Source organism: Bradyrhizobium sp. B039 (assembly GCF_038965675.1).
GTDB lineage: Bacteria > Pseudomonadota > Alphaproteobacteria > Rhizobiales > Xanthobacteraceae > Bradyrhizobium > Bradyrhizobium diazoefficiens.
The window spans coordinates 6,372,856-6,482,869 of record NZ_CP152416.1 but is presented as its reverse complement, the minus strand read 5'-3'; the positions used below and the strand labels follow the sequence as shown (position 1 = coordinate 6,482,869).

General features: G+C 64.0%; 119 protein-coding genes (2 of these 119 running past the window's edge). 66 read left to right on the top strand and 53 right to left on the bottom strand.

Translation table 11 applies throughout. The annotated features are described in order from the left end of the window. A protein-coding gene (locus tag AAFG50_RS30905; protein WP_028174369.1) for an ABC transporter permease subunit crosses the window boundary here: on the bottom strand, positions 1-455 show its 5' portion. Its footprint begins 283 nt before the window's first position; only the first 455 of its 738 coding nucleotides appear in the window; its start codon is at positions 453-455; the stop codon falls past the left edge of the window. A 1-nt stretch (position 456) separates the two neighbouring features. Further along, positions 457-1,437: an ABC transporter substrate-binding protein gene (locus AAFG50_RS30900; protein ID WP_039186037.1), complete on the bottom strand. Its 981-nt coding sequence runs from the start codon at positions 1,435-1,437 to the stop codon at positions 457-459. Between the two features lie 87 nt (positions 1,438-1,524). Here AAFG50_RS30900 and AAFG50_RS30895 point away from each other — a divergent pair, with 87 nt between their 5' ends. Further along, positions 1,525-1,884 (top strand): hypothetical protein, encoded by a 360-nt coding sequence (locus tag AAFG50_RS30895; RefSeq protein WP_028174371.1) that lies wholly within the window; start codon positions 1,525-1,527, stop codon positions 1,882-1,884. 120 nt (positions 1,885-2,004) lie between these two features. Here AAFG50_RS30895 and AAFG50_RS30890 read toward each other — a convergent pair whose 3' ends face one another. Together AAFG50_RS30890 and AAFG50_RS30885 are read right to left on the bottom strand one after the other, a co-directional pair. After that, positions 2,005-2,823 (bottom strand): quinoprotein dehydrogenase-associated SoxYZ-like carrier, encoded by an 819-nt coding sequence (locus tag AAFG50_RS30890; protein ID WP_028174372.1) that lies wholly within the window; start codon positions 2,821-2,823, stop codon positions 2,005-2,007. Positions 2,824-2,893: 70 nt separating this feature from the next. Further along, entirely contained in the window at positions 2,894-3,820 is a 927-nt protein-coding gene (locus AAFG50_RS30885) for a quinoprotein relay system zinc metallohydrolase 2 (RefSeq protein WP_028174373.1), read from the bottom strand. A gap of 129 nt (positions 3,821-3,949) precedes the next feature. Here AAFG50_RS30885 and AAFG50_RS30880 point away from each other — a divergent pair, with 129 nt between their 5' ends. Both AAFG50_RS30880 and AAFG50_RS30875 read left to right on the top strand, forming a co-directional pair. Continuing rightward, positions 3,950-4,831, top strand: a complete 882-nt coding sequence (locus tag AAFG50_RS30880) for a substrate-binding domain-containing protein (RefSeq protein WP_028174374.1) — start codon at positions 3,950-3,952, stop codon at positions 4,829-4,831. After that, on the top strand, positions 4,828-5,385 hold the full coding sequence (locus tag AAFG50_RS30875; RefSeq protein WP_028174375.1) for a PQQ-dependent catabolism-associated CXXCW motif protein: 558 nt from the start codon (positions 4,828-4,830) through the stop codon (positions 5,383-5,385). Before AAFG50_RS30880 ends, AAFG50_RS30875 begins: the two co-directional genes overlap by 4 nt. Positions 5,386-5,520: 135 nt before the next feature. On the opposite strand, the gene AAFG50_RS30870 is transcribed toward AAFG50_RS30875, so the two are convergent. From AAFG50_RS30870 to AAFG50_RS30845, 6 genes are all read right to left on the bottom strand, one after another. Further along, on the bottom strand, positions 5,521-5,820 hold the full coding sequence (locus AAFG50_RS30870; protein WP_011088933.1) for a copper-binding protein: 300 nt from the start codon (positions 5,818-5,820) through the stop codon (positions 5,521-5,523). Positions 5,821-5,956: 136 nt separating this feature from the next. Then, a complete protein-coding gene (locus tag AAFG50_RS30865) occupies positions 5,957-6,571 on the bottom strand; it encodes a hypothetical protein (RefSeq protein ID WP_028174376.1) in 615 nt (204 codons plus the stop codon). Continuing rightward, positions 6,568-7,416 (bottom strand): ABC transporter permease, encoded by an 849-nt coding sequence (locus AAFG50_RS30860; RefSeq protein WP_028174377.1) that lies wholly within the window; start codon positions 7,414-7,416, stop codon positions 6,568-6,570. Before AAFG50_RS30860 ends, AAFG50_RS30865 begins: the two co-directional genes overlap by 4 nt. Next, positions 7,413-8,222, bottom strand: a complete 810-nt coding sequence (locus AAFG50_RS30855; protein WP_028174378.1) for an ABC transporter ATP-binding protein — start codon at positions 8,220-8,222, stop codon at positions 7,413-7,415. The genes AAFG50_RS30860 and AAFG50_RS30855 overlap by 4 nt, the downstream gene beginning before the upstream one ends. Then, a complete protein-coding gene (locus AAFG50_RS30850) occupies positions 8,219-9,187 on the bottom strand; it encodes a YVTN family beta-propeller repeat protein (protein WP_028174379.1) in 969 nt (322 codons plus the stop codon). The genes AAFG50_RS30855 and AAFG50_RS30850 overlap by 4 nt, the downstream gene beginning before the upstream one ends. An 8-nt stretch (positions 9,188-9,195) precedes the next feature. Then, positions 9,196-10,377, bottom strand: a complete 1,182-nt coding sequence (locus AAFG50_RS30845) for an ABC transporter substrate-binding protein (protein WP_028174380.1) — start codon at positions 10,375-10,377, stop codon at positions 9,196-9,198. A 59-nt stretch (positions 10,378-10,436) separates the two neighbouring features. Between AAFG50_RS30845 and AAFG50_RS30840 the strand changes: the two genes are divergently transcribed. Next, positions 10,437-11,006 carry a DUF3280 domain-containing protein gene (locus AAFG50_RS30840; RefSeq protein WP_028174381.1) on the top strand — a complete coding sequence of 190 codons (570 nt, stop codon included), beginning with the start codon at positions 10,437-10,439 and terminating at the stop codon, positions 11,004-11,006. A 163-nt stretch (positions 11,007-11,169) separates the two neighbouring features. Here the strand turns inward: AAFG50_RS30840 and fghA are convergent, their stop codons facing one another. Together fghA and AAFG50_RS30830 are read right to left on the bottom strand one after the other, a co-directional pair. Continuing rightward, positions 11,170-12,015: an S-formylglutathione hydrolase gene (fghA, locus tag AAFG50_RS30835; RefSeq protein WP_028174382.1), complete on the bottom strand. Its 846-nt coding sequence runs from the start codon at positions 12,013-12,015 to the stop codon at positions 11,170-11,172. 77 nt (positions 12,016-12,092) lie between these two features. After that, positions 12,093-12,713, bottom strand: coding sequence for a response regulator transcription factor (locus AAFG50_RS30830; RefSeq protein WP_027546488.1), 621 nt, complete (start codon positions 12,711-12,713; stop codon positions 12,093-12,095). Positions 12,714-12,922: 209 nt separating this feature from the next. Here AAFG50_RS30830 and AAFG50_RS30825 point away from each other — a divergent pair, with 209 nt between their 5' ends. The 4 genes from AAFG50_RS30825 (at position 12,923) to AAFG50_RS30810 (ending at position 17,560) form a co-directional block, all read left to right on the top strand. Then, positions 12,923-14,281 carry a histidine kinase gene (locus AAFG50_RS30825; RefSeq protein ID WP_028174383.1) on the top strand — a complete coding sequence of 453 codons (1,359 nt, stop codon included), beginning with the start codon at positions 12,923-12,925 and terminating at the stop codon, positions 14,279-14,281. 148 nt (positions 14,282-14,429) lie between these two features. Beyond that, positions 14,430-16,904, top strand: coding sequence for a TonB-dependent receptor (locus tag AAFG50_RS30820; protein ID WP_028174384.1), 2,475 nt, complete (start codon positions 14,430-14,432; stop codon positions 16,902-16,904). A 126-nt stretch (positions 16,905-17,030) separates the two neighbouring features. Continuing rightward, positions 17,031-17,330: a hypothetical protein gene (locus tag AAFG50_RS30815; RefSeq protein ID WP_028174385.1), complete on the top strand. Its 300-nt coding sequence runs from the start codon at positions 17,031-17,033 to the stop codon at positions 17,328-17,330. Continuing rightward, on the top strand, positions 17,327-17,560 hold the full coding sequence (locus AAFG50_RS30810) for a hypothetical protein (protein WP_027546492.1): 234 nt from the start codon (positions 17,327-17,329) through the stop codon (positions 17,558-17,560). The genes AAFG50_RS30815 and AAFG50_RS30810 overlap by 4 nt, the downstream gene beginning before the upstream one ends. An 84-nt stretch (positions 17,561-17,644) precedes the next feature. On the opposite strand, the gene AAFG50_RS30805 is transcribed toward AAFG50_RS30810, so the two are convergent. Beyond that, positions 17,645-18,520 (bottom strand): LysR family transcriptional regulator, encoded by an 876-nt coding sequence (locus AAFG50_RS30805; protein ID WP_011088921.1) that lies wholly within the window; start codon positions 18,518-18,520, stop codon positions 17,645-17,647. A 104-nt stretch (positions 18,521-18,624) separates the two neighbouring features. Here AAFG50_RS30805 and AAFG50_RS30800 point away from each other — a divergent pair, with 104 nt between their 5' ends. From AAFG50_RS30800 to AAFG50_RS30770, 7 genes are all read left to right on the top strand, one after another. Continuing rightward, entirely contained in the window at positions 18,625-19,698 is a 1,074-nt protein-coding gene (locus AAFG50_RS30800; RefSeq protein WP_028174386.1) for an alkene reductase, read from the top strand. Positions 19,699-19,770: 72 nt separating this feature from the next. Next, on the top strand, positions 19,771-20,688 hold the full coding sequence (locus AAFG50_RS30795) for an SDR family NAD(P)-dependent oxidoreductase (RefSeq protein WP_231166553.1): 918 nt from the start codon (positions 19,771-19,773) through the stop codon (positions 20,686-20,688). A gap of 151 nt (positions 20,689-20,839) precedes the next feature. Further along, positions 20,840-21,007: a hypothetical protein gene (locus AAFG50_RS30790; protein WP_165448169.1), complete on the top strand. Its 168-nt coding sequence runs from the start codon at positions 20,840-20,842 to the stop codon at positions 21,005-21,007. Between the two features lie 61 nt (positions 21,008-21,068). Continuing rightward, positions 21,069-21,476, top strand: a complete 408-nt coding sequence (locus AAFG50_RS30785; protein WP_028174388.1) for a hypothetical protein — start codon at positions 21,069-21,071, stop codon at positions 21,474-21,476. Between the two features lie 160 nt (positions 21,477-21,636). Beyond that, entirely contained in the window at positions 21,637-23,100 is a 1,464-nt protein-coding gene (locus tag AAFG50_RS30780) for a GH1 family beta-glucosidase (RefSeq protein WP_028174389.1), read from the top strand. Between the two features lie 127 nt (positions 23,101-23,227). Further along, the gene (locus AAFG50_RS30775) at positions 23,228-24,460 is read left to right on the top strand and encodes an acetyl-CoA C-acetyltransferase (protein WP_028174390.1); all 1,233 of its coding nucleotides are present in this window, start codon (positions 23,228-23,230) and stop codon (positions 24,458-24,460) included. 344 nt (positions 24,461-24,804) lie between these two features. Continuing rightward, entirely contained in the window at positions 24,805-25,107 is a 303-nt protein-coding gene (locus tag AAFG50_RS30770) for an HU family DNA-binding protein (protein WP_008139488.1), read from the top strand. 71 nt (positions 25,108-25,178) lie between these two features. On the opposite strand, the gene AAFG50_RS30765 is transcribed toward AAFG50_RS30770, so the two are convergent. From AAFG50_RS30765 to AAFG50_RS30750, 4 genes are all read right to left on the bottom strand, one after another. Further along, complete coding sequence (locus AAFG50_RS30765) at positions 25,179-25,334, bottom strand: hypothetical protein (RefSeq protein WP_166466033.1); 156 nt, start codon at positions 25,332-25,334, stop codon at positions 25,179-25,181. A 5-nt stretch (positions 25,335-25,339) separates the two neighbouring features. Next, a complete protein-coding gene (gene lon, locus AAFG50_RS30760; RefSeq protein ID WP_342714023.1) occupies positions 25,340-27,730 on the bottom strand; it encodes an endopeptidase La in 2,391 nt (796 codons plus the stop codon). 8 nt (positions 27,731-27,738) lie between these two features. Beyond that, positions 27,739-28,122, bottom strand: coding sequence for an Hsp20/alpha crystallin family protein (locus tag AAFG50_RS30755; RefSeq protein WP_011088914.1), 384 nt, complete (start codon positions 28,120-28,122; stop codon positions 27,739-27,741). A gap of 188 nt (positions 28,123-28,310) precedes the next feature. Next, positions 28,311-28,880, bottom strand: a complete 570-nt coding sequence (locus AAFG50_RS30750) for a ferritin-like domain-containing protein (RefSeq protein WP_028174391.1) — start codon at positions 28,878-28,880, stop codon at positions 28,311-28,313. Between the two features lie 144 nt (positions 28,881-29,024). On the opposite strand from AAFG50_RS30750, the gene AAFG50_RS30745 reads away from it, so the two are divergent. The 3 genes from AAFG50_RS30745 (at position 29,025) to AAFG50_RS30735 (ending at position 32,274) form a co-directional block, all read left to right on the top strand. Further along, positions 29,025-29,651, top strand: a complete 627-nt coding sequence (locus AAFG50_RS30745) for a MarC family protein (protein ID WP_028174392.1) — start codon at positions 29,025-29,027, stop codon at positions 29,649-29,651. A 169-nt stretch (positions 29,652-29,820) separates the two neighbouring features. Next, positions 29,821-30,474 carry an L-fuculose-phosphate aldolase gene (locus AAFG50_RS30740; protein WP_186363041.1) on the top strand — a complete coding sequence of 218 codons (654 nt, stop codon included), beginning with the start codon at positions 29,821-29,823 and terminating at the stop codon, positions 30,472-30,474. A gap of 12 nt (positions 30,475-30,486) precedes the next feature. Beyond that, on the top strand, positions 30,487-32,274 hold the full coding sequence (locus tag AAFG50_RS30735) for a chloride channel protein (RefSeq protein WP_011088910.1): 1,788 nt from the start codon (positions 30,487-30,489) through the stop codon (positions 32,272-32,274). 89 nt (positions 32,275-32,363) lie between these two features. Here the strand turns inward: AAFG50_RS30735 and AAFG50_RS30730 are convergent, their stop codons facing one another. Continuing rightward, a complete protein-coding gene (locus AAFG50_RS30730) occupies positions 32,364-32,612 on the bottom strand; it encodes a DUF2798 domain-containing protein (RefSeq protein WP_027546509.1) in 249 nt (82 codons plus the stop codon). A 303-nt stretch (positions 32,613-32,915) separates the two neighbouring features. Here AAFG50_RS30730 and AAFG50_RS30725 point away from each other — a divergent pair, with 303 nt between their 5' ends. Then, positions 32,916-33,356, top strand: coding sequence for a hypothetical protein (locus AAFG50_RS30725; RefSeq protein ID WP_311995895.1), 441 nt, complete (start codon positions 32,916-32,918; stop codon positions 33,354-33,356). Positions 33,357-34,505: 1,149 nt separating this feature from the next. Here the strand turns inward: AAFG50_RS30725 and AAFG50_RS30720 are convergent. Continuing rightward, positions 34,506-34,943 carry a hypothetical protein gene (locus tag AAFG50_RS30720; protein WP_231166552.1) on the bottom strand — a complete coding sequence of 146 codons (438 nt, stop codon included), beginning with the start codon at positions 34,941-34,943 and terminating at the stop codon, positions 34,506-34,508. Between the two features lie 2 nt (positions 34,944-34,945). Here AAFG50_RS30720 and AAFG50_RS30715 point away from each other — a divergent pair, with 2 nt between their 5' ends. From AAFG50_RS30715 to uraD, 4 genes are all read left to right on the top strand, one after another. Beyond that, the gene (locus AAFG50_RS30715) at positions 34,946-35,224 is read left to right on the top strand and encodes a hypothetical protein (RefSeq protein WP_028174395.1); all 279 of its coding nucleotides are present in this window, start codon (positions 34,946-34,948) and stop codon (positions 35,222-35,224) included. 91 nt (positions 35,225-35,315) lie between these two features. After that, positions 35,316-35,729: a DUF3830 family protein gene (locus tag AAFG50_RS30710; protein WP_028174396.1), complete on the top strand. Its 414-nt coding sequence runs from the start codon at positions 35,316-35,318 to the stop codon at positions 35,727-35,729. Continuing rightward, the gene (puuE, locus tag AAFG50_RS30705; RefSeq protein WP_028174397.1) at positions 35,730-36,665 is read left to right on the top strand and encodes an allantoinase PuuE; all 936 of its coding nucleotides are present in this window, start codon (positions 35,730-35,732) and stop codon (positions 36,663-36,665) included. A 7-nt stretch (positions 36,666-36,672) separates the two neighbouring features. Then, complete coding sequence (gene uraD, locus AAFG50_RS30700; protein ID WP_028174398.1) at positions 36,673-37,560, top strand: 2-oxo-4-hydroxy-4-carboxy-5-ureidoimidazoline decarboxylase; 888 nt, start codon at positions 36,673-36,675, stop codon at positions 37,558-37,560. Here the strand turns inward: uraD and AAFG50_RS30695 are convergent, their stop codons facing one another. The 3 genes from AAFG50_RS30695 to AAFG50_RS30685 are packed head-to-tail and all read right to left on the bottom strand — an operon-like array spanning position 37,561 to position 42,528. Further along, positions 37,561-38,958 (bottom strand): nucleobase:cation symporter-2 family protein, encoded by a 1,398-nt coding sequence (locus AAFG50_RS30695; RefSeq protein WP_028174399.1) that lies wholly within the window; start codon positions 38,956-38,958, stop codon positions 37,561-37,563. A 22-nt stretch (positions 38,959-38,980) separates the two neighbouring features. Beyond that, entirely contained in the window at positions 38,981-41,704 is a 2,724-nt protein-coding gene (locus AAFG50_RS30690; protein WP_028174400.1) for a molybdopterin-dependent oxidoreductase, read from the bottom strand. Continuing rightward, the gene (locus AAFG50_RS30685) at positions 41,701-42,528 is read right to left on the bottom strand and encodes an FAD binding domain-containing protein (protein WP_028174401.1); all 828 of its coding nucleotides are present in this window, start codon (positions 42,526-42,528) and stop codon (positions 41,701-41,703) included. The genes AAFG50_RS30690 and AAFG50_RS30685 overlap by 4 nt, the downstream gene beginning before the upstream one ends. Positions 42,529-42,681: 153 nt before the next feature. On the opposite strand from AAFG50_RS30685, the gene AAFG50_RS30680 reads away from it, so the two are divergent. Continuing rightward, positions 42,682-44,031, top strand: coding sequence for an 8-oxoguanine deaminase (locus tag AAFG50_RS30680; protein WP_028174402.1), 1,350 nt, complete (start codon positions 42,682-42,684; stop codon positions 44,029-44,031). 106 nt (positions 44,032-44,137) lie between these two features. On the opposite strand, the gene AAFG50_RS30675 is transcribed toward AAFG50_RS30680, so the two are convergent. The 4 genes from AAFG50_RS30675 to AAFG50_RS30660 form a co-directional block, all read right to left on the bottom strand. Next, complete coding sequence (locus tag AAFG50_RS30675; protein WP_028174403.1) at positions 44,138-45,214, bottom strand: BMP family ABC transporter substrate-binding protein; 1,077 nt, start codon at positions 45,212-45,214, stop codon at positions 44,138-44,140. 78 nt (positions 45,215-45,292) lie between these two features. Continuing rightward, positions 45,293-46,210 (bottom strand): ABC transporter permease, encoded by a 918-nt coding sequence (locus AAFG50_RS30670; protein WP_028174404.1) that lies wholly within the window; start codon positions 46,208-46,210, stop codon positions 45,293-45,295. Next, complete coding sequence (locus AAFG50_RS30665) at positions 46,197-47,288, bottom strand: ABC transporter permease (protein WP_028174405.1); 1,092 nt, start codon at positions 47,286-47,288, stop codon at positions 46,197-46,199. The genes AAFG50_RS30670 and AAFG50_RS30665 overlap by 14 nt, the downstream gene beginning before the upstream one ends. Then, positions 47,272-48,843, bottom strand: coding sequence for an ABC transporter ATP-binding protein (locus AAFG50_RS30660; RefSeq protein ID WP_028174406.1), 1,572 nt, complete (start codon positions 48,841-48,843; stop codon positions 47,272-47,274). Before AAFG50_RS30660 ends, AAFG50_RS30665 begins: the two co-directional genes overlap by 17 nt. Positions 48,844-49,426: 583 nt before the next feature. Between AAFG50_RS30660 and AAFG50_RS30655 the strand changes: the two genes are divergently transcribed. Then, positions 49,427-50,533 (top strand): hypothetical protein, encoded by a 1,107-nt coding sequence (locus AAFG50_RS30655; protein ID WP_028174407.1) that lies wholly within the window; start codon positions 49,427-49,429, stop codon positions 50,531-50,533. A gap of 195 nt (positions 50,534-50,728) precedes the next feature. Here the strand turns inward: AAFG50_RS30655 and AAFG50_RS30650 are convergent, their stop codons facing one another. The 6 genes from AAFG50_RS30650 to AAFG50_RS30625 are packed head-to-tail and all read right to left on the bottom strand — an operon-like array spanning position 50,729 to position 56,612. Beyond that, a complete protein-coding gene (locus tag AAFG50_RS30650; protein WP_028174408.1) occupies positions 50,729-51,208 on the bottom strand; it encodes a nucleoside deaminase in 480 nt (159 codons plus the stop codon). A 13-nt stretch (positions 51,209-51,221) separates the two neighbouring features. Next, complete coding sequence (locus AAFG50_RS30645) at positions 51,222-52,754, bottom strand: ABC transporter ATP-binding protein (protein WP_028174409.1); 1,533 nt, start codon at positions 52,752-52,754, stop codon at positions 51,222-51,224. Next, a complete protein-coding gene (locus AAFG50_RS30640; RefSeq protein WP_028174410.1) occupies positions 52,751-53,434 on the bottom strand; it encodes an isochorismatase family cysteine hydrolase in 684 nt (227 codons plus the stop codon). Before AAFG50_RS30640 ends, AAFG50_RS30645 begins: the two co-directional genes overlap by 4 nt. A 25-nt stretch (positions 53,435-53,459) precedes the next feature. Beyond that, complete coding sequence (locus AAFG50_RS30635) at positions 53,460-54,386, bottom strand: ABC transporter permease (protein ID WP_011088891.1); 927 nt, start codon at positions 54,384-54,386, stop codon at positions 53,460-53,462. A gap of 1 nt (position 54,387) precedes the next feature. Further along, positions 54,388-55,500 (bottom strand): ABC transporter permease, encoded by a 1,113-nt coding sequence (locus tag AAFG50_RS30630; protein ID WP_028174411.1) that lies wholly within the window; start codon positions 55,498-55,500, stop codon positions 54,388-54,390. Next, entirely contained in the window at positions 55,497-56,612 is a 1,116-nt protein-coding gene (locus AAFG50_RS30625; protein ID WP_028174412.1) for a BMP family ABC transporter substrate-binding protein, read from the bottom strand. The genes AAFG50_RS30630 and AAFG50_RS30625 overlap by 4 nt, the downstream gene beginning before the upstream one ends. A gap of 408 nt (positions 56,613-57,020) precedes the next feature. On the opposite strand from AAFG50_RS30625, the gene AAFG50_RS30620 reads away from it, so the two are divergent. After that, on the top strand, positions 57,021-58,295 hold the full coding sequence (locus tag AAFG50_RS30620) for an allantoate amidohydrolase (RefSeq protein ID WP_039186028.1): 1,275 nt from the start codon (positions 57,021-57,023) through the stop codon (positions 58,293-58,295). 95 nt (positions 58,296-58,390) lie between these two features. Then, positions 58,391-59,764, top strand: a complete 1,374-nt coding sequence (locus AAFG50_RS30615) for a hypothetical protein (RefSeq protein ID WP_028174414.1) — start codon at positions 58,391-58,393, stop codon at positions 59,762-59,764. 9 nt (positions 59,765-59,773) lie between these two features. Here AAFG50_RS30615 and AAFG50_RS30610 read toward each other — a convergent pair whose 3' ends face one another. Both AAFG50_RS30610 and AAFG50_RS30605 read right to left on the bottom strand, forming a co-directional pair. Then, positions 59,774-61,093: a dicarboxylate/amino acid:cation symporter gene (locus tag AAFG50_RS30610; RefSeq protein ID WP_028174415.1), complete on the bottom strand. Its 1,320-nt coding sequence runs from the start codon at positions 61,091-61,093 to the stop codon at positions 59,774-59,776. Positions 61,094-61,179: 86 nt separating this feature from the next. Next, entirely contained in the window at positions 61,180-62,193 is a 1,014-nt protein-coding gene (locus AAFG50_RS30605; protein ID WP_011088885.1) for a formamidase, read from the bottom strand. 197 nt (positions 62,194-62,390) lie between these two features. Between AAFG50_RS30605 and AAFG50_RS30600 the strand changes: the two genes are divergently transcribed. The 3 genes from AAFG50_RS30600 to AAFG50_RS30590 are packed head-to-tail and all read left to right on the top strand — an operon-like array spanning position 62,391 to position 66,338. Continuing rightward, positions 62,391-63,059 carry a TetR family transcriptional regulator gene (locus AAFG50_RS30600; protein WP_028174416.1) on the top strand — a complete coding sequence of 223 codons (669 nt, stop codon included), beginning with the start codon at positions 62,391-62,393 and terminating at the stop codon, positions 63,057-63,059. An 8-nt stretch (positions 63,060-63,067) separates the two neighbouring features. Further along, the gene (locus AAFG50_RS30595) at positions 63,068-64,933 is read left to right on the top strand and encodes an adenine deaminase C-terminal domain-containing protein (protein ID WP_039185687.1); all 1,866 of its coding nucleotides are present in this window, start codon (positions 63,068-63,070) and stop codon (positions 64,931-64,933) included. A 13-nt stretch (positions 64,934-64,946) separates the two neighbouring features. Continuing rightward, the gene (locus AAFG50_RS30590; protein WP_028174418.1) at positions 64,947-66,338 is read left to right on the top strand and encodes an NCS2 family permease; all 1,392 of its coding nucleotides are present in this window, start codon (positions 64,947-64,949) and stop codon (positions 66,336-66,338) included. Positions 66,339-66,346: 8 nt separating this feature from the next. Here AAFG50_RS30590 and AAFG50_RS30585 read toward each other — a convergent pair whose 3' ends face one another. Next, entirely contained in the window at positions 66,347-66,568 is a 222-nt protein-coding gene (locus AAFG50_RS30585) for a hypothetical protein (RefSeq protein WP_028174419.1), read from the bottom strand. A gap of 353 nt (positions 66,569-66,921) precedes the next feature. Between AAFG50_RS30585 and AAFG50_RS30580 the strand changes: the two genes are divergently transcribed. Further along, entirely contained in the window at positions 66,922-67,104 is a 183-nt protein-coding gene (locus AAFG50_RS30580) for a hypothetical protein (RefSeq protein WP_025576443.1), read from the top strand. A 26-nt stretch (positions 67,105-67,130) separates the two neighbouring features. On the opposite strand, the gene AAFG50_RS30575 is transcribed toward AAFG50_RS30580, so the two are convergent. The 3 genes from AAFG50_RS30575 to AAFG50_RS30565 form a co-directional block, all read right to left on the bottom strand. Continuing rightward, positions 67,131-68,507 (bottom strand): VWA domain-containing protein, encoded by a 1,377-nt coding sequence (locus tag AAFG50_RS30575; RefSeq protein ID WP_011088880.1) that lies wholly within the window; start codon positions 68,505-68,507, stop codon positions 67,131-67,133. A 5-nt stretch (positions 68,508-68,512) separates the two neighbouring features. Beyond that, entirely contained in the window at positions 68,513-69,460 is a 948-nt protein-coding gene (locus AAFG50_RS30570) for a MoxR family ATPase (RefSeq protein WP_028174420.1), read from the bottom strand. Between the two features lie 147 nt (positions 69,461-69,607). Further along, a complete protein-coding gene (locus AAFG50_RS30565; RefSeq protein ID WP_028174421.1) occupies positions 69,608-69,808 on the bottom strand; it encodes a hypothetical protein in 201 nt (66 codons plus the stop codon). A 223-nt stretch (positions 69,809-70,031) separates the two neighbouring features. Here AAFG50_RS30565 and AAFG50_RS30560 point away from each other — a divergent pair, with 223 nt between their 5' ends. Next, positions 70,032-71,006 carry a quinone oxidoreductase gene (locus AAFG50_RS30560; protein WP_011088878.1) on the top strand — a complete coding sequence of 325 codons (975 nt, stop codon included), beginning with the start codon at positions 70,032-70,034 and terminating at the stop codon, positions 71,004-71,006. 39 nt (positions 71,007-71,045) lie between these two features. On the opposite strand, the gene AAFG50_RS30555 is transcribed toward AAFG50_RS30560, so the two are convergent. Then, positions 71,046-71,321, bottom strand: coding sequence for a hypothetical protein (locus tag AAFG50_RS30555; protein WP_028174422.1), 276 nt, complete (start codon positions 71,319-71,321; stop codon positions 71,046-71,048). A gap of 101 nt (positions 71,322-71,422) precedes the next feature. Continuing rightward, positions 71,423-72,031, bottom strand: coding sequence for a S24 family peptidase (locus AAFG50_RS30550; RefSeq protein ID WP_011088876.1), 609 nt, complete (start codon positions 72,029-72,031; stop codon positions 71,423-71,425). A gap of 166 nt (positions 72,032-72,197) precedes the next feature. Here AAFG50_RS30550 and AAFG50_RS30545 point away from each other — a divergent pair, with 166 nt between their 5' ends. Both AAFG50_RS30545 and AAFG50_RS30540 read left to right on the top strand, forming a co-directional pair. Next, complete coding sequence (locus AAFG50_RS30545; protein ID WP_028174423.1) at positions 72,198-72,725, top strand: GcrA family cell cycle regulator; 528 nt, start codon at positions 72,198-72,200, stop codon at positions 72,723-72,725. Positions 72,726-72,771: 46 nt separating this feature from the next. Beyond that, the gene (locus AAFG50_RS30540; protein ID WP_028174424.1) at positions 72,772-73,347 is read left to right on the top strand and encodes a hypothetical protein; all 576 of its coding nucleotides are present in this window, start codon (positions 72,772-72,774) and stop codon (positions 73,345-73,347) included. Between the two features lie 50 nt (positions 73,348-73,397). Here AAFG50_RS30540 and AAFG50_RS30535 read toward each other — a convergent pair whose 3' ends face one another. Further along, positions 73,398-73,754: a hypothetical protein gene (locus AAFG50_RS30535; RefSeq protein ID WP_028174425.1), complete on the bottom strand. Its 357-nt coding sequence runs from the start codon at positions 73,752-73,754 to the stop codon at positions 73,398-73,400. 196 nt (positions 73,755-73,950) lie between these two features. Between AAFG50_RS30535 and AAFG50_RS30530 the strand changes: the two genes are divergently transcribed. The 3 genes from AAFG50_RS30530 (at position 73,951) to AAFG50_RS30520 (ending at position 75,468) form a co-directional block, all read left to right on the top strand. Beyond that, positions 73,951-74,415, top strand: a complete 465-nt coding sequence (locus tag AAFG50_RS30530; protein WP_028174426.1) for a hypothetical protein — start codon at positions 73,951-73,953, stop codon at positions 74,413-74,415. Between the two features lie 387 nt (positions 74,416-74,802). Further along, the gene (locus AAFG50_RS30525) at positions 74,803-74,988 is read left to right on the top strand and encodes a hypothetical protein (protein WP_028174427.1); all 186 of its coding nucleotides are present in this window, start codon (positions 74,803-74,805) and stop codon (positions 74,986-74,988) included. Positions 74,989-75,126: 138 nt separating this feature from the next. Next, positions 75,127-75,468, top strand: coding sequence for a phasin (locus tag AAFG50_RS30520; RefSeq protein WP_011088870.1), 342 nt, complete (start codon positions 75,127-75,129; stop codon positions 75,466-75,468). A 194-nt stretch (positions 75,469-75,662) separates the two neighbouring features. On the opposite strand, the gene AAFG50_RS30515 is transcribed toward AAFG50_RS30520, so the two are convergent. The 4 genes from AAFG50_RS30515 to AAFG50_RS30500 form a co-directional block, all read right to left on the bottom strand. After that, on the bottom strand, positions 75,663-75,977 hold the full coding sequence (locus AAFG50_RS30515) for a cytochrome c (RefSeq protein ID WP_028174428.1): 315 nt from the start codon (positions 75,975-75,977) through the stop codon (positions 75,663-75,665). 37 nt (positions 75,978-76,014) lie between these two features. Next, positions 76,015-76,176, bottom strand: coding sequence for a hypothetical protein (locus AAFG50_RS30510; RefSeq protein ID WP_156149853.1), 162 nt, complete (start codon positions 76,174-76,176; stop codon positions 76,015-76,017). A gap of 78 nt (positions 76,177-76,254) precedes the next feature. Beyond that, positions 76,255-77,085 carry an alpha/beta fold hydrolase gene (locus tag AAFG50_RS30505; RefSeq protein ID WP_011088868.1) on the bottom strand — a complete coding sequence of 277 codons (831 nt, stop codon included), beginning with the start codon at positions 77,083-77,085 and terminating at the stop codon, positions 76,255-76,257. 152 nt (positions 77,086-77,237) lie between these two features. Continuing rightward, positions 77,238-79,034, bottom strand: a complete 1,797-nt coding sequence (locus tag AAFG50_RS30500; protein ID WP_028174429.1) for a POTRA domain-containing protein — start codon at positions 79,032-79,034, stop codon at positions 77,238-77,240. A gap of 130 nt (positions 79,035-79,164) precedes the next feature. Between AAFG50_RS30500 and AAFG50_RS30495 the strand changes: the two genes are divergently transcribed. Both AAFG50_RS30495 and AAFG50_RS30490 read left to right on the top strand, forming a co-directional pair. Continuing rightward, entirely contained in the window at positions 79,165-80,382 is a 1,218-nt protein-coding gene (locus tag AAFG50_RS30495) for a FecR family protein (RefSeq protein WP_039185675.1), read from the top strand. 61 nt (positions 80,383-80,443) lie between these two features. After that, on the top strand, positions 80,444-83,182 hold the full coding sequence (locus AAFG50_RS30490) for an EAL domain-containing protein (protein WP_028174431.1): 2,739 nt from the start codon (positions 80,444-80,446) through the stop codon (positions 83,180-83,182). A gap of 27 nt (positions 83,183-83,209) precedes the next feature. Here AAFG50_RS30490 and AAFG50_RS30485 read toward each other — a convergent pair whose 3' ends face one another. Next, positions 83,210-83,470 carry a hypothetical protein gene (locus tag AAFG50_RS30485; RefSeq protein ID WP_028174432.1) on the bottom strand — a complete coding sequence of 87 codons (261 nt, stop codon included), beginning with the start codon at positions 83,468-83,470 and terminating at the stop codon, positions 83,210-83,212. 228 nt (positions 83,471-83,698) lie between these two features. Between AAFG50_RS30485 and rocF the strand changes: the two genes are divergently transcribed. From rocF to AAFG50_RS30465, 4 genes are all read left to right on the top strand, one after another. Next, on the top strand, positions 83,699-84,676 hold the full coding sequence (gene rocF, locus AAFG50_RS30480; RefSeq protein WP_028174433.1) for an arginase: 978 nt from the start codon (positions 83,699-83,701) through the stop codon (positions 84,674-84,676). A 164-nt stretch (positions 84,677-84,840) separates the two neighbouring features. Then, positions 84,841-86,109: a sulfite dehydrogenase gene (gene soxC, locus AAFG50_RS30475; protein ID WP_028174434.1), complete on the top strand. Its 1,269-nt coding sequence runs from the start codon at positions 84,841-84,843 to the stop codon at positions 86,107-86,109. Beyond that, a complete protein-coding gene (locus tag AAFG50_RS30470) occupies positions 86,096-86,638 on the top strand; it encodes a cytochrome c (RefSeq protein ID WP_011088861.1) in 543 nt (180 codons plus the stop codon). The genes soxC and AAFG50_RS30470 overlap by 14 nt, the downstream gene beginning before the upstream one ends. Before the next feature lie 114 nt (positions 86,639-86,752). After that, positions 86,753-87,037 (top strand): hypothetical protein, encoded by a 285-nt coding sequence (locus AAFG50_RS30465; RefSeq protein ID WP_028174435.1) that lies wholly within the window; start codon positions 86,753-86,755, stop codon positions 87,035-87,037. A gap of 6 nt (positions 87,038-87,043) precedes the next feature. On the opposite strand, the gene AAFG50_RS30460 is transcribed toward AAFG50_RS30465, so the two are convergent. After that, a complete protein-coding gene (locus AAFG50_RS30460) occupies positions 87,044-88,258 on the bottom strand; it encodes a mandelate racemase/muconate lactonizing enzyme family protein (protein ID WP_028174436.1) in 1,215 nt (404 codons plus the stop codon). A 176-nt stretch (positions 88,259-88,434) separates the two neighbouring features. Between AAFG50_RS30460 and AAFG50_RS30455 the strand changes: the two genes are divergently transcribed. Next, complete coding sequence (locus tag AAFG50_RS30455; protein WP_028174437.1) at positions 88,435-88,623, top strand: hypothetical protein; 189 nt, start codon at positions 88,435-88,437, stop codon at positions 88,621-88,623. Positions 88,624-88,776: 153 nt separating this feature from the next. Here AAFG50_RS30455 and AAFG50_RS30450 read toward each other — a convergent pair whose 3' ends face one another. Further along, complete coding sequence (locus AAFG50_RS30450; protein ID WP_028174438.1) at positions 88,777-90,129, bottom strand: divalent metal cation transporter; 1,353 nt, start codon at positions 90,127-90,129, stop codon at positions 88,777-88,779. A gap of 20 nt (positions 90,130-90,149) precedes the next feature. Here AAFG50_RS30450 and AAFG50_RS30445 point away from each other — a divergent pair, with 20 nt between their 5' ends. From AAFG50_RS30445 to AAFG50_RS30435, 3 genes are all read left to right on the top strand, one after another. Continuing rightward, a complete protein-coding gene (locus AAFG50_RS30445; RefSeq protein ID WP_198046595.1) occupies positions 90,150-90,323 on the top strand; it encodes a hypothetical protein in 174 nt (57 codons plus the stop codon). Between the two features lie 159 nt (positions 90,324-90,482). Further along, entirely contained in the window at positions 90,483-90,674 is a 192-nt protein-coding gene (locus tag AAFG50_RS30440; protein WP_038966702.1) for a DUF3606 domain-containing protein, read from the top strand. Between the two features lie 97 nt (positions 90,675-90,771). After that, positions 90,772-90,945, top strand: coding sequence for a DUF3606 domain-containing protein (locus tag AAFG50_RS30435; protein WP_011088855.1), 174 nt, complete (start codon positions 90,772-90,774; stop codon positions 90,943-90,945). 66 nt (positions 90,946-91,011) lie between these two features. Here the strand turns inward: AAFG50_RS30435 and AAFG50_RS30430 are convergent, their stop codons facing one another. Beyond that, on the bottom strand, positions 91,012-91,197 hold the full coding sequence (locus tag AAFG50_RS30430) for a hypothetical protein (protein ID WP_028174439.1): 186 nt from the start codon (positions 91,195-91,197) through the stop codon (positions 91,012-91,014). Between the two features lie 331 nt (positions 91,198-91,528). Between AAFG50_RS30430 and AAFG50_RS30425 the strand changes: the two genes are divergently transcribed. The 5 genes from AAFG50_RS30425 (at position 91,529) to AAFG50_RS30405 (ending at position 95,320) form a co-directional block, all read left to right on the top strand. Next, positions 91,529-91,723, top strand: coding sequence for a hypothetical protein (locus tag AAFG50_RS30425; protein ID WP_161534046.1), 195 nt, complete (start codon positions 91,529-91,531; stop codon positions 91,721-91,723). A 309-nt stretch (positions 91,724-92,032) separates the two neighbouring features. Continuing rightward, positions 92,033-92,506, top strand: a complete 474-nt coding sequence (locus tag AAFG50_RS30420) for a GNAT family N-acetyltransferase (protein WP_074076737.1) — start codon at positions 92,033-92,035, stop codon at positions 92,504-92,506. 572 nt (positions 92,507-93,078) lie between these two features. Then, positions 93,079-93,645: a hypothetical protein gene (locus AAFG50_RS30415; protein ID WP_011088851.1), complete on the top strand. Its 567-nt coding sequence runs from the start codon at positions 93,079-93,081 to the stop codon at positions 93,643-93,645. Between the two features lie 408 nt (positions 93,646-94,053). Then, positions 94,054-94,302: a hypothetical protein gene (locus tag AAFG50_RS30410; protein WP_028174441.1), complete on the top strand. Its 249-nt coding sequence runs from the start codon at positions 94,054-94,056 to the stop codon at positions 94,300-94,302. Positions 94,303-94,459: 157 nt separating this feature from the next. Further along, positions 94,460-95,320, top strand: coding sequence for a hypothetical protein (locus AAFG50_RS30405; protein ID WP_028174442.1), 861 nt, complete (start codon positions 94,460-94,462; stop codon positions 95,318-95,320). 100 nt (positions 95,321-95,420) lie between these two features. Here the strand turns inward: AAFG50_RS30405 and AAFG50_RS30400 are convergent, their stop codons facing one another. Both AAFG50_RS30400 and AAFG50_RS30395 read right to left on the bottom strand, forming a co-directional pair. After that, positions 95,421-96,089: an SOS response-associated peptidase gene (locus tag AAFG50_RS30400; RefSeq protein WP_028174443.1), complete on the bottom strand. Its 669-nt coding sequence runs from the start codon at positions 96,087-96,089 to the stop codon at positions 95,421-95,423. 35 nt (positions 96,090-96,124) lie between these two features. After that, on the bottom strand, positions 96,125-96,550 hold the full coding sequence (locus tag AAFG50_RS30395; protein ID WP_011088847.1) for a hypothetical protein: 426 nt from the start codon (positions 96,548-96,550) through the stop codon (positions 96,125-96,127). Positions 96,551-96,842: 292 nt separating this feature from the next. Here AAFG50_RS30395 and AAFG50_RS30390 point away from each other — a divergent pair, with 292 nt between their 5' ends. From AAFG50_RS30390 to AAFG50_RS30375, 4 genes are all read left to right on the top strand, one after another. Continuing rightward, positions 96,843-97,010: a hypothetical protein gene (locus AAFG50_RS30390; protein WP_165448168.1), complete on the top strand. Its 168-nt coding sequence runs from the start codon at positions 96,843-96,845 to the stop codon at positions 97,008-97,010. Positions 97,011-97,405: 395 nt separating this feature from the next. Next, the gene (locus tag AAFG50_RS30385; protein WP_156149852.1) at positions 97,406-97,582 is read left to right on the top strand and encodes a hypothetical protein; all 177 of its coding nucleotides are present in this window, start codon (positions 97,406-97,408) and stop codon (positions 97,580-97,582) included. Between the two features lie 352 nt (positions 97,583-97,934). Beyond that, entirely contained in the window at positions 97,935-98,318 is a 384-nt protein-coding gene (locus AAFG50_RS30380; RefSeq protein WP_038966704.1) for a response regulator, read from the top strand. 264 nt (positions 98,319-98,582) lie between these two features. Continuing rightward, entirely contained in the window at positions 98,583-98,945 is a 363-nt protein-coding gene (locus AAFG50_RS30375; RefSeq protein WP_231166551.1) for a hypothetical protein, read from the top strand. A gap of 149 nt (positions 98,946-99,094) precedes the next feature. Here AAFG50_RS30375 and AAFG50_RS30370 read toward each other — a convergent pair whose 3' ends face one another. Continuing rightward, a complete protein-coding gene (locus AAFG50_RS30370) occupies positions 99,095-100,630 on the bottom strand; it encodes an FAD-dependent monooxygenase (RefSeq protein WP_028174444.1) in 1,536 nt (511 codons plus the stop codon). Between the two features lie 661 nt (positions 100,631-101,291). Here AAFG50_RS30370 and AAFG50_RS30365 point away from each other — a divergent pair. From AAFG50_RS30365 to AAFG50_RS30330, 8 genes are all read left to right on the top strand, one after another. Continuing rightward, positions 101,292-101,630, top strand: coding sequence for a hypothetical protein (locus tag AAFG50_RS30365; protein WP_028174445.1), 339 nt, complete (start codon positions 101,292-101,294; stop codon positions 101,628-101,630). Between the two features lie 849 nt (positions 101,631-102,479). Then, complete coding sequence (locus AAFG50_RS30360; protein WP_038966699.1) at positions 102,480-102,770, top strand: hypothetical protein; 291 nt, start codon at positions 102,480-102,482, stop codon at positions 102,768-102,770. 60 nt (positions 102,771-102,830) lie between these two features. After that, on the top strand, positions 102,831-103,025 hold the full coding sequence (locus AAFG50_RS30355; RefSeq protein ID WP_231166744.1) for a hypothetical protein: 195 nt from the start codon (positions 102,831-102,833) through the stop codon (positions 103,023-103,025). Continuing rightward, positions 103,022-103,321: a hypothetical protein gene (locus AAFG50_RS30350; protein ID WP_011088840.1), complete on the top strand. Its 300-nt coding sequence runs from the start codon at positions 103,022-103,024 to the stop codon at positions 103,319-103,321. Before AAFG50_RS30355 ends, AAFG50_RS30350 begins: the two co-directional genes overlap by 4 nt. A gap of 79 nt (positions 103,322-103,400) precedes the next feature. Next, positions 103,401-103,829, top strand: coding sequence for a GNAT family N-acetyltransferase (locus tag AAFG50_RS30345; RefSeq protein ID WP_028174447.1), 429 nt, complete (start codon positions 103,401-103,403; stop codon positions 103,827-103,829). A gap of 246 nt (positions 103,830-104,075) precedes the next feature. Further along, the gene (locus AAFG50_RS30340) at positions 104,076-105,338 is read left to right on the top strand and encodes a CoA transferase (RefSeq protein WP_028174448.1); all 1,263 of its coding nucleotides are present in this window, start codon (positions 104,076-104,078) and stop codon (positions 105,336-105,338) included. A gap of 186 nt (positions 105,339-105,524) precedes the next feature. Continuing rightward, on the top strand, positions 105,525-106,754 hold the full coding sequence (locus AAFG50_RS30335) for an acyl-CoA dehydrogenase family protein (protein WP_028174449.1): 1,230 nt from the start codon (positions 105,525-105,527) through the stop codon (positions 106,752-106,754). A gap of 9 nt (positions 106,755-106,763) precedes the next feature. Continuing rightward, entirely contained in the window at positions 106,764-107,327 is a 564-nt protein-coding gene (locus tag AAFG50_RS30330; protein ID WP_011088836.1) for a flavin reductase family protein, read from the top strand. Between the two features lie 25 nt (positions 107,328-107,352). Here the strand turns inward: AAFG50_RS30330 and AAFG50_RS30325 are convergent, their stop codons facing one another. Next, entirely contained in the window at positions 107,353-108,261 is a 909-nt protein-coding gene (locus tag AAFG50_RS30325) for an NAD(P)-dependent oxidoreductase (RefSeq protein WP_028174450.1), read from the bottom strand. Between the two features lie 177 nt (positions 108,262-108,438). On the opposite strand from AAFG50_RS30325, the gene AAFG50_RS30320 reads away from it, so the two are divergent. Together AAFG50_RS30320 and ilvD are read left to right on the top strand one after the other, a co-directional pair. Continuing rightward, on the top strand, positions 108,439-109,422 hold the full coding sequence (locus AAFG50_RS30320) for an ABC transporter substrate-binding protein (protein ID WP_028174451.1): 984 nt from the start codon (positions 108,439-108,441) through the stop codon (positions 109,420-109,422). Positions 109,423-109,499: 77 nt separating this feature from the next. After that, positions 109,500-110,014, top strand: partial view of a dihydroxy-acid dehydratase gene (gene ilvD / locus AAFG50_RS30315; RefSeq protein ID WP_028174452.1) — the beginning only. Its footprint extends 1,180 nt past the window's final position; only the first 515 of its 1,695 coding nucleotides appear in the window; it begins with the start codon at positions 109,500-109,502; its stop codon lies beyond the right edge, outside the window.

Here is a 110,014-nt window from a genome sequence, read left to right as displayed (position 1 = left end):
CGCGGCATCGCGAACACGCTCGCCATCTCGTCCAGCGAACGGTCGAGCGCGCGCGTGCCCTCGCGCAAGGTGACGATGGCGGTCGGCAGCTTGTTGATGGCGATCGCGGCGATCGCCGCCGCCTCGGTCAGGCCGGCCCAGATATAGGCGAGCACGATCACGACCAGCGCAGGCAGGTTGAGCAGCAGGATCAGCCAGGGATCGCCGAGCCGGTCGGCGAGCTTCACCCGTCCCATCAGGTAGCCGACGGCGCTGCCGAGCGACATCGCCAGCACGAAGGCGAGCGCGACGCGCGCCAGCGTGGCGCCGAGATGCAGGAACAGCGCGCCGCTCGACGCTTCCGCGATGATGACGGTGAGCACGGCAGGCGGGGAGGGCAGCTTTGCGCCGCCGACGAACAGCGCTGCAAGCCACCAGGTCGCGAGGAACAGGGAAAACGAGAGCAGACGCAGCACCTCAGTCTCCGGGGACTGCATGATAGAAGGTGCCGGGGTCGAGTTCGGCCGCCGGCCCGACCAGGTCGCGGCCGCCGGTCTCGGCCAACACGCGATAGAGCACGCGCGCATCGGCCTCCTCGTCGGCGATGCTCCGGCGCGGAATGCCGTCGCGATAACGGTCACGGTAGGTCTTGAGCATGACGGCATCGCTCGTGCCGGTGAGCGGCGCGATCTTCTCCCAGGCGGCGTCGGAGGTGACCAGCAGCTGCTTGGCCTTGCGGGTCATCGCAATGAAACGCGCCACCGCATCGCGGTGGCTTGCGGCCCAGCCCTCGTCGAAGACATAACCGACCGCGGAGACCGCGCCCTTGGCCCCCAACTTCGGCAGGATGTCCTCGATGCCGGCGAGGCGGCGAAAGCCCTTGGCCTCGAGCTGGGCGCAGAAATTCCAGAAATTGAGGCTGGCATCCATTTCGCCGTCAAGCGCCTTGGCGGCGATCAAGGGCGGCGCGCCATAGACGATGGTCGCGTCGGACTTCAGGTCGATGCCGTCCTGCTTCATCCGCGCCTGCAGCAGCAGCCAGCTCTTGTCGATCGCGCCACCACCGACGGCGAGCTTGCGGCCCTTGAGGTCGGCGAGCGTCTTGATCGGCGAGGCCGCGGGCACCATTACGGCGCCAAGTGCGCTGGAATAGGGGTAGAAGGTGAGCTTGGCGCCGAGGGCGCGCTCGCGCGACACCCATAGCCAGTCCGACAGGATGATGTCGGCGCTGCCCGCACGCAGCGCGATCTTGCCGGCTTCGGGGCTCGCAAGCTCGGTGACCTCCAGCGACAGGTCGGCTTCCTTGTCGAGGCCGCCGGCCCGGATCGCAGCCAGCTCCCAGGAGAATGTTCCGGTCTTCTGCACCGCAAGGCGGATGGTATCCGCGGCGCGGACGCTTGCGACCTGTGTCAGCGCCAGCGTCACCGCGAGCGCCAATGTCCGACCAATTGCTCTCATCACCTTGTGAGCCGTTTCCTCGAAGGGAGTGCTTTTCAGGACAATACGCATAGCATAGCTTCCATCGCAACCAGCGGGAGGACGCTCATGAATCTGGCGGGACAGCTACGACCGATTGTCGCCGCATTGGCGGTGCTGGCGGCGGCCGTGCCCACGGCGCGCGCGCAGGAGGCCAACGACTATCCGACGGCGGCGCGCGCGGAATATGTCTATGGCTGCATGAAGGCCAATGGCGAGACACGGGCCGCGATCGAGCAATGTTCCTGCTCGATCGACGTTGTGGCCTCGATCGTCACCTATGAGCGCTACGTCACCGCCGAGACCGCGCTCAGCATGTCCCAGGTGCGCGGCAATCTCGGCGTCCAGTTTCGCACGTCGGAGCAGGCGAACTCGGCGGTGAATGATTTGAGGCGGGCGCAGGCCGAGGCCGAGGTGAGGTGTTTCTGATCTAACACCGTCATTCCGGGGCGATGCGAAGCATCGAACCCGGAATCTCGAGATTCTCAGGTGCGCAATCGCGCACCATAGTTCGGTCCCGCGGACCGCCCCGGAATGACGGCGAGACTATCAAGTCCCCGGCTTCTCCACATCCCACTCGTTCCGGAACACATGTCCATCCGTGTCCTTCGCTTCCGCGCGGAAACGCCTGGCGCCGTTGGAGACATAGGTGAAGCGCAGATTGGGATCTTCGGAGATCGAGATGCCGCCTTCCATTGACAGCACGGGGCTGTCGTCCTGCGTCAGCTTCAACTGGTTGATGAAGAAGGCGGGAATATAGAGCTGCGTGACCTGGTCCATTTGCAGGCCGGAATTGTTGGGATGGCCGATCATGATCTGCGCCTCGCGGACGCGGCTCGCCGGCGCGTCCTCGCGCGCGAATTGCCGGTAGCGCATCTGGCCGAGCCGGTTCTTGGCTTCCTCGACATTCTTTCCCGCAGGCGCGGAGCAGCCGCCGGAGGCCTTCACATAGGTCTTGGCGACATAAAGCTGGCCGTCGCTGAGCTCGGCCACCGCGTGGACGTCGGTGTAGTTGTTGACGCGCACGCGTGTGGAGATCTCGCTGACATTGGCATCCGGCCCGAGCTCGAATTTCGCCGCCATTGGCGCCGGATTGCGGTCGATGACCAGCGTGATCGAACGGATACGGCGGGCATCGCCCGGCGAGAGCTTGCTGCGCAGGGTCACCGGCACGATGGCCGCGTCCTCGGCGCGATACGGCATCTCGATGCCGATCACGTTGGCGCCGTCGTTCATCGGACGGTTGCTGAAGATGTCCTGCACCAGGCCCGGCCAGGGATCGTAGGTCTCTTCGGCCTGCGTCGGCGCGGCAAAGGCGACGCCGAGGAGGAGGGCGATAAGGGGCAGGCGGCGTATGCATCCCGTCATGGTCATGGTCCCGTGCGGACGAAGCAGTCAGGGTCCGCGAAGCTCATCCCTGCATAGCGTAGCGCGCCCGCTACTCCCATTCAATTTCCGAAAATGCTGCGGTTGCGTTGCGGGCATTGTAATCCTCGAACAGTTGCCAGTGCGACCGTTCCGATTCAGCGGCCTTGTCCGCGGCGGTTCGGATCGGCGCGCCCTTCTTGTTGAGTGTGCGGACGTCGGACAGCATCGTCGTGAGATAACGTCGTTCGTCGACCAGCGCCGCAGGCCAGTCGCTCACGGGGCCGTGACCGGGAATGACGCGAATTGCCGGAACCGCTTCAAGCTCCCTAAGCAGGGCAAGCCAGCCGCGAATGCTGCCGTCCATGACCGGAATGTGGCGGAGAAAGACGAGGTCGCCCGCGAACAGCGTCTTGGTCGTCTCGTCGAACACCGTCAGGTCATTGTCGCTGTGCGCGGCCGGCCAGACCCGCAAGGTCAGGCGGCGCGATCCAAGATCGAGCGTCATCGTGTCCGAAACGAGTAGGGTGGGCGGTACGATCTTCACGGGATCGATCAGCTCGCCGCCCATGATGCGACGGAAATTGTCGAGATAGTAGGGCCCGCGCGTCGCCAGTGCCTGCGGCAGCCTGCTGTGGCCGACGAAGCTGGTTCCTTCCGCAACGAAGGCTGCATTGCCGAAGACATGGTCGGGATGGCCGTGGGTGTTGATGACGTAGCGGATCGGCTTCTCAGTGCGGGCCCGCACGGCCGCCAGCAGCGCCTCGCCCTCGCGCAAGCTGCCGCCGGTGTCGATCACGGCGACCGCGTCAGTGCCCACGATGAAGCCGACATTGGCGATGTCGCCCTCGTTCTCGCGCGTCATCAGGGCAATGGTCCCGGAGTGTACGAAGATTCCCGGCGCGACTTCGCTTACAGGCAATTCGCCTGCATCAGTGCGTGCTAGCGTCGCTATCCCGAGCAGGGTCAGGGCAGCGATCATTGAAGCGATGTGAGACACTTTTCCGCCCCAGTTCAAAGGGTTTGTTGCATTGCACTGCAACAAAGGGAAGCCAGCGCAAGGTTTGGCAAAACATGGCGCGTCATGCGTTGCATGGATAACATTCAAACAAAACGAGGAGGAAGCGCGATGACGGAGGCCGGACGACATCGTCGCGGGTTGTTCTTGCTGTTGGGCCTGGTTGCGTCCTGCGCGCTGGGCGGCGTCGCCATGGCGCAGACCAGCGAGACCGGAGACCTCTCGTTCGAGCTGGTCGACCCGAAGGTGCTGCGCGTCTGCGCCGATCCGCGCAATCTGCCGTTCTCCAACGAGAAGGGCGAGGGGTTCGAGAACAAGCTCGCCGAGCTGTTCGCCGACAAGCTCGGCAAGAAGCTTGACTACGTGTTCTTCCCGCAGGCGACAGGCTTCGTCCGGATGACGCTGGGCGCACATCGCTGCGACGTCATCATGGGTTTCCCGCAAGGCGACGACCTCGTGCAGGGCACCAATCCCTATTACCGCACGACCTATGCGTTGGTCGCAAAGGCCGGCAGCGGGCTCGAAGACGTCGACACGCTCGAAGATACCAGGCTCAAGGGCAAGCACGTCGGCATCGTCGCCGGCACGCCGCCGGCAACCAATATGGCGATCGCAGGCCTGATGGGCGACGCCAAGCCCTATCCGCTGATGATCGACACGCGCTTCGACAATTCCGCGCAGGCGATGATCGACGACCTCTCGGCCGGCAAGATCGACGCCGGCGTGCTGTGGGGACCGATGGCCGGCTTCTATGCCAAGAAAGCCGGCTCGCTCCATGTCACGCCGCTGGTGAAGGAAACCACCGGTCCGAAGCTGGTCTATCGCATCGGCATGGGCGTGCGTCCCGCCGACCAGAACTGGAAGCGGCAGCTCAACAAGCTGATCCAGGAGAACCAGGGCGAGATCAACAAGATCCTGCTCGACTTCGGCGTTCCCTTGCTGGACGAGAGCGACCGGCCGCTCGGCGCGGAGACGGCCAAGAAGGCGCCATGAGGCGGCGCGTTGCCGCTGCACTGGTCGCCGCCGTTCTGGCGGCACCGGCACTGGCGCAGCAGCCGGAGCCGTTCGAGCCTGAGGGCTACCGTACCGACAATTACCGTGCGCCGGTGCCGGCGACGCTCGCCGGCGCGCGCGTGCTCACCACAGCCGAAGCGGAGGCGATCTGGCGGGATAAGAGCGGCGCGTTCATCGACGTGATGCCGCGCGCGCCGAAGCCGAAAAATCTACCCCAAGGTACGGTCTGGCGCGATGCGCCGCGCAGAAACATTCCCGGCAGCCTGTGGCTGCCGGATACCGGCTACGGAAATTTGCCGCCAGCCATGGACGATTATTTGCAGCGCGGCCTCGCGCAAGCGTCGCGCGGCGACAAGGCCGCGCTGCTGGTGATCTATTGCCTGGCCGACTGCTGGATGTCCTGGAACGCCGCCAGGCGTGCATTGGCTTACGGCTATTCCAACATCGCCTGGTATCCTGATGGCACCGACGGCTGGGAGCGCGCGGCATTGCCGACCGACGAAGGGCAGCCGGAGCCGCGGCCGGATCAATAGTAACCGTCATGCCCGGGCATAGCCGTCCGAAGGACGGCGTCGCTTCGCTCGCCTATGTCCCGGGCATCCACGTTCTTCGCGCTGTGGGCGAGGCGTGGATGGCCGGGACAAGCCCGGCCATGACGCCGTGGAGGCCTACTGCTTCTGCAGCTTGGTCAGCGTCCCCGTGCCGTTATTGTCGGTCGCAGAGTAGTTCACCCTGTCGCCGGCATGGACGGCATCCAGCATCGCGGCATCCTTGGCCTTGTACTCCTGGAGCATGCCGGCGCCGCCTGCGCTCCCGCCGACCGTTCCCTTCTGCGTCTGCTGGATCGAGATCGTCCCGTTGAGACGGTCGATCCTGGTGACCATTCCGGTCATGTCGTCAGCAAAAGCGCTGGATGCGAGCACGCTGAGGACCGCAGCGCCTGCGAGGATGAATCTGGTGGTTCCCATCGAGGCCTCCGGGCATTTCGAGATTCACATCGACAAGACATCCTAGAGCGATTTGGTTCCGGCAGATAGCGCGGCAAAGGTTAATAGTCGCAATGAGATCGCGGGAACTTCTGCGGAGCCGTCAGCGAGGTTGACGCTATTCCATTTCCTGCTGGATCACACGGCCGAGCGCGAACAGGCGCTGGTCGATCGCGGTCGGAACCTCGCAGACGAACCGCACCACCTTGTGGCGGTCCTCGAAAATGCGGGTCTTCCAGACCAGCTCGTTGCTGAGCGCCTCGACCTTGGCCTCGTCGCGCGGTGTCGCGCCCTGGAGTGCCTGGAGCTGAATTGTCTCGTCGCGGATCTTGTCGGCGGCGTCGCGCTGCTTGCGGCTGACCCGTTCGAGCCCGTTCATGACCTGCGAGCGCTGGGCGTTGAGGGTGTCGAACAGGCCGGCGAAGAGGAGCTTTGCGTTCGCGGTCTTGTCAGCGGCGGAGCCGGCCAGGAATTCCTTCACCGATTTCTCGGCCTCGTCCAGCGGCGTCTTGCGCGCCGACAGTTTTGAGACCAGCGCGCCGATCCTGGCATCGTCCTTCCACTTGGTCTGGACATCGTCGAGCGCCGGGCCGGCCCAGACGGCGGCGAGCGAGATCTCCGGCACTTTCGCCTGGGTGCAGGGCCAGTCCGGATAGCGCGGATCGGCCGCGCGCGCGGCCGTGCTCGCGGCGGCGAGCGCCAGAACGGCCATGGTCACGGTCCGAACCTTCATCCTTCGCCTCCCGCGGGGCCCCGTCGCGCCAGCCCGCGCGAGGGATCATAGGCCAGAATCGCACCGATCATGAAGACGATTGTGCAGGTCGCAACCACCGCCAGCGAGATCCAGTTGATTTGCCCGTAGAGCGCAAAACGGATCAGTTCGACCGCATGGGTGAACGGATTAGCCTCACAGAGATAGTACAGATAAGGGCTGCCCTCCTGCACCCGCCAGAGCGGGTAGAGTGCGGAGGAGGCGAAGAACATCGGGAAAATCACGAAGTTCATCACGCCGGCGAAGTTTTCCAGCTGCTTGATGCCGGAGGAGATCAGCATGCCGAGCGAGCCCAACATCAGTCCGGACAGGATCAGCGCGGGCAGCACGGTGAGGTAGCCGGATGATGGCGGCGTGATGTCCCAGAACCAGGCGATCAAGAGGAACGCATAGACCTGGAGCAGCGACACCGCGGTGCCCGCCAGCAGCTTGCAGAACAGCAGGAAGCCGCGCGGCAGCGGACTCACCAGCAGCGTGCGCATATTGCCCATCTCGCGGTCATAGACCATCGAGAGCGAGGACTGCATGCCGTTGAAGAGCTGGATCATCGCCATCAGCCCCGGCGCGATATAGACCTCGTAGAGGATGTAGGTCTCGTAGGGCGGGATGATGGAGATGCCGAGCACCTGGCGGAAGCCGGCCGCGAAGATGAAGAGCCACACTAGGGGGCGCACCAGCGCCGAGACGAAGCGTTCGCGCTGATGCAGGAAGCGCAAGCCCTCACGCCAGACGATGCCGGTGAGGCAAGTCATGTACTCCTGGAACGAGAAGCCGCGCGGCGCCTCGCGCGTGGTGATGCTGCTCATACGCCGCCTCCCGGCACTACTTGCGCGCCGGTCAGGCGCATGAAGGCGGTGTTGACGTCCTGTGCGCCGGCTTCGGTGACGACGCGGCTCATCGGCCCCTGCGCCAGCACCTTGCCCTGGTGCAGCACCACGAGGTCGTCCCCGGCCATGATCTCGTCGAACAGATGCGTGGCCCAGAGCACGCCGATGCCTTGCTCGGTGACGAGCTGGCGGACGTGGCTGATGATGTCGGCGCGCGCCTTGACGTCGAGGCCGACGGTCGGCTCGTCCAGCAGCAACAGGCGCGGCCGGTGCAGCAGCGCGCGTGCGATCTCCAGCCGCCGCATCTGGCCGCCGGAGAGATCGCGCACCTTGCTGCCGGCGCGCTCGAAGAGGCCGATGCGGCCGAGCAGCTCGGCGCTGCGCGCGGCCGCCTCGCGGCGGCTGATGCCGTGCAGCGCGGCGTGATAGAGCAGGTTCTGCGTCAGCGACAGGTCGAGATCGAGCGTGCGCGGCTGGAACACGACGCCGAGCAGCCGCAGCGCCTCGCCGGGGCTCTTGCTGACGTCATGACCGAAGATGCCGACGCGGCCGGACTGGATGCCGAACAGCCGCGTGATGAGCGAGAACAGCGTGCTCTTGCCGGCGCCGTTGAGGCCGAGCAATGCGGTGAAGCTCGCGGGCTGCACGTTGAAGGAGACGTCCATCAACGCCCGGCGCGGGCCGTAGGCATGGCTGACGCCGTCGATCGACAGCGCCGGCACCGCCGCCGGATCTAGCTTCGGCGCGCTGTCGCGCGGCTCGGCGATGGAGGCGGGACTGGTCATGGCGCGATCGCGATGCCCCAGGGCAGTTCGCCCACCTGAATGGTCTTGATCACCTTCTGCGCGGCGACGTCGATCACGGAAACATCGTTCGACACGCCGTTGGTGGTGAGCAGGTATTTTTCGTCCGGCGTGAACGCCATGTGCCAGACCCGCTGCCCGACCAGCAGGTATTTCGTCACCTTCCGCGTCGCGACATCGACCACGGCGATACGGTTGGCGGGGCCGAGCGCGACGAAGGCGGTCTTGTCGTCCCTGGTCATGCCGATGCCGACTGGCTGGATGGCCTCTTTCCGCAGGCCCGGAATCTCGAACGTGACCTTGCCGATCACCTCGTGCTTCCCGGGATCGATAATCGAGACCGTACCGCCGATCTCCGAGGACACCCACAATTCAGAAGCGTCGTGCTTGAACTCGGCAAAGCGCGGCCGCGCGTCGACCAGCACGTTGGCGACGATCTGGCGCGAGGCGGTGTCGATGAAATGCGCCATGTTGGTCGTCTCGGACGTGTTGATCAGCGTCTTGCCGTCGGGGCTGATGGTCATGCCCTCGGGCTCGACGCCGACCTGGATGTCGCCGAGGCGGGCGCGCTTCTCGAGATCGATCACGGTCACCGTGTTGTCGTTCTCGTTGGCGACATAGAGGATCTTGCCGGCGGCATCCTGGGCGAACAATTCGGGATCGGGGCCGGAGGGCAGGCTGTCCACCACGCTTTGCGTCTTGGCGTCGATCACCTGGATGGTGTCGTCGTCGCCGACCGCGACCATCACGAACTTGCCGTCGCGCGTGAAGTCGATGCCGCGCGGGCGCTGGCCGACCTTGATGGTCTTGGTCACCGTCCAGCTGTCGGTGTCGATCACCGAGACCGTGTTGCTCTTCTCGTTCGAGACATAGGCGATGTAGGCGTGCGCGGGCGCGGTCATGAGCGCCAGTCCGGAGAGAAGCCCAACACGCCACATGCGCGACATCTGCGTCCTCATTTCAATTTGCATTTGCTCTCCGGACGGTCGTAGCCGAGCGTATCGAGCTCGGAGACCTGGTGCAGAAAACCTTCCTGCGGCGACACCGATACCACCATGCGGCCGTCGACCAGCAGGATCGGCTGGCGCAGCTGGAGATTCCAGTCGCGCAGCGTCAGCCGCGTGCCCTTGAAGGCGGCGACGGAAAAATCCGGCCCCTTGATGAAATCTGCGACCTTTTTCACATCGCCGGAATTGGTGCGCGAGGTGGCTTCGCCGATCATCCGCACAGCCGTCCACGCCTGCATGTCGAGCGCCGTCATCCGCCGCGAGTTCAGCTTGATGAAGCGGTTCTGCATCTGGATTGCGCCCCACTGGTCCTGCGCGGCGTCCCAGCTGCGCGGCACGAGGCCCGCCGAGCCGGCGACGGGCCGCGGATCCCAGGTGCGGTAGGGCAGATAGGCGCCGAACACCTCGCTCTCGTCGGCGGCGACCAGCACATCGTAGCTAGGGGCCTGCTGCGTGAACACCGGCATCTGGCGCTGGATCAGCGTCACGCCCGAGTCGGTGCGGCGCGCTCCGCCGGCGTCTTCAAAGGTGCGCTCCTGCACGATCGTGGCGCCGAATCGTGTGGCCGTGCGCCTCAGCGCATCGGCGAACAGCTTGTCCTCGTCATGCGAGCCGACCACGAGCAGCCAGCGCTTCCACTGCTTCCACACCAGATACTGGCCGAGCGCGTCTGCCAGCATCGCGCGCGTCGGCGCGGTGTGGATGACATTGGCGCGGCAATCGGCCTCGCGCAGCCGCTCGTCGATCGCCCCGGCGTTGAACAGCAGCGTGCCGCGCTCGCGCAGGGCGTCGGCCACTTTCAGCAGCGCATCCGCCGGCAGATCGGCGATGATGAAGCCGTTCTTCTCGGCGAGCGCGGTCGCGGCCTGCACCGCGTCCTCGCCTTCCCTGATGCGGCGCTCCTCCAGCGCAAAGCGCTGGCCCAGGAATTTTCCGGTGGTGTTGTTGTCCTCGATGGCGAGGCGTGCGCCGGCGACGCCGTCATTCTCCGCGGGCTGCTCGACCAGCGACAGCGTCGATCTGGTGCCGGCGAGTCCGAGATAGCCGACGCCGATCATGACAGGGTCGGCCGCGAACGCGCTCGTCGCAGCAAGACCTAAGCCGATCAGGCCGACCAACCATCGGATCATGTTTCCTCCAGGCGTTCTCCCCGGCTTGACCGCCGATGGAGAATTGTCTCTGTTAAAGCATGACCGATTTGTCAGGGCATGCAACCCCGCATTTCGTCCTCGCGACGCGAAGCGGCGGAATCACGATCATGCGAGCGCTGCTATGTTTCGCGGCTTTGCTGTTGACGGGCTCAGTCGCGCGCGCCGATCCGCCGAAGCTCGCCGTGTTCGACTTCGAGCTGATCGACACCAGCCTGCCCGGCGAGTTCTACGGCTCCAAGCCCGAGCTGGTACGGCTGGATCACATCAGCGAGCAGCTGCGGAAGGAGCTGGCTGATTCAGGCCGGTTCCAGGTGCTCGACATCGCGCCGGTCAGGGACGCCGCCCGTCACGCCAATCTGCAGGCCTGCGGCGGCTGCGACCTCAAGCTCGCCGGGCAGCTGGGTGCCGACCTGGAGATCACCGGCATGGTGCAGAAGGTCTCGAACCTGATCATCAACCTCAACGTCTACCTGCGCGACGTGAAGACCGGCACCATGATCACGGTGGCGAGCGCCGACATGCGCGGCAACACCGACGAATCCTGGACCCGCACGATGAGCTATCTGATCCGCAACCGGTTGCTGGCGCCGAATTACGGCAAGCCATGAGATCTTCGCCTCTCCCCGCTTGCGGGGAGAGGCCGGAATTTGCGCCAGCAAATTCCGGGTGAGGGGGAGTCTCCACAAGTACAATTCTCACCGTCTCTGCCGAAGCAGCCCCTCACCCCAACCCTCTCCCCGTAAGTACGGGGAGGGGGAGGAGAGAGCGAGCTCACCCGTTCAATCTCTCCGCATGCCAGTTGAGATGATCGCCCATGAACGTCGAGATGAAATAATAGCTGTGGTCGTAGCCCGCCTGCCGCCGCAGCGTCAGCGGGATGCTCGCTTTGGTGCAGGCGGCTTGCAGCAGCTCCGGCTTGAGCTGCTCCTTCAGGAAGTTGTCGGCATCGCCGACATCGACCAGGAAGCCCGAGTATTTCGCGCCGTCCTCGATCAGCGCCACGGTGTCATGGCTGCGCCAGTTGTCCTTGTTGGGCCCGAGATAGCCGGTCAGGGCCTTGATGCCCCAGGGCACCTGCGACGGCGCCACGATCGGCGCGAACGCGCTCGCCGCGCGATAGCGGTGCGGGTTGCGCAGCGCCACCGTCAGCGCGCCGTGGCCGCCCATCGAATGGCCCATCACCGACTGCCGCCTGGCATCGACCGGAAAGTTCTCGGCGACCAGCTTCGGCAGCTCGTCGGTGACATAGCTCCACATCCGATAGTTGCGCGCAAACGGCTCCTGCGTCGCGTCGACATAGAAGCCGGCCCCGAGGCCGAAATCATAGGAATTGTTGGGATCGCCCGGCACGTCCGGCCCGCGCGGCGAGGTGTCGGGCGCGACGAAGATCAGGCCGAGCTCGGCGCAGGCCTTGCGGAATTCGCCCTTCTCGGTGACGTTGGCATGCGTGCAGGTGAGACCCGACAGATACCAGACCACGGGAAGCTTTGCGCCGTCAGCATGCGGGGGAACGTAGACCGAGAACACCATGTCGGTTCCGGTCGCCTGGCTCGCATGGCGGTATACGCCCTGCACGCCGCCGTAGGATTTATTGGTCGAGACAGTCTGAATCGTCATGCCCTAACTCCAGTGGCACTTAACCACATCAACATTGCAACGCTTGTGTGACCGAATTTGTGGCGGCTGCCCGCGCGTCAGGCGACGCCGCTGTCGATCGCCAGCCGCACCAGCTCGACCGAGGTCTTGACCCCGAGCTTCTGGCGCATGATCGACGAGGTGTTGGCGACCGTCTTGTAGGACGACTGCACCAGCCAGGCGATCTCGGACAGGCTCTTTCCGGCGCTGAGCAGCCGCAGGATCTCCATCTCGCGCGCGTTCAGCTTGGACAGCGGGCTTTGCGCCAGTGCCGGCCCGGCGAAGGCGATGCTGCGCGCGATCGCGCTCGGAAGATAAGTGCCGCCGCTTCCGACGGTGCGGATCGCCTCGACGAGATCGTCGGGGTCGCCGGTCTTGGAGACGTAGCCCTTGGCGCCGCATTCGATCGCGCGGGCGGCGAAAGCGGGGTCGTCGTTCATGCTGAACATGATGATGCGGGCCTCGGGCGCGCGCTCGAGGATGCGGCGCGCCAGCTCGAAGCCGGAGACGGTCGGCAGGTTGATGTCGATGACGCAGAGGTCGGGGCGCTCGACAATGAAGACGCACTCGCCGTCTTCGGCGTCGGCGGCCTCCAGGATCTCGATCTCGCCCTCGTCGGCCAGCACGGCACGGCAGCCGGAGGCAACAATGGGATGATCGTCGACGATCAGAATGCGCATAGGCGTTCCCCGCGACAGCGCGTTCCCTGTGACTGAACTTGCCTGTTTTGCGCCGCATGATACCGACAGGAGAGCCACGCGCGTCTCATGTCGCCTCATGCAACCCGGCCGGGATTGCTGTACGCTTTCGATTAGATATCGGGCGCTTCGCCTCTGTCAACGTCATCGGACAGGTGCGGGTCAAGCTTCGCGAGGCACAGGCGACACCAATGTGGCAAAATCTATCCTTGCGCGCGCGCATCAACCTGCTGCTGGCGCTTCTGCTGGCGCTGGGGCTCGCCGTCAACATCGGCCGCCAGGTCACGGAGGCGGGGCCGCGGGTGCAGGCCGAGGACCAGAGCGTGATCCGGCTCGCGCGCGAGTTCATCGAGATGATCGTGGCGGACCTGAACGAGGCGCCCGATCCGGATGCGAGGCTGAACCAGATCGCGCGCGATCTCAGCCGGCTGCGTCATGTCAGCATCGCGCTTCATGATTCCGGCGGGAACCCGCTGACGCCGCCCCGGCCCGACGCCGATGACGACACGCGCGGGCCGCCGGCCTGGTTCGTCAGCCTGGTTCATCCCGAGCAGACCGCGGTCAGCGTGCCCGTCTCGATCCATGGCAAGCCCGGCTCGCTGCGGATCACCTCGCATCCGGACGACGAGATCGCCGAGATATGGGACGGCATCGTGACCCAGCTCGAGGTCGGCTCGGTGATCGCGCTCGCGCTGTTCCTGGTGATGATGACGGTGGTCGGGCGGGCGCTGGCGCCGCTCCAGTCGCTGGCGGAGGCGATGACCGAGCTCGAGGGCGGGCACTATGAGGCGCGCGTCGCGCCGGGTGGCGCGCCCGAGCTCGCCGCGATCTGCACCAAGCTCAACCATCTTGCGGCAACGCTCGGTGAGGCGGTCGAGGACAAGCGGCGGCTCGCCGAGCGCGCGGTGTCGCTCCAGGACGTGGAGCGCAAGGAGATCGCGCGCGAGCTGCATGACGAGTTCGGGCCGTATCTGTTTTCGCTGCGCGCGCATGCCAGCGCGCTGGCGAAACAGGCGGATGGACGCGCGCCGAGCGCGGACGCCGTGCGAAAACACGGCAGCGCCATGCTGGAACAGATCAACGCGCTCCAGCAATTCACCCGCCGCGTGCTGGAGCGGCTGCGGCCCGTCGGCCTCGCCGAGCTTGGCCTCGGCCAGGCACTCGAATCGCTGTCGCGGCTGTGGCGGGAGTCGCATCCCGACGTCACGATCCAGACCACGATCGCGTCCGGGCTCGGGGCGACCGGAGAGACCGCCGACCTCACCATCTACCGCGTCGTGCAGGAAGCGCTCACCAACGTGTTCCGTCATGCCGGCGCGACCACGGTCAATGTCGTCATCGAGCCGGCGGAGCAGCTCACGCGCGATGGCCGCTTCTGTGCCCTGGTGCGGGTTAGCGACAATGGCCGCGGCATGGAGCCAGGCCAGAAGCTCGGCTTCGGCCTCGTCGGCATGCGCGAGCGGATTCTGGCGCTGGGCGGCACGCTCAACGTCGTCTCCGGCGACGGCGGCCTGACCGTCGAGGCGCTGGTGCCGACGGCGGCGGCCTGATCGGGAAAAATTCCCGATTTGGTCGGGAAAACGGGCGCGGATATTGCCCGATCTTTTGTGGCTGGCGCGTGAGCTGCTGCTGAATACACTCGTCTCGACCAAACGGCGAAAATCAAAACAGCCGGTGGTCACGGATGGGAAGGCTGGGATGGTCAAGCGTCTTTGGTTCAAGCGTCGTTTGTTGATGGCCTCGGTTTCGACGGGGCTGCTGTCGGGGGTGGTCGTTGCGGGCCCTGCCGGGGCTGCGCAGGATGAGGAGACCAACGTTCAGAACCTGCCGCCGGTCGAGGTGACGGCGCCGCCGCCCGCGACGACAAGGCGCAACGTGCCGTCGCGGCCGGTGGCGCAAGCAGGAGCATCGTCGTCGAGCAGCCCCAAGACACGCATCTACGTCTACCCGACCGCGCCGGGCACCGGCAGGGGTCTCGATGTCGACAAGGTTCCGTCGGCCATCAACGCCGTCGATGCCAACCAGATCAAGCGGACCGGCTCGCTCAACGTCACCGACGCGCTGCGCGACAACATCGCCGGCGTAAATATCACCGAAGTCACCGGCAATCCGTTTCAGCCGGATGTCGAATTCCGCGGCTTCGTCGCCTCGCCGGTGACGGGCACGCCGCAGGGCCTTGCCGTGTACCAGAACGGCGTCCGCATCAACGAAGCCTTCTCGGACGCGGTCAACTGGGACCTGATCCCGACCGCCGCGATCAGGTCGGTGAGGCTGGTGACCAACAATCCCGCCTTCGGCCTCAACGCGCTCGGCGGGGCCCTCAATCTGCAGATGAAGGACGGCTTCACCTATCAGGGGGCCGAGCTCGACGTCATGGGCGGCTCGTTCGGCCGCATCCAGGGCTCGGCGCAATGGGGCAAGCAGGTCGACAAGAATTACGGCGTCTACGCCGCGCTCGAAGGCCTGCACGACAACGGCTTCCGCAATTTCTCGCAATCTGACGTGCGGCGCTTCTACGGCGACGTCGGCTACAAGGCCGGCGACAGCGAATTCCACGCCAACATGGGCATCGCCAAGAACGATTTCGGGGCCAGCGCCACCGTTCCGGCCGAGCTGCTCGACAAGTATTGGGGCGCGACCTACACGACGCCGCAGACCACAAGCAACCGCGTCGGCTATCTCAATTTCACCGGAAAGGTCGATGCGACGCCGACCTGGACGCTGGAAGGCACCGCGCATCTGCGCAGATACGAGCAGAAGCTGGTCGACGGCAACCCGACCGATGTGCAGGAATGCGGTGCGGATCCAACGCTGCTTTGCTTCGGCAATGACACCACGCCCGCGAACGGTACCAACGGCGTGCAGCTCGCCAATCCTTTTGCGCCGGGAACGATCCTCGGCGAGATCGACCGCAGCTCGATACGGTCGACCAGCTTCGGCGTGTCGGGGCAGGCCACCAACACCGATCAACTGTTCGGGCACGACAATCGTTTCGTGATGGGCACAAGCTACGACGCCAGTGTCACGCGCTACAATGCGACCGCCGAGATCGGCACGATGGGAGAAAACTACGTCGTCAGCGGCAGCGGCATCTTCCTGGGACCGACCGGCGTACCTGACACCGTCGCAGGTCCGGTCTCGCTGCGGACCGTCAATCAGTATAACGGCCTCTACGCGATGGACACGTTCAACGTCACGGATGCGCTCGCCATCACCGGCGGCGGCCGCTTCAACGTGGCGCGCATTACGCTGGAGGATCAGCTCGGCACCAGTCTCAACGGCGATCACACCTTCACCCGCTTCAATCCGGTGATCGGCGGCACCTACAAGATCACGCCGGAGCTGACGGCCTATGCCGGCTATTCCGAGGCCAACCGCGTGCCCACGCCGCTCGAGCTCGGCTGCGCCGACCCGGTCCGGCCCTGCCTGCTCGCGGCGTTTCTGGTTTCGGACCCGCCGCTGAATCAGGTCGTGTCCAAGACCATGGAGGCAGGTCTGCGCGGCACCAAGGAGCTGAACATCGGTACGCTCGGATGGAAGATCGGCGGCTTCCGCGCCACCAATTATGACGACATCGTCGCCGTTCCTGCGGTCGGACGCACCGGCTTCGGCTATTTCACCAATGTCGGCAGGACGCGGCGTCAGGGGCTCGAGGCCGAGGTCAACATCAAGTCGCCCACGCTCCAGTTCCAGGCGAGCTATGCGTTCGTCGACGCACGCTATCTCGACGCTTTCGAGCTCGGCTCCGAAAGTCCGTTCAGGGATCCCGTGACCGAGACCATCCAGGTCCTGCCCGGCGACCAGATTCCCGCGATCCCGCGCCACCGGGTCAAGGTCGGCATCGACTACAACGTCACCGACGTCTGGAAAGTCGGGGGCAATGCGCTGTTCGTCTCGAGCCAGTATTTCGTCGGCGACGAGTCCAACCAGTATTCGAAGCTGCCGTCCTACACGGTGTTCAATCTCCACACCTCGTACCAGGTCGCGAAGAACATCCAGCTCTATGGCAAGGTCGACAACATCTTCGACAAGCGTTACGCGACCTACGGACAGTTCTTCGACCGCGAAGCCTTGCCCAACTTCACCAATGGCGGCGCAGAATTCACCGACCCGCGCTCGCTGAGCCCGGCAAGGCCGCGCGCGTTCTATGCGGGGATGCGGGTGACATTCTGAGTTCGGCGGATCGACCTTTCGCCAGGCTCGTGATGGGGTGTCGGCACCGACCTGTTCTACCTTAGGCCGATTGACACAATGTTCATGATTTGTTCTTATGCTGGCCGTCCAGCCAGGGAGCGAGCCATGGACAACCGCATCAGTGAAATCCGTAGAGTTATCAGAGCGTTACGTGTCAGCATGCGTGAGGCTGAAGCGATCATGCATGAACAGATCAACCGGGACGAGGACTGCACTTTCGTGGCCCACGAGGTCATGAAGATGCGCACGGTGATGAGCGGGCTCGTCCAGGAGCGAGCCGCCCTTGGTGACACCGACCCGATTGTCGTCGCCAGCCTCTTCATTCCCCGCCGGCGGCCGACGCCGCCGCGCGTCCATGCCGAGAAGCGCCGTCTTGTCCCGCCGCGAGAGGTGGCACGGGCATGAAGGGGGAGAGGCCGACCTACTTCTCCGACATGCAGGAGCCGCCGGAATTCCTGAAGGCGCTCGATCATGCGCGGCGCCTGTCTTGCTACGAAGGTTGGTGCCGGATGCACATCGAGGCCATCCAGGTCGCGATCGATCAATACGCGGAGGCCGCTCTCGGCAATCGGGAGTTCTTCCTCAACAAGCCGCACAGCATCGGCGGGAGTCGCAAGGCCGGCGACGTGCCGTGACATCGTGGATTCGCTTGGGCCTCAATCTTTCGCAAGCGTGAACTCGACGCGCGATCTGCAGACGGGAGGTTGGAGCGGCACGATCTACCCCCGGCTCAGCCGTTCGCGCAGAAACTCGATGAAGCGCTGCGTCTTGGCGGGGAGCAGTCTGGTCTCGGTCACGGCGTAGATGGTCATGGGCAAGCCCTGCCATTGCGGTAGAATGCGGCGCAGCCGGCCGGATGCGACTTCGTCGGCGACGATTTCCTGCGGCGTGAAAGCAATGCCCATGTCGAGCGTCGCGAGGCGGCGGAGCATGCCAATGCTGTTGAGGTGGAAACGGCCGGCAATTTCGGCTTCGACCGTTTGCGTTCCGTTGTGCAGCGTCCATGTGCTCACCCTCGTCTGACAGAGACATTGATGGCGTGCAAGATCGGCCGGTTCGCGCGGCTCGCCGTTGAGTTCGAGATAGCGCGGCGAGGCGTAGAGATTGCCGTGCAGGCGGGCGAGCGGCCGTGCGATCATGTGGGACGCCGCGGATTCTCCGATGCGGATCGCCAGATCGTACGGCTCGGAAACCAGATCGACGCGCCGCGGCGTCAGGTCGAATTCGAAATCGATACCGGGATAATGCTGCGCGAATTCGGTGATCAGCGGGGCCAGATAGGTGTTGGCGAAGTCCACCGGCAGTGAGACGCGCAGCAGTCCGCTCGGCCGCGCCAGCATCTCGCCGAGTTGCTCGTGCGCCAGTCGCGCCTCGTCGACGATGCGCTTGCAGCGCTCGAAATAGAGCTGGCCGGCTTCGGTCAATTCGACCCTGCGCGTCGTCCGGTTCAGCAGGCGCAACCCGATTTCCTTCTCGAGCAGGCTGATCCGTCGCGACAGGGTCGAGTTGGGCATGTCGAGCGTCGCGGCTGCGCCTCGGAAACTCCTGGCCTTCACGACCTCCACGAAGAGCGCCATGTCGTTCAACAGCTCCATGTCATTATCCCATGTATGGACCAATCTGATCCATTATACGGTATTTATTCCATTAGGTGGAGGGTCCATCTCCCTTCTCAGTCGTCTTCGAGAAGGAACCCGCCATGAACTCGCTATTCAGTCCCGTCCGCATCGGTGGACTTGAGCTTTCGAACCGCTTGGTCATGGCGCCTATGACGCGGTCGCGCGCCGATGCCGATGGCGTTCCCGGCGGCCTCGCCGCCGAATATTACGCGCAGCGCGCCGGGGTTGGACTGATCGTCACCGAGGGTACGCAGCCATCCGATGACGGGCAGGGCTACATGACAACGCCGGGCATCTACACGCCCGCACATGTCGCCGGCTGGCGCAAGGTTACGGACGCCGTCCACGGCAAGGGCGGCCATATCTTCATCCAGCTCATGCATGCCGGACGCATGTCGCATCCAGATAACACGCCGCATCACCGGCAGGGTGTGGCCCCGTCCGCGATCGCGCCTGATACGCCGATCTTCACGCCGAAGGGCATGCAGGATATCCCGCAGCCGCGGTCGCTCGCGACCGATGACGTGCGCCGGACCGTCGCCGACTTCCGCGACGCCGCGCGCCACGCCATCGCGGCGGGGGCTGACGGCGTCGAGATCCATGGCGCCAATGGATATCTGGTGCAGCAGTTCATTGCGCCGAGCGCGAACACAAGAACCGACGCATATGGCGGCTCCATCGAAAATCGCGCACGTTTCGCCATCGAGGTGGCCACCGCCATCGCCGGGGAGATCGGCGCGGACAGGACGGCGATCCGCCTGTCGCCTGGCATCACGATGTGGGGCATCGACGAAGGCGCCGAAGGACCGGATCTGTATCGCCATCTGGTCGGCGAGCTCGACAAGCTCTCGCTCGCCTACCTTCACATCATGCATCAGGGCGACGAGCGCCTTCTGGCCGATCTGCGCAGGCTGTGGCGCGGCAAGCTGATTGTGAACAGGCCGGGGCGTCCGCGCGATCGCATCGGCTCCGACGTCGCTGCGGGACTGGCCGATCTGGAAGCATACGGCCAGATGATCCTGGCAAATCCCGATTTCATCGCGCGCCTGAAATCCGGCGCGCTCCTGAACGAGGCCGATCGCACGACGTTCTTCGGCGGCACCGCCCGCGGGTACACCGACTATCCCGCATTGGACGCGATTGCGGCCGTCTGAGTCATCGGTCCTGTACCGCATTCGTGGTGCGGCCGCTGTTCTTCATCAATGCTTGCGGAAGGCAGACCTGCAATGAAACGCGTGGAATTGGACAAGAGCCAGAATGTCACTCCGCCGCCGCTCGAAAGCCTCCGGCTCAACGGACTGAATGTCGCGGTGATCGGTGGCACCGGCGGCATCGGTCGCGCGCTCAGCCATCAATTTGCGGCGAAGGGCGCGAATGTCCTGGTCGTCGGTCAGACTTTCCGCGATCAGGAGGTGCCGCGCATCACGTTCTTGAGGGCCGATTTGAGCTCGATGCGGGATGCGAGGCGGATCGGCGCCGAGCTGCCCGCCGGAAACATCGACATCGTCGTCTTCACGACCGGCATCATGGCCGGCCCCAAACGCGAGGTGACACCCGAAGGCATCGAACGCGATCTTGCCGTCAGCTATTTGAGCCGCCTCGTCATCCTGAACGAGATCGCACCGCGTCTCGGCAAGGACCGGACGAGGACCGACCTGAGGCCCCGCATCTTCGTCATGGGATTTCCGGGCACGGAGCAGAAGGCCGATGTCGACGACCTCAACTCGGAACAAGGTTACAGGCGCTTCTCCGCACACCCGAACACCGTGTCCGGAAACGAGGTGCTTGTCCTTCAGGCCGCCAGGCGTTTTCCCGACGTCGATGTCTTCGGCCTCAACCCCGGCTTCGTCAGGACCAACATCCGCGCCAATCTGCTCGGGTCGCGCGCGCTTGTCGCCGTCGTGGAATGGCTGACCAGCTTCATGATGATCGAGCCGGATACATACGCCGCGCGGCTGGTCCCGCTATTGGTGTCGCGCGACCTCAATGGCCGCAGCGGCGCGATGTTCAACAACAGGGCGGAGGCCATCCTGCCGAGCCCGTCAGCCAGCGAGCCGTCCTATGCGGCCGCCCTGATGGGGGCGTCCGACCGTTTGGTCAGCCGCGCGTTGGCCGGCCGGGCAGGTGAGGGAGCGGGGACATGACCGGCGTGCGTCTTTGGCTCTGACTGCCGCATGCCGCGCGCGGGTAAAGCCTGACGCCCTCTTAACGGACCGGAAACCATGGCAAATGATCCGAAAATTTTAACGAAACTGTTTGGCTGTCTGCGCGTCGGTTTGCCGGAGGGCCCGTCTGATGACAGAGCACCAGTTGAGAGAGCAGGAATCCCGGATCGCGCGTTATCGGCATCTGGAACGGGAAGTGACCGACCCGCTTGCCGCGTGTCTGCTTCATAGCATCATCGAGGATCTTGAAGCCGAGCTGCGCAGGGACCGACCGGATTGGCACGGGCCGCGCGATTAACGCTTTCTTAGCGCTAATCATGCGGATTGTTTGCGGGGGACTACCAGGGGAGACGGCTCCCATGCTGAAGGATGGCACCTACACGGCGTGGTACAAGACGCCCCTCGATCAGGGGACGGGTATCGTCCATGTCGCAGACGGCCAGATTTGGGGCCGCGACAGCCTGATGACGTATCACGGCTCCTGCAAGGTCGACGGCGATCGCTTCACCGCAACCGTGTTGACGAAACGTCATACCGATGGACGTGCGACGGTCTTCGGCGTCGATGATGAACTCACGCTGGACATCGAGGGACACTGCCCCGGCAAGATCGCGACCTACACGGCGACGGCGCAACAAGTGCCGGGAATGATCCTCCATGGAACGCTCATTCTGACGGAACAGAAGCCGGCGGCACCTGAACAAGCCGGACAGCTCCCTGCGTTCAATCCCCGCAAGCTTCCAAAGCTGCCCAAGCGCTCGCGCTGATCGCGGGAGCGCTTCGCCGGCCGGCTGGGTCGCCCGCATCCTTATGTCGCGGCCCGGGCGGCGCAATTCTGCATCCGACCTTCCTCAAAGCTCGCTTCTCAAACCGCCCGCGACCGGTCATTGTGCCGCTGCACCAGCATCATCCCGGGGGCAGCATCACATGTCGGACAAGGTCTCGCGTCGCCAGTTTGCCGCGCTGGCGGGATTGTCCGCGGCGGCAATCGCAAACCCTCTGGACGGCGCCGACGCCAAGCCGGCGGCCGCGGCCTCGCGCGACAGCGGCTTTCCGGAAGGCTTTCTCTGGGGCACGGCGACCTCGTCCTACCAGGTCGAGGGCGCCGTCAACGAGGGCGGGCGAGGGGCCTCGATCTGGGACAGGTTCGTCCGCATCCCCGGCAAGATCGAGGACGGCTCGACCGGGGATCGCGCCAACGAGCACTATCACCGCTACAAGGAGGATATCGCGCTCATCAAGGAGCTCGGCTGCAAGGCCTACCGCTTCTCGATCGCATGGCCGCGGGTGTTTCCCGACGGCGACGGCAAGCCGAACCCCGGGGGCCTCGACTTCTACAATCGCCTGGTCGACGAGCTGCTCAAGAACGGCATCGAGCCGTGGATGACGCTCTATCATTGGGACCTGCCGCAATCGCTCCAGGACCGCTTCGGCGGCTGGCGCTCGACGGAGACCTGCAAGATCTTCGGCGACTATGCCGCCTATGTCGCCGAGCGTCTGACCGACCGCGTCAAGAACGTGTTCACGCTGAACGAGAGCGGCCGCTTCGTGCAGTTCGGCTATGGGCTCGGCATCGATGCGCCCGGCGTGACGCTGCCGCAAGGAGAGGTCAACCAGGTCAGGCACAACAGCGCGCTCGCGCATGGGCTCGCGGTACAGGCAGTGCGCGCCCATGGCCGCCGCGGCACCAGGGTGGGACCTGCCGAGAACATCGACGTCTGCGTTCCCGCGATCGACACGCCCGAGCATGTCCGCGCCGCCGAGATCGCGCTACGCGAGATGAACGCGGGTTATCTCAACGTCATCATGACCGGCAGCTACACCGAGGCCTTCCTGAAATACGCCGGCGCCAATGCGCCGAAATACACCGACGCGGAGCTGAAGATCATCTCCTCGCCGGTCGACTTCCTCGGCCTCAACATCTACGCGCCGCAGAACTATGTGGTGCCGTCCGACCAGGGCGCCGGCTTCATGCCGCTGCCGATCCCGAAATCATTCCCGCACATGAACTCGGACTGGCTCCGCGTCGCGCCGGAGACGATCTACTGGGTGCCGAAGCTGGCGGCCAAGATCTGGAAGACGGATGCGATCTACATCAGCGAGAACGGCACCTCCGGCGACGATTTGGTGACGCCCGACGGCAAGATCTACGACACCGACCGCATCATGTACCTGCGCAACTATCTCGCCCAGCTCCAGCGCGCCACCGCCGAAGGCGTGCCGGTGCGCGGCTATTTCCTCTGGAGCCTGATGGACAACTTTGAATGGGTGTTCGGGCTGAGCAAGCGCTTCGGGCTCTATCACGTCAATTTCGACACCCAGGTCCGTACGCCAAAGCTCAGCGCGAGCTACTACCGCAACGTGATCGCGAGGAACGCGGCGGGGGTGTAGCTGCAGTCTCGGTGCCTTCGCCTCTCCCCGCAAGCGGGGAGAGGCGAAGGGGAGGCACCGCGCATTGACTCAACTCTCCCCCTGATTCACAACGCCTCTCAACACTCATAACAAGAGGACAACGCCAATGGCTGACGCGCTGATCATCGATACCTGCCGGACACCGCGGGGCGTCGGCAAGGCCGGCAAGGGAGCGCTCTCGGGCATTCATCCGCAGCAACTCGGCGCAACCGTGCTGCGCGCGCTCGCCGATCGCACCGACATCAATACTGCCGACGTCGACGACATCGTCTGGGGCTGCAGCGCGCAGGTCGCAACGCAAAGCGGCGATCTCGGCCGGATGTCGGCGCTCGATGCCGGCTACGACGTGCGCGCCAGCGCGGTGACGCTCGACCGCTTCTGCGGAAGCGGCATCACCAGCGTCAACATGGCGGCATCCTCGATCATGGCGGGCGCCGAAGACCTCGTCATCGCCGGCGGCTGCGAGATGATGTCGATGGAGGGGCGCCGCGGCGGCGGTCCGATGATGATGGACGGCGGCAATCTGCGCCTGCGTGCGCGGCATCCGCAGTCGCATCAGGGCGTCTGCGCCGATGCGATCGCGACCATGGAAGGCATCACGCGACGGGACGTCGATGCGCTCGGGCTGGAGAGCCAGAAGCGCGCCGCGCATGCGATCGCGAACGGGCACTTCAAGAAGAGCCTCGTGCCCGTTCATCGCGAGGACGGCAGCCTCGCGCTCGACCACGAAGAGTATCCGCGGCCACAGACCACGATGGAAGGCCTCAGCAGCCTGAAGCCGGCCTTCCCCGCCATTGCCGACTATGCGCTCGACGACAAGGGCACGACCTATCGCGGCCTGATCCTGCAAAAATATCCTGATCTGAACATCGACTTCGTGCACCATGCCGGCAACTCCTCCGGCGTGGTCGACGGCGCCGCCGCGATCCTCCTGGCCTCGCCCGCCTACGCCAAGGCGCATGGCCTTAAAGCCCGCGCCCGCGTCGTGGCGATGGCGAACATGGGGGACTCGCCGACCTTGATGCTGAACGCGCCGGTGCCGGCGACGCGCAAGGTGCTGGCGAAGGCGGGCCTCTCCATCGACGACATCGACCTGTTCGAGATCAACGAGGCCTTCGCGGTGGTCGCGGAAAAATACATCCGCGACCTCAAGCTCGACCGCGCGAAGGTCAACGTCAATGGCGGCTCGATCGCGCTCGGCCATCCGATCGGCGCGACCGGCTCGATCCTGATCGGCACCGTGCTCGACGAGCTCGAGCGGCGCGACCTGAAGCGCGGCCTCGTCACCATGTGTGCCGCCGGCGGCATGGCGCCCGCCATCATTATCGAGCGCGTCTAGCCGACGCCTCCTCAATTCTCCCCGCAAAAACGGGGAGAGGGAGCGGCTGCGGTGCAATCCGACCCTTATTTTCTAGGGTGAAACGCACCCCTCCTTGCACAAAGAGGCCGGTCGTCGCTTGTCGAAAGCAGCGAATCAGCTTTAGCAAGGCTGCGTGCGGGCCTTTGAAACAAGGTAAAATCCGCTGCCCGAGGCTCCTCCGGCTCCGGAAGTAGCTAAAAAGCAGGGTTTTTTGCCACAGGGGGCCAAAAAAGCCCGTAAAATCGCGACATAACTGTGCAGAAGGCTCTAGGCCTTCGCCGGTTGGTCTAATATGCAACCGGCAACGAATCAGAGGAGACACGATGCCAGCCCAAATGTCCAAATCGCAGTTGATCGAAAAGATTGCGACCGCCACCGAGCTTTCCAAGCGCGACGTCAAGAGCGTCATGGAGACGCTGACCGACGTCGGTCACAAGGAGCTCAAGAAGAACGGCCTGTTCCTGGTGCCGGGCTTCGCCAAGTTCGTGGTCATCAAGAAGCCCGCGACCAAGGCGCGCAAGGGCACCAACCCGTTCACGGGTGAAGAGATGATGTTCAAGGCCAAGCCGGCCCGGAAGATCGTCCGCGCCCGCCCGGTCAAGGCTGCCAAGGACGCCGTGGCCTGACAAAGCAAAGGCCCCCTCGAAAAGAGGGGGCCTTTGATGTTCGACGACCGCAAGGGCTGAAACGGAGGGGTTCAGCCTTTGCGGCGCTTGACCCGGACCGGGACCGGCTGAAGCCGCGGCTCGGGTCCCGCCAGCGCATCGCGAACTCCGTCGATGGCGCGATCGAGCAGCTGGCGCAGCCGCTGCGTCTTGCGCGATTTCTTCGCTCTTTCCAGCAGTTTCTTCATCGCATTCACTCCGCCGCTTCGACCTTGGCCTCGGCCGGCTCGAGCGCGGCGGCGATGGCCTCGTCGACGCGCTCCAGCCAGATGAATTCGAGGTTGTCCCGCGCGCTCTTCGGGATGTCGTCGTAGTCCCGCTTGTTGCGCGCCGGCAGCATCACCCGCTTCAAGCCGGCGGCGGCCGCGGCCACCACCTTCTCCTTGATGCCGCCGACCGGCAGCACCAGGCCGCGCAGCGAGATCTCGCCGGTCATCGCGGTGTCGCTGCGCACCGTGCGATTGGTGAGCAGTGACGTCAGCGCCGTGTACATCGCGACCCCCGCGCTCGGTCCGTCCTTCGGGGTTGCGCCCGCCGGGACGTGAACGTGGATGTCGCTTTTCTCGAACAGCTGCGGATCGATGCCGAGCTGGCTGGCTCTGCTCTTCACCAGCGTCATCGCCGCCTGCACGCTCTCGCGCATGACGTCGCCGAGCTGGCCGGTCAGGATCATCCCGCCGCGGCCCGGCACGCGCGAGGCCTCGATGAACAGGATGTCGCCGCCGACCGGCGTCCAGGCAAGGCCGGTGGCCACGCCCGGGATGCTGGTGCGCTGCGCGATCTCGCCTTCGAAGCGCGGCTGGCCGAGCACAGTGGCGATGTCCTTCACCGTCACAACGACCTTCGCAGCCGAGCCTTCGGCGACCTGCACCGCAGCATGGCGGAACACCTTGCCGATCTCGCGCTCGAGGTTACGCACGCCGGCCTCGCGGGTGTAGCCCTTGACGATCAGCTTCAGCGCGTCCGGCTCGATCTCGGCCTGCTCGGCCGTCAGGCCGTTGGCCTCGAGCTGCCGCCGCACCAGATAGCGCTTCGCGATCTCCAGCTTCTCGTCCTCGGTGTAACCGGCGAGGCTGATCAGCTCCATGCGGTCCAGCAGCGGACCCGGAATCTGGTCCAGCATGTTGGCGGTCGCGATGAAGACAACGCGCGACAGGTCGAAGGGCACGCCCAGGTAATTGTCCCGGAATGTCCCGTTCTGCTCGGGGTCGAGCACCTCCAGCATGGCGGCGGAAGGATCGCCCTGCACCCCACGGCCCATCTTGTCGATCTCGTCCAGCATCATGACGCAATTCCGGCTACCGGCCTTCTTGATGCCCTGGATGATGTTGCCGGGCAGCGCGCCGATATAGGTGCGCCGGTGACCGCGGATCTCGGCCTCGTCATGCACGCCGCCGAGGCTGACGCGCACGAAAGGGCGATCCATCGCGCGTGCGATGGACTGGCCGAGCGAGGTCTTGCCGACGCCGGGCGGGCCGACGAAGCACAGGATCGGCGCCTTGCCCTGCGGGGCGAGCTTGCGCACCGCCAGGTATTCGATGATCCGGCTCTTGATCTTCTCCAGGCCGAAATGATCGGCATCCAGGATGCGGCGCGCCTCCTTGATGTCGATCGGCTTCTCCGCGGGCAGCGCCCAGGGCAGCTCGATCAGCCAGTCGAGGTAGGTGCGGACCATGCCGGCTTCGCCGGCGGCCTCGGGCATGCGCTCGTAGCGGCGCAGCTCCTTTTTGGCGTGCGCCTCGGCCTCCGGCGGCATCTTGGCCTGGGCGATGGCAGCGTTCAGCTCGGCGACCTCGGCCGCCTTGCCGTCGCCTTCGCCGAGCTGGCGCTGGATGGTCGCCATCTGCTCGCGCAGGATCGCCTCGCGCTGCCGCTCGTCGAAGCTGGCGCGGGTCTTCTGGCCGATCTCGTTGGAGATGCGCAGCACCTCCAGCCGCTCCGCCAGGTGCTTCGACACCTTCTCGACCCGCAAGAAGAGGTCGATGGTCTCCAGCACTTCCTGCTTGTCCTGCGGCTTGATGTCCATGAACGACGTCGCCAGGTCCGCCAGCGCGCCGGGCGCGGTGGTGCTCTGGAACATCGCGACCAGCTCGGGCGGCGCCTGCGGCAGCAGCTCGATCGCCTCGATCGCCTGGCGCTGCAAATTCAGCGCGCGCGCCTCGATCTCGGGCGAGGTCGTGGTCGGCTCCGGAATCTGCTGGATCCGCGCGGCCGGGAACGGCGTCCCCGGCAGGAAGTCGAGGATGCGCGCGCGCTGCACGCCCTGGCAGACGATGTGGTGGGTGCCGTCGGGCGCGGTGATGTAGCGCACGATGTTGGCGATGGTCGCGACCCGATAGAGATCGTCCGGCCCCGGCTCTTCGGTCTCCGGGCTGCGTTGCAGGACGATGCCGACCGGCCGCTGCTCGCGCAGCGCCTGCTGCGCGGCGGCGACGGACTTCGGCCGCGCGATCGCGATCGGCGCGATGGCGCCGGGAAACAGCACCATCTCGCGCACGGGGATGATGATCAGTGCGTCGTCGGGGATCTTCACGTCGGACTCGGTGGAATTGGTCTGTGCGTTATTCATCTGTTCGGTGGCCATGATCGACCTCAGGATTTGGCGAGGCGCAGCGCGACGCAGCCGTCCATCACGAAGCGGCTGATGGCGTAGCGGCCAAGGGGCAATGCAATGCGGCGCTCAAAACGCCCCTGCGGCAGCTCGAGCCGGTGGATGCGGGCGTTGCGAAGCTCCGGCGGAAGGGTGCGCTGGCCGGAGATGACGAGCGCGCCGTCATGGATCACCGTCTCGACATTGTCGGGATTGACGCCGGGAAGCGCGACCAGGATCAAAAGCTCATGCTCGGTTTCGAGCACGTCGATCGGCGGCTCCCAGCAGGCTTCCTGGCGGCCGAACTGCTGCCGCAGCCGTTCGGCGCGGGTCAGCGAGTCCAGGGCTTCGGACAGCATCCAGTCGAGGGGATTTTTGGGTTGCATGGCAAAACTCGGGGAAGGCGCTGCGGTTGGAAAACGAGGATATGGGGACGGTTCCCCAAAATTCCAGCATCGCGCATTTGGAGCATGCCTGTCCCCTCGAACCCGAGGAGGCCCTTGCAATCAGTCGCTGCGACGCCGCGGAGATGTTCCGCGGCGTCGTAGGCAACAGTTGGGCGGGGGCGCGCCGATCAGGCGGCGGCGCGGTATTCTTCTTCCGCTTCGAGGTTGATCACGGAGGTGGCGAGCTCGGTCAGGGTGTGATCGGTCGCCTCTTCCTCATCGAGCGTCGCCTGGAGCAGCCTGGCGGCGTCCGGCATGCCGAGCTCCTCGGCCCAGGTGCGCAGCGTGCCGTAGCGGGAGATCTCGTAGTGCTCGACGGCTTGCGCCGCGGCGAGCAGGCCGGCGTCGAGGGCGGGGGCGTTCTTGAAATCCTTCATGATCCCGGCGCCCTCGTCGGTGATGCCGTTGATCGCCTCGCAGGGCTTGCCGCGCGCGGGCTTGCCCAGCATCCTGAAGATCTGGTCAAGGCGTTTGACCTGGCCCTGCGTCTCGCGCAGATGCTTGTTGAAGGCGGCGGACAGCTGCTTGGAGTGAGCCGCTTTCGCCATCTTCGGCAGCGTCTTGATGATCTTGTTCTCGGCGTAATAGATGTCCTTCAGCGTCTCCAGAAACAGGTCGCTCAACATCTTCGGCGCCTGACGCGGCCGGCGCGCCGCGGACTTTTTCGCGTTCGCACGTTTCTTTGCTCGTTTGGCCATAAATCCTCCTCTTGAGGCGACACGGGAAGGCGAGGCCCTCCTCAATCCTCGCGCGACCAAGACGCTGCGAGGGCAAATGTTCCTCGCGAAGGTCGCGTCGAGCCGTTATGGATTGCGGCCCCACCTCGCGCGAGACCCAGCCGCATGCTCGACTTCGCCCTGTCTGCCTTCGTGACGCTGCTGCTGGTGGTCGATCCCGTCGGCCTTGCGCCGGCCTTCCTGGCCGCGACCGGGGGCATGCCCGACACGGTCAAGCGCACGATCGCGCTGCGCGCGCCGCTGATCGCCGCCTCGATCCTGGTGGTGATCGCGCTGGTCGGAAACTGGCTGTTGCGCCAGCTCGGGATCGGCATCCCCGCGTTCCAGATCGCCGGCGGGCTGCTGCTGTTCGGCGTCTCCTACCAGATGATCTTCGGCGACCGCCCGCATCGCGAGGCCCGCGAGGCCGACAAGGCGACCTCGGAGCACGCGTCCGATGTCGCGATGTTTCCGCTGGCGATCCCCATGATGGCCGGTCCCGGCGCGATTGCGACCACATTGCTGTTGACGGGCGATGCCGGCTACGGGGCGCGGCTCGCGATCATCATCGCGGTCGTCCTCTCGGTGTGCCTGCTCTGCATGCTGTGCTTTCTGTCCGCCCGCCTGATCGCCCGCACCCTCGGGCGCACCGGAAATGCCGTGCTTTCGCGCGTGCTCGGCATGCTGCTCGCCGCCTATTCCGTGCAGTTCGTGATCAACGGCATCGCGGCCGTCCGGGCGAGCCTGCCGTAGGATTGCGACGATCCGTTAATCCGTTGATTTCACGGTCTATTTCGTGCCGCGCCGGACCGGCCGGCGAGACGACAGGCGGTCCGGTCGCTTTCGCTTGCGCTGCCATATTGCTTTGACGTACTTCCGGTCTGACAAACGCCCATCGCCAGGAAGTCGAGATGAAATCGGGATGTCGATGACCGTGGACGAGCTCGCCAAGAGACAGGCCATCATCGACGCCTGCCGCCGCATGAATGCGCTCGGCATCAACCAGGGCACATCAGGCAATATCAGCGTCCGGCATGTGGACGGGCTGCTGGTCACGCCGACCAGCGTGCCCTATGAGGCCATGACGCCGGACCAGATCGTGTTCATGGCGATGGACGGCTCGCACGCGCCCGATCAGAAGCCGTCCAGCGAGTGGCGCTTCCACCGCGACATCCTGAAGGTCCGGCCCGACGTCAACGCCGTCGTCCACGCCCATCCGACCTATTGCACCATCCTGGCGATCATGGGCATGGAGATCCCGCCGGTGCACTACATGATTGCGGCCGCAGGCGGCGACAGCATCCGCTGCGCGCCCTATGCCACGTTCGGAACGGAGGAACTGTCCGAACATGCGGTGCGGGCGCTGGAGGGGCGGCTTGCCTGCCTGCTCGACCATCACGGCATGATCGCGATCGGCAAGACGCTGGACAAGGCGATGTGGCTCGCTGTCGAGGTCGAGACCCTGGCGCGGCAATATCACGGCTGCCTCCAGATCGGGAAACCGCCGCTGCTCTCTAGCGCCGAGATCGAACGCGTGCGCCAGCGCATGTCCGGCTACGGCATGTCGGAAGGGTAGGGCGGGCAGAAGGTGTTCGTGCGGATCAGACATCTCGCCGATCGCAAGGGATCGAACCGCCTCATGGTTCGCCTGCGCGCGCTCTTGCGCAGCAACGAGTTCTACCTGATCCCGCTCGCACTGGTGATCGGCACGCTGGCCGGCGCCATCGTGACGCTGATGGCCGAGATCGCGCAGATTGCCCATATGGTCATCTACGGCATTCCCGTCGACGTCCGCCTGTCGGCCAACGCCAGGGTCAGCCCCTGGGCGGCGCTGATCGCGCCTGCGCTCGGCGGATTGGCGCTCGGCATCATGGAATGGTCGCGGCGGCGGATGAAGATCTCCAGCGCGGTCGACCCGATCGAGGCCAATGCGCTGCGCGGCGGCAATCTGTCGATGCGCGACAGCCTGGTGGTGTCGAGCCAGACGCTGATCTCCAACGGCTGCGGCGCCTCGGTCGGCCTCGAGGCCGGCTATACGCAGATCGGCTCCGGCATCGCCTCGCTGCTCGGCAAGTTCTTCAATCTGCGCCGCAACGATCTGCGCCTGATGGTCGGCTGCGGTGCGGCCGCCGCGATCGCCGCGGCGTTCGGCGCGCCGATCACCGGCGCCTTCTACGCCTGCGAGCTGATCGTCGGCGTCTATTCGGTCGGCAGCGCCGCCCCGATCCTGGCGGCCTCGCTCGCAGGTGCGCTGACCGCGCAATGGCTCGGCGGCGCGCCGTATTCGCTGGAGATACCGAAGGTCAGCGCCGTCGGCGTCGAGCAGTACCTGGCACTGATCGGTCTCGCCCTCATCACCAGCGGCGTCGGCATCGCCGTGATGCGCTCCTCGCCGATGTTCGAGCGCCTGTTCGCCTGGCTGCCGGTCTGGCTGCGTCCGGTGATGGGCGGCCTCGTCGTCGGCGGCTTTGCCATCGTCACGCCGCAGGTGCTGGCGGCCGGCCACGGCGCCATGGTGCTCGATCTCTTTCACGACATGACGATCGGCCTGATCGCGCTGATCATCGCCCTGAAGGTGACGGCCTGCCTGATCTCGCTCGCCTCGGGCTTCCGCGGCGGCCTGTTCTTCGCTTCGCTGTTCGTCGGCAGCCTGATCGGAAAGTTCTTCTCCGCGGTGCTGTTGCTGATCAGCCCGAACTTCGTGATCGATCCGCTGGTGGCGATGCTGACGGGCATGGCGACGCTCGGCGTCGCAATCGTCGGCGGTCCCCTGACGATGTCGTTCCTCGTGCTCGAGATGACCCGCAATGTCGACGTCACCGCCGTGGTGCTGGCCGGCTGCATCGTGACCTCGATCTGCGTCCGCTTCATGTTCGGCCACTCCTTCTCGACCTGGCGCCTGCATCTGCGCGGCGAGACCATCCGCAGCGCCAACGACGTCGGCTGGCTACGCAACCTGACCGTCGAGCGGCTGATGCGCTCCGACGTCGGCAAGGTGCCGTCGACCACGACGATCGCCGCCGTACGCCGCGAATTCGTGCTTGGCTCGCGGCCGGGAGTCGTCATCGTCAACAATGCGGACGAATATATCGGCCTCGTCCTGCTGCCCGATCTGTTCTCCAGCGACCTCGACACCATCGCCGACGACATCCAGGTGATCGAGCTCGCCCGCCTGATCGACATCGTGCTGATCCCGGAAATGAACGTGAAGTCGGCGATGGCGGTGTTCGACGAGGCGGAAGCCGAGATGCTGGCGGTGGTCGATTCCACCGACAGCCGCAAGGTGGTCGGCTTCCTCACCGAGAATTTCGCCCGCCGCCGCTATGTCGAGGAGATCGACAAGGCCACGCGCGGCGTGCTCGGGGCGCTGTCGTAAAGCGGGATGAGATCGGAGTGAATCGTCATCGCGCTTCACGTTGGTGTTTGAGCGTGATCTTTCGGAAGGCCGCTAGGCGCGTTTCCGGATCATTGCGATGGAGACGCGACGACGCAGGCCACGATCCGGCGGACCAGTGGCAGCACCATCAGCAGCGTTGGAAAGGCGACAAGCCATGACAGCGCCCAGGCGCCCGGCCAGGTCGCGAGGAAGGCCGGCGTTGCGCCGAGGCTTCGAAGCGTCGAAATGACCGACACCACCGCTGTCATGAGGATGGACAGTACAAAGGGCATCACGATCGGCGCATAGCGCGCCGGCAGTTTGCGAACCGCAATCATCTGGTTTCTCTTACGGAAAAGGACGCGTCAGTCACGTTGAACCCTGCAAATGGCATCGATCCCGACGGCGTCGGTTGATGCGTTGGTTCACGTGAAACGCTTACGGCGACCGAAAAACGGCGCGGCTGTTCATTATCCGCTCAGGTTGCGTGGCGCAAGCTGGATCAGGTGGTTCGGTTTATAATCGTTCAAGGCGTGGCAGATTGCCGCGATCATGAAACGATTTCAGTGGTTTGCGCGTTATAGGTCGTTTGCACGTGTCTCTTTGGGCGAGAAATGAGGAAGATTAAGATGATTGGACCTATGACTTCAGCAGCCAGCCGCAATACGGTGCTGGCCGCGTTCGCAAGCCTCGCCCTGGTTGCGGCCTCCGCGACGCCGTCCGCGGCAGTCTCGTCCGGGACTCCTTCCAAGGCGGCCGTCGCTGGCCAGGCTGTGTCCGACGCCACCGATTTCAGCGCGGCCAAGCGCCGTTACTATCGCCGCGGACCGAATGCTGCAGCCCTCGCCATCATGGGCGCGGCGACCGGCCTGGCCATCGGCGCGATCGCCGAAAGCCGGCGCCGCGACTACTACGAAGATCGTTATTATTACGATCGGGGCCCAGGCTACTACGGTGGTCCAGCCTATTACGGCGGTTCCAACTATTACCGGGGGCCGAACCGTCCTCCGGGCCCATACATCCCTGGGGGCTATTGTGCCGGTGGAGGCCCCTCGGCCATCTGCGGCAATTACGACCATTGAGTTCGGACGCGGCTGTCGGGCCGGACAGCTTCGCAGGTATTGCCATGGGGTGGGTTAGCGAAAGCGTAACCCACCCCTTTTTGCCGCTCCGCAGTCACGCAAAGACCCCGGATGTCGCTTCCGCCTTCGCTCTTCGAGCTACGGCGGACAAGTCGCTCATCCGGGCCACCGAGACCGGGGTGTGTCGCTCGGCTGTCAATCCGATCTCGCGAAAATATTCCACTTTGCCGAAATTCGGATTTATCGTATGTGTCGCCCATCCCGGCTCATCCTTGAGGGGCGATCATGAGGTCGTCATTTTCGCGAGCCGGGCTTGCGGTGGACGCGGCAGCGTCGGGCGCGAGTGGCCAGGGGCAGGGCGGATTGCTCTCCGTGAGCCCTGAGGTGTCGCGCGGACGAACGGCGCTGTCAGGTTCGTCTCGCCTGTAAGTTTCCGGCTCCGTCGACAGGGCTGGGAAAACTGCGGCGAACAAGCGAACCGCGCGTACGGCAAAACCGTGTGGTCCTGGCCGTCGTTGCTACGGTCAAGCTCTTGCGAATGCGGCAGTCGCGTCAACCGGCGCGGTGCCGGTGAATTTCGCGAAAGTGAGGGAGGCCAGAACGAACTCGGCTCCCGGGAGAGCACGGCATAAGCCGTCCAACCACTGCGCAGGGAAGGCCGAGTGATTGGCTACACCTGTATGCTGCTGTGCGGTTTACCTGCGTGTGCTTTCGCGCAGCAGACCGCGGGTGCCAGCCGGCACCCGGCCTTCCCTGCGCCCTCTTGGCTCAAGAGGGAGAGAGTTGAAGCAAAGCTCGGGCGAAACGCGCCGCGAGAACGGGAAGGCGTGTCTATTGCTCAAGATGCTGAAATTGATGATCCAGACGAAACTCTATGACCGTCACCCTGAGGTGCGCGCTCTGCGACGCAACCGCGCCGCTGAGCAAGCCTCGAAGGGCGACGGCCCGGCTGCATCCTCGGCCGTTCATCCTTCGAGGCTCCGCTCGCGATGCTTTGCATCGCAAGCCTCGCGCCTCAGGATGACGGAATTGCTAGCGTCGTCGTTGCGAGTTGGAATCAGCGCTGAAGATCTGACGCGCACTGGATGAAACTCGCAAGGGCGCCTCGCAATGACGACGTTGCAGCAGTTGTGCACTACGCTTCCAGCATCACCGTCCCGCGGGCGCCGACATGGCGCCGTTGGCGTAGCGCGACCAGTCGGGCTGCGTCGGCTGCGACGGCCAGAGCGCGGCGTTGGAGTTGCGCACCGACTGGGTGATGGGGACGGGGTGCGCCTTGCGGCCGTGGTGGCGATCGCTGGCTGCGGCGGTCTGGATGGTGGCGGCGGCAATCAGCGTTGCGCTGAGAATGGCGAAGGTCTTCTGCATCGTTGTTTCTCCCGCGACGACGCTCCGGCTGTGAGACATGTTTTCGTCGTCGCGGCTGACATAGCGATGCGCCCCTTCAGATATCAGCGGCGCCGCCTTCACGATGGAGCGAGCAAATTTTTTGGTCCCGGCTAAATATTCGGCAATCGCCCGGTTGGGCCCGATGGACTTGCCCCCGGCAATCCGGTTGAATGGGGCGAATTGGTTTTCAGGCGACAACGATGTCGAAATATCTGCTGGTCCTTCTCCTGATCGCCTCGCCGGCCGCGGCGCAGGTCAAGCTCACGCCGAAGAGTTCGGCGGCGCATCCGGACCCCTGCGCGCCGATCGGGCGGACCGCGGACGGCAAGCTGGTCTACTCGATGAGATGCGAGAACCTTCCCGCACCGCCTCCACCCCCGCCGCAGGCGGAACTCAAGGAGGCGCCGCCGCCTGCCGCCGAGCCCGAGCCGGAGACGCGGCGGAGCGGCATTTTCGGCTGGTCCTACGACCGCAGGTGAGGGGCCGCGCCCCTTGCGCGGAGCCCGATGGAATGCTCTTTGCTTGAAAATTCCCCGTGGGGCCTTCAGGCTCCCGATCCAGAGAGATGAGATGAGAAAACTCGTTATCCGCGCCGGCGACTACACCTTCGATGCCCGTTTCGAGGAGCAGGCGGCGCCCAAGACCGTTGCCGCGTTCCGCAAGGCGATGCCGTTCGAAAGCCACATCATCCATGTGCGCTGGAGCGGCGAAGCGGTGTGGATGCCGCTCGGCGACCTCGATTTCGGCGTCGGCTATGAGAACCACACGAGCTATCCCGCGCCGGGCCAGATCATCCTCTATCCCGGCGGCATCAGCGAGACCGAGATCCTGATGGCCTATGGCGGTGTGAGCTTCGCGAGCAAGATGGGTCAGCTCGCCGGCAATCACTTCATCACGGTGACCTCGGGGCTGGAGAATCTGGCGACGCTGGGCAAGAGCGTGCTGTGGAAGGGCGCGCTGCCGATCCGCTTCGAGGAAGTCTGAGTGACTGATACCCGCTACCCGCGCGATCTCCGCGGCTACGGCCGCAACCCGCCGCATCCGCAATGGCCGGGCAACGCGCGGGTCGCGGTGCAGTTCGTCGTCAATTTCGAGGAAGGCGGCGAGAACAACATCCTGCACGGCGACCGCGCCTCGGAAGCCTTCCTGTCCGACGTGCTCGGCGCGCAGCCCTGGCCGGGCCAGCGCCACGCCAATATTGAATCGATGTTCGAGTATGGTTCGCGCGCCGGTTTCTGGCGGCTGTGGCGGATGTTCGATGAGCGAAAGTGGCCGACCACCGTGTTCGGCGTCGCCACCGCGCTGAGGCGGAATCCGGAAATCGTCGCCGCGATGAAGGAGTCCGGCTGGGACATCGCCAGCCACAGCCTGAAATGGATCGAGCACAAGGACATGACCGAGGCGCAGGAGCGCGCCGAGATCGCCGAGTCGATCCGCGTCCACCTCGAGGCGACGGGGTCGCGGCCGCTCGGCTGGTACACCGGGCGCTCCTCGATCAACACCAACCGCCTCCTGATGGAGGAGGGCGGCTTCCTCTATCTCTGCGACTCCTATGCCGATGATCTGCCCTATTGGGTCAAGGGCGCCAGAGGCAAGCAGCTCATCATTCCCTATACGTTGGACGCCAACGACATGCGGTTCATCAACCCGCAGGGCTTTGCCGAAGGCGAGCAGTTCTACACCTATCTGAAGGACGCCTTCGACGTGCTCTACGCCGAAGGTGAGACCGCGCCGAAGATGATGTCGGTCGGCCTGCACTGCCGTCTCGCCGGCCGGCCCGGCCGCGCCGCGGGGCTGATCCGCTTCCTGGATTATATCGGCAAGCACGAACGCGTCTGGGTGCCGACGCGGCTCCATATCGCGCAGCACTGGCACGACAAGCACGCGCATCTTGCTGCCGACGCCTTCGAGATCGGGTGAAGGTGTGATGTTGCAAACCTCGCTCGCCGATCTCAACGCCGCCGACAAAGCCGACTTCGTCGCGGCCCTCGCCAATGTCGTCGAATATTCGCCGTGGATTGCGGAGAAGCTCGCCGGGCAGCGGCCATTCACCGGCATCACCCAGTTGCACGCCGCGCTGATGGCAGCGATCCAGAGCGCCGAACCCGACGTGCAGCTGGCGCTGATCCGGGCGCATCCCGACCTCGCCAACAAGACCCAGCGCGCCGCGGGCCTGACGGCGGAATCGACCGATGAGCAGAACAGCGCCGGGCTCGACCGGCTGTCGGACGCCGAATATGCCGCGTTCGAGCGCGTCAACAACGCGTACCGTGAAAAGTTCGGCTTCCCCTACATCGTCTGCGTGCGCCGCCATACCAGGGATTCCGTGCTGGCCGACTTCGAGACGCGGCTATTCAATATTGCCAAGACCGAGACGCGACGTGCGATCGAGGAGATTGGCCGCATCTCGGCGCTGCGGCTCGACCAGCTCGTCGTTGCCGACGACAAGCTCAAGGTGCACGGCCGGCTCTCGACGCATGTGCTGGACAATCACGCCGGCAAGCCCGCGCCAGGCATCCCGGTGGAGCTGATCGAGCTTGCGAGTCTCGGCGAGAGCCGCGTCATCGCGCGCACCGTCACCAATGCGGATGGGCGTACCGATCAGCCGTTGATCGGCGGCCGTCCGCTTCCGATCGGCCGCTACGAGCTTCGCTTCCGCGTCGCCAGATATTACGCCGAGCGCAACGTGCCGCTGTCGGAGCCGCCGTTCCTCGACGAGATCCCATTGCGCTTTGCGATCAGCGAGCCGGAAAATCACTACCACGTGCCGCTGCTGGTCACGCCCTGGAGCTACGCGACCTATCGCGGCAGCTAGCTAGACATGTTGTGCGGATGACGCGACTGCCGCTGCATCCGCCTCGGCCGCAGCGCCGCCGCCCAAGCCGTTGAAGAAGGCGTTGAGCAGTACCGAGACCACCGCACAAAGCAAAATGCCGGACTCCAGCAGCGGCTGTAGATCATGAGGCAGGTTCCGGAAGAACCCGGGCGCGGCGAGCGGGATCAGGCCGAAGCCGATCGAGATCGCGACGATGAAGAGATTGTAGCGGTTGGTGCGGAAATCGACCGAGGTGAGGATGCGCGCGCCTGTTGCCGCGACCATGCCGAACATGACGAGGCCCGCGCCGCCGAGCACGACCAGCGGCACCGCCTCGACCAGCGCCGCGAGCTTCGGCAACAGTCCGAGCCCGAGCATGATGCAGCCGCCCGTCACCGTCACCCAGCGCGAGCGCACGCCGGTGACGGAGACGAGGCCGACATTCTGCGAGAACGAGGTGTAGGGAAAGGTGTTGAAGATGCCGCCGAGCAGCGTGCCGACGCCGTCGGCGCGCAGGCCCCGGCTCAGGGCTTCGCGGTCGACCGCCTTGCCAGTGATGTCGCCGAGCGCGAGGAACATGCCGAGCGACTCGATCATCACCACGATCATGACGACACACATGGTGACAACGGGCACGAGGTGGAATTGCGGCATGCCGAAGCGGAACGGGATCACCAGCGCGCCCCAGGAGGCAGCACTGACCTTGTCGAAATGCATCACGCCCAGAATGGTCGCGAGCACGGCGCCAGCGACGATGCCGAGCAGCACGGAGACGTTGGCGAGGAAGCCGGTGCCCCATTTGATCAGGCCGAGGATGAAAAGCAGCACGAACAGCGAAATGCCGAGCCCCTGCAATTGCCCATAGGCCGGATTGGGAAAGCTGCCTGCAACGCCGTCGACGACCTTCGTCAAGGTCGGCAGGCCGCCGCCGGCCCAGTTGATCCCGACCCGCATCAAGGAGATGCCGATGACGAGAATGATGCTGCCGGTGACGACCGGCGGAAACAGCGGCAGCAGCCGGCTGACGAAGGGTGCGGCGACGATGCCGAACAGGCCGGCGGCGATGACGGAGCCGTAGATGCCGAGCAGGCCGATATCGGGCGCGGCGGCCATCGAGAGCATCGGCCCGACCGAAGCAAACGTCACGCCCATCATCACGGGCAGGCGGATGCCGACGCCGGGGAAGCCGAGGCATTGCACCAGCGTCGCAAGCCCGCAGGCGAACAGGTCGGCGCTGATCAGGAAGGCGACGTCCTCCGGCGGCAGCTTCAGCGCGCGTCCGATGATCAGCGGCACCGCGACCGCGCCGGCATACATCACCAGCACATGCTGGAGCCCGAGCGCGAGCAGGCGCGGGACCGGCAGGACTTCGTCGACGGGATGGACCTCGCTGCTCACGAATGAATCCCCCCAAATAGGCCTAACCAAATTTATCGTGCAGCGCCGGAAACAGCCGGTCTGGCTTGAACGGCGGCGCCGTGAAGCGGATGCCGGTGGCGTCTGCAATCGCGTTGCCGAGCGCCGCGGCGACCGGATTGTACGGACTCTCGCTCATCGACTTCGCGCCCAAGGGGCCGATGGTGTCGGAGGTCTCGGCGAAGAAGACTTCGGTGCGCGGCACGTCCGCGAAGGAGGGCAGGTGGTAGTCGCGGAATTTGGCGTTGGTGACGCGGCCGTCCGCGTCGATCACCATCTCCTCGTAGAGCGCAGCACCAAGCGCCTGCGCGACGCCGCCCTCGACCTGGCCGCGGCACTGCATGGGATTGGCGACGACGCCGGCGTCGGCGGCCTGCACGCTTCTGAGAATCTTGAGCTCGCCGGTGCCCTTGTTCACCGCCACGCGAAAGCCCTGCACGTTGAAGCCGACCGAGCGCGGCGTGCCGCCGGAATTGCCTTGTGCTGCGAGCGGCTGGCCGCGTTCGCGCGCAAGCTTCGCAAGCTCCACAAAGGACATGCGCCTGACGCCGCTCACGACGAACTCGTCCTCGAGCGCGCAGCTTCCGACATCGCAAAGCCAGGCGCCGGCCGCGGCCCCCCTCAAGTCCGTGGCAAGCTGCACGGCGGCTGCATGCGTCGCCTTGCCGGCGACGAAGGTGCCCGCGCTGCCATAGGCGCCGGTGTCGTGGCCGCCATGGGCGGTGTCGGACTGGCGCAGGCGAATCCTGTCGACGGTGGTCGCCAGCGTCGTCGCCGCGATCTGGCGGTGGACCGTGCTGGTGCCGTTGCCGAACTCGGCGGTGCCGACGGTGAGATCGAAGCCGCCGTCGTCGTTGAGCGCGATCATGGCGTCCGCGATGTGGCCGGCGGGCGGCACGGTGTCGATCATGGTCAGCGCGATGCCATCGCCGATCAGCCATTCCGGCGACAGCTCCGGCCGCGGGCCATCCGCCTGCATCGCGCGCTCGACGAGATCGAGGCACTGGTCGAGCCCGTAGGAGCCATAGAGCACGTCGTGAAATTCGGATGGCGGCGGCGACAGCATGGGGTCGCCTGGCTTGACGATGTTGTGCCGGCGCATGTCGTAGGGGCTGATGCCGAGCTGCCCGGCCAGCTCGTCGATTGCGGCCTCGATCGCGATCAGCGTCTGCGGCAGGCCATAGCCGCGAAACGCGCCCGATGGCACCGTGTTGGTGTAGACGGCGTAGCCGTCGACCCGCTTGTTCGGACAATTGTAGACGGCGATGGACTCGGACAGCGAGTGGAACATCACCGGGCCGGCGTGATTGCCGTAGGCGCCGGTGTTGGAGAGCACGTTGAGCTGGAGTGCGGTGAGCTTGCCGTCGGCATCGGCACCGGCCTTGATGTGGACCCGCATCGGATGCCGCGTCGACGTCGCGATGAATTGCTCCTCGCGGGTGAGCTCCAGCTTCACGGGGCGTCCGGTCTTCAGCGCCGCGAGCGCCAGGATGTCCTCGACGAACATCTCCTGCTTGCCGCCAAAGCCGCCGCCGACGCGCTCGCAGAACACGCGGACCTTGTCCATGGGCAGCTGGAAGATGTCGGACAGCGCGCGCCGGGTCAGGAACGGCACCTGCGTCGAGGTGCGGACGTTGAGCACGCCGGAGACGTCGAGCCAGGCGAGGCCGCCATGGGTCTCCAGCGCGGCGTGCTGCACGCGATGGCTGTGGAAGGTGGCCTCATAGGTGACGGCGGATGTGGCGAGTGCTGCTGCGACATCGCCGAACTCGCCATGGGTCTCAGCCGCGAGGTTGCGCTGGGGATCGGCGATGCGGTTTGCGGTGGTGCGGTCGGGATGAATGACAGGTGCACCCGGCGCCATCGCCTGCTCTGGATCGATCAGCGCAGGCAGGAGTTCGTAATCGACCTTCAGCCTCCGGCAGGCCTCCTCGGCGGCGCCTTCGCTGTCGGCGACGACCGCCGCGACCTTCTGGCCGATGAAGCGCACGACGTCGTCGAGGATGCGGGTGTCCTCGGGGTCCATCCAGTCCTTCTCGTGCCGCGCGGTCGAGATCAGCACCGATGGCGCGTCCTCATGCGTCAGCACCGCATGCACGCCGGGAACGCTGAGCGCCGCAGACTTGTCGAACGCGGTGATTCTGGCGTGCGCGTGAGGGGAGCGGAGCAGCTTGATGTGCAGCAGGCCGTCAATCTGCGTGTCGAACGTGTAGCGTGCCTTGCCGCGCACGACATCGGGACCTGCTGGCGCCGGAAGGCTGCGGCCGAAGGCGGCGCCGGCCTCGATGCTCTCCTCGACGTTGATCTTGCCGAGCAACGCGTCCTCGATCGCGCGATAGCCGGTGCAGCGGCAGATATTGCCTTTCAGCGCGGCGCCGAGATCGGTGCGCTGCGCCTGGTTCAGCGAGGCGCAGGTCAGGATCATGCCGGCGGTGCAGAAGCCGCATTGAAAGCCCTGCGCATCGAGGAAGGCCTGCTGCATCGGATGCGCGCCGTGCTCGCCGCCGAGGCCCTCGATCGTGGTCACAGTGCGCCCCTCGGCGCGGAACGCCGGGATCAGGCAGCTGTGCACCGGCTCGCCGTCGAGCAGCACGGTGCAGGCGCCGCAATCGCCGGCATCGCAGCCCTTCTTGACGCCGAAATGACCGAGCTCGCGCAGGAACGTGCGGAGGCACTGGCCGGCACGCGGCTCCTGCGGAAACGTCTTGCCGTTGATCTCGAAGCTCATGACGGCGTTGCCCCCAGGAGTTCGCCGCGAATCTCTTCGGCGAGCCGCAGCGTCATGTGCTTGCGCCAGAGCGGCTTGCCGTGGATGTCGGTGTGGTAGAGGTCATCGGTGATCTGCTGCACGATCGCGTCGCGAACCGCGCTCGCGTCCGGGGCTTTGTGAAAGGTGAGGCGGATCGGCCGCACCGTCGATGCGGTGACTGTCAGCGCCAGCGTGCCGTCGCTATCGAGGCTGCCGATCAGGAGTGCCGCTGAGCGGCCGACCGGGGCGAGCGAGATCTGGCGAAACGCCGTACGGCGCTTCAGCGCGGCAATCGGGATATCGATCTGCCGCAGCAGGTCTCCCGGCGTCAGGCGGTTGCGCTGGTTGCCGGTGACGAAGTCGATCACGGAAATCTTCTGTTCGCCGCCGCCGGCCTTCCAGATCGTGCAGACGCCGTCGAGCGCGGATGTGAGCGAGATCATCGGTCCCGCCGGCAGCGACATGCAGAGATTGCCGCCGACGGTCGCGGTCTTCCAGATCTTGAACGAAGCGAGGAACGCGCGGCAGCACTGGCTGATCAGCGGCGCTGCGAGCCAGTCGGCCGGGCAGGCGAGTCCGTCGATCTGCGCGACGGTGCAAGTGGCGGCGATGCCGAGATGGCTCTCGGTGATCGTCAGCGCCGGCCATTTCAGATCGGTGAGATCGATCAGGCGCGTCAGCTGCGCTTGCGGCTCCGAGAACAGCCAGGTGCCGCCTGCGAGCCAAGCATCGCCTGGCGTCCAAACGGGCAGCTGCGCGCGCGTTTGCGGATGGGCTACGGCTGTGATGGTATTCAAGTCCATGGCTGCGCCAGCGCTTGCATCGAGTGATTTGTACCGAGAGAAAGTCTTGCAAGACCAGAGCCAAGTCGCAACAAGAAGTCGCAGCGGGAACGCGATTGGGCTGGCCTCCGCCTTGCAGGTCTGCCGTCAGCGGATGTGGGGAGAAACAGGATCATGAGCGACGCAAAGCCGATCTGGATCAGGGACCCCCTGGCCATCCTCGCCGACGGCGCCGGGCGCGGGATCGTGGTGAAGGATGGCCGGATCGTCGAGCTCGTGCCGGCCGGCGGCGTGCCTGCGACCGCGGATGTCGCGGTGTTCGACGCGAGCGAACACGTCGTGCTGCCGGGCCTTATCAACACCCATCATCATTTCTACCAGACGCTGACGCGGGCGCTGCCGGCGGCGATGGACCGCGAGCTGTTTCCCTGGCTCCAGGCGCTCTATCCGGTGTGGGCGAGGATGACGCCGGAATCGCTGGAGCTCGGTGTGACCGTGGCGATGTCCGAGCTGCTGCTGTCGGGCTGCACCACCACGACCGATCATCACTACGTGTTCCCGGCGGGGCTCGAGGAGTCCGTCGATATCGAGGTCGGAGTCGCAAAACGGCTCGGCGTGCGCGTGCTGCTGACGCGCGGCTCGATGAACCTGTCGCAGCGCGACGGCGGCCTGCCGCCGGACAGCGTCGTGCAGGACGAGGACACGATCCTCGCCGACAGCGCACGCGTCGTCGCGAAACATCACCAGCGCGGTGCGGATGCGATGGTGCAGATCGCGCTGGCGCCTTGCTCGCCGTTCTCGGTGACGACCTCCCTGATGCGCGCGACCGCCGATCTCGCCGACAAGCTCGACGTGCGCCTGCACACCCATCTCGCCGAGACCGAGGACGAGAACAAATTCTGCCAGCAGATGTATGGCTGCCGTCCGCTCGACTATCTGGAGCAATGCGGCTGGCTCAACGCGCGGACCTGGCTCGCCCACGGCATTTTTTTCAACGCCGACGAGATCAAGCGGCTCGGCAGGGCCAGGACGACCATCAGCCACTGCGCCTGTAGCAATCAGCTTCTGGCGTCCGGCTGCTGTCCGGTCTGCGAGATGGAGGAGGCCGGTGTCGGGATCGGCATCGGCGTCGACGGCTCGGCCTCGAACGACGGGTCGAATCTGATGCAGGAGGTGCGGGCCGCGTTCCTGCTGCAACGGGCGCGCTACGGGGTGACGAAGGTCAGCCACAAGGATGCGCTGCGCTGGGCCACCAAGGGCTCGGCGGCCTGTGTCGGCCGGCCGGAACTCGGCGAGATTGCCGTGGGCAAGGCGGCCGATCTGGCGCTGTTCAGGCTCGACGAGCTGCGTTTCTCCGGCCATGGCGATCCCCTGGCCGCGCTGGTGCTGTGCGGGGCGCACCGGGCCGACCGGGTCATGGTGGCAGGACAATGGGCCGTGATCGACGGCGCGATTCCGGGACTGGATGTCGCCGATCTCATCCGCCGCCACAGTTCCGCGGCGCGGGCGATGCAGGCGGGATAGGGGCGGACTAAAAAGAGGGGGCAACCACAAGTGCCGGGTGCTTGTGGCTACCCCCTCCGAACCTCCTCCGGGAGGAGCAGGTGGTCCAGGCAATGCAAGAAGCGTGCTACTTGCCCGGTAGCTTGTCGTCGATGCCCTTGACGTAGAAATTCATGCCAAGGATCTGGCCGTCAGCGAGATTGGCGCCGCCCTTGCACTCGACCTCCTTGCCGTCCTGCCCAACGATCGGGCATTTGAACGGATGCAGCTTGCCGGCGGTGATCGCGGCCTGGGCATCCTCGGCCATCTTCTTCACGTCGTCGGGCATGTTGGTGTAGGGCGCCATCGCGAACATGTGGCTGTCGAGGCCGCCCCAGGTGTCCTCGGACTTCCAGGTGCCGGCCAGCTCGGCCTTGACGCGCTCGATGTAGTAGGGGCCCCAGGTGTCGAGGATCGAGGTCAGCTGGGTCTTGGGCCCGAACTTGATCATCTCGGAATCCTGGCCGAAGGCGAGCTTGCCGCGTTCGCTGGCGATCTGCATTGCCGCCGGCGAGTCGGTGTGCTGCATGATCACGTCGGCGCCCTGGTCGATCAGCGCCTTGGCGGCGTCGGCTTCCTTGCCCGGGTCGAACCAGGTGTTGGCCCAGATGATCTTGACCTTGATGTTCGGGTTGATGGTCTGCGCCGCGAGGATCGTCGCGTTGATGCCGGAGACGACCTCGGGAATCGGGAACGAGCCGATATAGCCGAGCACGCCCGACTTCGACATCTTGGCCGCGATCAGGCCCTGGATGTAGCGGCCCTGGTACCATTTGGCCGAATAGGTCGACATGTTCTTGTCGCGCTTGTAGCCGGTGGCGTGCTCGAAATGCACGTTTGGATACTTCTTGGCGACCTTCAGCGTCGGGTCCATGTAGCCGAACGAGGTGGTGAAGATCAGCTTGTTGCCGGCGCGGACGAGTTGCTCGATGGCGCGCTCGGCGTCGGGACCTTCAGGGACGTTCTCGAGCGTGGTGGTCTCGATCTTGTCGCCCAGTTCCTTCACCAGCGCCAGGCGTCCTTGTTCGTGCTGGTAGGTCCAGCCGAGGTCGCCCACCGGGCCGAGGTAAATGAAGCCGACCTTCAGCTTGTCGGCGGCGGAGGCGGCACTGACGCTTCCGGCAAGCAGAAGCCCGGCAGCCAGCGCAAGAAGTGATTTTCTCATCATCAATCTCCAGATAGTCGGGGAAAGCCACGATCCGCAGCGTGCGCGCCCCATCGCGCCCGCCGCGGAAATGAAAACTCAGCGGTCAGGCACGAACACGGTGCCGAGCGCGGCCGGCGCGGTCGAGCCGCCGGTGCGCGCGCGGGACAACAGGACCAGGACGATGACGGTCGCGAGGTAAGGCAGCGCCGACATGAATTGCGAGGGAATGCCGACGCCCCAGCCCTGCGCGTGCAGTTGCAGGATGGTCACCGCGCCGAAGAGATAAGCACCGACCACGAGCCGGCCCGGCCGCCAGGACGAGAACACCACCAGCGCCAGCGCGATCCAGCCGCGACCCGCGGTCATGCCCGGAATGAAGAACGGCGTATAGGCGAGCGGCAGATAGGCGCCGGCAAGGCCGGCGCAGGCGCCGCCGAACATCACGGCGAAGGTGCGGATGCGCAGCACGGGATAGCCGAGCGCATGCGCCGAGACGTGATTGTCGCCGCAGGCGCGCAGGATCAAGCCCGCCCGCGTGCGGTACAGGAACCACCAGACGCCGATGATCAGCGCGATGGAGAAATAGACGAAGGCGTCCTCGCCGAACAGCACGCGGCCGACCAGCGGAATGTCGGTGAGGCCGGGAAGGGCGAGATGCGCAGCCGGCGTGATGCGCTCGCCGACGAAGCCGGCGCCGATCAGGCCGGAGAGCCCGATGCCGAGAATGGTCAGCGCGAGGCCCGTTGCGACCTGGTTGACGGCGAGCCCGAGCGCCATCAGCGCGAAGATCAGCGACATCAGCGCGCCCGCGACGATGCCGAACAGCGCGCCGACCAGAATCGAGCCGGTCAGCCAGGCGCCGGCAAAGCCGCAGGCCGCGCCGACGATCATCATTCCCTCGACGCCGAGATTGAGCACGCCGGAGCGCTCGGTCACGAGCTCGCCGGTCGCCGCGATCAGGAGCGGCGTCGAGGCGGCGAGCACCGCAAGGATGATGGCTTCAACCAGTTCCACGGGCCACCTGTCGGTTCGGGAACACCAGCTTGAAGCGGTAGAGGATGAGGGAGTCGCAGGCGAGCACGTAGAACAACAGAATGCCCTGAAACACCTTGGTGACATCCAACGGGATCTTCATCGCGATCTGCGCCTGCTCGCCGCCGATAAAGGTCAGTGCGAGAAAAAGACCTGCAATTAATATTCCAAGCGGGTTCAGCCGGCCGAGGAAGGCGACGATGATCGCCGTAAAACCGTAGCCTGGCGAGATGCCGGGCTGGAGATGCCCGACGGGACCCGCGACCTCAATGATGCCGGCAAGGCCCGCGAGCGCGCCGGAAACCGCGAAGGTCAGGATGATCAGCTGGTCGGCGTTGAATCCGCCGAACCGCGCCGCGCGGGGCGCTGCGCCGACTACGCGAATCTCGAAACCCTTGATGGTTCGTCCGAGCAGGATCGCTGCCGCCGCAACGACGAGCAGGGCGATGATCGAGCCGAGATGCAGCCGGCCGCCTTCGATCAGCAGCGGCACCGTCGCCACCGGATCGAATTCGGCGGTGGTCGGGAAGTTGAAGCCGTGCGGATCGCGCCAGGGGCCGCGCACGAGATAATCAAGGAAGAGGTCGGCGACATAGACCAGCATCAGGCTGGTCAGGATTTCACTGGCGCCGAACTTCACCTTGCAGATCGCCGGGATCAGCGCATAGAGCGCGCCTGCAGCGGCTGCGAGCACGAGCATGGCCGGCAATACCCAGGCCCCGGCGTCAGTGCCTTGCGTCTTCACCGCGATCCAGCTTCCGGCGACCGCGCCGATCAGGAATTGCCCCTCGGCGCCGATGTTCCAGGCATTGGCGAGATAACAGAGCGACAGGCCGATCGCGATCATCACCAGCGGCGTCGCCTTCACCGCGATCTCCTGGAGCGAATAGCCGTCGGTCAGTGGCGCGATGAAATAGGCATGCAGGGCGAGGAGCGGATTCTTGCCGAGGATCGCGAACAGGATGGTCATGGTGACGATCGTCAGGCCGATCGCGATCAGCGGCGAGACCAGCGCGATCGTGTTGGAGCGCTCGGCGCGCTTCTCAAGCACCAACTGCATGCGCGGCCTCCTTCGGCTCCAGGCTGCTGCCGCCCATCAAAAGGCCGAGTTTTTCGCGGGTCGCTTCGCTTGTTGCGAGCGGCGCCGACAGGTGGCCGTGGAACATCACGGCGATGCGGTCGGCGATCTCGGCGAGCTCGTCGAGATCCTGGCTTGTCACCAGCACCGCGGCGCCGGCGGTCGCGAGATCGAGCAGCGCCTGGCGGATCACCGCGGCGGCGCCGGCATCGACGCCCCAGGTCGGCTGGCTGACCACCAGCACTGCCGGGTTGCGCAGGATCTCGCGGCCGACGATGAACTTCTGCAGATTGCCGCCGGAAAGGCTCGCAGCCTCCGGATCGCGCTTGGCCTTGCGCACGTCGAAGGTTTCGGTCGCGCGATCGACGGTCTTCAGCGTCGCGGCGGTGTCGATGAAGCCGCGATGGACCATGCCGCTGGCGGCGTGCCCGGTCAGCAGCGCGTTCTCCGACAGCTTCATGCGCGGTGCGGTGCCGTGGCCGAGCCGCTCCTCGGGAACGAAAGCGGCACCCAGCTTGCGCCGGTGCGTGATCGACAGATGCCCGGCGGCGATGCCTTCGATCACCACCGTGCCGGGGTCCTTGGACAGGCGCTCGCCGGAGAGCGCGGCGAACAGCTCGTCCTGGCCGTTGCCGGCGACGCCGGCGATGCCGAGAATCTCGCCGCCCTTCAGCTCGAACGAGATGTGCTCCAGCCGAACGCCGTGCGCTTCGCTCGGCGCGAGCGAGAGGTCGTTGACGACGAGCCGCGGCACGGTGGTCTTGCGGCCGGCGGGCGCTTTGACCTCCTTGATCTCGCCGCCGACCATCATGCGCGCGAGCGAGGCGGCGGTCTCGAGCCGGGGATTGCAGGTGTCTACTTTCTTGCCGCCGCGCAGGATCGTGGCGGTGTCGCAGAGGCGCTTCACCTCCTCCAGCTTGTGGCTGATGTAGAGGATGGCGCGGCCTTCGGCCCTCAGCCGCTCCAGCACGATGAAGAGCTGGTCGGCCTCCTGCGGCGTCAGGACGGCGGTGGGCTCGTCCAGGATCAGGAATTTCGGATCCTGCATCAGCGCACGGACGATCTCGATGCGCTGGCGCTCGCCGACCGACAATTGCCAGACCTCGCGTCTGGGGTCGAGCGGCAGTCCATAGGTCTTCGACACCTGCTCCAGCCGTGCCGACATGTCCTTGAAGGATTCTTTCCCATCGAGGCCGAGCGCGACGTTCTCGGCAACGGTGAGGTTGTCGAACAGCGAGAAATGCTGGAACACCATGCCGATGCCGCGGCTGCGAGCTTCCGACGGGCCCGACAGCACGATTCGTTCGCCCTGCCAGCGAATCTCGCCGGCGCTGGGTTGGATCAGCCCGTAGATCGCCTTGACGAGCGTGGATTTGCCGGCGCCGTTCTCGCCCAGCAGCGCGTGGATTTCCTTCGGCCAGATATCGATGTCGATGGAGTCGTTGGCGAGGAAATCCCCATAGCGCTTGGTGAGCCCGAGCGTCTGAAGCAGCGGGGACTCGCCGGAATGCAGGCCGTTAGGCGTCGGATCTAACATTCGCTGATGCGCTTGCATGGGGTGAAGTGCCTCAATAGTGAGCTAGTTTGAACCGCCGCGTAAGGTGTGAAAAAGCGTCATCCCTTGCTCAACGCTTCGGCAGGCGGTTGATGACGGCGAGTCGCCGCTCTCGCCGTGCGCGGATCGTGCTCCAGCGCCTCAGGACTGTCCTTGCGGGCGCGGCTTGCGCGTGACGTCTGTTGCAAATTTGTGACGGTTCAAGCCAAATCGGAACCGGCTGTGCAGGCTTGACGTGGAGTTGAGCAAAGTCGCGCCACCGCGCGTATGCATTTGCAGGCCGACGTGACGATGGCCGCCGATCATCATGTCTGTCCTTTCGCCCCGACATGAAAAGCAAACAAAATCAAACGGGAATGTCCGGCAATGGCCCGCCTTGCCTTACCGCATGCAGGCAGGTGGGAGCGCACAAGAATCCTCAAAACTCCGCGGAGAAGAGCCACCGGCTGCCGAAACAAGCGGCATGCCTTGAAAAAAGTTGAGGCTTCTCACCCCGGGAGATCGGCGCAAGTGTCGCACCCAAGGGACGTTCATTTTTACGTGTCCAAACTTGGGGGTATTCAGGATGTCGTTTCGCTTCAAGGCAATTGCAGCCGCCGCGCTGTCACTTGCTACGCTCGCTACCTCTGGCCTGGCCCAGGCGGCGGATCTGCCGGTCAAGGCTGCCAAGAAGCCGGCCGACCTCCCGTTCTTCCTGGTGATCGACAACCGCGTCACGTTCTCCTGGATGCCCAAGGGCACCGACCCCGGCATGTGGAGTGTTCGCCCCGACGGCAGCATCAACGGCACCACAGCCAAGCAGGTCTACTCCTTCACCCACTTCGACCTCTGGGCCTACGGCACCAACTTCTTCACCATCTCGATGTTCAAGTCGGGTCACAATGACCCCTCCAGCCCTTGCGTCGCGCCCGGCGTGAACATCGGCGGCACCGCCAGCGACTGCGCGGGTGCGACCGAGATCTATGGCCTGTTCCGCTCGACCTTCGGCTGGAACGAGATCTTCAACACCAAGGCCTTCACCATGGGGCCGCTGCACAACATCTCGTTCGAAGTCGGCATGGACGCCAACACCGAGAACACCTTCCTCGCGCCCGCCAAGCGCGACGTCGTCGCCGGTCTCCAGTTCGCCTTCGACCTTCCCTACAAGGGCTACATCAACGTCGCTCCGTTGATGTACTGGGAGTTCTCGAACCACAACGCCTTCACCCAGTGCGGCCTGTTCGGACCGGGCGTTGCGGGCGTGACGTGTAACTCGGACGGCAATGTCAGCTACAACCCGACCTGGGCCGTCGAGATCAACTACTACATGGACCTCGGCTTCCTGCCGCCCAACATGCAATTCTGGTCGATCAGCGGCCGCGCCGGCTGGTACGGACCGAAGGGCGACTCGAACGGCCTTCCCGCGCTGTCTGGCACCGGCATCTTCAGCACCAAGTCCAAGACCGAGCTGAACAGCGAACCGATCCGCCTGACCTTCGATGCCTCGAAGGCGGTCTGGGGTGACAAGTACTCGCACTTCGTCGACCTCTGGGTTGCCTACCGCTACTGGCAGAACAAGTTCGGTCTCGACCACAACGCCATGGCGGGTGTCTGCACGGTCGCCGCGACCGGCCAGAGCACCAAGAGCTGCACCGAATCGACGGTCTACGGTGGCATCACTGTGAAGTTCTAATCGGCTGAAGACTCCAAGCTGCAACGATGGCGCCGCGCATGACCCGTGCGGCGCCATTTGTATTTACGGGAAGACGCTGCCGTAGGGTGGGCAAAGCGAAGCGTGCCCACCACTTCTGCTTCGATTGCATTCAAATGGTGGGCACGGCGCAAGAGCGCCTTTGCCCACCCTACGCTTACGAGTTTGTGGTGGCGGCTACTTCGTCCACACGCCGTCGTGCAGCACCTCGGCCTCGTCCTCCAGCAGCGGCCCGACGACTTCCGTCGGTCGCTGGCCGCTGGCAAAGACCGTGCGGCAGGGCAGGTCGAGGGTCGGGTTCTCCGGGTGGTTGCCGGTGACGCCGCGCAGGCGGTGCTCGCTGAGGCCGTAGACGACGCGGCCGATGCCGGCCCAGTAGATCGCCCCGGCGCACATCGCACACGGTTCTGCCGAGGAATAGAGCGTGGCCTTTGCCAGCACCTCGCGGCTGAGCGTGCGGCAGGCCTGCGTTGCCGCGAGGCGCTCGGCATGCGCAGTGCCGTCGCAATCGGGCATGTAGCCGTTCTCGGTTTCGATCAGCACCTTGCCGTCCGCATCGACGACGACGCAGCCGAAGGGATGGTTGCCATGGGTGAGGGAACGGCGGGCGACCGCAAAGGACAGACGCAGAAAGTGCTCGTCGCGTGCGCCGTCCATCGGTCCTCCGCAGTCAGTGTCCCGCCATGTGCCGACCGACCACGGTGAGATCGGCCTCGCTGGTTCGTGCTTCATACACGAACTCGCCGTGGAACATTACCACGAGGCGATCGGACAGTTCGAGCAGTTCATCGAGGTCTTCGCTGACGAGCAGCACCGCCGCGCCGCGGTTGCGCGCCGCCATGATCTCGGCGTGGATCTGCGCCACCGCCGCGAAGTCGAGACCGAAGCAGGGATTGGCGGCAATCAACACCTCGACGTCGTCGCCGAGCTCGCGGGCCAGCACGGCGCGCTGGACATTGCCGCCTGAGAGCGCCGAGATCGGCGTATCGGGCGTGCGGGTCTTGATCTTGTACTGCCCGATCTTCTTCCTGGCGTCGCTGCGGAAGGCGCTGCGATTGAGCCACCAGCCGCCGCTGGCGAACGGCGCGCGGTCGAACTCGCGGAAGGCGATGTTGTCTGCGACGCTCATGCCGCCGACACAGGCGTTCTTCAGCGGCTCCTCGGGCAGCAGCGACATCTTGTGGCGCCGCATTTCCTCGCGGCTGGCGTGATAGGGATCGCCGGCGACGCGGACCTCGCCGCTCTCGGCCTCGCGCTGGCCGGCCAGCACCTCGACGAGCTGGCGCTGGCCATTGCCGGAGACGCCGGCGATGCCGACGATCTCGCCGGCGCGCACGGTGAGGGAAACGTCATGGACGGCAATGGCGCCGGCGTCGTCGAGCGCGCGAATTTTTTCCAGCTCCAGCCGCGCCTGGCCGGCTTCGCCGGTGCGCGGCGGCTGCACGGTCAGCTCCTCGGCGCCGATCATGGTGCGCGCCATCGCGTCCGGCGTCAGCTCGGCAACCTTGCCGGCTCCGGCGAGCTTGCCGCGGCGCAGGATCGTGACCTCGTCGGCGAAGGCCATGACCTCGCGGAACTTGTGCGTGATCATCAGGATCGTCAGCTCGCCTTTGACGACCATGTCGCGGAGCATGCCGAGCACCTCGTCCGCCTCCGCCGGCGTCAGCACCGAGGTGGGCTCGTCCAGGATCAGGAAGCGGCGCTTCAGATAGAGCTGTTTCAGGATCTCGCATTTCTGCCGTTCGCCGGCCGAGATGTCGGAGACACTTGCGGAGAGCGGCACCTTGAAGGGCATCCGCGCCAGAAAGGCCTCGAGCTGCTTCATCTCCTTCGACCAGTCCACCACGGCCGGCACATTGTTACGTGCCAGAACGAGGTTTTCGGCGACCGTCATGGCCGGCACCAGCGTGAAGTGCTGGTAGACCATTCCGAGGCCGAGGGCGTGAGCGTCTTTCGGGTTGGCGATCGCCTGCTCGCGGCCGCCGACGATGATGTCGCCCTCGGTTGCGTGGTAATAGCCCATGATGCACTTGACGAGCGTCGACTTGCCGGCGCCATTCTCGCCGAGCAGCGCATGGAATGACCCCGGCCGCACCTTCAGCTCGACATTGTCGAGCGCCAGGAAATCGCCGAAGCGCATCGTCATGGCGATGGCGTCGACGCCGAACGCGCCTGAGGGCGGAGGCGTTTCGCCGATGATCACGAAATCGCTCCTATGAAGGCCTCGGAGGTCGAGACCGCGCCGAATACGCCGCCCTGCATCTTGATCATCTTCAGCGCATGATCGTGGTTGCTCTTGTCCGTGGCGCCGCAGCAATCGTGCAGCAGGACACATTCGAAGCCGCGGTCGTTGGCCTCGCGCATGGTGGTGTGGACACAGACGTCGGTGGTGATGCCCGTCAGCACAATGTTCTCGATGCCGCGCACGCGCAGGATCAACTCCAGGTCGGTGGCGCAGAACGAGCCCTTGCCAGGCTTGTCGATGATGGGCTCGCCCGGCAGGGGGCTAAGCTCCTCGATGATGTCCCAGCCGGGCTCGCCGCGCACCAGGATACGTCCGCAGGGTCCGGGGTCGCCAATGCCGGCGCCGATCTGCCGCGAGCGCCAGCGCTTGTTGGCGGGCAGGTCGGAGAGATCGGGACGATGGCCCTCGCGGGTATGGATGATGTGAAAGCCTTGGGCACGCATCGCCGCGAGCAGCTTCTTGATCGGCTCGATCGGCGCCCGCGTCAGCGAGATGTCATAGCCCATCTTGTCGACGTAGCCGCCGACGCCGCAGAAATCGGTCTGCATGTCGATGATGATCAGCGCCGTGTTCTCGGGACGGAGGTCACCGTTATAGGGCCAGGCATAGGGCTCGGACTTGATGTAGCGCTCGGGCATGGACGACCTCGTTGCGTGTCGCGTGTTACCGTGTGATCGAGAGTTCGGCGGGCGCGCCGGTCAGCGTGCGTTTGGGCGAACAGGTGATGATCATGATCGCCAGCGTCAGGATGTAGGGCGCGGCGTTGAAGAGGTGATAGCCTGAGGTGACGCCGACCGATTGCAGTGCCGGTCCCAGCGCCGCGGCGCCGCCAAAGGCGAGCGAGGCCCACAGGCAGAGCAGGGGATCCCAGCGCGCGAAGATGACAAGCGCGACCGCGGTGATGCCCTGCCCGGAGGACAGGCCCTCGTTCCAGCTTCCGGGATAGAACAGCGACAGGAACGAGCCGCCGATGCCGGCGAGGAAGCCGCCGACCATGGTGGCACGCAGGCGGATCAGCAGCACGGAATGGCCCATGGCGCGTGCAGCGTCAGAGCTTTCGCCGGCGGTGCGAATGAGAAGGCCCCAACGTGTGGTCCGGAAGGCCCAGTAAAGGATCGGCGCGAGCGCGACGCCGATCAGGAACAGGACATTGACGCGTAGCGCCGCGCGGACCTGCGGGATGTCGCTCCACCAGCCGAAATCGATCGCGGGCAACCGCGGTGCGGTGGGCTCGATCAGCGGCTTGCCGAGATAGAAGGCAAGCCCGGTGCCGAACAGCATCAGGGCGATGCCGACCGCGACGTCGTTGACGCGCGGCAGCGAGCAGATGCCGGCATGCAGTGCGCCGAGAAGCGCCCCGGTGATGCCGGCGGCGAGCACACCCAACCATGGTGATCCCGAGAGATAGGAGATGCCGTAGGCGCTCATCGCGCCCATCACCAGCGTGCCTTCGAGGCCGAGATTGATGCGGCCTGAGCGCTCCGTGATGCATTCGCCCAGGCTCACGAACAGGAAAGGCGTGGAGACGCGAATGGCTCCGCCGAGCACGGCGAGCGGGACGGTCCAGAGTCCGATCGATCCGTCTGCCATCTCAGGATCTTCCCTTCAAAAATCCGATGCGGCCGTAGAGCGCATCGCTGGCCAGCACGAAGACGAAGATGATGCCCTGGAGCACCAGCACGGACGCGTCGGGCAAGCCCAGGCGGCGCTGCAACAGGCCGCCGCTGGCGCTGATGCCGCCGAGCAGGATCGCGACGGGGATGACGGCGAGCGGATTTTGCCGCGCCAGGAACGCAACGAGAATGCCGGTAAAGCCGTAGCCAGCCGCGAGATTGGCGTTGGTGCGCCCCTGCACGGCCGCGACCTCGACCATGCCGGCAAGGCCTGCGGCGCCGCCGGCGAGGAAGCAAACGGTCAGGATCAGCTTGCTGACGCCGAGGCCGACGATCTTCGCGGCGCGGATGTTGCCGCCGGCGACCCGCGCGGCGAAGCCGAACACGGTGTGATAGATCAGGATGTAGGCGGCGATCGCCGCGATCAGGCCGAAGACGAGACCCCAATGCACGTCGGTGCCGGGGATGGAGCCGATCATGTTGGCGGCACCGATCTCGCGGGTCGACGGCTTGTTGAGGCTGGCGGGATCGCGCATCAACCCCTCGACGAGATGGTTGAGGATCGCGAGCGCGATGTAGACGAGCAGAAGGCTCGAGATGGTCTCGTTGACGCCGCGGTACTGCCGAAGCGCGCCGGATAGCATGATCCACAGACCGCCACCGATCACGCCGGCGATGACCATGGCGATCTGCACGACGAGCGGCGGCATGCCTTGGAGTGCGAGCGCCGCACTCGTGGCGGACAGAGCGCCGATCAGCAGCGCGCCTTCGCCGCCGATGATGACCATGCCGAGCTGCGCGGGCAGCGCGGTGCAGAGCGCGGTGAGGATCAGCGGCGCAGCACGCGTCAGCGTGTTCTGCCAGGAGAACCAGGTGCCGAAGGCGCCGTAGTACATGTAGAAATATAGGTCGAGCGGGTTCTTGCCGAACATCGCGACGAAAATGCCGAAGACCACGAGCGCGCCGGCGAGCGCCGCGCCCGGGATCAGGATGTACTCGATTGTCGCGCCGTGGCGCTGGAGGATTCCCGGATCGGCGGCCGGGGCAATTGTCCCGGCCGCCTCGGCGGAATCCGCCGCTTCCGTGGTCACGAAGTCGCTCCGATCACGCCTTCGACGAGATAGTCCATCTTCTCCAGTTCGGGATCCTTCTGGCCGCGATCGGTGCCGGCAGGGATCATCGTCTTGCCCTTGTTGTCGACGAGCCCTCCCTTGAAGATCGCGTATCCTTCCGCCGATAAGAACTTGGCCTTGATGTCGTCGGCATGCTTGCGCGCTTCGGCGGAGACGGCTTCGCCATAGGGCGAGGTCTTGACGATCTCTTCCTTGAGGCCGCCGCGATAGAAGTTCGGGATGCTCTCGCCGGCGGCGATCATCTTGACGAATTTCGGATAGAGCGCTTCCCAATTCCACTCGGCGCCGGTGAGATACGCCTTCGGCGCGAGCGGCGACTGGTTGGTGTGATAGCCGCAGACGAAGGCGCCGCGGCGCGCCGCGTTCTCGACCATCGTCTTCGGCCTGTCGACGTGGCAGGTGAGGACGTCCACGCCCTGGTCGATCAGGCTGTTGGTGGCTTCGGCTTCCTTGACCGGCATAGACCAGTCACCGGTGAAGATCACCTGCGTCGTCGCCTTGGGATTGGCGAGCTTTGCGCCGAGCGCGAAGGCATTGATGTTGCGCAGCACCTGCGGGATCGGCTTTGCGGCGACGAAGCCGAGCTTGCCGCTCTTGGAGGTGTAGCCGGCGACGATGCCGGAGATGTACTGGGCTTCGTCGATATAGCCGAAATAGCTGCCGGCGTTCTTCGGGTCCTTGTCGGTCCAGAGGCCGCCGCAGTGCTCGAAGCGCAGCTTCGGGAACTTGTTGGCCATCTTGATCATGTGCGGATTGTAGTAGCCGAACGAGGTCGGGAAGAGCAGGGTGGCGCCATCGAGATTGATCATGGACTCGATCGTCTTCTCGACCGCGTCGGTCTCCGGCACCTTCTCTTCCTCGACGACCTTGAGGCCGGGAATCTTCTTTAGCGCTGCCGCGCCCTGGGCATGCGCCTGGTTGTAGCCGTAGTCGTCGCGCGAGCCGACATAGATGAAGCCGATGGTGGTGTCGGCCGCGAAGGCCGGGCGGGCGCCCGCCGCCGCGCCGAGGGTGAGGGCGGCGCCGCCGCCCTGCAACAAATGACGTCGTGAAATCCTGCCAAAATCCATTGCTTGCTCCCCTTGGCGGATGCCCCGCCTTGATCTCGCGGCCACCGCCGGTTTGGCGGAGCCGGGATAAGTTGTCGCAAGCTTTGTGCCAGAGGCTATGAAGTGTGCATAACGATACAAACTTTTGAAAAATAAAGGATATATATCTTGATGGAATCCTGCTGAGGAAAATAGCAGGTCAATTTATGGGCAATATTGTTCTATTGTATGCAGTGGAGTTGAGCAGCCTTAACCAGCTCTCGCATGTGCATGACTGGCGTCGGGCAGTCTGCCGGCGAGGCGCATTCATGCTAACCACGCGCTGATTGGGACGGCGCCGGCCGCATTATTTTGCTGGCACCGAACTTGTATCGATCGCCGCCAGGACCGCCGCCGCCGCGGTCCCAGAAGATGGAAAGCTCGACCGAGATGGGTGCTGCTACCGCCGTTCAAGATGCATCGCTCGGCGAGGAGATCGTTCGCCGCATCAACGTGCTCGGCGCGATTTCGGAAGAGACCGACAAGCTCACCCGCATCTATCTCAGCAAGGAGCTGCGCGCCGCTGCGGATCTCATCCTCGGCTGGATGCGTGAGGCCGGCATGAGCGCGCATCTCGATGCGATCGGCAATGTCTGCGGCCGCTATGAGGGCGAGCGGCCGGGGGCGCCCTGCCTGATGCTCGGCTCGCACTACGACACCGTGCGCGACGCCGGCAAATGGGACGGGCCGCTGGGTGTGATCACGGCCATCGCCTGCGTCGCCGATCTCAACCGCCGCGGCAAGCGCCTGCCGTTCGCGATCGAGGTCATTGGCTTTGCCGACGAGGAGGGGGTACGTTTCGCCTCAACGCTGCTCGGCAGCCGTGCGGTGGCCGGCACTTTCGACGAGAGCGTCCTGAACACGCGCGATCGCGACGGCGTGTCGATGCGCGATGCGCTCGTCAAGTTTGGCCTCGACCCGGATCATGTCGGCGCGGCCGCGCGCGCCCGGCGCGAGTTGTTGGCCTATCTCGAATTGCACATCGAGCAGGGTCCGGTGCTGGAAGCCCAGAACCTGCCCGTCGGCGTGGTCACCGCCATTGCGGGCGCGACACGGCTGGCCGCGCGGCTGAACGGCATGGCCGGTCACGCCGGCACCGTGCCGATGGCGCTGCGCCGTGACGCGCTCACCGGCGCGGCCGAGTGCATCGGCGCGATCGAGCAGTTCTGCCGGACCGACGAGGGCGGCCTGGTCGGCACCGTCGGCTACATCCAGGCGAGGCCCGGCGCGACCAATGTCATCCCGGGCGAGGTGTCCTTCACCATCGACATGCGCGCGCCGACCGACATGCACCGCAAGCGCGCGGTCGCCGACGTCGTCAGGCAGATCGAGGCGATCGCTAAGCGCCGGCAGCTGGCGCTCCAGCTCGATGTCACCCACGAGAACCGCACCGCACCCTGCGCGCCCTGGCTGAAAGACCAGATCGCGCAGGCGATCGCCGCGGAAGGCGTTTCCGTGTTCGACCTGCCGAGCGGGGCCGGGCACGACGGCATGGCCATGATTGACATCGCTGATGTCGGCATGATTTTCGTCCGCTGCCGTGGCGGCGTCAGCCATCACCCGGACGAGCATGTCGAGCTCGCCGACGCCGACGCCGGCGCACGGGTGCTGCTCAGGGTGATCGAGAATTTCAGGCCGCGGGAGGATCGCGCCGGCGCGAAGTGACTATCGGGAGCCCGCAGTCATCGGGACGAGACACGAATCAGTCACGCTTGGAACGGTGGCCGGCCATCGCCGGGATCCCGAGACACCAGGCGCACATGAACAGCGATATTTCCTTGCCGTCACATCGCGGAAATCGGTTTTACCAGGGTATGGCCGCGACCTTTGCCGCCAACGCTCTTCAGGCCGTCAATTTTCTCGGTGATCGATTCCTGAGAAAGTCGCATCCTTCGTTGTCGGCCATCGAGGATCTTTATCGGCACTCGATGGACAGCGCCTTCTCGGTGACCGAGTCCTTTCTCGTCACGGGAGCGCCGCACGCATCCGCCTATTATCCGCGCGACTTCGCCTGGTTCTATCCTGATGTCCTCGACCCCGAGACCATCATGGATGCGCAGGACGCGGTGCGGCGGGCGCGTCTGCTCGAAAAGAGCGTCCGTCTGTTGCTGGAGGCGGTTCGAGCCAACGTCGTCACGACGACCATCGTCCCGGCGGGACACGCACGGTATCTCGGCGTGAACTACTTCTCGCGCCCGTCGGACACGCTGCTCGGCATTCTGGCCGGTCTGCGGCAGATGATCTCCGCCGAGGAGAGAGCGTCGTCCTATCTGGCGATGTCACAATGCGCGCATGCCGGCCGCTTGCTGCTGGCCGAATACGGCGGCGACCTGAAGCGCGCGATCCTTCAGCTCGCGCGTGAGCTGGAGCCGTTCGACGACGACGGTGTCAGGTATTTGCTCTGCGACGCCCGCGCGCCGCGCTCCGCGGCGACGGACACGCGTGCCGAGCGCAGGCGTTTCGTCACCAACGCCTGCGTCTACACGACGTTCGTATGGGGCGTGGAGCTCGGGGTCGTCGACGAGAATGAGCTGAAGCGGCTGCTCGGGCACGACCTGGGGCACTACAAGAGGGACCTGCTCCGCCTGTTCGGCAAGGGCGGCTATATCAGGCACTCTCTGGATGGCCCGGCGGGCTCGCCGGTGTCATCGGTCGCCCTGGACTTCGTCAGCGTGCATCGCGGATTTTGGGATATGAGCGAGGCAAGCGAGCGCGCGCTGTTCGCGGCCACGACGGATCTGATCATCGCCGAGCCGCGTTTTCGCATCCCCAGCACGTTCCATTTCCTGGTGTCCGCGGATAATCCCCGGAACAAGATGATCCACAAGATCGCGGCTCCCGCCTATCAGGGGCGTTCGTCCTGGCCGACCTTCAACGTCGAGTTTGCCGATCGCATGCTCGACTACGACGAATTCTCGGGAGGCGATACCTATCGGGCCTGCGCCCAGGGGATATTGAAGGACATCCGGACCGCGACCGAGGTCCATGGCGGTTATCAGGAATTGATCTCGGAGCATGGTCTGAAATATCGCACCTGGGCTTACAAGGGCGCCGTAGCTCACTCCTGGTTTCCACGCTTCCTGTCCGTTTGGAGGAGGGCGTATGGAACGCCGCTCCTCCAGTGGAACGATTGATCCGGAGCGCTAGCCCGCCGTCACGTCCACCATCTCGCCGCCTTCGAGCACCTTGGCCGCCTTGGCGCGGTCGAGGTCGCCTTCCCAGGCCGCCACCACCACCGTCGCCACGCAGTTGCCGACGAGGTTGCCGAGCGCGCGGGCCATGCCGATGAACCAGTCGACCGAGAGCACCAGCACGAGGCCGATTGCCGGAATGCTCGGCACCGCGTTGAGCGTCGCGGCCAGGATCACGATGGCGGAGCCCGGCACGCCGTGTGCGCCCTTTGAGGTGATCAGCGAAACGCCGAGCACCAAGAGGAGATCGCCGAACGACAGCGGCGTGTTGGTCGCTTGCGCGATGAACACGACGGCAAGTGTGAGGTAGATCGAGAAGGCATCGAGGTTGAACGAATAGCCGGTCGGGATCACGAGGCCGACCACGGAATCCTTCACGCCCATGCGCTCCAGCTTCTTCATGATCTGGGGCAGCACCGCGTCGGAGGACGCCGTTGCGAGCACGATGGTGAGCTCCTCGCGCAGGTAGGCGAGGAATTTGAGGATGTTGATTCCGGCAAGCGCCATCACGCCCCCGAGCACGCCAAGCACGAAGATGCCGACCGAGACGTAGAACAGCATCACCAGTGAGACGAGCTGCTTCAGCGAGCCGACGCCGTATTTGCCGACGGTGTAGGCGACGGCGCCGAGCACGCCGAGTGGAGCGACACGGACGATAAGCCCCATGACGCGGAAAAGCACGGTGGAGGCTGCGTCGATGATGGAGGTGACGAGCGCGCCCTTCTCGCCGCCGACGAGCGCAAGACCGACGCCGAACAGCACCGCGAAGAACAGCACCTGGAGCACGTCGTTGCGCGACAGCGCATCGAAGGAGGTGGTCGGGATCACGTTCATCAGAAAGGCGCCGATGCCGCCGCCGGACAGCTTGTGGGCGTTGTCGGCGTAGGTGTTGAGCGCCTTCGCATCTAACGTCGACGGATCGATGTTCATGCCGTGGCCGGGGCCGAACAGGTAGGCGAGCAGCAAGCCGACCACGAGGGCGACCGTCGTCATGACCTCGAAATAGACCAGCGCCTTGACGCCGACCCGGCCGACCTTCTTGAGGTCGCCGGCGCCGGCAATGCCGTGGACGACGACACAGAACACGATCGGCGCCACGATCATCGAGATCAACTTCAGGAAGGCGTCGCTGAGGATCTTGAGCCCGATCGCGAAGTCCGGAACGGCCATTCCCAGGATGACACCAAGCGCCAGCGCGGCCAGGACCTGGACGAACAGTGAGGCGTAAAGCGGCTTGCGCTCGGCGGCCGGGGCCGCGGCAATGGTCGACATGGTGAACTCCCCCAATTTGGCGCGTCTCGGGCGTCAAAAGGAGCAACTACCGTGCCAGAATGTCGCGGTCAGAGCCGAAAACGGCTCTATTCCGCCGCCTTCGCCGTCTTGCCGTACATCCGTGTCGGTGCCGGGAAGCCACAGGAACTGCCGTCGGTGACCTTGACCTGGTCTTCCCACGGCAGGCGGAAGGTGCCAGCGACCATGTCCTGCATGAAGGTATAGGGGCAGTCCATCGCGCCGCCTTTCACCGCGACATAGCCGCGGTGCCAGAGCTGGTAGATGTTGTTCTCGACGCCCCAATTGATCCGCGCCTCGCGCACGAGATCGGGCCGCACCTCGGCGGTGATGATCTCGTCGGCGCGACCGGTGGTGCCGTGCGCCAGCACCGCGCCGTCGAAATTGACGATCATGCCTTCGCCCATGGAATCGAACGAGCCATCGCTGCCGCACATGCAGACATTGGCCGTCACCATCAGATTCTGGAACGAATTGGCCTGGTTGGTGAAGCGCCAGGCCTCGCGGATCGGCGCGGTGTAGCCCGCAGTGCGGATCATGATCTCGGCGCCCTTGTAGGCGCATTCCCGCGCCATCTCCGGGAACATGCCGTCATGGCAGATGATCAGCGCGATCCTGGCGCCTTTCGGACCCTCGATCACGGGAATGCCGATGTCGCCGGGCTCCCACGGCTCGACCGGAATCCAGGGATGGAGCTTGCGGTAGTACAGCTTGATCTCGCCGTGGTCGTCGATGATCAGGCCGGAATTGTAGGGATTGCCGTGCGGGTTGAACTCCATGATGGAGAAGCAGCCCCAGATCCTGTTGTCGACGCAGGCCTTCTTGAAGGCCGTGACTTCGGGTCCGTCGAGCCGGCACATGATCTCGGGATTGGTGTCCATCGAGAGGCCGTGCAGCGAATATTCGGGGAACACCACCAGATCCATGGTGGAAAGGTTGCGGCGCGCCTTGCCGACCATCCAGACGATACGCTCGGTCTGCCTTGCCAGATCGGCCCGCGTGACGACGTTCGGCAGTTGCAGCTGCACGAGCCCGATGACCACGCCCTCAGGCGATTTGTTCAACCCGCCAAGCCCGTTCATGATCAGCTCCCTTGCTGGAACCAGAGCGCCGCGCCGCTGCGTGCGATCGTTTCGTGGAAGAGCAAATCCGATTTTGGCGACGCGCAAAAGTCCATTTTTCAGGCGGGCGGCCGAGCGTGCCGACGCCCATTGTTGCGGCGCGGCGTGCCTCAAGTCTCGGCTTGACCCTCCAAATCGCCTGATGTCAGACTTCTGACATGAGTACAGCAAAGCGACATATCGCCAGTCTTCGTGACGAATATGCCGAGATGACGCGGCAGCGCATCGTTGCGGCTTTCGTCGAGACGCTGGAGGACGAGGCGGCCGACGACATTTCCATGGCCGCGGTGGCCAAGCGCGCGAAGGTGGCCGAACGAACCATCTATCGGCACTTCAAGACCCGTGCGGAACTGTTTGCTGCGGCCGGCGAGTGGATCGAGGACAACGTCTTCAGCTACATTCCCTTCACCTCGCCTGACGAGCTGCCGGAGATTTTCCGCAAACTGTGCAAGCGGTTCGACCGCCATCCGCATCTGGCGCGCGCCATTGCGATGACGCGGGCCGGCCGCCGGGTGCGCGCCGGCTTCCGGCGGCACCTGATCGACCAGCATCGCAAGGCGATGGCGCCGCTGGTGCGGCATCTCCCCGCGAAGGAGGTTCGCCAGGCGGAGGCGCTCGCGTCCTATCTCAACAATGTGCTGGCCTGGAATGCGATGCGCGAGGATTTCGGCATGACCAGCAGCGAGATCGCCGATGCCATCGAGTGGGCGCTCACGACCCTCCTGAAGGATGTCCGGCAGCGCGATGCCGCTGCGGCGCGGGGCGGCAAGGCCGGCAAATCTTCGCGGACGCGGACCACGAGCCGCGAACGTACCGGCGTAGAGTGAGGCAGGTCATGAATGCGATACCCGACGATCTTCTGATCAATGCGCCCGACGAGGTTCGCATCCGCCAGGACCTGGTGCTGACGGCGCTCGGCCACCGGCCGGCCGATCGCTCCTTGCGGGTCGGCAGGCTGCTCGATGTGCACAGCCGTACCTGGAGCGAAGATCAGGAGATCGTCTTCAAGGGCCGCCGCATCGCCTGGGTCGGGCCCGCCGGCAGCTACCCGGGCGAGGTCCGCGAGCGGGTGCATCGGCCCGATGTTGCGGCCGTGCCCGGCTTCGGCGAGGTGCACAAGCATATCGAAAGCTCGCATCTGACGCCGGAATGGGAGGCCGCGCTGGTGCTGCCGCATGGCAATACCTGGACCTGCGAGGCAAGCCACGAGTTCTCCAACGTCAACGGTGCGCGCAATCTCGAGTTCTGGTTCGAAGCGCGTCGCCGCGGCTCGCCGCTCAAGATCTTTCCGCAGCCTGGCTCGGCGGTACCACCGACGGCCTATGAATGGGGTGGCGGCTGGTATGGCCGCGACGAGCAGGCGCGCTTCATGGCCGAGAGCCTGATGGTGACCGGGCTCGACGAGGTCATGGACTGGCCAGCGGTCTGGAATCCCGACAATCCGTCCTACAAGCGGCTCTGGGGCATGATCGAGGCGACATTCGCGGCGCGCGGCGTCGTCGAAGGCCATGCCTCCGGCTTGCGGGATCTGCCCTCTATCAACGCCTTTGCGGCGGCCGGGCTCGCGTCCGACCACGAAGTGCAGACTCCGGAAGAAACCTGGGACAAGCTCACCCGCGGCCTGTTCGTCGAGCTGCGCGTCTATGCCATGGACGAGATCGTCAGATGGCTGCTCGCGAAGGGTTTGCAGGACTGGTCGCAGATCGCGTTCACGACGGATGACCGCAGTGCCAGCCACACGCTCGAGCTCGGCGCCAGCGACCATAATGCGCGGGTCGCGATCGAGGCCGGCCTTGCGCCGGAAATCGCCATCCAGTGTCTCACCATCAATCCGGCGCGCCACATGCGGCTCACGCCGTTCGTCGGCAGCCTGGCTCCAGGCCGTTTCGGCGACGTGGTGCTGCTTTCGGATGTTGGCAGACTCACGATCGCCGAAGTGTGGGCCGATGGCGTCCAAATCTCCGAAGGCGAGCGCTACATCGGCCAGGTGCCTGAGATCGTCTGGCCGGACTGGGCAACGAAGACGGTCAACATCAAGCGCTCGATCAAGCCTGAGGATTTCGAACTGCGGGCCGAGCCCGGCCGTGCCACGATGAAGGCGGCCGTGATCCGTCCCTTCCATTGGCATCCCGAATTCTACACCCTCGAACTGCCGGTGCGTGACGGTGCCGTGCAGCGCGACGAGAGCGAGGCCATCACCAAATTTGCGATCGTCGACCGCTTTTCGGGCGACGGGCGCATCGCAAAGATGTTCTGGCGCGGTTGTGGACCGCGCACGCCGGAGACGGCGGTTGCCTGTTCGGTGGCGCACGACAAGCACAATATCTGGGTGGTCGGCTCCTCAGACGCGGCCATGGCGAAGGCGGTGAACGCGCTTATCGAACTTCAGGGCGGGTGGGCGCTGGTGCGTGAGGGAGAGCTCGTTGCAACTGTGCGCTTCGAGGTCGGCGGGCTGATGAGCTGCCGCTCGGCGCAAGCGCTCGATGCCGAGATGCAGGCGCTCTACGCGGAGGGGCGCAAGGTCGACTGGATGTATGAGCCGACCTACCGGCCACGCTGGTATCCGGGATTCCCCGAGCGGCTGATGTTCGCGACGCTGACCTGCGCGCCCTGGAGCTGGGTGCTGGTGGCGCCGTGTGAGCAGGCGCCGCTCGGCTTCATCAACGTGCAGACCGGCGAAGCGCACCCGGTGATCTGGTAGGGGGGAGGACTGGATGAACGAGATGACGAAGCCGCAAGCCGCCTCCGCAGAGCCGGCGCCGCGCGCAGCCGCCGGACTGCTCGATCGCATCTTTGGCCTCACCGAGCGTGGCACGAGTGTCGGCCGCGAGGTGATGGCCGGCGCGACCACGTTCGCTGCGATGGCCTATATCATCGCCGTGAACCCGGCGATCATGTCCAACGCCGGAATGGATCGTGGCGATCTGGTCAGCGCCACGGCACTCGCCGCGATTTTCGGTTCGATGATGATGGGGCTGTGGGCCAATCTGCCGCTCGCGGTTGCGCCGGCTATGGGGTCGAACGTCATCTTCACCTATGTCATCGTCAAGCAGATGGGCATGCCTTGGCAAGGTGCGCTCGCCATGGTCGCCTTCACCGGCGTTCTGTTCCTGATCCTCAGCCTGTCGAAGCTGCGCGAGAAAGTCGCGAAGGATGTGCCGGAAGCGCTGAAGATCGGCATCCAGGCGGCCGTCGGCACGCTCATCGTCTTCATTGCGTTGCGCGGCGCCGGCTTCGTGGTCCAGAACCCGTCGACCTACATCGCGATGGGATCGCTGCGCAGCCCGCCGGTGCTGTTGACGCTGTTTGGCCTCCTGCTCACGCCGGTGCTGGTGGCGCGCCGGGTTCCGGCGGCGCTGATGCTGTCGATCGCGGTACTCACCCTGATCGGCTTCTTCGTTCCCGGCGGCAACGGCAAGATGGTGACGTCGGTGCCTTCGGCGATCATGTCATGGCCCCGCTGGCCGAGCAGCACGTTCATGGCGCTCGATTTCGGCTATCTCTTCAGCCATTTCGTCGTCGCGCTGCCGCTGCTGTTCTATTTCCTGTGTGCCGAATTCTTCTCGACGCTTGGCACGCTGATCGGCGTGACGGGCGCCGCCAACCTGCGCAAGCCCGATGGCTCGATCCCGAACGCCACCGCTGCGTTTGCCACCGATGCGACGGCATCCATCGTCGGCCCGCTGCTCGGCACCTCCGTCGTCACGGCGTACATCGAGTCCATCACCGGCGTGCAGGCCGGCGGCCGAACGGGGCTGACTTCGCTGACCGTTGCGGGGCTCTTCTTCCTTGCGCTGTTCTTCTGGCCGATCTTCGTCATCATCCCGCCGCAAGCGACTGCGCCCGCGCTGGTGCTCGTCGGTGTGCTGATGATGCAGGGGCTTGCCCGCATCGACATGACCGATCTCGGCAACGCGGTTCCGATCGTGCTGACGCTGCTCGTCACCGTTCTGACCAACAACCTCATCAACGGAATGGCCCTGGGCACGCTGAGCTACATCGCCCTGGAAGTGACAGCCGGCCGGCGGTCGCAGATTCCGGCGATGGTGTGGGGGCTCGGCGCCGTGTTCATCGCTTACGCGATCGTGATCGCCCAGATCTTTTGATGCTCGCCCTACGCCGCGAGATCCAGCAATTTGCACGATCCGCGCACCAGCGCCTTGCGGCCGGCCGGGGTCATCGCGGGCGCGCCGTCGTCGATGACAACGAGGCCGAGCTTGACGAGGCTTTCGACGACATAGGCCTTCGGGAGGCGACCGTTCGGCACCGGGTTACGAAGCGCCTTCAGCGCTTCCCACTGGTCGGGTGAAAGATCGAAGTCGAAATCGTTGCTCATATTGCCTCAAGCGATCGTACCGTTCGCGCGCCTCTGTTAACGGCGCTGCATGAAGACCATGCGACGACAATGAGTCGGGAATTCGGTGAGCTGCTTGGAACATCTCTTCACGAATTGCCGCACTTCGTTGCGCCACAAGAGTTAAGATCGTTCGCGCACGACTATCGTCCCGACCTGCGATCACTAATTGATGATTGGCTGTTGATCGTGTGGTGAAAGCTACCGCAGTGCACGGCAAGCATTGCTGTCCCATTCTGCGTCGCAATATGCACAGAAATCGTGAGGCGAGGGGTACGGGACTCTGCTAGGTTGATTCGCAGGGGATTGGCTTCACACAACTGGAGTGTGAGTGCATGAACAGGCTGGTGGAAATTCGCAGTCAGGAATTCCTGTGCCGGGAGCGCGCCGCGCTGGATTCGGAGCGCCGGATGTTCTGGCTCGCGCAGGCCCAGGAATGGGAGCAGCGCGCGCTCGACGAAATCGCCTATCACTTTCGAGAGTGCAACCTCGTCCAGGCCGAGTTGGCTGCCGCCTGACGCCAGACGACGGACGTGATCCCCGTCTACTGATAAGTCGCCACGATATCGGACACTGCGCGCTCGAGCTGGTGCGCGGTGGCGCATTGGCGCACCACGCTGCAAAAGGTCGCATAGCGGGGCATCTCCGAATCGCCAAAACCCCAGGCGAGCCGCCCCTCGGGATTGAGCCAGACCAGCCGCTTCGAGCGCTCGGAGATCCGGCGCAGGATGTCGGCGCGCGGATCGAGATTGTTGCTGCGGGCATCGCCGAGCACGATCACCGTGGTCTGCGGCGTCAGCGCGCTCATGAAATCCTTCTCGAAATCGACCAGCGACGAGCCGTAGTCGGATGAGCCGAAGCCGACTTTGGACATGATCTCGGCCATCGCCTCTTCCGGCGACTTCGATTCCAGAATGTCGCTGACCTCGATCAGATGTGAGGAGAAGGCGAAGGAGCGGACGTCGTCGACCACCTCGTGCAGCGAGTGGATCAGGAGCAGGAAGAAATCGGAGACCTGCGCGACCGAGCCGGAGACGTCGCAGAGCGCGACGATTTTCGGCCGGTCGCGATGCTTGCGCTTCCACGCCGTGAGGAAGGGCACACCACCCCAGGCCGCATTGCGGCGCAGCGTGCGGCGGACGTCGAGATGCCCGCGGCGCTGGCGCTTGCGCGGCTTGGAATAGCGCTCGCGCAGGCGGCGCGCGATCTGGCGGATGAGGGCGCGCATCTCGGCGACCTGGCGCCGCTCGATCCGCGCAAGCGGCGCGTTGCGCAGGATCTCGTTGCGCAGGTTTTCGGCCTCTTCGCGGGCATAGAGCGCAAGCCCCTGGGAGACGGTGTCGCGGACCGCTTCGCGCAAGGCGTCGAGCGCGGCGCGCAGGCGCTCGGCCAGCGCGGGATTGGTTGCGGTCAGCTCATCGAGTTCGTCGCGCAGGCGCTGCAGGCCCATGGCATCGAGGATGCGGCTGGAGAAGATGCCGCGCTGTGTGGAATAGCGGATGTCGGACAGGGACGCGGCGCCGGCCCCGCTGGCGATCGCTGCCGCGATCGCATTGCGATCCTGCGACAGCAGCATCTGCGCGAGCGGGCCTAGTCCCTCCTGCGGCGAACCGCCGCCCGCATCACTGGACGCGCTGGAAGAGGGGGCTTGATCCGTCTCCTGCGACGCATCCTCGTCGGTGCCTTCGGGCTGCTCCTGCCGCGGCTCCGGCTGGCTGAAGAACAGATCAAAGCAGTCGCCGAGCGCGAGTTTCTCGTCCTGCGATTTGGCGAGCGTCAGAAGCAGGGTGTCGCGCAGGATGGTTCGGTCTGAAAAGCCGACCTGCGCGACCGCGCGCATCGCGTCGATGCTTTCGGCGGGCGAGACGTGTACGCCCGCGCCACGTGCGGCCCGAAAGAAACGATGGATGTTCTCGCGCATCGGCGTCAACCGAAGACGTTGGATCGTGCTGCCTTGGCAATGAAGGTCGTGACCTGGGGCTGGGCCGCCTCGATATCGGCTTCGTATTTCAGGAGCACGTTAAGCGTGTCCTTGACGATCTCCGTGTCGAGCTCGGAGGCCTGAAGCAGCACCAGCACGCGCGCCCAGTCGATGGTCTCGCTGACCGAGGGCAGCTTCTTCAAGTCCAGCGAGCGGATCTCGTGGATGAACCCGACCATCTGCCGGCGCAGCGTCTGCGAGATGCCGGGCACGCGGCTCTCGACGATGCGCTCCTCCAGCCGCTGCTCGGGGAAGCCGATATGCAGATGCAGGCAGCGCCGCTTCAGGGCATCGCCCAGGTCGCGCTCGCTGTTGGAGGTGAGGATCACGGTCGGTGGTGTAACGGCGGAGACGGTGCCGAGCTCGGGGATCGTGACCTGGAAGTCGGACAGGATTTCCAGCAGCAGCGATTCAAACTCGGCGTCCGACTTGTCGATCTCGTCGATCAGCAGCACGCAGCCGCCCGGCTGCTCGAGCGCCTGGAGCAGCGGCCGCGGCTCGACGAACTCCTTGGAGAAGAACACGTCGCCGAAATCGTGGAGCTGATCGAGCGCAGCGTGCAACGTCTGCGCGCCGCCGAGGACCTCGCCGAGCTTGTCCTTGAGGATCTGCGTATAGAGAAGCTGCTTGGCGTATTTCCACTCATAGAGCGCCTTGGCCTCGTCGAGGCCTTCGTAGCACTGCAGGCGGATCATCTTCATGCCGCGCCAGGCAGCGATCGCCTTGGCAAGCTCGGTCTTGCCGACGCCTGCAGGGCCCTCGACCAGGATCGGTTTCTCGATCTGCTGCGACAAATAGACGGCGGTCGCGATCTGCCGGCTGGCAATATAGCCTTGCGCGGCGAGGCCGCTCTCCACTGCCTCGATCGCGGTCGAGGGCTTCTGTTCAGCCACGAATTGGCGCTCCCAAAGGTCTTGCTTGAGGCTTGTTCTGCCTGCGTTCCGGGCAAAGAACAAGTCTCGTTTGGGAGACATCAGACCCGCGTGAACGGCGTTTTTTCCGCTTAACGCAAATACTTGAGCGGTCTGCCGATCGCGCGGTCAGTGCCGGAGCAGCGCCGGCTTCCGGATCGTCTGCCGGACCTCGGCGCCGCAATCGGCGCATTCATAGACGAAGTCGATCTTGGCAAGGCTCCAATGCGGTTCGACCTCGCGCACATACATCGGCAGGAACCCCATGCACGTGGGGCAAATCACAGGCGCGATCTCGATATCCTGATGATGCTGTACATAAGCTGGCATCTCGGCTCTCCTTCGCAGGCGACCACCAAACCCCGCGCAAAAGCTACTGCCGGTTGCCCCGGAGCCGTCATCAACTCTTTCGAACAGAGGCGGAACGGCGCGCGTTTGTCGTTTGCTGTGACATTCTTGTTACGTCTCTGTACTGTAACGGGCAGATCAAATGCCTATTTCACAGGCCGATCCGGTTCTCGGACCCTCACTGCAACGATAAGGGAGCAACCCCATGACGCATGCCATTCGCTTTCACAAGACCGGCGGGCCGGAAGTCCTGGTCTGGGAGGAGGTCAGTGTCGGCAAGCCCGGACCGGGCGAAGCGCGTATCCGCCACACCGCCGTGGGTCTCAACTTCGTCGACATCTACAACCGTTCGGGTCTTTATCCGGCGCAGCTTCCGAGCGGGCTCGGCAGCGAGGCGGCGGGCATCGTCGAGGAGATCGGCCCGGGTGTCACCGATCTGAAGCCGGGCGATCGCGTCGCCTATGGCGCCTCGCCGCTTGGCGCCTATTCCGAGGCGCGGCTGATCCCCGCCGATCGTCTGCTGAAGTTGCCTGACGGCGTCGACGACAAGACGGCGGCGGCGATGATGCTGAAGGGGCTGACGACGCAATATCTGATCCGGCAGACCTACCGGGTGAAAGCCGGCGACACGATCCTGCTCCATGCCGCGGCCGGTGGTGTTGGCCTGATCCTGAGCCAGTGGGCCAAGCATCTCGGCGCGACCGTGATCGGCACCGTCAGCAACGACGAGAAGGCAAAGCTGGCCAAGGCGCATGGCTGCGACCATGTCATCATCTACACGCGCGAGGATTTCGTGAAGCGCGTCGACGAGATCACGGGCGGCAAGAAGGTGCCGGTGGTCTACGACTCCGTCGGCAAGGATACGTTCCTGAAATCGCTGGACTGCCTCGCACCGCTCGGCGTCGCTGCGCTGTTCGGCCAGTCTTCCGGCGCGGTCGAGCCGCTCAATCTCGGCCTGCTCGCCCAGAAGGGCTCGCTCTACGTCACCCGTCCGACGCTGTTCACCTATGCCGCCAAGCGCGAGAGCCTGGTGGCGATGGCGGGCGAGTTGTTCGACGTCGTCAAGTCCGGCGCGGTCAAGATCGAGGTTCACCAGACCTATCCGCTGAAGGACGCGGCCAAGGCGCATGCCGATCTCGCCGCGCGCAAGACGACGGGATCGACCGTGCTCCTGGTGTGACGTTCTGCCGGACGCTGACGCAGACCGACCGGGCCCGCGTCACGTCCGTTCGTGCTTGCGCAGGTCGCGGGCGTGATCGAGGCGGCTTGCCTGGAGGTCGACATCTCCAGGCGGAACGTGGGGAAGGGTGGCCTCGGCCAGGATGGCCTCGGTGACGTCCTCGACCGAGTTCTCCGCGATCTCGTGGATGAACGAGATGTTCCGGTATTCACCCGAGGCCACACGGGAGATGACCTCGCGCCTCGTGATTTCAGGGTCGACGACCGCCTCGCGGCCGCGCCGCCCGTAGTCGATCATCACGACGAAATACTGCATGGAACGATCCTGCCGTGCCCCGACGGTCGGGAGCACGGCAGATTATTTCCGAAAAGCAGAATTAAGTCAAGTTCGATTTCCAAAAATCAGAAATCGGTAGCCTACTTGCCCTTCTTGCGGGGGCGCGCCGACTTGGCGCGCAGCCGTTCGAGCTGACCCTTGGGCATGGAGAGGCAGATCTCCCCGACCCAGTCGAGCTTGACGCCGACGATCGGCTTGGCGTTGAAGCTGTTGAGATTGACGACGGAAGGGGATTTGCCCCGCTCGATGGTCTTCAAATAGCGTTCGCCGGTCTTGAGCCGGACCACGGCCTCTTCGCCGTAGAAGCTCGACAGCGGATGACGCTGGTCCTTGTAGACCACGATCACGTCGCCACTCTCGTATTTGGGCAGCATCGAATCGCCCACGATCTCGAATGCAATCGTCTCTTCCATGATCGGGAACGGCAGCGCGATGTCGCCGAGCCCCTCCGGGGGAACCTGCTCATAATCCGGCTCAATCACGGCGCCGGCGCCCACGCGCCCCATGATCGGCGCGAGATTGAGCTCGAGATATTCCATGATCGGAATGATCTCCGAGGCCTTCACCAGGCGCTCGCCGCCAAGAATCTCCGAGACCGCGCCGGGGCGCACGCCCATGGCTGCCGCCAGGCCGCCCTTGCTTTTACCTGTCTTTTCCAGGCCCCGCTCGATCATCGCAACGTCCAACATGGTGATTCCCTCGATTGTCCATCGTCTCGCCTCTTGTAATCCGAAATTCGGAATTGATGCAATTATGAATATCAGAATTACGGCTTGACTCTCGATTCGGAATACCGAAATGTGTGTTTCGCCTCCCGGTCGTGCGATCGGAGGGGGTGCATCACAGGACAGCAGCATGGAACCGGGTCATTGGCCGTCGGAGCACTCCGACGCGCTTCGCGACTATTTTCTCAAGGGAATGTCTTATGCGGAGATCGGAAGACAGATTAACGCAAGGTTTGGAACGGCTTACACGCGCAGCGCAGTCGCCGGCCGCGCCAAGCGGCTCGGACTCGTTGCGCCGCAATGGGTGATGAGCCCGTCGATCGCGCCGTCTCTGCCGGGCGAGGCCGGTCTGCTCTCGCCGCGCCGGCCGGCGTTACTGAATCTGCCACCGAAGTCCGCACTGAAGCCGGCCGCGCAGGTCAAGTTGCGCTGTGTCGGCGTCCAGCCGCGCCTTGTCCAGCTGGTCGAACTTGCGAAGGCCGACTGCCGCTACCCCTATGGCGGCGACAAGGACGGGGAGGAGATCGCCTTCTGCGGCCACCCGCGCCAGCCGGGCTCCAGCTATTGCGCGCCGCATGCGCGCCTGACGCGCCGCTCCGGGGCTGCCTCCGCCCGTGTCGCGGGTCCCGTCGTGCTGAGGCTGGTCTCCGCCGCCTGAAAGTGCGCTCAGCCGTTCAATCGTCAATCTTGCAAGGAGTATCCGAGTGGGACGTGTCCGACGCAACAGATCCTACAAACTGGCACAGATCTACGACCGGCGGTCGCGCGAGGTGCCATTCAATGCGGAAGTGGCGGAAGTCGAGGTCGACAATCCGCTGGCGCTCGATCCCGGCGAGAAGATTATGGCGATCCGGTCGATCCGCAGCGATCCGCTCGGCCGTCTGCACTCGCACCACCAGATCGACGAGGCTCAATACCGCGGCGGGCGCGCCTTCCAGAACGATTGGGAGCGGGCGGAGCGGGGGCCTCAGGCCATGGACCCAACCCGCGAATATGTCGATGGCGCCCGCTCACGCGAGCCCGTCACCGAGAGCCAGCGGCAGGCGGTGCTGCGGCTGAACCGGGTCGAGCGCGAACTCGGCACCGACGGCGCCGCGCTGGTGCACGACGTGCTGGTCCTGGGTCTGACCATGGATCAGATCGGGCAGCGTCGCGCCGTCCGTACGCAGCGCTGGAACGACTATTTTGCGCGGCGGTTTCGCGAATGCCTGGACCGGCTGGCACTGATCTACGGCTTTGCGACGGAGGCCGGGACACAGCGTGCAGACCAGCGCAGATGATCGCGGTACGCCGGCGGTCTCGGCCGCCGGCGTGCCGGTCTGCCTGCTGCTTACGGATGCGGTACAATCTGGTAAGGCGTCGTGTAGGGCTCGACACGGAGCGAGGCGTTGGCCAAAAGCCCGATCCTGGCGGTCGGCGCCTGCTGCAATTCGCCGTTCGGGCCGCGATGCACGTTGTATTGCCAGACGGTGAGGTCACCCTTCTGCGCCAGCGCGTGCGCAATCGCGCTCGCATCATTGCCGCCGAGCGCCTGAAGCTCCTCCGCCGACAGTCCGACGACGATTTCGTCCTTGATGGTCACGATCTTGAACAGATTCATCTTGGTCTCCTGCGCCCATGCGCCTTGTATCGAGAGGGTGAGAAGCGCAACCGCGGCGCCCTTGATGAGATCGCAGCGAGAAAGCATGCCGTCGTCCTTTGGTGCTGACGCGCGCCCGAATCGGTTGAATCCGTCAGCCATGGCGCCCGTGATCTGCGTGGCCGTATCGCAACGCTTGGTCGTCCGATCTTGAACAGCGGTTCATCGGCAGAAACATGTCGGAAGCGATGAACCTTGAAGCGAAGAGGCGAGTCCAAGCCGAAGGCTCAAGGGGATACGTCAGATGAAATTCGCCGCAACTGTTTGCCTTCTCGTGTCTGTCGGTGCCGCAGGCGCCGCTGCGGCGGCAGATCCCTTCTACATCGGAAGCTGGACATTCACGGCTGCCGTGGTCGCGCCATGGGCCGATCCGCAACGCAAGCCCGACGACACCGAGCGGGCACGTCTGATGGGCAAGACAGTCGTCCTGAAGGCGAATGAAATCTCGGGACCGCGCCCCTTTGCCTGCGCCAAGCCGCAGTACAAGGTGACGGATTATGGCCCGGACATGATCTTCCAGGGCGCATTCGACGAGATGCGACGTGCCGACAAGAAGGCCGACCCCAAGGCGCTTGCCGCCTCGCTCGGCTTCGCTGGCGCCCCGATCCGGACTTTGGAGACCGGCTGCGAGATCGACGTTCATTTCGTCGACGATACAACCGCCGAGGTGGGACTCAACAATTACGTGTATACGCTCAAGAAGCGTTAGATCGCCTCCGTCAATGCCCATTCACGCCGGAAACAAGGCGAAATGCTGCGCAGGTTGACAGCGATCAGGGCCGTGTGCGTGACTGATGCCGCTTCTTGACGCAGGTGGGTGACGACGGTCCATATTCCTGTTATCCGGAATTGCGGTGGTGCGATGCAGACGAAGCATCGCTAGGCCGCTGGTCGGGCTTGCCGGAAGGGTTGTTTCTTGGCATAACTACAACCTGTTCGGTTGAGCCCGCCCATTCGGATATGTAGTTGAGCGTGCTAACCCGCCGGGGCCCCCTTGGCCGAAAGTTCGTCCTCACCATGGCGCCCGCTTATGGTGTTCGGCTCTCGAGTGGGACGATGTCGGATCAGGAAGGCCGATGCTGGTCATAGGTGCGAGATGAAGAACCTCAATTTCGCGGCTGAACTGCACCTCAAGCTCGGCGCGCCGGCGAGCGGCACTGTCGAAAGCCTGCGCCTGCTCCGTGCTTTTTTGAAGCTCGCGCCTCGCCAGCGTTTCGAGGTCATCAAGCTCGTTGAAGACCTCGCCACCGAAGAAGTCCTTCCCGAACACCCCCTGTCCTGAGCTGGACCGCGCATCTTACGCCTTTTCCTTGATTTTCCTGCCCGAGCCGGGCCGCCGGGGACGTTTGCCCCGGGGGCGCCGCTGGAAGGTGGTCCGGCAAGTGTGGTATTCAGCTAAGAAAAAGGGAGGAGTGCGACCATGATCGAACCGAAAATCGAAGTTCCGGCCGAACTGCGCGACCTAGCCGAAAAGACGATCGACCAGGCGGAACAGGCATTCGGCATGTTTTTCGATGCCGCCACCAAATCGATGTCATCCGTTCCGGGAGCAGGGACGGAGGTGTCAAAGCAGGCGCTCGCTTTTACCGAGCAGAACATGAAGTCGGCGTTCGAGCACGCGCGCAAGCTTGTTCATGCCACCGACCTTCAGGAAGCGATGCGAATCCAGTCCGACTTCCTGCGTAGCCAGTTCACCAGCGCCGGAGATCACATGCGCCAGATGACCGGCAGTCTCATGCAGCCGGGCAAGGGCAAATCCTGATTCCTGGTTTGTGCGCTGCGTGCCTACAAATTGATCTTGCGCAGCATTGAGATCCGCATTTCGATGTTGGTGCAGGTCCATGATGGGCCACCGAATGGTTTCTCATTCGCCGTCCATCATCCTTTCTGCTGATCCCTGTCGGTCCTCCGGCAGGGATTTGCATTTTGCGACAAGTGTCGCGATTGGCCGGCGCTCTATGGACGCAGTGATCCGATATAGGCCGCGATGTCGCCGGCTTCGGTCCTGCTCAAGGGAAAGCTCGGCATCTTCGGATGCGGGTCGAGCAGGAAGAAGGCGAGCTTCTCCGAACTGAAGTCCGGCCGGCGCGCAACGGATGCAAAGGAAGGGACGTCGGCGCTGGCTACCGCCTGGCCATTGGCCACGACATGGCAACTTGCGCACCAGCGCTTGGCGAGGTCGGCACCGTGACCGGCATCGGCGGCGAGAGCGGACGAGGAACTCGAGGCCACGGCAAGTACCAGGCAAATTCCTCTCAAATGCAGGAGCATCGGGCAACCCTCGTGCGTTCGCTTGCAGCCACTGTGCTCATCCGCAGCACGAGCCCGGAAATTGGGAGAGATCGATGCGGGCGATGATCGACCGCAGCAGCCTGCGGGTCGAACGATACAGATGCCGCACGAATCCAGGCGTCCTTGTCGCGGGCAGGCCCAGCCGTTTCGTATCAAGGCTTTCGATGTAGTGCGACACGTGCCTCTCCGAGATTGTGAAACCCTGTCTATCGTGGCCGGCCCGGAGCCGCCTTGATCTGCCGCAAGGCGTCCCCGGCTAATAGTCGCCGGGGTTCATGATCATCGGACTTTTCGTGTCGGCCGGGGCGAGCGCGCTGCTGGCGCTGTCGCGCAGGAAGCGGTCGAGCGTCGCCTGGATCTTCTCCTTGACCGCGTCGGGCCCGCGATCGCTCATCTCGGTGTGCTGCGCACCGGTGTGGACGATGTCGATGCCGCGCGCCTTGGCCTCTTCCGGCGTCGGCAGCACGCCCGGGTCGGTCAGGAAATGCGGATCCTTCGAGCGGAACGACAGGATCTTCAAGTTGTCGCTGAGCACGAAAGGCACCCGAAGATTGTCGAGCGTGATCACTTTCGACACCAGCTCCGGGTGCTGATGGGCGACATACATGGACACGTCGCCGCCGTTGGAATGACCGACGAGGGTGATGTGGTCGTAGTCGGCGTTCTCCTGCCGCCTCTTCAGTTCGCCCAGGGCGAAGAGGATGTTGGCCTCGCAGCGGATATAGACTTCACGCCGGCCGACATATTGCTGGCCGACATGGGTCATTAGTGGTGGATCGCTGGGCAGGTCCTGCTGGATGCTGGCAACGAGATAGCCGCGCGCCGCGAGCGCGTTGGCGAGGAAGGAATACTCGGTGGCCTTGACGGTATTGCCGTTGCTGATGATGGCGAGCGGCAGCTTCCAGAGACCGAGATTGGCCTTGGTCTCGTAGTCGCGCCGCACCGCGATTTCGACCGAGATCGGCCGCTGGCGCGAGGCATCGAACAGGGTCAAAAGCTCATGGCGGATCGCAAACCGGCTGACGACGAAATATTCGCCGACGCCGAGGACGCAAAGAAACGCCAGAATTGCAAACACCCTCTTCATGGTTCCGTCCCAATCGCTTTCGACTGAAAATGGTCACTGCAAGCGCCCGGATCGAGCGATCGTGAGCAGGTTACGGGATTAAATTTAGGCAAGTCTGTGCGCAAGGCCGCAAAAGGGCCGCATGCCGGGTACACGGCATGAGGGCTTTGCAGCTAGAGGCAGCCGCTCCTGCCGCGTTCGGGGCAGAGCCGGAATGCGCTCGACAGCGTGAACAGGAAACGTGGGCTGCGGCGCTCGTTGTCCGGTGCGCGGTAGCTCAAGGGGACGGCCACGCCGAGATCGGCCTGGAGATCGTCCCACAGGAAGAACCGTGCGCCGGCTCCGGCTGATGTCAGCGACAGGCCGTCGCTCAGGCGGTAGCCGTCGTTCCAGACTGCGCCGGCGTCGCCGAAGGCGTAGAGCTGGTAGCCGGTCCAGTAGCGGAAATTGAGCTTCTGGTCGAAGCGCAACTCGAGCGAGCCGGCAAGACCGTTGTCGCCGCTGATCTCGGCTGCGCCGTAGCCCCGGCCGAAGGCCGCGCCGCCGAGATAGAACTGCTGCGAGGTGAACAGCGGCCGCGATGCCGTCTGGCTCGCCGCCGAGAGCTTGAGCGACCAGGCATCGTTGAGCGACTGGTAGCGCGTGAACCAGAGATTCAGCACCGAGAAGTTCGATGACGCACCGTCGCGCGACAACAGATCGTCGTCGAAATGCGATGCGCCGAAGACATCGAGGCCCTGACGGTAGGTCAGCGTCGCGAAATTGGTACCGCCGAAGCGATCCTGGAGCCGATAGTCGGCGGTCAGGCTCGCGGTCCGGACATGGTCGTTGTACCAGGGACCGTAAAGGTCATGCTCGGACACGTTGCTGAAGGTCCCAGCCACGGTAAGTGTCAGTGCCGACGATTGCGACGTGAAGGGCACGGTGCTTGCCCGCACCTCGAAAGCTTCGGTCGTGGTGATGTCGCTGTCGAGGCGGCGGGCGTCGCCTGGCCGGACCGCACTGTAGAGGACGGACGCGCCGAGGCGCACGCCGTCGACGCCGACTGGTGCGTCATAGGACAGCCGCGCAAAGCCGAGCTCGCGGGGGTCGTTGGCAATGGTCGACAGGTTGACCGCTAGCGTATCGCCAGGCGTGAGGTAGGAGTTGAACGCGCCGGTCGCATAGGTCTGCCAGGGGCCGACCGAGAACGAGCCGAGATTGTCCAGGCCGAACGACGTAAACACGTGCCAGGTCTTCAAATAGACGGTGAGGCGGAAGCGGCCGGTCGCACCGCCGATCTCCTCCAACGCGGTATCGGTGATCCGGACACCCGGCCTGCCGTTGATGAGGAAAAGCTGGCGTTCGAGCGTTGCCAGGCGCGATGGCTGCTCGGCCAGAACCGGTCCGAGCATCGGCCTCACGCCGAACTGCTCGGCGCCATCGCCCTTCAAATCGGCCTGGACAATGGCGCCCTCGATCACCTGAATCCGGACCATGCCGTCGGCGATGTCCTGCGGCGGCACGACGGCCCGGCTCAGATGGAAGCCGTCGGCGCGGTAGAGGTCGCTGATCGCGCCGGCGACCGCGGCGAGATCCGCCTGCGAGACCTTGTTGCCGAGATAAGTCTGGTAGACCGCGGCGATGCGGTCGCGAGAGATGGCGTGGGCGCCGCTGACCTTGAGACCGCGCAGCACGAACTGAGGCTTGGTATCGCCACCGGTGTTGGCGTGGCCGACCGTCGGTAGCTTGACCGGAGGCCGGCTCAGTGTTTCCCGCTCGGTTTGGTTTTCAAAGTATTTCTCGGGCTGGCGCGGATCAAAACCCGGCTGGTTCGCCTGTTGTGCGAATGATTGCGGAACTCCCGTGAAAATTGGTGCCAACAGCACCAACGCGGTAAGGAGACGCCGCTTCCCGACACGCGCCGCGAACCCGTTTCCGTAGTTTGACGGAGATCTCCCCATAGGGTGGTAAGGGTTCGTTAGCCGCATGATTTTTCATAGTTTTTTATGGTCAATGATTGGTTAATGCGGCTGTTCGGCTCGCCGGTTCCGGCTAATTCTCTCTTGAGTGATTTCGGGTACGCGTCTGGTCTGGCTGTAACGCGGACTGAGGATCGTGATGCTCGGCAGAATTGGAATGCGGTGCGCCTTCGCGGCGGCGCTGATCCTGGGAATGGCTTCCGGTGCACTCGCGGCGGAGGATGGCGTCTGGTCGGTCAGCAAAGCCGCCGGCGAGGTCTGGGTCGCCACCAACGGCGCGCAGCAGGTGTCGTTGAATCAGCAGGAGGCGCTCAAGCCCGGCGATACCATTCGCACCGGACGTACCGGACGCGTGCTGCTTGTCCGCGGCGAGGAAACGATACTGATATCTCCCAACTCGGTGGTCGGCTTGCCGGCCGAGAAGAAGGAAGGTCTCTCGACCACGATCATCCAGCAGTCAGGTTCGATCCTGCTCGAGGTGGAGAAGCGTAACGTCAAGCATTTCGAGGTCGAGACGCCCTACCTCGCCGCCGTGGTCAAGGGAACGCAGTTCAGCGTCACCGTGAATGCGGGCAGCACCAGGGTCGGCGTGCTCCGCGGCCAGGTCGAAGTCTCAGACTTCAAGACGGGACAGATCGCTCAGGTCATGCCCGGACAAGCGGCCACGGCCTTTGAGCATGGCAAGCCCGGCCTCAGCCTGAGCGGCGCGGGGACGTTCAATCCGATCGAACATGGCAAGCCGCGCGCCTCGACGATCGAGCGAATTCCTGTGCCGAAATCGGGATTGTCGGCGCCGCGCAACGCGGCGAGCGGCCATGCGATCCATGCGCTGGGTCCGATCGACAAGGGGACCAAGGCGGCTGGCGGTCAGGCGCCCAAAGGCGGCGTCGTGCGCATCTCCAGCTCGCTCGGCGAGGTCAAGCTGAACGTCCACAAGGTCACGCATGGGCTCGCCCACGGTGCAATTGCGCCGGGGCACGTGCGCAACGCCAACGCCAGCACCGGTACCGAGACGGTCTGGAGCGACACGAAGGCGAGCACCACGACCACAGCCGCCAACAGCTCCACCGTAACGGCGGTCACCGTCAGCAGCAGTGTATCTGCGGCCAGTGCCACATCTTCGTCGTCAAGTGCGACGACGACCGTTGCGACCACTGCCGGGTCGACCGGCGATGTGTCCGGAGGAAGCTCTGGGAGCGGAAGCAACGGGACTGGCGCGACCAGCAATGGAAGCGGTGGCACCGGCAATAATGGCAACAACGGCAACGGGAACAGCGGGAACGGGAATAACGGCGACAACGGTAACGGCAGTCATGGCCACCACTACGGTTGGTATTGGGGCAGGGGTCATCACTAGGACCGTGTCGTCGGCATAGGGGAGCGCCTGGCGGCAGGTACCGCCGGTGCAGGGGAACAAAGTGAAACGCCATCGGCCGCATATTCTTGTCGTGATCGCGCTGGCGGTCGTGCTGTCCACGGGATGGCATGGCGCGCTGCGCAATGCGCTCACCGATCTGCGGTTTGCCTGGCAATCGCGTGCCGCAAGCGGCAATGTCGTCGTGGTGTCCATCGACGCGCCCTCGATCGACCAGATCGGGGTGTGGCCCTGGCCGCGCCGGCTCCACGCAGAGCTGTTGCACAAACTCGAAAGCGCCGGCGCGCAGGAGGTGGCTTTCGATGTCGATTTCAGCACGCCCTCGGAGCCGGCCTCCGACGAGGCGTTCGTCAAGGCGCTTCGGGAGGTCGGCGGCTCGACGATCCTGCCGTCCTTCAAGCAGCCGGCGCCGAATGGTGGCCCAGCTCACGTCAATCGCCCCCTGAAGCCGTTCAGCAACCAGTCGTGGCCGGCCGTCGTCAATGTCGCGGTCGAATCCGACGGGCTCGTTCGCCGTTATCCGGTCGGCGAGAGGCTCGGCGACGCCTTTATGCCGTCGATGGCCATCGTGCTGGCTGGGCAGGACGCCAATCGGCGATCCTCCTTCCTGATCGACTTCAGTATTCGGGCGGCCTCCATTCCGCGTGTCTCCTTTGTCGACGTGCTGCATGGCGATACCGCGACACTCGACAAGCTCAGAGACAAGAAGATCATCGTCGGTGCGACCGCGCTCGAGCTGGGCGACCGGTTCAGCGTTCCGAATGGCGGCATCGTCTCGGGGCCCGTCCTCCAGGCGCTGGCGGCGGAATCGATCCTCCAGCACCGGATGCTGCGCTGGACGTCCGATGCCGGCATGATCCTCGGCCTGGGTGTGATCTGCCTGCTCATGATGTATTCGTGGCGCCGCTTCGCATCGGGATATCGCGTTGCGGTCCTCATCGCGGCCGGAGCGGCGGTCGAGCTGACCGCGGCCCTCGTGCAGGCAAGATGGCCCTTCGTCGTCGACACATCGCTATTCCACATCGCGATCATCGCTTATCTGACGGCGATCGCGCTGGACGAGATCGATTTCCGCGGTCTCCTGGGACGCATCGCCGAGAGCCGCTTTCATCGCATCGCCATGTCGCTCGGCGACGGTCTCGTTTGCACCGACGAGGATCACCGGATCACGGTCTGGAATCCCGGCGCGAGCGTGATCTTCGGCTACATGCCGGCCGAGATCATCGGCCGCCCGTTCGACACGCTGTGCGCCGTGCCGACGGACGGCGACGCAAGGCCATCCATGCGCGATGCCGCACGCCAGGCGCTCCTCGTGCCCGGCGGGGCGGTCGTCGTCGAGTTCGAGGGCCGGCGCAAGAACGGTGAAACCTTCCCCGTCGAAGCGAGCTTCTCGGGCTGGCAGGGAACGGACGGTTTCCAGTATGGAGCGATCCTGCGCGACATCTCGGTCCGCAAGCGCGAGGTCGAACGCGTCAGATATCTCGCCGAACACGACGCGCTGACGGGACTTGCCAACCGGAACATGCTGCATGCCGGCCTTACCGGTCTGATCGCCGCGGCGGAGCGGCGGTCTTCCGACGTCGCACTGCTCGTGCTGGGTCTCGACGGCTTCCAGCAGATCAACAACATGCTTGGACATTCGGCCGGCGACCTCGTGCTGCAGTCCGTCGCCGAGCGGCTCCGGACCGAAATCGCTGGTAAGGCGGTGGTCGCCCGGCTCAGCGGCGACGAATTCGCCATCGCACTTGATTGTGCGGAGGCTGGCGAGCCGATTTTGGCGTTCGCCGAGCGCATCGCGCGCGCGTTCGAAGCGCCGCTTGTAACGGGCACACGGCAGCACCGAGTCCGGATCAGCATCGGCGTTGCCGTCTATCCCGACGGTGGACACAACGCGGACGACCTCCTGAGCAACGGCCATCTCGCGCTGAGCCGCGCCAAGGCGACGCGACGCGGCAGCCACGTGATCTTCGAGAGTGCGATCAGGCAGGAATTGCAGAACCGTCTGACGCTTGAGAGCGAACTGGCGCTTGCCGCGGATCGCGGCGAATTCGAACTGTTCTACCAGCCGCAGGTTCGCCTGGTCGACGGCGGCCTGGTCGGGGCTGAAGCGCTCATCCGTTGGCGGCATCCCGTGCGCGGCTACGTCTCCCCCGGGGAGTTCATGCCGGTGGTCAATACCTCAGCGCTGTCCGAGCGGATCGCGAACTGGGTGATGGAAACGGCCTGCCGGCAGGCGCGTGCGTGGGAATTGTCCGGCAACAGCGTGCGCGTCGCGATCAACCTCTCGCCGTCGCAGCTGCACTCCGGCGATCTCGCGGATGCGGCTGCGGCCTTGCTCGACGCGACAGGGCTGACGCCGGCGCTGCTCGAGCTCGAAGTCACCGAAGATATCCTGCTCCATGACGAGGGCCGCGTGCTCGACATGTTCAAGCGGATCCAGGAGCTCGGCGTCCGCGTCCTGTTCGATGATTTCGGCACCGGCTACGCAAGCCTGAGCTATCTGAAGAAATTTCCGCTCGACGGGCTCAAGATCGACCGGTCGTTCGTGCTCGATCTGCTCGCCGATTCCGATGATGCCGCGATCGTCGGTTCGACCATCGGCCTCAGCAAGCAGCTCGGGCTCACCGTCGTGGCCGAGGGCATCGAGAACCGTGCCACGGCCGACTTCCTGATCAGCATGGGATGCGAGGAAGGGCAGGGCTATTTCTTCGGCCGTCCGATGCCCGCGGATGCCTTCGAACGGCAGTTCCTGACGCAGCCCCGATCCGTCACCGCGGCCTAGCTGACCCACGTCACGCAAGCTTCATTGCTAACGCCGGCGGGCGATGGCAACCCCGAACAGGAAGGCGACGAACAGGCTCGCGAGCGGCGCTTCACGTGTGATTGCGGCGACCGTCGCGAGCGGTTTACCCGGCTTTCGAGCTTCGTCGATGACATGCGTCAAGCGGTCGACAGCGGCGCGCAAGCCTCCCGCGACCTCGCCGATCGTGTGGGAGACGTCGGCCGCGGCGTCGATGGCGCGCTCGGCCATGCCGGGCTGGGACGGGGGCTGCGGAATTTCGGTGCTCAAATTCGTAAACTCCGCTCTGACGAGGTGAATGAGGCCGGCACCTTTGGCTATCCGCGACAGGCGCCGTAATGTACGGCGGGTGCCGGCCTTGCAGGGGAAATGCGGCGCGCGGGATTTTGTTCCGGGACGGCTTCTCGCTCGGCGTCTTTTCACCGGGAAATACCCGTGAAACGACGGGTACGAATCTCTGTTAGGCTGGCACGATCTTGTGGATGTCAGGAGACTGCCGTGACCGATCGGACCATGCCGGATCGAGCCCGGCGCATCGCCTTGCTCGGCGCGCCCATCGACATGGGGGCCTCGCAGCGCGGCACCCTGATGGGCCCGGCGGCGCTGCGCACCGCCGGCCTTGCGACGCTGCTCGAGAGCCTGGACTTCGAGGTCGTCGACTACGGCGATCTCACGGCGGCCGAGGTCAGGGACCTCGCAGACAGGCCGCCCGAAAAAGCCAATCATTACCGCGAAATCCAGCGCTGGACACGCGTGCTGAGCCGCAGAGGCTACGAGATCGCGAAAACCGGTGCGCTCCCGATCTTCCTTGGCGGCGATCACACGCTGTCGATGGGCTCGGTCAATGCCATGGCGCGCCATTGGCAGGAGCGCGGACGCGAGCTGTTCGTGCTCTGGCTCGATGCGCATGCCGACTACAATACGCCGGAAACGACGATCACGGCGAACATGCATGGCATGTCCGCCGCGTTTCTGTGTGGCGAGCCGGGCCTCGACGGCCTGCTCGGCGATGACCCGCGTGCGTCGATCGATCCTGACAGGCTCGATCTGTTCGGCGCGCGGTCGATCGACAAGCTCGAAAAGGAGCTGATGCGCGCACGCCGGATCAGGGTTGTCGACATGCGCCAGATCGACGAGTTCGGCGTCGCCGTGCTGATCCGCCGTGTGATCGAGCGGGTCAAGGCGAGCAATGGCGTGCTGCATGTCAGCTTCGATGTCGATTTCCTCGATCCATGCGTGGCGCCCGGGGTCGGAACCACGGTGCCGGGCGGAGCGACCTATCGCGAGGCACATCTGATCATGGAGCTGCTGCACGATTCCGGCGTGGTGGGGTCGGTCGACATCGTTGAGCTCAATCCATTCCTGGACGAACGTGGTCGAACCGCGCGGACCGCGGTCGAGCTGATCGGCAGCCTGTTCGGGCAGCAGATCACCGACCGGCCGACGCCAAGCAATGCGATCGCGCCGGGCGAGTGAATCGGGCGGCCGGCGATTGTGCGCTGCAAGGAAAGGAACTGCTGTTGTTGCCGGGCGATTTAGATCAACGCTGATCGAAATCGCCTGCTTTTGAAATAGCTGCGAATTGCAAATGCCGTCGTCAGAATGTTTGATGCGGTCTCAGCGCCAGCCGGGGGCCCGCAATGACCAGCACGACACATGCCGACGATGATCCCGTGACGACCACTCGTCGTCGCTTCCTGACTGCCGGCTCGGCCGCGGTCGGCGGCGCCGTTCTCGGCACAAGCACTGCTGCTGCGGAGTCCGACAATCTTCCGCCCAATGTTCCCGAATGGATGAAGGCACCGGGCGAGCCGACGGGAGGTCAGCTCTATGGTGCGCCATCGCCCTTCGAGAAGGGCGTCGTCAAGAACATCTCGAAGGCTCTCAAGCAATACATCTCGGCGTCCAGCCGGACGCCCTTGCAGGAGCTCGACGGCATCATTACGCCGAACGGGCTGTTCTATGAGCGGCATCATGGCGGCGTCCCGACCATCGATCCGGCGCAGCACCGGTTGATGCTCCACGGCCTTGTCGAACGGCCCCTGATCTTCACCATCGACGATCTGCGGCGCTTCCCGTCAGAGTCGCGCATCCACTTTCTCGAATGCTCCGGCAATCCCGGTTACACCAAGCCGTATGGCAAGACGGCATCGGATCTCGTCGGCCTGGTGAGCTGCGCGGAATGGACCGGCGTCAGCCTTAAGCTGGTGCTTCAGGAGGCGGGGCTGAAGCCGGAGGCCAAATGGGTGGTTGCCGAGGGGGCCGACTCGGCCGCGCTGACGCGCAGCATTCCGATCGAGAAATGCCTCGAGGACGCCATGCTGGTCTACAGCCAGAACGGCGAGCGGCTGCGACCGCAGCAAGGGTATCCGCTGCGATTGTTCCTGCCGGGCTTCGAAGGCAACATGAGCGTGAAATGGCTGCGCCGCCTGCATGTGACTGCCGAGCCCGTGTATTCGCGTGAGGAGACTTCGAAATACACCGATCTCCTGCCCGACGGCACGGCGCGGGAGTTCTCCTTCTACATGGAAGCGAAGTCGATCATCACCCGTCCCTCCGGCGGTCAGCGTCTGAGCGCGCCCGGCTTCCACGAGGTCACCGGCATCGCCTGGAGCGGGCACGGCAAGATCGCCCGCGTCGAGGTGTCCGTCGACGACGGGAGGAGCTGGCAGGACGCGCGATTGCAAGAGCCGGTGCTGACGCGTGCGCTGACACGCTTCCGTTTGCCGTGGCAATGGGACGGCAAGCCCGCGGTGATCCAGAGCCGCGCCATTGACGAGACCGGCTATGTGCAGCCGACGCTGGCCGAACTGCTCGCAGTGCGCGGCGAGAATTATTTCTACCACAACAATGCGGTCTGGCCCTGGCGCATCGCGGCGGACGGCGAGGTGACCAATGCGCTGGCGTGAGATTTGCGGCATCGCATTAGCAATCATGCTGTGCACCTTTGGGAGCGTTGCGCAGGCGCAAAGCCCTTATGGCATCGGTCGGCCGGCGACGTCCGCCGAGATCGCGGGTTGGAATATCGATATCGGGCGCGACGGCAGCAATCTGCCGAACGGGAGTGGTTCAGTCAGCCGTGGCCGTGAAGTGTTCGCTCAACAATGCGCCTCGTGTCACGGCGAAAAAGGCGAGGGCGGCTTGGGTGATCGGCTCGCCGGCGGGCAAGGTACGATCGGAACAGCCAGGCCCATTCGCACCGTCGGCAGCTATTGGCCTTATGCGCCGACGCTGTTTGATTATATCCGTCGCGCCATGCCGCAGAACGCGCCGCAATCGCTAAGCGATGAGGATGTCTATGCGGTATCGGCCTATGTCCTGAACCTGAACGGGCTAGTGGGAGCGGACGCGACGCTCGACGCGAAATTGCTTGCGGCCGTGAAGATGCCGAACCGCGACAGGTTTGTCGGCGATGCGCGGCCCGACGTCAAAAAGTGAACGCGCGCGGGGGACGAGGTTCCCTGCGTTGGCTTGGAACTTGCTTCGGCGAAGGCGGAACTCGCGGGACGTCATTGAATTAACCTGCGAGAGGAAAAAAGCACGGATCCTTCGATGGCAGCTGATCGCTTCGCTAACTCTATGTCCAAGGCGGTTCGCCATCCCGGCGTGATCGCGTTGATCGTGGCCGCATTGACGATTGCTGCGATGCTGGTCGTGGATCATGGGCCGTGGAGCCGGGCCAAGACGCAGCCGGCCCATGTCGCGATGTATGCAACCACGGGCGAGGCCGCACACGCCGCCGGCGCCAAGGTGCTTCCCACCGAACCGAAATCGCCGGTCGAGCCTGAGCGGCCGGGGCCGAAGACGTCCCCGACCGTCAATCCCGTGACGCCGTAGTCCCCGTTAGCTCTTGCGACCATAGTTGAGAAGACCGCCGTTCGTCTTCGGCGGATGCGCGCGCAGCGCTTCTTCGTTCGGCTCGGTGCCCCAGCCGGGCCGGTCCGGAATGATCAGATGGCCGTCCTCGATTTCCGGCTCATGCGTGAACAGCTCGCGGTCCCAGGACAGGCGATCGATGTCGATCTCCATGATCCGCAGGTTCGGAACGGCCGCGCAGAAATGCGCGTTCATCATCGAGCAGAGATGGCCATAGAAATTATGCGGCGCGACGTTGACCTCGAACGCTTCCGCGGCTGATGCGATCTTCATCGATTGCCAGACGCCGTTCCAGGGCGTGTCGATGATCGCGACGTCCATCGCTTGCTCATGGAAATAGGGCAGGAATTCGCGCAGGCCCAGCAGCGTCTCGCAGGACGAGATCGGATGCGGGCTCTGCCTGCGGATGTAGCCGAGCGCTTCCGGATTGAAACTGTCGATCTCGATCCAGAACATGTCGAGGTCCGCGATGGTGCGCAGGATCTTCAGGTAACCCTCGGTCTTGGCGTTGAAATTGCAATCGAGCAGGATGTCGACGTCGGGGCCCGCGCCGTCGCGGATCGCTTCCAGATGCATGCGCAGGTCGCGCAGGATCTTGCGGTCGACGTTGATCTCGGGTGTGAAAGGTGAGCCGAAGCCGGGCCGCCAGCCGGTTGGCTTGCCGTCGTCGTAGGAGAAGATGTTGGTCTTGAGCGCAGTGAACTTCTTCTCGCGCACCTCGCGGCCCATCGCCTTGACGCCGTCGAGGCTTTCGATCGGCGGCTTGTACCAGGACGGATGATTGATCCGCCACGTCGCGCAATGCGACCAGTAGACCCGGACACAGTCGCGGATCTTGCCGCCGAGCAGCTCATAGCAGGGTACACCGAGGCACTTCGCCTTGGCATCGAGCAGGGCGTTCTCGATCGCCCCGAGCGCTTGCGCCACCACGCCGCCAGCGGCGGGGCGCGTGGCGGCGAACAGCTCGGCGTAGATGCGCTCATGCTGGAAGATATTCTGCCCGATGATGCGGGTGGATAGGCGCTGGATCGCCGCGCCGACGCCCGGTGAGCCAAAGCCTTCATCGAACTCGCTCCAGCCGACGATGCCGTCGTCGGTCGTCAGCTTGACGAAGTGGTAGTTTCTCCAGCCGGCATCGCAGGCAAGGATTTCAAGGCTTGTTGCTTTTGACGATTTGGTCATGTCGCTCCCTGTCGCCCAGCGGGACTTTGTTTTTCTTGTGGCCAGGTCGCAAGGCCCGGTCCTGACGGCAACTGTTAGGCCAACCATGGACCGGCGTGAAGCCCGCAGCGCTGCGGCCGAGGCTGCCTCTCGCCCCTCTTTGGCGGGGAAATGCCGTTGGACCCGGCGGGACGGCCATGATCTTTCCGGGGATCGTCGCGAAAATGCGCCGGGCGCTGACGTTTTTGGCCACAATCGGGACCGACCCTCCACCCATGAAATTTCTGGGCATGATCTCGCTTCTGGCGCTGCTCACAATCAGCGGGGCCGCTATTTCCGATCAGTTTCTGACGGCCGATCAGCACGTTGCGCAAGGGGTGAAGTAGCGCGGCGAGCGAAGGCGCTTTTGTCTTTGCAGTTGTCTTGGGGGGACAGCGATGCTTTCGATAGACCAGTTCTTGCGGCTCATCAGCGTGCCGGCCCTGTTTGCGGCCTTCATCATCGCATCGCAGGTTTCGGCGGCACTGTCGCAAGGTTAGTCAGCGAACCACTGACGAGCCGAGCAGAGCGAGGACTGCCAGCGCCATCAGCGCGGTGCCGAGCCAGCCCAGCGCGACCAGCCACGACCGGGCCCTGAAACGGCCCATGATCGCGCGGCTCGAGACGATCAGCATCATCATCGCCATGATCGGAACGGCGACGATTCCGTTGAGCACGGCGCTCCAGACCAGCATGTGGATCGAGTCGATCCCGGTGAAGCCGAGGCCGAAGCCGATCGCGGTCGCGGCCGCGATGATGGTGTAGAAGCCGGCGGCCTCGTCGGGCTTTGCCTCGAGCGTGGCACGCCAGCCGAAGATTTCCGCAACACCGTAAGCCGCCGACCCCGCCAGCACCGGGATCGCCAGCAGGCCCGTGCCGATGATGCCGAGCGCGAACAGGGCGAAGGTGAAGTCGCCGGCGAGCGGCCGCAGCGCCTCGGCCGCTTCCGTCGCCGAATTGATGTGGGTGACGCCGTTGGCGTTCAGCACGGCGGCCGTGGTCAGGATGATGAAGAAGGCGATGCCGTTCGACAGCAGCATGCCGAACGTGGTGTCGGCCTTGATGCGCGCGATTTCAGGGGCGCCGCCGCGCCGCGTCTCCTCGCGCAGCGGCTGGTCGCGCTTGCCCTGGTTCATCTCCTCGACCTCTTGCGAGGCCTGCCAGAAGAACAGATAGGGGCTGATGGTGGTGCCGAGCACGGCGACCACCATCATGAAATAGTCGGCGCTGACATTCGCCTTCGGCCACACCGCGGCGAGCAGCGCGGTGCTCCACGGGATCTCCACGGTGAAGGCGGTCGCGACATAGGCGAACAGCGCCAGGGTGAGGAATTTCAGCACCGGCGAATAGCGGCGATAGGGCAGGAACACCTGGAGCAGGGTCGAGCCCGCCGCGAAGATCAGCGCGTGCTCGTGGTTGAGACCGCCGATGACGAGCGAGAGCGCCTCGGCCATCGCGGCGATGTCGGCGGCGATGTTGAACGTGTTGGCGGCGACGAGCATGGCGACGAGCGCCAGCACCGCCCAGCGCGGCGCGATCCGCATCACGTTGGCGGCAAGCCCTTTTCCGGTGACCCGGCCGATCTGCGCGCTGACGAGTTGAATGGCGATCATGAACGGCGTGGTCAGAAACACCGTCCAGAGCAGCCCGTAGCCGAATTGCGCGCCGGCCTGCGAATAGGTGGCGATGCCGGATGGATCGTCGTCCGCCGCCCCGGTGACGAGGCCGGGACCCAGTCGTTGCAGCAGCGTCGGCCCGGACTTCGTCGGTGCGTCGGTGCGGTCGTGCTTGGCGGGGCGGTGTTTCAGGGCGGACCTTCCGGAATTGCGAATCCTGATCTTAAGCGCGTTCATGGCCGCAAAGTTCCTGCACAATGAGCGTCGTGCGTCTGCTGAAGCCGATGCTGCCAGCCCTTGCGCGCTCCGGCGCGCGGCGGCGCTCGCTGTTGCTGAGCTTCATGCCGGTGGGCGATCGGGCGAGCATTGAGGCCTGTCGCGCCGTCCGCAACGTGCGCATGGACACCAGCGAGGTGTTTATCTCCTCCTGAGCGATAATTCCGGATGCGGAGGAACGTCGCTTCATCGCGCATGTTGTCTCCGCGGCGACGGAATCTTCGCAAGGAGCGGGACAGTCACCATCGCGGCGACGGCGGCGTCAAGCCCGCCTTGTCGCGGTTCGGCCTCACCCCTCACCAGCAGAGACAGTCATGAACAGGCTCAAGCCGGCCAATATTCGCAATGCGCTCGACTTGAGCGACAAGGTGCAGGTGAAGACCCTGCGCAAGCGCCTCAAGCTGTCGCCCGATCAATTCGCCGACGCCCTTCGCAAATCGGGCAATTCGATCTCGGCCCTCGTCAAGGAAGCGGCCGCTGCGAGGCCCGGCAAGCCGGAGGCGTAAGGCGCCGGCCTGACCGCGCTGGCGAAGCCGGCAGCCGGATTAGGAACAGCGAGCCGACGACGACGTTTCCCGTTTTCAGGAAGCGAGGAATTGGCCGATGGACAATCTGACGAAGCGCGAGCAGCCGGACCGCAGCAAGATCAACATGGACGAGGCCTTCGAGGTCAAATACTGGACCCACGCGCTCGGCGTGTCGAAGGAGGAGCTGCAAAAGGCCGTCGACAAGGTCGGCAATTCGGCCGCGGCCGTCCGCAAGGAGCTCGCAGGGTAGGGCATGTCGCCGACAGCATCGTGCGCGAGCGCCATGAGAACAACGAGACGTGAACTTCGCGTCCGGCTACTTGACGCTGACGAACATGCCCCAGACCGCGGCCAGCGCCGCGCCGGTGAAGACGACCACCGGATTGTCGCAGAACGTGCCGCCGTAGCGGCACACGTCCGCGCCGAACTGGCCGAGCTCGTGATGGCTCGCGGAGTAGAACAGTCCCGACAACCCCAGCAATGCGGCGGCGACGTAGTACATCGGCGATCTCTCCGAAAACCTTTCCGGTTGCGCCCTCCTGGGAGGGCATGTCCCAGCCTGACGCGAACAGATTTCATTCCGCCAAATCCGATTTGCTGCATTTGAATAAAGTTTGCTCCGTCGGGCAAATCACTGGCATGATGGCAGCATCGGGCATTTCCCAGCGAGCCCCGCATGGCCGCTTCTCGCCCTTGCGGACTTCAGCCGTTGCGACTGCGACACCAGCGTTTGACCCCGAGCAGAATAGGTAAGCCCGCCTCGGAAATTTGAATCCATCCCGGGAACAAGTTGCAATTCTGTGCGTTAGGTGGCGTCGTTGGGGGAAACCATCGTGCCGACCGCCGAGTACTATTTGAAGCAAGCCGAAATCGCGTCCCGGATGGCTCTGGCAGAATCCGACCCGGAAAAAGCGAGGGCCATGCATATCCTCGCCCTGGAGTATTACGACAAGGCCTACCTTGCGCAGGTCCAGGAAGCGTCGCCACCGCAGCCAACCAGCTCGGCCAACATCATCCAGAGGCAGTGAGAGCGCGATCGTTGACGGTTTCGGATCTCGCCTCTTGGGGCCCTTCGCACACATGGTGGCCGACGGGCGGATGTTTCGCTTTGTCATTCCGCCAAATCCGATTTGCTGCATTTAAATAGAGTTTGCTCCGTCGGGCAAAACACTGGCATGATGTCAGGATTGCCACAGCGCGTAGGATGGGTAGAGCATTTGCGAAACCCATCGCTCGGTCCCACCCGATGAAGACGATAGCGGCGTGCTCGGTCACATGCAGCGGATGATGGGTTTCGCTGCGCTCTACCCGTCCTTCGGCTTACCGGAGAAAGCGCGATGATCCGTCGTGCCCACGCGTCAGATATCTCTCGGGTGGCCGCTCTCTATCACGCGGTTTGGCACGAGACCCAGGCTCCCTTCATGCCCCACGCAGAAATTATCCGTCGGTCCATGGAATTTTTCCTGGAAAGGATGACGGCACTTTTGCCTTCGACTTTGGTAACGGAGTTGAACGAAGAGGTCGTGGCGTTTTCGGCGTGGAGAGGCCGGCTTCTGGGCCAACTTTTTGTGGCGATGCCGCATCGAGGGACGCGCGTCGCGTCAAGTCTGCTGACAGCCGCTGAAATTGAGATGGCCAAGGGAGGTATTGCCGAGGCAGAACTGCACTGTGTCGTCGGCAATGAACGCGCGCGCCGCTTCTACGAGCGCATGGGCTGGCATCACAAAGCGGACATCATGGAGCAGGTTGCCGGTGAGCACGGGCAAACCGATGTTCCGTTCTGGTGCATGACCAAGGTTCTCACCCTCTAGCACACGTCCATCGACCACTCTCGAGAGCCCGCGTGGCCGCTTCTCACACTTGCGGACTTAGCCGCTGCGACTGCGACGCCGGCTTTTGACCCACAGCTATTACGGATATTGGTGGCTGCGGAAATCGACGTCACTCAATGCTCACCTCCTGAGTTGCAAGCGGAACGACGCAAAGCATGAAGAGCGGCACAGAGTCGCTGCGGCCATGTGCACCGTGCTTCGTCCGGACAGCAGGAGAAATTGCATTTTGCATAGCGCATTCGGTCAGGATAGCTGACGGTGCGCGCTGCGTTTTCCGGGCGTGACGCTGACGTCCGCCGCGTTCCATGCTATTATGTCAATATGCCAGGTCGTTCGGTCGAGCCTTGTATTGAGGTCAAAACCGATGATTGGAGCCACCATCCCCACCTACTTCGTCAGTCCAAGGCGAAGCATCAGGAAAGCATGATCACGTTGACGCTCGGCGCCGGCGTGCAACTCGATTCGACAGGAGAAAGCATACGCAGGTCGATTTCAACTCGCGGCAGTTCACGGCGGAGACCTGAGCCGCCGCTTGATCTAAGGAGGCACTCATGAACGTCATCAACGTGCGCAGAGTCCCCACATTCACCGCAGCGATGAGACTCACCAAAGCAACGGCCTTTGCTGCAGCGCTCGTGTCCTTTGCCCCCGCGGCTGTCGCGGGAGAGCCGATTGAAAAGAAGGGGACTACTCCTTATGTGACGCACTTTATTTTTCGACCCTTGATGAGCATTGACACCGCCGAACTCGGCAAGGCCACGACGCTGGAGGCGGTCGGGACCACTCAAAACATGAAGGGAGAGAAGATGCTGGACAAGATGTCGGCACGCTGCGTGGCGCTGAACGTCGCGTCCGGAGACAAGAAATACATTGACGGAGCTTGCGTGCTCGCCGACAGCGACGGCGACAAGATTTTCTCGACCTTCGATACGCGAGACCTCGACAAGGCCCAGCCGAAGATGGATTGTGGAACGCATATCATCACCGGCGGCACCGGAAAGTATAAGGGCATCACCGGAAGCGAACCATTTGCGTGCATAACCATGCCTGCGTTGGCTGGCTCTGGCGATTATTTTGCGATGGACATCCCGCACAACACGTCCTGGGAAATCAAGTGATCCTGAACCCGATGCCGCCGTAAAGATGGTTGTTGAGGCGGCCATCAATCGCTGAACGAGAGCCTAGCCCACCACAGCTGGGCTCTTCTTCTGTTCATGATTTAGGTCAGATGGTCCGCCCGTGGTCCTTGGCGGACGTGGTGGCAGACGGGCGGGTATGCGCTTTGTCTCCAGGCGGCCATCTGCAACGTGACAGCCCCGATGAAACACGCCTGAAACAATCCTGAAACCCGATTGTCCTGAACTCCTTTTTCGCCGGCACCGACCAACCAAGCGAAAAGGAGACAATCATGATCCAGATCGGTTCGAAGGAAGAAGTCGCGTTCCTGCTGGCGCTGTTCGGCACCCACACCCAGCCGGTCAAGCGGCCGAAGCCGAAATCGCGGCAAGGATGAAGGCGCTGATCCCATGCCCGGCTTGGCCGAATGCCAGAGCCTCTTGCGGCTCCTGATCGCAAGGGGGGATCCGAAGGCCATCCCCATCGCCAAGGGCGCCATCGATCAGTATCTCAACACGGCGCCGGTCAGCGCCCGCGGGCGCGGCCTGCGCGTGCTCCAGCGCGATGCGCTCGACCAGCACAACCTCGCGGTCGGCGTGCAGCGCTCGTTCGCCGAAACGGTGGATGCGTATATCGAGCGGAAGCTGGCGGAGGAGTGAGCTGTCGCTCTCAGATCCCAAGGGCCGCGGCAGAGCCAGGCCACAAGTTTGTTTGTTGCAGCCTTGTGTATCGATAGAACATGTAATCTAAATCAGATACATCTCGCATCCGCACAACTAGCTCTAGATTCGTTCGAGGGCAGCGGGAGACGTGCGAATGAGCGACTATCCGGCGCGGCTATGGGAGTTCGGTGCGGCAGTCATTACCTATTGGTTATGGTGGGTAGCCACCGTGCCTTTCCTCTTAGATCAGCTTCTCAGCAAGAACTTTTGGTCTCCTGCAACAATCGGATGGATCGATCGACGATGGCCTCCAGAGAAGCGCCACAAGCTTTTCAAAAGACTTGCAGTCGTTGGCCTTGTTTTGGGTTCTTTTCAGGCCTTCGATCATGTGAATAGCCAACTTAAAACCGCCAACAGTGAACTAACGGCGATCAAAGCCGCCAAAGGCAGCTCGTCGAGTGTGCCTAATGCCATTCGGCCGGAGGGGGCTGATCACAGCATTCTTGTTGCTGGCCGCTATTATTCTCCCGACAACAAGAACGAAGTTTCGGGGCGTCTTGATAAGATATCCGAGGCAATAAAGAGGGCTGACCAAGAAATGCTGGTACCAGCCAACAAAATACTAAATCAGAGATTTCTTGTGCGCCCTGTTGGAGAGGCGGGAACGCATCTTGAAACTCTGGTTGGGATTAACGACGCCGCAAAAAGAATGGATACCTACCTCTACGACAGGTTGCTTGCGGTCGAACAAGATTACCGCGTGGAGATGAATAACATTCTGCTTCCAAGAGAGCCTTTCGACAAGTTTATGCGTGCCGCTGATGAGTATCGCAATGCCATTTCCGTTTGGATGAAACTTAGCAATGGTATTTCAGATGATGAGGCTTCTCGAGAATTCCGACGATTAGTCACAGCATCCGGTGGGGCCTTCAATGCCGCTAGGGACGAATTCGCGACATGGCTGTCGCAAAGACAAAATTTGATCGAGCAGGCTAGAAGGGAGTTGCGCCATTGACCAATCAGAAGCGCCCACGCCAAAGCCTGCACGCCATGGCGGATTGGCGCCGGCCGCTGCTACGTCCGATGTAGCTTATGATTTGGAACGGGGCAGGGGCTTATACGGACGAGACGATATCTTCCTTGTCTGCTCCCCGGGCGACGATCTTCAACTCCTCGTCCCGCAATGGCCGCTGAAGTGCCTTCGCCTCCTCCCAAGGTGCACGTAACCACACATCCAGCTCCTCGGCCGTGGTCAAGATCACCGGCATCGCCTTAGGATGAATCGGTTCAACAACTGCATTCGGTGTCGTGGTGAGGAAGCCATAGACCTGATGCGGTCCGGGAATCGGCTTTGACTTCGTACCGCGGTCACCGTTGAAGGTCGTCCAGATGCCGGCGAACGCGAACAGCGGACGTGCCTCGGCAAGTGCAAACCAGACGACATCTCTCTTCTTTGTCTCCGGGTTGGGCTCCGGAGCGTATTCGGCAAAGCTGTTGACCGGCACGAGGCAGCGGTGCTCCGGCTTGAGCCACGCGCGCCAGTGCGGCGACGAGGTGTTGCGAATGTTGGTCACGGGTGGACCGCCGGTGCGTGGCGGTGGCGGCATGCCCCAGCGCATCATCACCAGTTCGCGTTCGCCATTGCCTGCATCACGGATGACTGGCGCTGGAAAATCCGGAAACACTCCCGGCATCGGCGGCAGGTTGCCTTCATAGCGGCGGACGACCCGGAAGAGGCCGGCGATCGCCGCCTGGTTGGTGGTGATCGAATAGAGATTGCACATAACTGCCTGCTTGGAAGGTCCGAGACTTGTGGGTTCTAGCGCTCTTCGTCTGGGTGAACCCACTTGTATGGCGTGATGCTCCGTGTTTCGGTCAGCTTGATCATGTGGACGGGTGGCGCGGAACGTCCCTTCCGGCATGATCGGCACCTGAGGGATGCCTCCAGCTTCCAGATCGGCGTATCTCGCGGTCGGCGGATCGCATCGAGCGGCAGGCTCGCGCGCGTCTTGCACCTGTTGCACTCGACCTCCAGCCAGCCCATGCCGCCGTTCAGGCATTGCCCGATTGTCGGAGACGGCTGCGACGGGCCGCCGTAACCTTCCATCCGGACGGACCAGGCCTGGCCTTCGGCTCGATCGGCTTCGCGGACTGCCTTCTTGGCTTCTTCTCGCGCATGCTTGGCGTGAATTTCCGCGCCCATGATCTGGCCGCTCCAGATGACTTCTCGTGATTTCGTGCTCATTCTGCCATCAAAGCGGCGTGCGAACAGGTTGGCAAATTATCGATTCCTAGGGGGCGGCGAAGGGCGGGAGCTACTGCCTGTCGTGGGTGTGGATAAGATCGGCCGGCGCTAAGGAGCGCATGCACAAATGCGCGAATGTCGGCTTCTGATGACTAAGCAGAACTTCGTTTGAAATTTGAGCTTGGCCGGTTTTGACCCATAGCAGGCTTCGGGGCCAACCGACCGCCAGCGCGCCGATTGCACTCCTTATTTCTCACGCTAAAATAGTGCGTCAGCTGCGAGGAAATGCATGATGGAACGCTTCATTCGCAATGAAAACATCCGCCACTATCGCAAGCTCCTTGAAGAAGAGCGGGACGAGGAGAAGCGGAACATCATTCGAAAACTCCTTGCCGAAGAAGAAGCCAAGGACGTACCGGCAAGCAGCGAAAGACCGAACGACAAGTCAAAGCACCCGTGACAGGGTAAAACTACAGGAACAAATCTGCGGTCTGCACGTACAATTGTTCGCGCCTTCGGGACATAGCAGCCCGGTTACTTGATCAACAGACGCTTGAGCGCATTGCCCGGTTGGTGGTCGGGTTCGAGTCCCAGAAGACCAGGCTTCGTGTAGAGTAGCACCGCCGCAATGGCCACCTCCTTCACGTATTCTGGCACACAGCGTGAGTTCGCGCAGGGACAACGGCATGTTCGAAGTCAGAGTTAAAGCCGACCGACCCGACGGTAAACTTGTAGTTGTTTGCAAAAGTACGCCGAAACTCGGGTAATCGTGTTATACTTTGCGTATCATCGCCCCATCCTAGGCAGTTATCGGTGACTGAGAGCGTAGCGCTCCCGCCCTTCGGGAGTTCAGCCATGCCAGATTACCGCGTCTATTTTATTGAAGCCGATGGCCGCATCTATCAACCGCCTCAAATAATAAAGTGCGCGGACGATCAAGACGCCACCGAAAAGGCGCGCCAATTCATTGATGGAAAAGATGTTCAGGTTTGGCAGATGTCCCGCTTGGTGGCGAAGTTTCCACGTAAGTGAGGCCGCCTCGGCAGTGTCTCAAAGTCAATTTCGCCCAAGTAGAGGACCAAAGGCCGGTCATTTAAGCTGGCGTTCCCCTTCATTTATCCACTCAATGGCAGTCGCTTGTTGGCCCATCGCTTCTGTTGACGCGGTGCAGCTAGATGTCGGCTCGTTGAGGCAAACGGAAGTTTTGCAGCCGAGCGTCATATCGACGCTTTTGACCCAACTCAGACATCACTGGGCGGCCAACGCAGGCGGCCGAGCCTCCGTCGCCCGTCATTCCTTCCGGGCAAATGTTCACTTTTGAACTTTTGTTCCTCCAATGCGTTGCGCCTGCTGCGGCTCGGGTTGACGCTGCGTGGAGGGGGAGATGGAAGGCGTGCCCATTATTCTCGTGGTTGAGGACGAGGAACCATTGCAGGAAATCGTTCACGACGCCTTGAAGGAGGGCGGCTTCGACCTGACGACGGTCGCTTCCGGACAAGAAGCCGTGGCTATGGTGGAAAGCGGCGTGGTCAAGTATTCGGCGCTCGTAACCGACGTCAACCTCAAAGGGCCGATGAAGGGTTGGGAGATTGCGCGCCTTATCAGGCAGATCGATCCTGCATTTCCCGTGGTCTACATGACGGGCGCCGCAGCCGAAGATTGGGCGTCAGAGGGAGTGCCCAACAGCGTTCTGCTGGAGAAACCGTTTGCTCCAGCGCAATTGGTTACTGCGGTATCCCAGCTTCTCAACGCAGGCTCGCCCACCTAGCGGGTGCACTTCGGCTATTGGCCCTTGGCGGACAAAGCGGGTAACTGACCTTTCATCCGCTTTGTGAATGCAAACCGGACATCCTGAAGCGGGTGCCGGTAGCGAAAGTTTGACTCGTCGGGCAAAACACTGGCAGAATGGCATCGTCGAAAGAGTTTGGTTCAGCCCGCGCGGAGCAATCCGTCGCGGGATTTTTGTTTTCGGAGACGCGATTGCTTTTTTAGAATGAGGTTTGCAATGGGAAGGTTGAAGAGAAGGACTGAATTGTATCTCCCTGTCGCCCAGCATGTCGTCAGTGAAGGTTTCAGAGCGCCAACGCTGGCAGACATTGAGGCGTTGGCAAGAACCAAGACGGAAGCCGCCCTCAACGTGCTTGCCGCAATCATGCTGAGAGAGACAGCAAACGCGTTTGCGCGCGTGGCCGCCGCAAATGCCATTCTCGACCGAGGTTGGGGTAAGCCGGTGCAGCCTTTGGCCACTGACAAAGCCCCACTCGAATTGTTGCATCGGATCGAACGCGTCATCGTGCATCCGGACCATTCATCGGCAATCGCCGACGAGATTGGCGAAGCGGAGCTTCTGGAGACGTCGCAAAGCATCTTGCCTTCGGACAAGAAGTTGCAATGACCGGATTCCACGGCGATTGTCTTCGCGAAATCGAGTTTGACGCGTCGGGCAAGGCACTGGCAGAATGGCATCATCGAGATGAATTTGGATCAAGCCCGCGGGGATGCCGCGGGCTTTGTTCGTTTCGAGGGGGCGGATGAGTTTTGTTGCTATGTCGCGACAGGCGGCCCAAACCATAGTGTCAGCGCGTCCGCAAGGCCGCGCTGGCGCGCGTCGCCCGTCCACGCCACGTGTCCGTCGGGCCGCACCAATACGGCTTTTGGCGCTGCGACCGGCCCGATCGCTGGAAGCTCCCAGGGGCCCTGGTAGCTGGTGTCGACGACTGCGACGCGATCCGCCCAGGGTGCGATATCGATGCAGCCCGGCTTGGCAAAATTGAGCAGCAGGGGACGCGCGCCCTGCAGCAGGGTGAACAGTCTTTGCGAACCGCCTGGTGTGACGAGGTCGAGGTCGGGCATGCGGCGTCCGAGCAGCGGATGGTCTTCGCCGAGATCGTAGCGGATGTCGAGGCCGCTCATCATCGCGCCGACGCGCTTGCGCGGCTCGTCCATGCCGAGCAGGTCGGACACCACCTCGCGCGCGGCCTTGAGGCCGTCGTCGCCGCGGCGGAGCAGGGCGATCTGCGTCATGGTGTTGCGCAGCACGCGCGCGGCGACGGGATGGCGTTCGGCATGGTAGCTGTCGAGCAGGCTGGCGGGCGACGTGCCCTTGACGACCTGCGCCAGCTTCCAGCCGAGATTGACGGCATCCTGCACGCCGGTGTTGAGGCCTTGACCGCCGACGGAGTGATGGATATGCGCGGCATCGCCGGCGAGCAGCACGCGTCGCTCGCGATAGGACGCAGCCTGCCGCGCCGCATCGGTGAAGCGGGAGATCCAGGCAGGATTCTTGAGACCGAAGTCGGTGCCGTACACGGCGACGAGGGCTTCGCTGAGATCGCGCAAGCCGGGCTCGCCGCTGCGCGCGAGCGTTGCTTCCGTCACCACGACCAGCACGCGCCCGCTCTCCGTCTTGCTGAGGCCGTGAAAGCCGAGCGCGTCGTGACGCAGGCCCCAGGCCGGCTCCTCGCTCATCTCGACCTCGGCCATGAGGTTGCTGAGCGTCGGTTCGAAGCCGGCGAAGTCGATGCCGGCGCTCTTGCGCACCAGGCTGCGGCCGCCGTCGCAGCCGACCAGATAGTTCGCCCGCAACGTCTCGCCGCCGGACAGCGCGAGGTCGACGCCGGTCTCGTCCTGAACGAAGCCCGTCACCTCGAAGTTCCGGTAGATCGGGACCGCGAGCTCCTCGACCCAGTCGGCCAGGATGCGCTCGATGTGGCTCTGCCGCAGCGCCAGTCCGTAAGCGTGGCGGGTGGGGAGGTCGCTGATGTCGAGCCGGGTCCAGGCGAAGCCGGCGAGCTGCGTGACTTGCCCCTCGCGCAGGAAGCGATCCGCGACGCCGCGCTGATCGAGGATCTCGATGCTGCGCGCGTGCAACCCGCCGGCGCGCGTGCCGACGAGGTCCTGATCCGCGCGCCGCTCGACGATGGCGACGTCGACATCCGCGAGCGCGAGCTCGGCGGCCAGCATCAGGCCGGTCGGGCCGCCGCCGGCGATCACCACGGCATGATCGGTCGGCGCCGGCTTCCCGGTGCGGGTTCGCTCGGTCCGGCCGCGTGAGCGGGATGTCGGAAGCAGTACGGGCATGTCGTGATCCCTCGACTTGTTGCTGGGGCGGGGGTTGTACGCGAAGGTCGGGGACTTGAAGCAAGCCCCTGGCGCACCACATATCTAAGTGGGAGGAAGGTCATTCTCCTGTTGCGGCCCACGGTGTTTGACACGTCGGGCAAGACACTGGCAGAATGCCATCATCGAAACGAGTTTGGTTCGGCCCGCGCGGGACAATCCGCGGCGGGCTTTTTCATGTCCACCTGGTGTGACGACAATTTCGTTCAACACAGGATTTGACTCGTCGGGCAAGACACCGGCAGAATGACATCATCGAGACGAGTTTGATTGACCCGCGCGGAGAGCATCCGCCGCGGGTTTTTTCGTTCTCGATCGGAATCGGACGGCGGCAACGCATTGCGGCCACGCACTCGACAAACCTGGAGCGCCGATCGGCGCGCCGTCGTCCGAACCATTGCTGGCCGTGCACGCGCGAACGTGCCGGCCCGCGGCGCTGGGCCTGTTACCCGCGCCGCTGCGGTCTCCGGGATTTACGGAGATAGGGTTCGCGCCCGAAACGATCGCGCCTCGTTGCGCGATCTGCCGCGCATTTCTCTTGTTATGGAGAGACGATGACCGCCTACCTGATATCGCTCGCGCTCGCGGGCCTGGTTGCAATCGTGCTGTGGGAGATTTTTTCGTGAGCGAGGAGATTGAAGGCGAGCTCGAGCATGCACCGGCGCGTTTGCCCGTGCGAGGGAAGACGACCAGGGCGCGGACCTTGACCGAGATCCGCTCGCTCGCGCGCAGCCACACCAGAACGGCCCTCAGGGTGCTCGTCGGCGTCATGCGCAGCGAGGATGCAACGCCGGCGGCCCGCGTCTCGGCCGCCAATGCCATCCTCGATCGCGGCTGGGGCAAGGCCGCGCAGCCGGTCGAGAACGGCGAGGACGGAATGCTGGAACTGATTCAGCGGATCGAGCGCGTCATCGTGCATCCGGCAAGCTCGAGCAGCGCTGACGCTGTTCACGACGCTTGAGACAGCGGAGATCCCGATCTGCAATCTCGCCTCGATGATCGTTGACCCGTCGGGCAAAACACTGGCAGAATGGCATCATCGACAGAAGTTGGTGTTGCCCGCGCAGGACGCAGTCCAGCGCGGGTTTTTCGTTCTGATGCCTGGCAGAACTGCCATCGGAGACAAGAATGGCGTCCTTCATGAAATTCTGCACAATCGCGACCTTGAATCGTCGAAATCATTCTTGATTCAAGGAGCCGTCCGACTTTGAGAAGGGACGCCTGACGTGGACGACGGAGAACTGCGGTCGCTGCGATCGCAGCCGGCCGCGCTATCCCGAGGATTTGACAGATGAGGAATGGGCGTTGGCGGGGCCGCCGATTGCTCCAGCCAGCGTCGGCGCTTCTCACAATCAGTCCGCGGAGACCAGTCATGGACACTGAGCAATTGGTGGGCGCGATCCCTGCGGTCAATAACTTCTCGACGGTCGCTTCTATCGTATGCGTGCTTCCAACATACTTTCTTCGTCTTCAGCCCGCGACTTATAGACTCGTCCTGTCCCTGGGCATTGTCTTCGGTCTTTCGATCTTGGCGACCGCGATGGCGGCAGTCTTTTGGCCGCTTCCGCACCAGATATCTCGAGATGCTGTTATCTTCGCGGTCGTTCTCTTTTCGCCGCTCGTCGTTGTCCTCATCGCGATACTTGCGCGCATTAGGCGCGTAAGCCGTGTTGGCCTATGGAGGCACGGTCGTTCTGGCTTGCGTCATCCTCGATTGGGCTGGAATCTCTGGGCTTATACTTGTTCTTGGGTCGTAGTGTCGCCCGGCTGACCTGCATTTCATACCTAACGAAGGGATCAACTGACCGCCATGGCCGACAAGCTTCCGTCCTATGCTCAAGACAATCTGGCTCTGGTCGGAGAGATGACGTCTCAGATCGCCGCTGCGGCGGTGAGCGATGGTGTGTCGGTGCCTTTTATCCCTCCCGATGCGTCGTTTCCGCTCTCGCCGCAAGGCGACTTCGAGAGACTATTCGGACCGTGGCCCACGTCTTCCGGCGGCGTCCTTGCTGGTTTCAATCGAGCTCCGCAGGGACAACCCGACACACCAAACAACGAAGACTGGTCCGCGATGTGGCGCAGGCGCACCGGCCTGCGCTAGGGCGAGCGAGCGCATCCATTGTCCATCCTGAAAATTCCAACCGCCAAGATATTCGAGCCGCTGCTGAAACCCGCGCGCTACAAGGGCGTCTACGGCGGACGCGGCTCGGGCAAGCTCCTGGTTTGGGACAAGGTGCTTGGCTTTGGCTCCACTGACGCCCTGGCGGGATTTGCGGCGATCACCGCCAATCTCGTGGTCTCCTTCTATTTCGCCAAGCGCGGCTTCGAGAATGTTGCAAGGATCATCAAGCGGTGAAGATGGCGGATGACGAAATCAAGGCAATTGTCGCCGAAACGCTGGCCGAGCAGCACAGATTCCAGCAGGAGAGCATCGATGCGATCGTATTGAAGGCGGTGGCGTCGGTGCTGGCTTCCTTTGGAATCGAAGATGACGACCGGAAGGAACTGAGGGCGGATTTTCAGCACCTGCGACGCTGGCGGAAGAGTGTGGAGCAGGCACAAAGCTACACATTCAAGGCGGTGATCACGGTGCTTGCCACCGGTCTGATGGGGGCCGTCTGGCTCGGCGTCAAGGTCGTATTGGGTAAATAGACATACACGGCGCGAGGCCGCTGTCGTTCGCGCTCAAGGGCAGCCAATCCCATTGGGCAACCGATATATGGGGCTTTCGATGTACAGAATTCGTATCGCCGATGCGGACGATGAGGAGATTGCCGAGACCCTCGGCGATCTGCACCGGCTCACATTCTTCGATTGTGCCGTCATGCCGCAATTCGAGTTGGGTACGTGGTGGCTCGCCTACCACAAGGATGATCCGGTCGCCTTCGCCGGCGTTCTGACGTCGACGTATGCGCGAAACAGCGGGTACTTTGCCCGAGTCGGCGTCCTGCAAGGGCATTGGGGACGGGGGCTCCAGCTCCGCCTGATGCGAGCGATCGAGGCAAGGGGGCGGCGCATTGGATGGGACAGCATCGTCTCGGACACAACGGACAATCCGGTATCCGCCAATAATTTCATCCAGGCTGGCTATCGGCTCTATGAGCCCGAGGTACCCTGGGCCTGGTCGCATACGCTTTACTGGCGAAAACGGCTGCGCTGAGTTGGGGAGCCGGTGTTTCCCGTGATGCGGAACGCGGCGTTCGCGGCGTAGAACTGGGCGCGCGAGACGCGGTGCAGGCCTGCACGCCCATAATGTCGAGAGGCCCGGCAGCTTGACAGCTGCCGGGCCCTTTTTGCGTTTTCAGACGATGTGGCTGAAGCACTTGCGAAGTCGGCGGCGCCGGGCTTTAAGTTTCCCCTTGCAGGAAATTCGGCGATTATAAGCCGATGTAAGGGAGCGCTATCGATGTCCACCAAGCCTCAATTGCCGGAACGTTCGTCGCGAGTGGCGGGAGGGCCTACGGCGCTCGATGGTCTGCTGGTCGTCGATTTCACGCGGGTGGTTGCTGGGCCGGCGTGCACCCAGACGCTTGCCGATTTCGGCGCGCGCGTCATCAAGATCGAGAACCCGGACGGCGGCGACGACACGCGCGCGTATGAACACGCCGAAACCGGCGGCGAGAGCGCCGCTTATCTCAGCCTGAACCGCAACAAGCGCGGTATCGCACTCGACCTCGCCGTGCCCGAAGCTCGCGAGATCGCGCTGGATCTGATCCGCAAAGCCGACGTGGTCGTCGAGAATTTTTCGAGCGGGGTCATGAAGAAATTCGGCCTCGACTACGAAGCGGTCGCGCCGCTCAATTCTCGGCTGGTCTATTGCTCGATTTCCGCCTATGGGCGCACCGGGCCGTTCGCTTCGCGTCCCGGTTTTGACCCGATCACACAGGCGGAAAGCGGCTTCATGTCGCTCAACGGATTTGCCGACGGTCCTCCAGTCCGCACCGGCCCGCCCATCGTGGATATTGCGACGGGGATGACGGCCTGTAACGCTATCCTTCTGGCCCTGCTGGCGCGGGATCGGTTCGGCCGCGGCCAACATGTCGAGGTGGCCCTGTTCGACATCGCCATGGCGATGACGAGCTTCTACGGCATGGCCTATCTGATCAACGGTGAGAACCCCGGACGGTTCGGCAATTCGCCGAGCGGGTCTCCCACCGTCGGCGTCTACGAGGCTTCCGATGGACCGCTTTACATGGCCTGCGCCAACGACCGGCTCTATCGCCGGCTGGTCGTCGAGGTGCTGAACCGGCCCGACCTCATCACCGATCCGCAATTTGCGACGCGCAAAGCACGCTCCGAGAACAAGGAGCTCTTGCGGGCAGCCATTGCGGAGGTCTTTGCGAGCGATACCCTCGAGAACTGGATGGCGAAAATGAAGCTGGCCAATATCCCGGTCGGCTATCTCCGTACCGTCGAAGAGGGCTTTAATGCACCCGAGGCCCGCGACCGCCATCGCTTGAGCCGGATTCCGCATCCTACGGCGGACTGGGTCCCCAACATCGAAACGCCGATTTCCATGAGTCTGACCGGCGCGATTGATCCGGTTGCCGCCCCACTGTTGGGCGAGCATACCGAGAACGTCTTGCGCGACACGCTGGGTTACGACCAGCGTCGGATCACGGAGCTCACCCAGAGGGGTGTCTTTGGATCAGGCAAGCCCTCGGTTTGAGCCCGAGTGGTTAACCTTGAGGGGCGGGCATCGCGGCGTACCGATCGCTGCTTTGCAACACGGCTGTTCGCGATATCGCATCCTTTCAAGCAGCCCGGGTTCAGGGCGACGCCACTGTGTTAGTGTTGCATCGGCTTGATTTGGCAAGGTTCCCGCCGCATAAGTGTGGGAAAGCGAGGGATGCGAATGGCGCCTGGTCAAGAACCCAGCGTGGGCCAGCCTGCGGGGCCGGAATCCGGCGAACGCGCCTATGCGGCAATGATCGCGAAGGCTCGGGCGCTCGTGCCACGACTGCGAGAGCGGGCAGCCCGAACCGAAGAGCTACGCTACCTTCCGCCCGAGACCGAACGGGATCTGCACGACGCCGGCCTGTTCCGGATGCTCCAGCCCAAGCGCATTGGCGGCGCCGAACTCGACTATGTCGCCCTGATTGATTGCGCCGATCTTCTCGGACAAGCGGACGCGTCGGCGGCCTGGAATCTCGCCAATCTGGCGAGCCATCATTGGATGCTCGGCATGTTCGAGCAAAAGGCGCAGGATCTGGTCTGGGGCAGCGACCCGGATGTGCTGATTGCATCCTCATTCATCTTTCCTGCGGGCCGCGCCACGAGGGTCGAGGGCGGATACCAATTGCACGGAAGCTGGCCGTTCTCCTCGGGCGTTGCGTCCTGCGAATGGAACATGCTTGCAAGCGTGGTTTCCTCTGATGATGAAGCAGACGGCATCGAATACCGGATCTTCTTGCTTCCGAAACATGACTACAAGGTGCTCGACACCTGGAATGTCGCAGGATTGCGCGGTACGGGGTCTTGCGACGTGGAGGTCAGGGAGGCCTTCGTGGCCGACCATATGACGGTTGCCGTCGGTGAGCTTGCCGGCGGCCCGACGCCCGGAAGCAAGGTCAATCCCAATCCGTTATACGCGCTACCCGTGTTCTCGCTGTTTCCCTACGTCCTGTCCGGCGTCGCGCTGGGGAACGCGCAGGCGTGCCTGAACGACTATATCGAGGTCGTCCGTCATCGCATTTCCACCTACAACCGCGCCAAGCTGAGCGACTTCCAAAGCACGCAGATCAAGATCGCGGAGGCCTCGGCCAAGATCGATGCTGCACGTCGGACCATGCGTTCGGCGTGTATCGATGCCATGGAGGATGCACGACGCAGCCACATTCCAGACATGGCGACCAAGACCAGGTACCGACGTGACGGTGCTTTCTCGGTCAATCTATGTACCGACGCGGTCTCAATGCTATTTGCGGCGAGCGGGGCGCGCGGGCTCTTCACGGCGGGCGTGTTGCAGCGGCAGTTTCGCGATGCGCACGCGATCAACTCGCATCTCGCATTCAATTTCGATGCGGCCGGGACCAATTATGGACGCGTGGCACTGGGCCTGCCGTCCGAGAATCTCACGCTGTGAGGCCGGCCGATGAATGATCTGCCGAAGCAGCCGGCCGTTCCAGATCCAGCCAACGAGCTCGCGAGCGACAGCTCGCCAATTGATCCCCGTGATTTTCGCAGCGCGCTCGGCACCTACGGAACAGGCGTCACGATCATCACTGCCGTGGCCCCCGACGGAAGACCCTATGGCATCACCTGCAATTCCTTTGCATCGGTCTCCTTGAATCCTCCTCTCGTCCTCTGGAGCCTCGGAGTTTATTCTTCGAGCCTGACCGTGTTTCAGAACGCGAGCCATTTTGCCGTCCACGTGCTCGGCGCTTCGCAACAGGCGCTCGCAAATATATTCGCGAAATCGTCCGACGATAAATTCGCTGGCGTCGACTGGACGCCGGGGCTCGGCAACGCTCCCGTGCTTGCCGAGAGCGTCGCCAATTTTCAATGCCGTTCCGTCAACCGCTATTATGGCGGCGATCATGTGATCTTTCTTGGGGCGGTCGAGGCCTATGCCTACAATGCCAAGGATACATTGCTGTTTGCACGCGGGGCGTATGGCCGGTTCGTGGCCAACGATGAACGCAAGAAAACACCGTAACGCGTTTCAGGTCGCACCCTGTGGCTCAATATTCCGTTGCTGAAAGCTTGTAGATCTCCAGCGCGTCCGCATCCGCGCCTCGCGCGGCCTTGGCCAGCCTGAAGAGCTGTCCCGCAAGCGTAGCCATCGGCACCGGTGTCGACGTCGTCTGCGCGACATCGGCAACCGTATCGAGGTCCTTGAGCATCGTGGCGATATGGCCGAGCGGCGGTGAGTGAATGCCCTGGACCATCCTCGGGACGAAGAGCTGAAGCGGGATCGAATCCGCAAATCCGCCCGCGAGCGCTTCGGGCAGCCGATTGGCATCAATTCCGGCGTTCACGGCGAGACGCGTTGCTTCCGCGAGAACGGCCATCGCGCATCCGACGATCACCTGGTTGCAGAGCTTTGCGGTCTGACCGGCGCCGGTGGGGCCCATGTGAGTGAACCTGCGGGCCATAGTCAGCACATAGGGCCTCACCCTCTCGATGTCGGAAGCGTCTCCACCGGCCATGATGGCAAGCGTGCCTTCCTCGGCGCCCTTGGTGCCACCGGACACCGGTGCATCGATCCAGCCTGCGCCGTTCGCAGCTTTCAGTCGCGTTGCGAGGTCGCGCGCGGCGTCGGGATGGATTGACGAGAAGTCGACGACGAGCTTGCCTGCACCGGGAGCCGTTGAAAGACCTTCGGCTCCGAAAATCACCTCTTCCACGGCCGCGGCATCCGTCACGCACATGAAGACGATGTCCGAGCCCGCCATAACGTCGCGGGGGCTGGCTCCGTGCCTTGCGCCAGCTTCGACGATTGGAACGACCTTGCCCTCTGATCGGTTCCAAACACTGACCTGATAGCCGGCCTTGAGGAGGCGCCGGGTCATGGGCGTTCCCATGAGTCCAAGGCCGAGATAGCCGAACCGCTCGTCGCGTTGCGGGTTTGCCTTGCTCGCATCAGCCATAGGTTGCCTCCTCCTGTCGCAGCACAACGTCACGCGACCGCCGCTTTACCATACATGGCGCGTTCCGCGGCGAAACCGGACCGCTTGCATGGCTTGCCTGATTGTTTGAACCATGAAACATTTGGGCCGGTCGGGTTGGGTGGTGCCGGTCGGCGCCTGAGCAACGGAGTGGGCGCGATGCGAACGGTTTCGAGGTTGATGCTGGCGACGGGGGCGGTGGCGGCCCTGATTGCGGGCGCAAGCCCCTCACGGGCGCAGCAGACGATCCGCGTTGGCTGGACCATCCCGGCCGAGGAATCCAAATACTGGATGATGCGCAGGCCGGCTGAATTTCCTAATATCGGCAAGACCTACAACATTGAATGGACCCAATTTCAGGGCACCGCGCCGATGACGCAGGCATTGGCGGCAGGCGCACTGGATTGCGCGACGCAGGCGCCGCTGTCGCTCTCCAACGGTGTGGTCGGCGGCAATCTCAAGGCCTATATCGTGGCTCAGCACGTCTTTGAGAAGCCCGGCGGCTTCTCGGTCTACTGGGCTGTCATGGATGACTCGCCAATCAAGACCATTGCCGATCTCAAGGGCAAGACCGTCGGCATTTCCGTGATCGGCGGCGGCACGCAAGGGCCTTTCAACCTGCTCCTGAAGCAGAATGGCGTCGATCCGGCCAAGGATATCAAGCTGGTCGAGGTCGGCTTTGCCGTCTCCGAGGACGCGTTGCGCCAGGGCCGCGTCGACGCGGTCAACATGAACCAGCCGTTTGCCGCCCGCGCGGAAGCCAAGGGTGGCACAAGGAAACTGTTCTCGCTGTCCCAGGCGATGCCGAACATCGTGCACATCCTGGAAGCCTGCCGTGCCGATTTCGTCGACAAGAACCCGGAATTGGTCAAAGCCTATGTTCGCGACATCACTTCGGGCATGAAGAAGGTGCTGGCGAACCGCGAAGAGACCCTGAAGGTCGTGTCCGAGGTGCTGAAAGCGCCTGTTCCGGTGCTCGAGACCTACCTGCTCAAGGACAACGACTTTGGCCGTGATCCGGGGGCGGCACCGAACTTCCCCGCGATCCAGAAGATGCTGGACATCTACGCGGAGACAGGAATGCTGCCGAAGCTGGACGTCGCACAATTCAAACATCCGACGATCGTCGCACCGCTGCAATAAGTGTTCGCGCCGTCTTTTGAGAGATGAAGTTGCGATGTCCCGCCGCGTACGGGACATCGAACGTAGATGATGCAAATATGAAGAAGTTGCGATCACGGATAACGACAGACGGCCTCGACCGGGCCCCGCACCGCGCATTCATGCGCGCAATGGGGCTGGACGATGCGGCAATCGCCAAGCCCATGGTAGGCATTGTCAGCATGAAGGGCGAGCAGACGCCCTGCAACATGACCCACGACTTCCAGGTGGCCGCGGCCAAGACAGGTATTGAGGAGGCCGGCGGCACGCCGCGCGAATTCTCGACCGTGTCGGTCTCTGACGGGATCAGCATGAATCACGAGGGAATGAAGTTCTCCCTCTTTTCGCGCGAGCTGATCGCCGACTCGATCGAGGCTGTCGTTCATGGTCTCGCCTATGACGCGTTGATCGGATACGGCGGATGCGACAAGACGCTTCCCGGCGTGATGATGGGCATGGTTCGTTGCAACGTGCCGTCGATTTTCATCTACGGCGGCAGTTCGCTGCCGGGGCGCGTGGACGGGCGAACGCTGACCGTGCTCGACTCCTACGAGGCTGTCGGCAGCTTCATGAC

Bases quoted from the DNA above. Each gene is read 5' to 3' on its own strand.
- AAFG50_RS30455 (WP_028174437.1), top strand. From the start codon at position 88,435: ATGATCTTTCCGGGGATCGTCGCGAAAATGCGCCGGGCGCTGACGTTT.
- AAFG50_RS30815 (WP_028174385.1), top strand. From the start codon at position 17,031: ATGGACAACCGCATCAGTGAAATCCGTAGAGTTATCAGAGCGTTACGT.
- AAFG50_RS30710 (WP_028174396.1), top strand. From the start codon at position 35,316: ATGAGAAAACTCGTTATCCGCGCCGGCGACTACACCTTCGATGCCCGT.
- AAFG50_RS30830 (WP_027546488.1), bottom strand. From the start codon at position 12,713: ATGCGCATTCTGATCGTCGACGATCATCCCATTGTTGCCTCCGGCTGC.
- AAFG50_RS30795 (WP_231166553.1), top strand. From the start codon at position 19,771: ATGAAACGCGTGGAATTGGACAAGAGCCAGAATGTCACTCCGCCGCCG.
- AAFG50_RS30585 (WP_028174419.1), bottom strand. From the start codon at position 66,568: ATGAGCAACGATTTCGACTTCGATCTTTCACCCGACCAGTGGGAAGCG.
- AAFG50_RS30620 (WP_039186028.1), top strand. From the start codon at position 57,021: ATGGGTGCTGCTACCGCCGTTCAAGATGCATCGCTCGGCGAGGAGATC.
- AAFG50_RS30520 (WP_011088870.1), top strand. From the start codon at position 75,127: ATGATCGAACCGAAAATCGAAGTTCCGGCCGAACTGCGCGACCTAGCC.
- AAFG50_RS30440 (WP_038966702.1), top strand. From the start codon at position 90,483: ATGAACAGGCTCAAGCCGGCCAATATTCGCAATGCGCTCGACTTGAGC.
- AAFG50_RS30805 (WP_011088921.1), bottom strand. From the start codon at position 18,520: ATGGAGCTGTTGAACGACATGGCGCTCTTCGTGGAGGTCGTGAAGGCC.
- AAFG50_RS30385 (WP_156149852.1), top strand. From the start codon at position 97,406: ATGCCAGATTACCGCGTCTATTTTATTGAAGCCGATGGCCGCATCTAT.
- AAFG50_RS30690 (WP_028174400.1), bottom strand. From the start codon at position 41,704: ATGAGCTTCGAGATCAACGGCAAGACGTTTCCGCAGGAGCCGCGTGCC.
- AAFG50_RS30445 (WP_198046595.1), top strand. From the start codon at position 90,150: ATGAGCGTCGTGCGTCTGCTGAAGCCGATGCTGCCAGCCCTTGCGCGC.
- AAFG50_RS30625 (WP_028174412.1), bottom strand. From the start codon at position 56,612: ATGGATTTTGGCAGGATTTCACGACGTCATTTGTTGCAGGGCGGCGGC.
- AAFG50_RS30530 (WP_028174426.1), top strand. From the start codon at position 73,951: ATGAAATTCGCCGCAACTGTTTGCCTTCTCGTGTCTGTCGGTGCCGCA.
- AAFG50_RS30390 (WP_165448168.1), top strand. From the start codon at position 96,843: ATGGAACGCTTCATTCGCAATGAAAACATCCGCCACTATCGCAAGCTC.
- AAFG50_RS30565 (WP_028174421.1), bottom strand. From the start codon at position 69,808: ATGCCAGCTTATGTACAGCATCATCAGGATATCGAGATCGCGCCTGTG.
- AAFG50_RS30515 (WP_028174428.1), bottom strand. From the start codon at position 75,977: ATGCTCCTGCATTTGAGAGGAATTTGCCTGGTACTTGCCGTGGCCTCG.
- AAFG50_RS30660 (WP_028174406.1), bottom strand. From the start codon at position 48,843: ATGTTAGATCCGACGCCTAACGGCCTGCATTCCGGCGAGTCCCCGCTG.
- AAFG50_RS30535 (WP_028174425.1), bottom strand. From the start codon at position 73,754: ATGCTTTCTCGCTGCGATCTCATCAAGGGCGCCGCGGTTGCGCTTCTC.
- AAFG50_RS30665 (WP_028174405.1), bottom strand. From the start codon at position 47,288: ATGCAGTTGGTGCTTGAGAAGCGCGCCGAGCGCTCCAACACGATCGCG.
- AAFG50_RS30495 (WP_039185675.1), top strand. From the start codon at position 79,165: ATGCTCGGCAGAATTGGAATGCGGTGCGCCTTCGCGGCGGCGCTGATC.
- AAFG50_RS30755 (WP_011088914.1), bottom strand. From the start codon at position 28,122: ATGCAACCCAAAAATCCCCTCGACTGGATGCTGTCCGAAGCCCTGGAC.
- AAFG50_RS30405 (WP_028174442.1), top strand. From the start codon at position 94,460: ATGAGCGACTATCCGGCGCGGCTATGGGAGTTCGGTGCGGCAGTCATT.
- AAFG50_RS30360 (WP_038966699.1), top strand. From the start codon at position 102,480: ATGGCCGACAAGCTTCCGTCCTATGCTCAAGACAATCTGGCTCTGGTC.
- soxC (WP_028174434.1), top strand. From the start codon at position 84,841: ATGACCAGCACGACACATGCCGACGATGATCCCGTGACGACCACTCGT.
- AAFG50_RS30875 (WP_028174375.1), top strand. From the start codon at position 4,828: ATGAGGCGGCGCGTTGCCGCTGCACTGGTCGCCGCCGTTCTGGCGGCA.
- AAFG50_RS30550 (WP_011088876.1), bottom strand. From the start codon at position 72,031: ATGTTGGACGTTGCGATGATCGAGCGGGGCCTGGAAAAGACAGGTAAA.
- AAFG50_RS30810 (WP_027546492.1), top strand. From the start codon at position 17,327: ATGAAGGGGGAGAGGCCGACCTACTTCTCCGACATGCAGGAGCCGCCG.
- AAFG50_RS30420 (WP_074076737.1), top strand. From the start codon at position 92,033: ATGATCCGTCGTGCCCACGCGTCAGATATCTCTCGGGTGGCCGCTCTC.
- AAFG50_RS30370 (WP_028174444.1), bottom strand. From the start codon at position 100,630: ATGCCCGTACTGCTTCCGACATCCCGCTCACGCGGCCGGACCGAGCGA.
- AAFG50_RS30730 (WP_027546509.1), bottom strand. From the start codon at position 32,612: ATGATTGCGGTTCGCAAACTGCCGGCGCGCTATGCGCCGATCGTGATG.
- AAFG50_RS30790 (WP_165448169.1), top strand. From the start codon at position 20,840: ATGACAGAGCACCAGTTGAGAGAGCAGGAATCCCGGATCGCGCGTTAT.
- AAFG50_RS30785 (WP_028174388.1), top strand. From the start codon at position 21,069: ATGCTGAAGGATGGCACCTACACGGCGTGGTACAAGACGCCCCTCGAT.
- AAFG50_RS30865 (WP_028174376.1), bottom strand. From the start codon at position 6,571: ATGAAGGTTCGGACCGTGACCATGGCCGTTCTGGCGCTCGCCGCCGCG.
- AAFG50_RS30895 (WP_028174371.1), top strand. From the start codon at position 1,525: ATGAATCTGGCGGGACAGCTACGACCGATTGTCGCCGCATTGGCGGTG.
- AAFG50_RS30775 (WP_028174390.1), top strand. From the start codon at position 23,228: ATGGCTGACGCGCTGATCATCGATACCTGCCGGACACCGCGGGGCGTC.
- AAFG50_RS30825 (WP_028174383.1), top strand. From the start codon at position 12,923: ATGTGGCAAAATCTATCCTTGCGCGCGCGCATCAACCTGCTGCTGGCG.
- AAFG50_RS30880 (WP_028174374.1), top strand. From the start codon at position 3,950: ATGACGGAGGCCGGACGACATCGTCGCGGGTTGTTCTTGCTGTTGGGC.
- AAFG50_RS30655 (WP_028174407.1), top strand. From the start codon at position 49,427: ATGTCGTTTCGCTTCAAGGCAATTGCAGCCGCCGCGCTGTCACTTGCT.
- AAFG50_RS30750 (WP_028174391.1), bottom strand. From the start codon at position 28,880: ATGGCCAAACGAGCAAAGAAACGTGCGAACGCGAAAAAGTCCGCGGCG.
- AAFG50_RS30450 (WP_028174438.1), bottom strand. From the start codon at position 90,129: ATGAACGCGCTTAAGATCAGGATTCGCAATTCCGGAAGGTCCGCCCTG.
- AAFG50_RS30395 (WP_011088847.1), bottom strand. From the start codon at position 96,550: ATGAGCACGAAATCACGAGAAGTCATCTGGAGCGGCCAGATCATGGGC.
- AAFG50_RS30840 (WP_028174381.1), top strand. From the start codon at position 10,437: ATGACCGATTTGTCAGGGCATGCAACCCCGCATTTCGTCCTCGCGACG.
- AAFG50_RS30850 (WP_028174379.1), bottom strand. From the start codon at position 9,187: ATGTCGCGCATGTGGCGTGTTGGGCTTCTCTCCGGACTGGCGCTCATG.
- AAFG50_RS30575 (WP_011088880.1), bottom strand. From the start codon at position 68,507: ATGCGCGAGAACATCCATCGTTTCTTTCGGGCCGCACGTGGCGCGGGC.
- AAFG50_RS30335 (WP_028174449.1), top strand. From the start codon at position 105,525: ATGGCGCCTGGTCAAGAACCCAGCGTGGGCCAGCCTGCGGGGCCGGAA.
- AAFG50_RS30845 (WP_028174380.1), bottom strand. From the start codon at position 10,377: ATGATCCGATGGTTGGTCGGCCTGATCGGCTTAGGTCTTGCTGCGACG.
- AAFG50_RS30725 (WP_311995895.1), top strand. From the start codon at position 32,916: ATGACTTCAGCAGCCAGCCGCAATACGGTGCTGGCCGCGTTCGCAAGC.
- AAFG50_RS30325 (WP_028174450.1), bottom strand. From the start codon at position 108,261: ATGGCTGATGCGAGCAAGGCAAACCCGCAACGCGACGAGCGGTTCGGC.
- AAFG50_RS30400 (WP_028174443.1), bottom strand. From the start codon at position 96,089: ATGTGCAATCTCTATTCGATCACCACCAACCAGGCGGCGATCGCCGGC.
- AAFG50_RS30715 (WP_028174395.1), top strand. From the start codon at position 34,946: ATGTCGAAATATCTGCTGGTCCTTCTCCTGATCGCCTCGCCGGCCGCG.
- AAFG50_RS30345 (WP_028174447.1), top strand. From the start codon at position 103,401: ATGTACAGAATTCGTATCGCCGATGCGGACGATGAGGAGATTGCCGAG.
- AAFG50_RS30640 (WP_028174410.1), bottom strand. From the start codon at position 53,434: ATGCCCGAGCGCTACATCAAGTCCGAGCCCTATGCCTGGCCCTATAAC.
- AAFG50_RS30435 (WP_011088855.1), top strand. From the start codon at position 90,772: ATGGACAATCTGACGAAGCGCGAGCAGCCGGACCGCAGCAAGATCAAC.
- AAFG50_RS30430 (WP_028174439.1), bottom strand. From the start codon at position 91,197: ATGTACTACGTCGCCGCCGCATTGCTGGGGTTGTCGGGACTGTTCTAC.
- AAFG50_RS30560 (WP_011088878.1), top strand. From the start codon at position 70,032: ATGACGCATGCCATTCGCTTTCACAAGACCGGCGGGCCGGAAGTCCTG.
- AAFG50_RS30415 (WP_011088851.1), top strand. From the start codon at position 93,079: ATGAACGTCATCAACGTGCGCAGAGTCCCCACATTCACCGCAGCGATG.
- AAFG50_RS30745 (WP_028174392.1), top strand. From the start codon at position 29,025: ATGCTCGACTTCGCCCTGTCTGCCTTCGTGACGCTGCTGCTGGTGGTC.
- AAFG50_RS30610 (WP_028174415.1), bottom strand. From the start codon at position 61,093: ATGTCGACCATTGCCGCGGCCCCGGCCGCCGAGCGCAAGCCGCTTTAC.
- AAFG50_RS30330 (WP_011088836.1), top strand. From the start codon at position 106,764: ATGAATGATCTGCCGAAGCAGCCGGCCGTTCCAGATCCAGCCAACGAG.
- AAFG50_RS30605 (WP_011088885.1), bottom strand. From the start codon at position 62,193: ATGAACGGGCTTGGCGGGTTGAACAAATCGCCTGAGGGCGTGGTCATC.
- AAFG50_RS30525 (WP_028174427.1), top strand. From the start codon at position 74,803: ATGAAGAACCTCAATTTCGCGGCTGAACTGCACCTCAAGCTCGGCGCG.
- AAFG50_RS30740 (WP_186363041.1), top strand. From the start codon at position 29,821: ATGTCGATGACCGTGGACGAGCTCGCCAAGAGACAGGCCATCATCGAC.
- AAFG50_RS30460 (WP_028174436.1), bottom strand. From the start codon at position 88,258: ATGACCAAATCGTCAAAAGCAACAAGCCTTGAAATCCTTGCCTGCGAT.
- AAFG50_RS30675 (WP_028174403.1), bottom strand. From the start codon at position 45,214: ATGAGAAAATCACTTCTTGCGCTGGCTGCCGGGCTTCTGCTTGCCGGA.
- AAFG50_RS30380 (WP_038966704.1), top strand. From the start codon at position 97,935: ATGGAAGGCGTGCCCATTATTCTCGTGGTTGAGGACGAGGAACCATTG.
- AAFG50_RS30800 (WP_028174386.1), top strand. From the start codon at position 18,625: ATGAACTCGCTATTCAGTCCCGTCCGCATCGGTGGACTTGAGCTTTCG.
- AAFG50_RS30340 (WP_028174448.1), top strand. From the start codon at position 104,076: ATGTCCACCAAGCCTCAATTGCCGGAACGTTCGTCGCGAGTGGCGGGA.
- uraD (WP_028174398.1), top strand. From the start codon at position 36,673: ATGTTGCAAACCTCGCTCGCCGATCTCAACGCCGCCGACAAAGCCGAC.
- AAFG50_RS30410 (WP_028174441.1), top strand. From the start codon at position 94,054: ATGCCCGGCTTGGCCGAATGCCAGAGCCTCTTGCGGCTCCTGATCGCA.
- AAFG50_RS30505 (WP_011088868.1), bottom strand. From the start codon at position 77,085: ATGAAGAGGGTGTTTGCAATTCTGGCGTTTCTTTGCGTCCTCGGCGTC.
- AAFG50_RS30320 (WP_028174451.1), top strand. From the start codon at position 108,439: ATGCGAACGGTTTCGAGGTTGATGCTGGCGACGGGGGCGGTGGCGGCC.
- AAFG50_RS30555 (WP_028174422.1), bottom strand. From the start codon at position 71,321: ATGCAGTATTTCGTCGTGATGATCGACTACGGGCGGCGCGGCCGCGAG.
- AAFG50_RS30545 (WP_028174423.1), top strand. From the start codon at position 72,198: ATGGAACCGGGTCATTGGCCGTCGGAGCACTCCGACGCGCTTCGCGAC.
- lon (WP_342714023.1), bottom strand. From the start codon at position 27,730: ATGGCCACCGAACAGATGAATAACGCACAGACCAATTCCACCGAGTCC.
- AAFG50_RS30765 (WP_166466033.1), bottom strand. From the start codon at position 25,334: ATGAAGAAACTGCTGGAAAGAGCGAAGAAATCGCGCAAGACGCAGCGG.
- AAFG50_RS30470 (WP_011088861.1), top strand. From the start codon at position 86,096: ATGCGCTGGCGTGAGATTTGCGGCATCGCATTAGCAATCATGCTGTGC.
- AAFG50_RS30770 (WP_008139488.1), top strand. From the start codon at position 24,805: ATGCCAGCCCAAATGTCCAAATCGCAGTTGATCGAAAAGATTGCGACC.
- AAFG50_RS30465 (WP_028174435.1), top strand. From the start codon at position 86,753: ATGGCAGCTGATCGCTTCGCTAACTCTATGTCCAAGGCGGTTCGCCAT.
- AAFG50_RS30680 (WP_028174402.1), top strand. From the start codon at position 42,682: ATGAGCGACGCAAAGCCGATCTGGATCAGGGACCCCCTGGCCATCCTC.
- AAFG50_RS30780 (WP_028174389.1), top strand. From the start codon at position 21,637: ATGTCGGACAAGGTCTCGCGTCGCCAGTTTGCCGCGCTGGCGGGATTG.
- AAFG50_RS30900 (WP_039186037.1), bottom strand. From the start codon at position 1,437: ATGAGAGCAATTGGTCGGACATTGGCGCTCGCGGTGACGCTGGCGCTG.
- AAFG50_RS30595 (WP_039185687.1), top strand. From the start codon at position 63,068: ATGAATGCGATACCCGACGATCTTCTGATCAATGCGCCCGACGAGGTT.
- AAFG50_RS30890 (WP_028174372.1), bottom strand. From the start codon at position 2,823: ATGACGGGATGCATACGCCGCCTGCCCCTTATCGCCCTCCTCCTCGGC.
- AAFG50_RS30500 (WP_028174429.1), bottom strand. From the start codon at position 79,034: ATGCGGCTAACGAACCCTTACCACCCTATGGGGAGATCTCCGTCAAAC.
- AAFG50_RS30650 (WP_028174408.1), bottom strand. From the start codon at position 51,208: ATGGACGGCGCACGCGACGAGCACTTTCTGCGTCTGTCCTTTGCGGTC.
- AAFG50_RS30635 (WP_011088891.1), bottom strand. From the start codon at position 54,386: ATGGCAGACGGATCGATCGGACTCTGGACCGTCCCGCTCGCCGTGCTC.
- fghA (WP_028174382.1), bottom strand. From the start codon at position 12,015: ATGACGATTCAGACTGTCTCGACCAATAAATCCTACGGCGGCGTGCAG.
- AAFG50_RS30600 (WP_028174416.1), top strand. From the start codon at position 62,391: ATGAGTACAGCAAAGCGACATATCGCCAGTCTTCGTGACGAATATGCC.
- AAFG50_RS30580 (WP_025576443.1), top strand. From the start codon at position 66,922: ATGAACAGGCTGGTGGAAATTCGCAGTCAGGAATTCCTGTGCCGGGAG.
- AAFG50_RS30860 (WP_028174377.1), bottom strand. From the start codon at position 7,416: ATGAGCAGCATCACCACGCGCGAGGCGCCGCGCGGCTTCTCGTTCCAG.
- AAFG50_RS30685 (WP_028174401.1), bottom strand. From the start codon at position 42,528: ATGGACTTGAATACCATCACAGCCGTAGCCCATCCGCAAACGCGCGCG.
- AAFG50_RS30855 (WP_028174378.1), bottom strand. From the start codon at position 8,222: ATGACCAGTCCCGCCTCCATCGCCGAGCCGCGCGACAGCGCGCCGAAG.
- AAFG50_RS30870 (WP_011088933.1), bottom strand. From the start codon at position 5,820: ATGGGAACCACCAGATTCATCCTCGCAGGCGCTGCGGTCCTCAGCGTG.
- AAFG50_RS30820 (WP_028174384.1), top strand. From the start codon at position 14,430: ATGGTCAAGCGTCTTTGGTTCAAGCGTCGTTTGTTGATGGCCTCGGTT.
- AAFG50_RS30590 (WP_028174418.1), top strand. From the start codon at position 64,947: ATGAACGAGATGACGAAGCCGCAAGCCGCCTCCGCAGAGCCGGCGCCG.
- AAFG50_RS30615 (WP_028174414.1), top strand. From the start codon at position 58,391: ATGAACAGCGATATTTCCTTGCCGTCACATCGCGGAAATCGGTTTTAC.